Genomic DNA, 115,343 nt, shown 5'->3' with positions numbered 1-115,343 from the left:
GAACCGATACCTTCAAAGAAAATATGTACAAAAAGATGTCAGCTTCTCAAAAGAATATTAATGACTCTCAAGCCATACCAAGCAATTTAAACCCTGAGCAAGCTCTTGGCTTAGTAGGGCTTGGAATGATGCAGAAAATATCTAAAGATGGCTCTCCAAGATTAAGACTAATTGAAGACAATGAAGAGAAGTTTGATTTACACGCTCTTCAACAACGTCTAGAGTTGATAGCCTTAGCAATAGAAACTGGTGCTCCGTTAAGTACTAATGAAGCAAGTCATCTACTAGGTGCGCGACCAGGGTCTTCAAAAACAACACGAGGAGGATTGACAGCCCGAAGAATAAGTAGAAATGTTTGGAAACTTTCTCGCTCTAACGAGCAAGATTCTTCATATTGGCGGAACTAAATGATTAGTTTTATTTTTTTTAATGAAGTTGGGCATAAATCCATCATTTTAAAAGAAAAGCAACAATATATATATTGAATTCCGAATTTTTTCTGATAGTAATTGCATCTTTTGATTAATAGATGCAAGTTAAAGATAGAACTTAAATTTAAATATGGGCGGCTCAACGCTGCTAAAAGAAACTGGTCCTAGGGAAGTATTTTGCGGCCTTACTTCAATTGTTTGGTTGCATAGGCGCATGCCAGATGCATTCTTCCTTGTAGTTGGTTCCAGAACTTGCGCACATCTTATACAGAGCGCCGCAGGAGTAATGATCTTCGCGGAGCCTAGATTTGGAACAGCAATTCTTGAAGAAAGAGATCTGGCTGGTCTAGCCGATGCTCATGAGGAATTAGACAGAGTAGTTAAAAACCTGTTAAAAAGGCGCCCTGAGATTCGCACCCTTTTCCTTGTTGGATCTTGTCCAAGTGAAGTGATCAAGATTGATCTATCACGAGCAGCAGAAAGGCTCAACGCTCAATTCCAAGGGCAAGTAAGAGTTTTAAATTATTCAGGCAGTGGTATTGAAACAACTTTTACTCAAGGAGAAGATGGGGCTTTAAAAGCACTAGTTCCACTTTTACCAGCTAGTAAGTCAGAACAATTGCTACTCGTTGGAACATTAGCCAACCCTGTTGAAGATCGATTAAAAACAATCTTCAATAGATTAGGTTTACAAAATGTCGAGAGCTTTCCTCCAAGAGAATCTACCCAACTTCCTTCTATAGGTCCAGGAACAAAAGTTTTATTGGCTCAACCATATTTAACAGATACAGCTAGAGAGTTAAAGAACAGAGGAGCTGAAATACTTACAGCTCCCTTCCCTCTAGGAATAGAAGGCAGCAAGTTATGGATAGAAGCTGCTGCTAATGCATTCAATATTGATAAAACTCTAGTTAATGCAACATTAGAACCCCTAATAATAAGAGCTCGTAAAGCTTTAAAGCCATATGTAGAAAAACTTTCAGGGAAAAAACTATTTCTTTTACCAGAATCACAACTTGAAATTCCTCTTGCACGTTTTCTAAATAATGAATGTGGAATGGAATTAATAGAAGTTGGGATTCCTTATCTAAATAGGGAAATGATGAAACCAGAGTTAGAGCTTCTCCCTCAAAACACTCGAATTGTTGAAGGACAACATGTAGAGAAGCAATTAGATCGAGTAAGAGCAAATCATCCCGATTTAGTTGTATGTGGGATGGGACTTGCTAACCCTTTAGAAGCAGAAGGCATTTCAACTAAATGGTCTATTGAAATGGTTTTCAGCCCTATTCATGGTATTGACCAAGCCTCTGATCTTGCTGAACTATTCGCCAGGCCATTACATCGTCAAAATCTCCTTAGCAATAAAACCCTAGAAACTGTTTAAACCAATGGAACTAACACTTTGGACCTATGAAGGGCCACCTCATATAGGTGCTATGAGAATCGCATCTTCAATGAAAGGACTTCATTACGTTTTGCATGCTCCTCAAGGGGACACTTATGCAGATCTTCTTTTCACAATGATTGAACGTAGAGGTACTAGGCCTCCTGTTACATATACAACTTTTCAAGCGAGGGATCTGGGTGGAGATACAGCAGAGTTAGTCAAAGGACATATTACTGAAGCTGTGGAAAGATTTAGACCTGAAGCTCTTCTTGTTGGAGAAAGCTGCACTGCTGAATTAATTCAAGATCAACCAGGTTCTTTAGCAAAAGGAATGGGGCTCAAAATACCGATTATAAGTTTAGAACTCCCCGCATACAGTAAAAAAGAAAACTGGGGAGCTGCTGAAACTTTCTATCAATTGATTAGAGGCTTATTAAAAGAAAAAGCAGAAGATTCATCTGAAAACACTAAACTATCTTGGCAAGAAGAAGGAAGAAGACCAAGGGTGAATTTATTGGGTCCATCCTTATTAGGCTTTAGATGTAGAGATGATGTCTTAGAAATACAAAAAATTCTTGGCGAGCTTGGGATTGACATTAATGTAATTGCACCTTTAGGAGCTTCTCCTAATGATTTGATGAGACTGCCAAAGGCTGATGCAAATGTCTGTTTATACCCTGAGATTGCAGAATCAACATGTCTTTGGCTTGAAAGAAGTTTCAAGACACCATTCACAAAAATAGTTCCTATAGGAGTAAAAGCAACACAAGATTTTCTTGAAGAACTTCATAGGATATTGGGAATGGAAATATCCAGCTCAATTAAAAAGGGAGATCAATCGAAACTTCCTTGGTATTCAAAATCAGTAGATTCCAATTACTTAACAGGGAAAAGGGTTTTTATTTTTGGAGATGGCACTCATGTTATTGCTGCAGCAAGAATTGCCAAAGAAGAATTAGGATTTGAAGTTGTAGGGATGGGTACTTATAGTCGTGAAATGGCAAGAAAAGTTAGGGCTGAAGCTAAAGATCTTGGTTTAGAAGCCTTAATTACCAACGACTATTTGGAAGTTGAAGAATCAATAAAAGAATGTGCACCAGAGCTAGTTCTAGGAACACAAATGGAACGCCATAGCGCCAAGAGACTTGGAATACCGTGTGCAGTAATTAGTACACCTATGCATGTTCAAGATGTACCTGCCCGCTATAGCCCTCAAATGGGTTGGGAAGGTGCAAATGTAATTTTTGACGATTGGGTTCACCCTTTAATGATGGGTCTTGAAGAACATCTAATTGGAATGTTCCGTCATGACTTTGAATTTACAGACGGTCACCAAAGTCATTTGGGACATTTAGGAGGTCATAAATCAACCCCGGAAGAATCATTCAAGGAAACTACACAAATTTCAAATAATCAGTCGCCTTCCGAGAACAGCATTAATTGGACTACTGAAGGTGAATCAGAATTAGCAAAAATTCCATTCTTTGTTAGAGGAAAGGTTAGAAGAAATACTGAAAAGTATGCGCGTCAGTCTGGCTGTAGAGAAATTAACGGAGAAACCTTATTAGACGCAAAGGCTCATTTCGGAGCATAAATTATGTACCAAAAGGAATAATTTGTTATGAGTATTTAGGCCTATTTCCTAGCCAACCGTATGAAATGTGTAGGTATCAAAACTCTAATAAAAACTACTTGTATCTAATTAACTAAATATTTACTAAGTAATGATATTCCTGCTTGAATGTATAAATAACTATCTGTATTAGCAAGAGGAATTAATGACTACAACCATAGCTAATCGCCCTGATGGTGAAGGCAGTGTTCAAGTTAAACTAGATCCCAAAGTCAATATAGAAGAGGGTGCACTAGTTATTGCCGTTTATGGCAAAGGGGGTATTGGGAAATCAACGACATCTTCCAATCTATCTGCCGCCTTTTCAAAGCTAGGAAAAAAAGTCCTTCAAATAGGCTGCGATCCAAAGCATGACAGCACCTTTACTCTCACTCATAAAATGGTGCCAACTGTTATAGATATTCTTGAAGAAGTTGATTTTCACAGTGAAGAGCTTCGTCCTCAAGACTTTATGTTTGAAGGGTTTAATGGTGTGCAATGTGTTGAGAGTGGAGGTCCACCAGCGGGAACAGGATGCGGAGGATATGTAACTGGCCAAACTGTGAAGCTCTTAAAAGAGCATCATCTTCTTGAAGATACTGATGTAGTTATATTTGATGTTTTAGGAGATGTTGTCTGTGGAGGCTTTGCTGCGCCTTTGCAACATGCAAACTATTGTTTAATTGTTACCGCAAATGATTTTGATTCAATTTTTGCAATGAATCGAATAGTTGCAGCAATCAATGCTAAAGCTAAAAACTACAAAGTTCGTTTAGGTGGGGTAATTGCAAACCGTTCTGCTGGTTTAGATCAAATAGAAAAGTTTAATGAAAAGACAGGTTTAAAAACCATGGCCCATTTTCGTAACGTAGATGCAATTCGACGCTCAAGGCTTAAAAAATGCACTATTTTCGAAATGGATCCTGAAGAAGAAGGTGTAAAAGAAGTTCAGAATGAATACCTATCACTCGCAAAAAAAATGATTGATAATGTAGAACCATTAGAAGCAGAGCCCTTAAAAGATAGAGAGATTTTTGATCTGCTTGGTTTTGACTAAGGGTTAATCTGTAATTCCTTTTATTTATTTGATGTTTACGTCTGCAAGTTTCATCGAAAGTTCCCAAACATTATTTGCTGTTACGGGATCAGTTATCCTTTCAGATAATTTTTGAGAGAATTGCTCACCATTTTTCTTCTGTCTATTTCCCCAACTCCAATGAACTCCAGATACTCCAAACTCTGGATTAGAAACAACTTGAGCCACACGTTTACCAGCCAAAGACTGACTAACAAAGCCACCAGTTATAAATCTCTGGAATAAAGGGAAAAGCCATTGAAAGATCTTTGGAGTATTTCTAAATAGCTTTGTATTTGCAACACAACCAGGATAAAGAGAACTAAAGACAACAGAAGAGTCATTGAATCTCCTATGCAATTCTTGAATGGTAATCATATTGCAGAGCTTACTATCTTTATATGCCTTACCTGGTTTGAAACGTTTTCCGCTGGCCATAGATATGGGATCAAGAAAACCTTCTTTAAAACCTGTCAAATCTCCCAAATCAGCTGGGGCTGGAATGGGAATTTTCCCTCCAAGCTCCTTGTAATTAGCTGTCACTGTTCCTAGCATCACTAACCTTGAAGATTCAACTCCCCATGTGCGTCCCTTCCAAACAGGACGTTTTGATTTACTAAGGTTTTCCAGTAGGAGATGGATGAGAAGAAAATGTCCGAAATGGTTAGTTGCCATTGAAAGCTCATATCCCTGAGGTGATCTTCGGGGTTTTGATAATCGAGGCATATAAACAGCTGCATTACATACCAAAGCATCCAAAGGGTCTTCAAGTAGATCCAAAACAGTCTTAGCGCCTAAACGCACACTATCCAAATCAGAAAGGTCTATAGATATATGTTGCAACTGATTGGGAGACCTAAAAGGTAGACCTAATTTCAGAGCAGCCTCTTCAGCTCTTGCAGGTGACCTATTTGCTGTTATGACCTTCCAACCAAGATCTATCAAAGCCTTGGTTGCGTATAATCCAACCCCAGAAGTAGTTCCAGTAATTAATACTGTTCCTGGAGCTGATTGAAATGAAGACATATCCAATTCATTAATAACTTCTTTAGTCAACTATGGAAACAAAGAAAATCAAAGAAACTTTAAAATTAATTTTCAACGCCAAATAATTCTTCTGCTATTGGGCTGAATCCACTGGTCTTGTTCTTCCATTAATCTATCTCTACCACCTATTGCAAACAAATTATCAAATCTTAAATACAATCTTTCAAGTTTTTGAGTCTCCGAACTAAGAACATGAGAAATTTCTATATTCCTCTTAATACGGTGATGAGAGGCTAGCCCTAACTTAAAAGAACTGGCAATACAAATTAAAAGTAGTCCGAACTTAATTGAAACTGCTATGGAACTATAAGCATACTCTCTCTGCTCTTCTTCCACTTGAAAAGATGCAGCCAGAGTGGAAGTAGCTGTATTTGAGTGATTAACTTGTTTTTGACTAAGCCTTCTACGATATCTGCGACTCTTAAAGTCACAGTTACTAGGCTTTATCTGGGGTTGCAACAAAAACTAAAGCAATTTACTTGGTTTTTATCGCAAATAGCAGAGAATTGCCAATAAAAAACTATTCAAGCTTTCCCTAAACTAATTCCCAACCGCAAAGCCAAGATACCTGCATGCATAACCACTACCAAACAAAGGCCTGCAAGATCAATAGTGCTTGTGGTTTCCATAAGAAAATCAAACCTGAACTTTATATATTTTCAACTTAATTAGGCAAAAATGGGGATGTTTGCAAAACCCTGTCATGGATTAATGCATTTTCTTCATTTCTGAGAATTGTTATAGGGGGTAAAATTCAAATTAATAAACCAATCTAATCAAAGGAATTTAAACATTGTTTATCGGGCCCAAAATAAATGGAGAAATTATAAATTCAGTGGCTTTAAGTGGACCAGAGCAAATGGCTGCTGATGTAATGATGCTTGAAAAACTTATTCATAGAAATGATGAGATGCAAATGACAGTAAGGTTTTACACATGGCAGGGGATATGGCTTTCCATCGGTCATAATCAAAATAAAATACCTAAGGAATGGATCGATTTAAATAATGAGAAGAAATTAAAAATCGTTCGAAGACCCACTGGTGGGACTGGAGTACTTCATGGAGGAGGACTTACTTACTCATTGGCATGGAAGTCTCCACCAAGAAAAAGACATAAATCATATATAGAGGCTAGTCAATGGTTAATCAATTGTTTTACCAACCTAGGTTTTCCTCTAAAGTTTGGAAATCAAAATCTGTTGAATTCTTCAAAAAACTGCTTCTCAACATCAAGTGCTGCTGATTTAATTGATGAAAAAGGAATTAAACGAATTGGTAGCGCGCAATTATGGAAACAAGGTCATGTTCTACAGCATGGGGAAATTCTTTTAGATCCTCCTAAACAATTATGGAAAGAAATATTTCTCACAGATCCCCCAACAGCAGCTCCAAACAAAATCCCAAGAGTTGGGCTAGAAAAATTATTAATTAATGCATTGGTATTAAATTGGCCAAACGTTAAATGGACAAAAAATAGTTTTACTGCTGAAGAATTAACCAAAATCACTGCGAGTTCTAAATCTTATTTAAAAAAATAATCTAATTTTACTTTTTTACAACAAGGCCTTTAGCAATCATTCCTTCAACAATCTTCAATAAAGAAATTCCTAATGGATATATATTTTTTTTACGGGCTGTTTCTAAAAATGCCTTTGGAAGGTTCAAACCAATTTTTCTAAGTATAAGCTCCGAGATATCAACTTTATCTACTGTCCCACTCGGCAACCCAGCAAGATTGAAAACCAATAACTTCTGTTCTTTAGATCTCTCTATTTCTATAACTGCTTCCCAAAGCGGGCTTTTCTCACTAATAGAAGGTAAATCAGATAAAGGTTTTTTGTAATCAGATAACAAATGATCATTCCAATATTGAACTTCTAAATCCTTCAATGGGTCTCCAGTAATGTACCCAACCCATCTTCCAGAACTACATAAAAGCACCCATTCAGTTACCTCATCTTGTTGAGATGACTTTAATTTCAACTCACTAAGTGCCCTTAAAGATTGATCTTGCTCTAGCACTCGAAAACGTTTACGAGATGCATCTTTAACTCTCAACTCAATTAAAGCTTCCTGCAAAACAATTATTTGGTCTTGAGACTGTGAAGAAGTAAAGCCAAACCAACTAATTATTATTAACCAAAGGCCGAAAAAAACAACTCCTGAAAAAGCAACTAAAATTCCTAAAAGTATTCCTAGAAAAGATAAAACACGAGTAGTCGCATTTGCTGCCTTTTGACCTTTTTGTTGACTTCCAGTGAAATACCAAACTAAAGACTTTAGGATCAATGAACCATCCAAAGGGACTCCAGGCATTAAATTTAAAACAGCCAAACCCAAATTTATACTTCCTATTTGAGTAAATAAGTTAGATAAAATTGGATTTAAATCTGAACTAAAAAAGACAATCCCTAAAAACAAAACACTTAAAAAAAGACTCACTAGAGGACCAGCCACAGCAACCCTTAATTCAGCCATTGGAGTCGAATATTCCTTATCGACTTTTGTAATTCCACCTAACAAAAACAAAGTAATTTCATAGACCTTGACTCCTTCTTTCAAAGCCATAAAAAAATGACCTAATTCATGAAGAAGAACAGATAGAAACAAACAAAGTGAGCCCAAAAAGCCAATACACCAACTTTGCCACATAGGGAATTGTCCTTCAAAAACTCTGGCAAACTGTCCTTGAGAAGCCACAGCAAAAAGACTAAGAATAAAAAACCAACTTGAATGAACCCTTAAAGGGATTCCTTTTATTCTGATCAACTCAACACTGGCCAAATTTTCTCCTCCTAAAGAAGCATCTTAAAATGACTCAAGTCAGCTCTAATCCTATAAAAGCAATACTCAATTGATTAATCATGAATGCTAAAGCGCCGACAGCAGTTAAAATCTGTGGAATCACCCAAGTAAAGCAAGCTCTTGAGATAGCATCCATAGGAGTAAATGCAATTGGCGTAATAGGTGTTAAAAGCTCACCTAGATTTTTACAAGAAGTAGACAGGCGTAAGCTATTTAGTGAATTAACTCAACATGCGCCTGGAGTTGACAGAGTATGGGTAATTGCAGATTTAGGCCTAGATGAAATCATTCAAGGCATAGAAGGTATTGGTTCCCCCTCTGTCATACAACTGCATGGCAATGAATCTAGAGAAAAATGTATTAAACTAAAAAAAAGATTACCTCAAATTGAGTTTTGGAAATCTTTTCGAATACGTCAACAAAGTGATGTTTTAAAAGCCCAAGCTTTTCAAGACTCAGTAGATTCAATTCTTCTTGATAGCTGGAGTAGAGTTAATTTAGGAGGGACAGGGCAAATAATACCTATTGAATTTTTAAGTAGTGCTAATTTCCAAATACCTTGGTGGCTTGCAGGTGGAATCTCTGCTGAATGGATATCAGAAGTATTATTAGAACTAAACCCTTTTGGGATAGATGCTTCTAGCAAGTTAGAAACACATCCAGGGATAAAAGATATTCAGAAAGTTAAAGATCTATTAAAAGCTGTAAATAACCTTATTTAAAAGAGCTATATCTTATTTACTAAAAGTTTATAGAATTGTTCAATAAGTGATGCAAACTCTTCTAGAAGATTATATCTATTGTGATGTCAATTTTGATTCTTAATCAACAATTAATTTTAGAGTTTACCATCCAATTTAGAAAGCACCTGCAGATGGCATTAAAGTTATATCATTAATAATTTGCGAAACAGGCTGCTGAGCCAAGTGTAGAAGGTTAAAGGCAACATCATCAACAGAGAGCATTGCTTTACGATCAAAATCACTATGAACACAATCAGCATCCCAAAGATCACTATTCACAGATCCTAGGGTAAGAGTACAAGCCCTAATTTGATTTTGCCTCTCTTCCAAAGCAAGGCATTTAGTAAAGCTCTCCAATGCTGCTTTACTTACACAATAAGCACCCCATTCTGGAAACTGATTCCTTGCAGCATGGCTACTTACATTAATAACTAATCCACCATTTTCCCTCATCGAGGGAACAACTGCTGCACAAATTTGAAAAACACTTGTCAAATTAATTTGCATTAGCCATTGCCATCTATCTAGAGGCATTGACAACAATTCACCTGTCCATGCAACTCCAGCATTATTAATTAGTACTGATGGAGAAAGTCCATTGCTAAGAAGATCCTTTATTCCTTGCTCGATCTGAGTTGCATCAGACAAATCAACACATTGGTAAAAAACCTTATTCTTTGAATCAGATAGTTCTTTAGTTAAGGAATGCAGGTTGCTTTCAGAGCGCGCTAATAACAAAAGATCCCAACCAGCATGAGCAAAAACACGTGCTGTTGTTCTCCCTATGCCCTTAGAGGCTCCAGTAATCAGAGCTGTTGGCAAATTAAAATTAGAAAATATTATGGATGATTCTAATTAATCACACCGCCTTCTTGAAAACTTGGTTCTATGAAACTCCCAATTCGCCTAAATTTCTGATATCTATCATCTCTCAATTTGCTAATAGAGAGTTCAGAGAGTTCTTCTAAATGTTTTAAAATGGTCTTTTTTAAAGCTTCACCAGCTTGAAGAGGTGCCCAATTATTCCCTCCAGAAGGTTCTTTTATAACCTCATCAACAATACCTAAACTCATTAAGTCTGACCCAGTAATCTTTAATGCTGCAGCTGCATCTGGCGCCTTTGAAGCATCACGCCATAAAATGGAAGCACAAGCCTCAGGACTTGCAACTGTGTAAACACTATGTTCAAACATTAGTAATCTGTCAGCTACTCCAATACCCAAAGCACCACCAGAGCCACCTTCACCAATAACAGTTGCAATAATTGGAACAGTTATTCGAAACATTTCTCTAAGATTAACTGCTATTGCTTCTCCTTGACCTTGTTCCTCTGCTAATAATCCTGCATAAGCACCTGGGGTATCAATAAAAGAGATAATTGGGAGCTTAAACCTATCCGCATGATTCATTAAACGTAATGCCTTCCTATAGCCTCCAGGTTTTGCCATGCCAAAATTCCTAGCAACATTTTCTTTAGTATCTCTACCTTTTTGTTGGCCAATAAGCATTACAGCTCTTTCACCAATGCGAGCTATTCCTCCAATCAAAGCACTATCGTCACTACTATGCCTATCACCATGTAACTCTACCCAGTCATCGCAAAACATTTGAATAAAATCAAGTGTACTAGGTCTTTGAGGGTGTCTAGCAACCTGTATTTTTTCAGAGGGTGTTAATGCTCTAAAGATTTCTTCTCTCCTTCTCGCTGCAAGAGTTTCTAATTGAAGTAATTGCTGACTTACATCAACCTCAGAATCTCTTGCCAATTCTCTGATCTGATCAATTTGTTTTTCCAACTCAACTAATGGCTTCTCAAATTCCAAAAGATAACGACGTGCCATAGTAAAAATTGCTGCTACAAGTCAGGCAAAAGATACCTGAAGATTAGGATTAAGGCCAAGTGTAGTGAAGCCATGTCTTAATGATGCCTCACCTATAAAATCCATTTTTTCCAACGTAATATTATTTCTTCCCCAACTAAAATTAGTATGGCAATTTTCAAATTCCAGAAGCATTGCCTCTGCAAAGCAAGCAAACATTTGTCTCTGTGGTTTCTCCATTTCAGCTATTTCCATCATATTCCAACCAATATCTTCGAAGAACTCAACAATACCGCCCTTGAGGACATGAATACCTGATCCAGAAAATTTTTCATCAAGGTTTTTTGGATAGCCTCCATCAATCATTAAACATGGATTACGAAGCTTGGACTTATCAATTTGCAAGTTTTTTGGCATGCTAGCAACCCATACAACTATATCTGCTTCAGGCAGAGCCTCTTCTAAGCTTAGAATTCTTCCTCCTTGGAGATTATTTTGAAGATCCTTCAATGGTTGCTGCTGTCTTGCAACCAATAAAAGTTCTTTAACATATGTCCTCTCTGTTAGCCATCTACAAACAGCACTACCAATATCACCAGTAGCCCCAACAACAGCAACAGATGCTTTTTTTAGATCAATGCCTAATAACGGCGCATTAATTTCTAATTGGCGAGATATCACCCAAGCAGTATGAGTATTTCCTGTAGTAAAACGTTCCCAATCAAGAGTAGTATTGCGAACTTGTTTGTTTTGTAGGAGATTAAAATTTTCAAATATAATTGATGTAAACCCTCCTAAAGCAGTAATACTTATTCCTTTTTTTTGAGCAAGTTCCATTGCATTAAGCACTTTTCTTCTTGCTGTTTTAAACCTTCCTAACATTTCTGGGACAAAGCAGGAGTCTATATAAGCTCCTTCAATCTTTTTGCCTATTGCACTTACAACCTCAAAATGTTCAACAAGCTGAGGAGGAGCACTACACCATACATCTAAATCTCCCTCTGCAATATGATTAAACCCCAAATCCATAGCCTTTTTCCTGGCATCAGTAAAGCTTGTTGAGTGCCCGATCAATCCAAACATTTTCTAACAAAAAAGCATGATGTCCTGAACAAACACTTGGCAGGAATTTAATAGCTTAAACCATAATGATCAAAAGCAATTATTAATAATAATTTTTTCACTTATAAAAATAGTTAGCACTATTTAAAACTTTTTGCTAAACAAGCGCTGCGAGGGCCATACGAGCTATTTCCCTAGAATCTAGACCAATTTCCAACAAAGAATCCTGATAAGCAATCATAAACTCTTCCATCAATTCTTCTTTATCCATTTGCAAAGAGCTTGCATCATCTGCAACTTGATCAAGCATGGATTTAATAAGAGGAAGATTTTCTCTATTAGCCTTAATCAAATCTTCTTTACAAGTATCTAAATTGGCTTTTAGCCATTCTTGTCCATAATTCAAATGAAGGTACTCATCCTTTACAACATTTTCAGTAATCTTCTTTGCAAATGGATCTGCGACTCGGATGTATACGTGATAGGCAGAAATAGCAAAAGCTTCAATAAGAATTGCTTGTATCAAGAAGCAGGTTGTGAGATTTTCATCTTTAAAGGCTTTCTGGAAATTCCCATGTAAAGGAGCAAAAAACTCTTCGGCAAAAGGCATGTCAGCCTTCACTCCAAGATTTTTACCACAAGCTGTAAAGCCTTTCATATGTCTCATTTCCATTACTGCCAAATTCTTCAACTCCTGTTGCTTATCAGGTATTAATTCTCCTATTGCAAGATAATTCCCATGAGCCTCCTTCTCTCCTTCAATGACAATTGCATTAATCCTGCTATAGGCATCTTTATATTTATCAGAAGAGAAGTCAGGCAAGCTATTCAAATCATTAGCAACTGCAACCTCTTTGGATTCTAGGGTTGGCATGAGTGTTTAAAAATTCACATTAACGCGCACTTTACAGAACAACCAAGAAAAAAGTGAGTTCTTTCAGAGGAATTATTGTTAGTTAATTTTATTTAGTTTCGACAGGAGGCCAATTACTCTCCATTAGAGACAAAAACAATTGGGCCCAATGATCAATTAAAACTTCTCTAAGCTTATCTCCAAGCAAAGGATGTGCTTCTCTACTATCTCCAATAACTCCTGAAATACTTAATTCATTTGTAAGCCATGCACATGGAGCTGCTCCTTCAAGACTCCAGCCAGCTGGGACAGAAATATCTTTCCCTTCTAACAATTGGGAATCTCCATCATATGGCCTTTCAATGCCGACCAGGTCAGGTTCAAAAGAAAGCATAAGGCTAGTTTCAGCCAAGCCAGCATGAAGTCCTTGCTCAACTTCCTTATCAGGAAGTAATTCTTCTACAGCATCGATACCACTCCATAAGAAACAAGGCAAAACTGCCATTGAAGGACACTTAACCCTAAGTTCTCTTGCAATAGCTTGTAAAAGTCCTATTTGACCTCCATGAGCGTTAAAAAAAACAAGCCTTTGAAATCCCATCCCAGCAAGTTGTTGGCCTATCTCACTAACAATTTGAAGAATTAATCCTCCTGAAAGGGAAAGTGTGCCCGAGAAGCCTAGATGTTCAGGTGAAAACCCTATTGATTGGGAAGGTAAAGTCCAAACAGGCAACTCATCCGGCAATCGATCGCAAGTTTCATATAAAATTTTTTCAGCGAACAAAGTATCTGTAATCAAAGGTAAATGTGGGCCATGTTGTTCACATGCTCCAAAAGGCCAAATAACCGTAGCCCCCTTTTTTAATGCAGCCTTAGAAGCTTTTGGCCAACTAAGATAAGCTAAATTGCGTGAATGATAACTAATAGAAATACCCTCCAAGCCTTAAATAATTTAACTTTTCCTGCAAGAATGAATTACCGATAACCATAATAGGCCCACAATGGCCGAATCAGGAAACCACGAACCTAAAAGGCCTAATCCGCCAAATCAAGCGCAGACTCATCTGCGTAAGCCTCTGCAGGTTTTGCATATCAGTCGCAAAGAAGATAAGCAACCTCAAAAAGACCCTAAAGCTTTAAAACAGGCAAGCAAAACAGAAGAATTACCTACACCGGAAATTCAAAAAAATCTTGTTTCTCCGTCAAAACCATCTGAATCAAATCAAAAGAAAAATTCATATGAATTTGATTACAATTCAAATGAAAATTTTTCAATGGGAGACCTTCTTGATCAAGAGACCTCTAATAAATTCAAAAGCAATCAATCAAGTTTCACTGAAAATAATTTCCTAGAAAGAAGCGTAGATGATTTTGATTTTGACGAAGATGCATTCTTAGCAGCTTTAGATGAGAACGAGCCTATTGGAATGACTGGTGAAATTGCGAAAGGAAAAGTTATTGGAATTGAGAGTGATGGGGTGTATGTAGATATTGGTGGGAAAGCACCAGGTTTTATGCCTAAACACGAATGTGGCCTTGGAGTAATAACCAATCTCAAAGAACTTTTCCCCAAGGGGGTTGAAGTGGAAGTATTGGTCACAAGGGAACAAAACGCTGATGGAATGGTAACTATCAGCTGTAGAGCACTGGCCCTTAGAAAAAGCTGGGAAACAGTTCTTCAATTTGCTAAAGACTCTAAAGTCGTACAAGTAAAGATAAATGGCTTTAATCGTGGAGGCTTAACCTGCGATATAGAAGGTCTTCGAGGTTTTATTCCTCGCTCTCAATTGAATGACGGAGACAAACATGAAACCTTAGTAGGCAAAACATTAGATGTAGCCTTCATAGAAGTTTCTCCTGATAATCGAAAGCTTATCCTATCTGAAAAAAAAGCTGTTACTGCAGCAAAATTTGCTCAATTAGAAATTGGTCAACTTGTAAAAGGAAAAGTATTAGCAGTCAAACCTTATGGATTTTTTGTTGATATAGGAGGTATTAGTGGATTACTTCATCAATCAATGATTACAAATGGAAGTCTTAGATCCCTTAGAGAAGTTTTCAATCAAGACGATGAAGTAAAAGCAGTAATAACTGATTTAGATCCGACCAGAGGTAGAATTGGATTAAATACAGCTCTATTAGAAGGTCTACCTGGAGAAATTCTTATTGACAAAGAAAAAGTTCTTGCAGAAGCAGAAGAGCGTGCCAAAAAGGTAAAAACTCTACTCAACCCAAAAGAAGACTTGCCAATTAAATAATGACCTCTTCCTTTGATACTCCAAAAAAAATAAGTCAGAAAGTCGCTGATTGGGAGCTTGACTTTTATTCTCGACCGATTTTAGAAAATGACGGAAAAAAAAGATGGGAATTACTAATTTCTAGTACAGAGAATTTTTCAGGAGAAGAAACTTTCCGATGGGAAAAAAAATGTCCTGCAAATGAAGTTAATTCAATCTGGTTAAACACAGCATTAGTTGAAGCCATGAAAGAGGCTCAAAGCAAAGGCTGGGAAGTCCCTAAAAGATTAAGGTGCTGGAGATCATCTATGAAAACAATGATCAAAAAAGCCTCTGAAAAAATCGGCATAGAAGTTATTGAAAGCAGGAGGACCTATTCCCTTCTTGAATGGATGAATCAAAGAGAAAAAGATATATATCCAAATGAACCAGGCTATATCTCTGGCCCTATAGCACCTGATTCTTCTTATACGCAAATTTCCAATCAACCTGAACCACTTCCAGAACCACTAAGAGGTGATGCTTGGAGTTTTTCTTCTCTACCTATTGGAAGCCTCCGTGAAGCAGATCAATGGCCAATGGAATTCAATTCATTAATTCACATTAAAGAGTCTCTAAACGAAAATATTTCAATCCCAGGCCTACGATTATTCAGTAAAACCAGAGCACTAGCATTGTCAGCTTGGCTGAGTGGGATAGAACCTGTAAAGCTTTTAGTTCAAAACAATCAACTCGTTCTAGAAGCAGGTCAACAGGAAAGATGGCTTGTTACTGACATGGATAAACAATATGCTGAAAAAGTTAACCTATGCTTGCAAAAAGGAAAAGAAGATGGAGATGGTATTCAATTTATTTCAATACAAAAATCTCCTGAAGATGAAAAGTTCTTTGGTTTTTGGATGCTTAAAGATTTAATTTAATTTAATTTAAAATCAATAGATTATTATCAAATAACTTATCTACTAAATGAGTAAAGGGGAAATATTGACAGAAAGAAAAGGGTGGAGATGGGTAAAAAAAAATGAATTAATATATATACAATCCCTTTTGCTATTAGAAAATAATTTTAATCATGCATTCTTTACAAGAATACCAATATATAATGAACCTAAGTATTTAAAGAATGAAGTCAATAAATCATCTACTATTCATTTTTGTATTCAAAATCACGGCAAAGAAATTGTCATGGCATCTCAAACAAATATTCCTTTTCCTATACAAGCAGATTGCATTCTAAGTGACGAAAATAACCAAGGACTTTGGATTTATACAGCAGATTGTATACCTATTTTATTGGGTGACAAAAAATCAGGTAATGTAGCTGCAATACATGCAGGATGGAAAGGTTTAAGCAAAAATATAATAAGAGAAGCTTTAATTAAAATAGAACAACTTGGATGCAAGAGAAAAGATCTAATAATTGCTTTAGGTCCTGCAATTAGTGGTTCTAATTATCAGGTAGAACTAGATGTAATGACTTGTCTTTATAATAATTTTGGGGGAAGAAGTAATTTCTCAAAAGAAAAGTCAAAGGAATCAATGTTTGCAATGGGATGTATTCAAAATGACAAAAGTTCGAACAAAGTACTTCTTGACATAAGAACATTTGCATACAATCAATTGATTTTGGAACATATAAAGGATTTTCAAATTAGTATTAATAATGATTGTACGTTTAACGAAACTAAATTCTTTTCATCATGGAGAAGAGATCAAACAAAAGAAAGGCAATGGAGTTGTATTGCTTCTAGTAAAAGATAAAAGATAATTAAACCCTACATTCAGAACTGCCAAAACCTAATTCTACCATTTCTTTGCCAATATCCTTGTTTGAGCTAATCCTAATCACTCTTGCAATCAATACTCCGTCAGTCGAACCTCTTGGTAGCAGATTAACTTTTTCTTTTCTAGTCAATGAGCTTTTAAGCCAATTTTCAGCCTCTTCTTTTTTTAGGGGGTTTACATTAAAACAAGCAATTTTTATTGTGTAATTACGGTTATGATCTCCTATCTGAAGAAGAGATGAATTGGTTACCTGTAAAACCTCTGCAGATGAACTAATACAAGGAAAAGAGAAGATACTAATATTTATAATTAAAAGAAATTGAATAATGTTTTTCATTGGACTGAATAACAACCTTATTAATTCACAAATAGTTACGTCTTTTGAACCCACAAAAAATAATCAAACTAATTTTTCGGCAAGCCTACCATTTGAGCATTACTCTTACCAGGAGGAACCATTGGATAACAATTCTCATCTCTTCGAACATGGACATCTATCAACATTGGTCCATCATGAGCAAAAGCTTCTTGTAATTGATCCCTTAAGAACTTTCGTTCTTTAATTAAACAACCACCAACTCCAAATGCCTTTGCCAAAGCCACAAAATCAGGCTCACCATGTAACATGTTTGTTGCTGAATAACGCTCTTCATAAAAACTTTGCTGCCACTGTCTAACCATTCCTTGCCAATGGTTATTAATTATAATTATTTTTGTATTTAATTTATATTGAGAAATTGTTCCTAATTCCTGAATATTCATAAGAATACTTGCATCACCAGCAATGCAAATTACTTGTTCATTTGGCAAAGCGACTTGGACTCCCAAAGCTGCAGGCACACCAAAACCCATTGTTCCTAAGCCAGCACTGCTAATCCAATGTCGAGGGCCATTCCTTAAATATTGTGCCGACCACATTTGATGCTGACCAACATCAGTTGTTACATAAGCATTTGGGGCTAAATCTCTAACTTCTAATAGAACTTCTTGTGGAAAGATATCGCCTTGCTTTTCAGGAATTACAAGCGGGTATTTCTCCTTCCATTTATCTATTTGTGATAACCATTCACTAGTTTTTATATGTACTTTTTTCTGATGAGATAGTTCTAATAATTTTTCTAGGTTTTTCCCTAAATCTCCAAGCACAGCAACATCAGCAATTCTATTTTTATTTATTTCTGCGGGATCTACCTCAAAATGAACAACTTTAGCTCTAGGAGCAAATGTATCTAACTTCCCTGTAACACGATCATCAAATCGAGCTCCTATGGCCAGCAATAAATCGCATTCAGTTACCGCAAAATTTGCATATGCAGTTCCATGCATTCCCAACATGCCAACAGATAAATGATCACGCTCATCAAAAGCTCCTTTCCCCATTAAAGTTGTTGTTACAGGAATGTTATATCGCTTAGCAAGTTCAGATATATTTTCATGCGCACTAGCAGAAATAACTCCTCCTCCAACATACAAAAGAGGTTTTTCTGCTTTTTCTATAAAATTCAATGCATTTAAAATTGTTAAAGGGTCTGCCTTAGGAGAAGGTTTGAATCCTGCAGGGATGATTGAGCCAGGTTCAACTGGGTCATAATCAAAGTACTCTTGACCAACATCTTTAGGTATATCAACCAAAACAGGGCCAGGTCGACCAGAAGAAGCTATAAAAAAAGCTTGAGCAATGACAGATGCTATTTCTGAAGGATCTCTGACCACCCACGAATGTTTAACAATTGGAAGAGTAATGCCAAATATATCTGTTTCTTGAAAAGCATCAGTTCCTATTGCTGGACGAGGAACTTGGCCAGTAATAACAACCAAAGGAACCGAATCCATTTGCGCAGTAGCAATTCCAGTAACAAGGTTTGTTGCTCCTGGGCCCGAAGTACCAAAACAAACCCCAACTCTCCCTGTCGCCCTTGAGAATCCATCAGCTGCATGAGCCCCACCTTGCTCATGTCTTACAAGAATATGCTTTAACCACCCAGCCTTCTCTGCTTTATAAACAGCATCATAAATTGGGAGAATAGCTCCTCCTGGGTAACCAAAAACAGTATCTACTCCATGTCTCCGAAGAGAGTCCATAAGGGCATCAGCCCCTAATGTTTGTTTTTGTTCCTGATGATCTGAATCACCTAAAGCAGGTGAAGAGAACAGGGTCACGGCAGGGAAAGATTTAATATTCTAATTAAATATAAATCCTATATGGGAAATGGTAAAACTGCCTAAAGAAATAATATTTAAAATCATAAAACAAGATGTTTCTTAAATTTCTCTTTAAATGATTAAGTTGATTCAAGAGAGATTTAAGTCAAATCAGGCCTAAATAATGCAAGGGTCCATTGCCAATGATTAATTCAAGAAAACACACAATAAAAACAAACATTGCAACTCTTCCATTCCAGACTTCTGCACTATTATTCCAGCCCCATTGCCATTTTTCTTGTGGATAAAGCTTAACTTTATCAGGTAGTTTAGCCGCTTCATCAAGACTCATATTTTTCTCCTTTAAACAAGAAATAACCAAATCTGCCAACCCATTTATAAATAAAGGATAGGTATCCAAAGCTTTTACACGTCTAAAATTAGTTATTCCTTGATCAAGAGCTATCTCTTTGTATTCAATATCAATTTCCTGTAATGTTTCTATATGTTCACTAACAAAACTAATTGGTACTACAACAATTTCTTTTGTATTTCTATTACCTAAATCCTCTAAAACATTTTCTGTATATGGCTGAAGCCATTCTTCTGGTCCGACTCTGCTCTGATAAGAGAGCGTATAAGAATTACTAAACCCTAAAGAAGTTTCAAGTTGATCAATAATTAATAATGAGCAATCTTCAATCTCATTCTTATAAGGATCTCCAGCTTCTTCAACATAGCTTTTTGGGACTCCATGAGCTGTAAAACATATATGAACTTTTTCAGGAGATTCGCAAAGCAATATCTCTCTTTGAATTAATTCAGCCATAGAGGAAATATATCCAGGGTTATCGAACCAACTTCTAATACATTTAATCGATAATTTTTTAAAATCCTTGTCAAGTTCTCTCAGCCTTCGCAACTCTCTAAAACTGGAACCACTTGTACTAATTGAAAAATGTGGATAAAGGGGAAGCACAACAACCTGATCAATTTCATCTGCCTTAATATCTTCGACTGCAGATTCAGTAAAAGGATGCCAATAACGCATAGCAATGTAACTTGTTGCATCAACACCTCTTTTGCGAAGTTCGCTCTGCAATTCTCTAGCTTGTTGCTCAGTAATTCTTCTTAAGGGCGATCCTCCACCAATTGCTTCGTAAGCCCTTTGAGACTTTGAACTTCTAAGAGTACTTATTAACCATGCAAGAGGTTTTTGAAAAAATGGAATAGGAAGTCTAATGATCTCTGGGTCAGAAAAAAGATTATATAAAAAAGGTCCTACATCTTTAATTCTCTCAGGTCCCCCAAGATTCATCAATAAGACACCTATACGAGCCATTAATGAAAAACTCCTAGAAAGGGGTTGAGCTTATCGCCTAACAACGTCAATGTAGCTATAACTATTTAAATCAATGAGCTTTAGCAGTCAACTATTTAATATCAATAACAAACTTGCCACTCAAGGGATCAAACTGCGCATAGAAAAACGTGGTAATCGACTTGGCTTGAGAGGTCCAATGCCCTGTCCAAATGAATCTAATAAAAAAAAAGATCAAAGAATCAGTTTAGGTCTAACTTCTACCATGGAAGGCCTTGAGCAAGCAGAAAAATTACTCCAACTTGTATATTTACAAATAGAACATAATCAATTCAACTGGAAAAATTGGGGCTCAAAAAATTCTAAAGGCTCTTTTAAAAAGAATTATTCTGATATAGAAGATGCAACCGAGAGATTTAAACAGCATTTCTTCTGTGATACTTTCAAAAGCAAGTCAAAATCTAGTCAACAAACTAATTGGGTCTCTGCATATCAACCCTATATATACAGGTTCAAAGCATTAGCAAAAACAAAACAAGGAAATATAAATCAAGAGCACTTTATAAAGACTTTGACTAGTTATTCAGAAAACAGTCGCAGCAGGCAACAATGTGGCACTACTCTTAAGGCATTTGCCAAGTTTTTAGATATAAAACTCCCTGAAAATTGGAAAGATATGGCCTATGGGTATGGAATGAATAAAGCACAATTTAGAAAACTACCACCCGATAGTCTTATTGAAAAAACATATAATTTGATCCCCAATCCTAAATGGAAATTAGTTTATGGATTAATGGCAACATATGGTCTTAGAAATCATGAAGTTTTCTTTTGTGACCTTTCTTGCTTTAGACAAAATAGCGACCAAGTATTAAGAGTTTTCCCTAATACAAAAACTGGCGAGCATCAAGTATGGCCATTCCCACCAGAATGGATTAAATTATTTAAATTAACTCAACTTTCTGAAGATTCTAATCTGCTTCCAGAAATTAATACTGATTTAACTAAAACCACCTTGCAAAATGTAGGTAGAAGAGTTTCTGAACAATTTAGAAGATATAAACTTCCTATTACCCCTTATGACCTAAGGCATGCTTGGGCAATACGTACAATACATATAGGGCTTCCAGATACAGTTTCAGCTCGAATGATGGGGCATTCAGTTGCTATTCATAATCGTACATATCATCATTGGATTACAAGAAGAGATCAACAGCAAGCAGTTGATAAGGCTTTAGGCAGTAAACTCAGTTAATACTTAAGTCTCAAAATAGATTATGAAAAGTGAGCCTAACAAGAAAAAGTCTGTTCTAATTAATTTAGACAAAGAGTCAAATCAATTAGGGGTTGGAGGTTATTCATCTGAAGAAATAGATGAAGAAAATTACCAAAAAAAAATGCAGCGTCGAAAAGAAGTACAGGGTAAAAGGGTACAAGAACGAAATATTGAAAAAGGATTAATAATTGTTTTCACAGGCCAAGGCAAGGGAAAAACTACTGCTGCTTTAGGAATGGCACTTAGAACTTTAGGTCATGGAGAAAATGTATCAATTATTCAGTTTATTAAAGGCGGATGGGAACCAGGGGAAGCCAAGGCTTTAAAGAGATTTGACAATTTAATTAATTGGCATGCAATGGGTGAAGGTTTTACTTGGGAAACTCAAAATAGAGAGCGCGATAAGAAATTAAGCGAGGAAGCTTGGGAACAAGCCCTTATTTATCTTGGGAATAAAAATCAAAAACTAGTAATACTAGATGAAATTAACATTGCAATAAAGTTGGGATATATATCGCTAGAAGAAGTAATTAAAGGGCTAAGGGCAAGGCCTCCATTAACTCATGTTGTATTAACTGGTAGGAATGCAAAGCCAGAGCTAATTGAGATTGCTGATTTAGTAACCGAAATGAAATTAATACATCATCCATTCAAAGAGAAAGGTGTAAAAGCACAGCAGGGAGTAGAGTATTGAATTTATATTTAGATATAATAGTAACAAAAAACTATTAACATTTTATTATTAAAGAGGAGCATATAAAGGCAATAATCAAATTCATACTTAACTTTTACACCTGAAAAATTAATAAAAAAATCTCATCTGAATAAATTTCCATCCCTTTAGTTGTCCTCAAAATATAAAAAAGCAATTAAAAATCAATTTGATCTATGCTGACTAGCAAATCAATACACTCTTTAAGCTAATCATAGATATCTTGCTACTGTCATCTAGGTATTGATTTTCAATGGCTTACTCACGTGTCCTTTTAAAACTTAGCGGCGAAGCTCTAATGGGGAGCAAGCCATATGGAATTGATCCCGCCATTGTTCAATCCATAGCACAAGATGTTTCCAAAGTTGTTGAAAAAGGAACGCAATTAGCCATCGTGGTTGGCGGAGGAAATATATTTCGAGGTCTAAAAGGGTCTGCTGCAGGAATGGATCGTGCAACTGCTGATTATGTAGGAATGCTTGCAACTGTAATGAATGCAATAACATTACAAGATGGATTGGAAAGAGCAGGGGTAGAAACACGCGTTCAGACCGCTATAGAAATGCAACAAATCGCTGAACCTTATATACGTCGAAGAGCAATTAGACATCTTGAAAAAGGAAGAGTAGTTGTATTTGGTGGAGGTTGCGGGAACCCTTTCTTTACAACAGATACAACCTCCGCGTTAAGAGCTGCTGAAATTAATGCTGATGTCATATTTAAAGCAACAAAAGTTGACGGTGTATATAGCAAAGATCCAAAAGAATTTACTGATGCAATTAAATATGAAACTCTATCTTTTCAAGATGTACTCAGTAAAGAAATAGGTGTAATGGATAGTACTGCAATTGCCCTTTGCAAAGATAATGATATCCCTATAGTGGTTTTTAATATTTTTGAACCTGGCAATATTAATAAAGCAGTAGCAGGAGAAAAGATAGGCTCTAGGATAGCTAATTCCCGCTAATATTTATTTAAACTATACTTTTCTCCAAAACTATATAGGAACCAAATGATTACTAAAGAGCTAGAAGCAAACATGATTAAATCCGTTGAGGCTTCACAACGAAACTTCAATACAATAAGAACAGGCAGAGCAAATACATCACTTTTAGATCGTTTAACAGTTGAATATTATGGAGCAGATACTCCCTTAAAATCATTAGCCACTCTTTCTACACCCGATTCACAAACTATTTCTATTCAACCCTTTGATATCAGTTCTCTATCACTAATAGAAAAAGCCATATCTCTTAGTGACCTTGGATTTACACCAAATAATGATGGCAAGATAATTCGAATAAACATCCCTCCACTGACTGAAGAACGAAGAAAAGAATTTTGCAAGCTAGCTTCTAAATACGCTGAAGAAGCAAAGGTCTCTCTTCGCAATATACGAAGAGATGCTATAGAAAAAATAAAAACTGCTGAAAAAGAAGGAGAAATCTCTAAAGATCAAAGCCATGACCAACAAGAAACTGTTCAAAAGTTAACTAACAAGTTTATTAACGAAATAGAAAAAAACCTTTCTAAAAAAGAATCAGAAATTCTAAAAGTTTGAATTTTACTGAAGTTGCAGTTATAGGCGCAGGGGCTTCAGGAGCTTCAACAGCATTTCACTTGGCCAACAAAGGGATTCAAGTAACTATTCTAGAAAAACAACCAAGTCATCTTTTAAGACCTTGTGGCGGGGGGATGGCTGCTTCAGTTCAAAAACTTTTCCCCTTTTCACTAAATGAAGTTGTTGATGAAGTAATTAAAAAAGTTGAATTTAGCTGGTGTTTATCAGATACTGTAGTTGCCAATCTGCCAGGATCTTCTCCTTTTTGGATAGTCAAAAGAGAAAAACTCGATGAGCTTTTAACAAAAGAAGCAATTCATAAAGGGGCAAATATAGAGAACTCTTTTGACGCAATAAAAATACAAAAAGTAAACAACATTTGGCGCATCACCTCTACAAATGGTCGTCAAATTGAAGCTAAAATCATTGTTATTGCAGATGGATCAAGCTCGCCTTGGCCAAAGAAATTTAAAATTGGTCCTAAAAATCTCCATTTTGCCACAACAACTTCTGTGAGGTTAGAAGGCAGAGGGTTACTAGAAGAAGGAACTTCAAGATTTGAATTTGGTCTCGTTAAGCATGGATTTGCGTGGGCCTTCCCTTTGAAAAACTCTATAAATATTGGAGTAGGAACATTTATAGGAGATCAAGTTCTAGAAAGCCAAAGAATTCTTGACAAATTACTACCAAATCTAGGTTTTGAATGTAACTCAGGGGTAAGAAAAGATTCTAGACTTCGAGTTTGGAATGGACATAGTGCGCTTCATGGCAATGGAATTGTTTTAGTCGGTGATGCTGCATCTCTCTGTGATCCGTTTCTTGCTGAAGGGCTTAGGCCTTCACTAATAAGTGGTTGCGAAGCAGCAGAAGCAATAAACAATTTCTTAAAAGGCGACACCACAGATCTCAGCAACTACTCAAAAAACATGAAATCAAAATGGGGTGATTCAATGCAATGGGGAAGAAGAATTTCACAAGTTTTTTATAGACTTCCAAAACTTGGATATCAACTAGGAATAAAAAGACCTACAGCACCTCAAAGAATCGCCCAAATTCTTTCAGGAGAAATGGGATATGGAGATATTGCTCAACGTGTAATAAAGCGATTACTTTTACAAAGATAATTAAATCCTAATAGTTTATTTATCTAGCTGATAAAGCAGGAGATCCTTTATTCTCGAGCAAAGAAATTCTTTCAATTAACTGAGCTTCAAGTTGCTTAATTGCCTTAGAAAAATTCACAATCCCTTCTTCTAGCTTCTCATCAGCCATGCGATCTGATTTCAGCATCTTTCTAAAAGAAAATTCATCAAGATGTAACTTCTCTATTGAATTTATTGGTTTTGATGAATCCAATTTCTTTATTAAAATAGCCTCGGTCTTAGACATCTCATCTAAAAGCTTGGGAGAGATAGTTAATAAATCACATCCAGATAATTCAATAATCTCATCAACATTTCTAAAACTTGCTCCCATAACCTCAGTTTTATAGTTATGAAGCTTATAATAATTGAATATCTTAGTTACTGATATTACACCAGGATCCTCTGGGCCAGGATAAGATTGCAAACCAGTTTCTGCCTTATACCAATCAAGAATTCGACCAACAAATGGTGAAATAAGTGTTACTTCGGCTTCTGCACATGCAACAGCTTGAGAGAAACCAAATAAGAGCGTTAAATTACAATGAATTCCTTCTTTCTCCAAAATCTCAGCGGCCTTAATCCCCTCCCAAGTTGATGCAATCTTGATTAAAATACGATCATTATTTATTCCAAACTGATTATATAAAGCAATGATCTTTCTTGCTTTTTCAATTGTTTTATCTTTATCATAGCTAAGTCGAGCATCTACTTCCGTTGATACTCTTCCAGGAATTATTTTAAGTATCTCTTTACCAAAGATCACACAAATCTCATCTAAAGCCTCATCAACCACTTCTTTAACAGAAGCACGCTGTCCTACCTTTTCTCTTGAAGCCCGAAGAGATTGATCTATTAAATCCTGATAAGCAGGTAATTGGGCTGCTGCAAGAATTAGAGAGGGGTTGGTAGTTGCGTCTCTTGGTTTAAAAGTCCTTATAGCTTCCAAATCACCCGTATCAGCAACCACAACTGTCATTGAAGAAAGTTGCTCAAGAAGACTAGGCATAATCCTTACAATTCATACATATAAAAACTAGCGATATTTCCTTATGATTTCATCCTTATATATTTTTTTAAAAGCCTTAACGTTGAGCAGATAAAACATTCTTTTTAGGATTCCCAGGAGGTATTTTTTCAATAACAATCAAACTTTCAATAATTTTTCTGGCAACAGGTACTGCAACAGTTGATCCATAAGCATGATTTTTTTTCGGTCCATCTATGGCTACAGCAACGACAAACTTAGGCTGCTCTATTGGCAGAATCGCAACAAAGCTACAAATTTTAGAGTCATAAGTCTTTCCATCTTTTGTTTGATCAGCTGTACCCGTTTTCCCACCTATCCGATAATTATCAATTTTGGCACCTTTTCCACTTCCATTTTCTACTACTGATTCCATCCAATTTAAAACTGTTTGTGTGACATTAGGACTCAATATTGGATCATTTTGTCTAAATCGATTATGAAATTGGATTGATTCATTAAGAAATTCTTTTTTGATATGTGGACTAATCATCCTTCCTCCATTGGCAATTAGCGCATGTAATTGAACAAGCTTTAATGGTGTTATAGAAAATCCCTGTCCATACGAAGCAACAGCCTGATGAATAGGTTGCTTAATAAATACTTGCTTATCTTTTATGTAACCAGGTACAGCCCCAGGCAAATCAGTTTGAGGAATATTGTTCAGACCTAATTGATGAAGCCATTCCCAATACCTCTCTGGACTAATTTTTTGCACAATATTTACCATCCCAACGTTGCTAGAAACCTCAAGAACCTTTGCATAGTCTAATAATCCATTAGGCTTTTTATCCCAATTTGTTAGAGGCCAACCTCCCACAGTTACTACTCCAGAATCAAAAACTGTTCCATCAGGACTAATCACACCTTCTTCAAGAGCCAAAGCAAGATTAATAGGCTTAAAAGTTGATCCAGGTTCAAATAATTCTTGAACAGACCATTCCTTATACCTAGATGCTGGATAATCCCAGTACTTATTAGGATCATAACTAGGAGTAGATGCCAAGGATAAAATCTCACCATTCTCAACATTCATAACAATTGCTACTCCCTTATCTGCATTCCATTTAATTAATTGTTCTCTTAAGGCTTTAAGAGCTACTTCCTGCAATCGTGCATCAAGGGTTAACCGTAAAAGCACATTGTCAGCATTAAAAACACCTGGCTCCAAATCACTAGGCAAAGGTGTACCATCCCTTCCAAATCTAAAACTTCTAATTTTTTCTCTTCTAGAAAGTTCTTTATTTAAGCTTAATTCTAGGCCAGCTTGTGGTACACGATCATAATCTAAAAAACCAACTACATTTGAGAATAATTCATCTTGTGGATAGATTCTTTGTGGATATGGTTCAAGGTCCAAACCCTCAATGCGTAGCGCACGTATCTCAGAAGCAACATCAGGCTTTAAACCTTCTGCTATTTTCATCCGATAATTCTGATTAGAAAATTGTCTGGATAAATTCTCTGCTGATATAAATAATTTCCCTGCAAGTTTTTCAGCTACCTCGTCAGGTTTACGAATAGTTCCTCGCAAATCTCCTGGAAATCTGAATCGAAAGGGCTGAGCATATAATCGATATCTTTTTTCATCCAACGCTATTAATCTTCCCCTTCGATCTACAATAGATAGTCTTTTAGATATAGGTTGAACTTTCTTAGTTTGATTATCACGAGCCCGAGCTTCTAATGTAGAACCTTCAATTAATTGCAACCATCCTACCCTCCCTAAAAGAGCAAAGAGAGCTAAGCAAATAATATAAAAAGCCAGTTTTAACCTATAAGTTGGTATTGGAGAAAGTGGTGCAACATCTAAACGCTTTTTTATCTTTTTTTGCACTTTTGAAAATCTTATAGCTGACATTATTTAGAAACCCCGAGTTATTGGATAACTAATAGCAGAAAATTTATCTCTGAAAATATTAAACAAACGCTTAGATATTTTCCTTTGTCTAGATCTATCTATATAAATAAGATCACTTGACTTGGTAGCCACCATAAGAGTTGGAGAAAAAACTGTTTTTAAAAAATGCCTTTCTAAAACTGCTGTTGACTCCTCAAGTCTATGCGTTAAGTCTCTTGTAGTTTGTAATCGAGAGAAGTTACGTGTCCATAGATGTTGAGAATGCAATGCCAAGCCAGTCATTAAAGCTCCAAAAAAGATAACCGCCAATAAAGCTCCATCCATAGCCCTATGTAAACTTCCCAACAGAGGATATTTTCTTAGAATATTACGTGAAACGAAATAACCCTTAAACAAAAAGAAAGCCTTTTTTGAATATTTTTTAGATCCATCCCACTTCGACTGAACACCTCTTTCATAAGTCACTTAACTGTAGCAATTAGTTTAGTCAACCATTATCCACTATAGGTGGCAAGTTAAAGTTAAAGTGAATTTAAAAATCTAATATTAACTACTCAAAAGCAACAAGTTTGCAAAGGTAACTCCATTCCATAAAGAATGCATAATCATACAAGGCAAAAGGCGTCCAGAACTTAACCGCAATAAAGCTAGACCAACACCTAAAACAAACAGTGGTGGTGTTTCACCAACACTTAAATGAGCTAAAGCAAAAACCAAAGCACTAACTATTACCGCAAAAATCTTACCTTTTTGATTAACTAAAACTGGCAAAAAGACTCCTCGGAAAACAAATTCCTCAAAGACAGGAGCCATAAAAACTGTTGTAACGAAAAGGATCGATAATGACCAAAAACTTTTATTGCTTAATACCATTTCAAGCAAAGGATTGCTACCTCCGGGGTCTCCAAAAAAGAATGTCGTGAGCCAACTTGCTAATAAAACAAACGGGAGGACCATAAACCAACTTTTAAATGCTTGAAAAATTGACTTCGGAATTAAATTAAGTCCCCATTGCATAACTCCATCTAAAGGAGCTTCAAGTTTTGATATCGCTTTTATCTGCTGCCAAAGAATAAGTAATGGAGGTAATGTCATCACACTATATCCAACAAAAACTTTAAAGGATTCTTTAGTAGGGCTAACAATTCCTTGAGTAATGAAATCACTAAGAGGAATAGCAATAAAAGGAGACATAAGCTCCCCTAAAACAACAAAACCTCCAGCTATAAGCAAAATCATATCAACCAACGAAAGAGGCAACGAAGATATTGCAGGCCATACATGATTTTTTCTACCTATAAAACGAATAAATTCCCAAAGAACTAAAGCAATTCCTAATAAAGTTGCCAATAAAGGTAAGACTTGACTCACAAACAATCTAATAGCCATTCGCTGGGAGATCATTGAGTCAATGCAAATATCTGACGGAGCTCCTACTGAAAGACAGGACAATTGATATAGCAACGGATCACTTTTAATGAATTTTATTTCATCAACTAATAAAAGAGGGTCTCTTTTCTGATCAAGACTTTCTAAAATCTTATTTTTTACCAAATCCAAATTCTCATCTTGGAAATCCACTTCTAGAAGAGAGCGGTCTTTTGTATTCGGTCCTTCAATCGCAAACAACAAAAGTCTCTCTCTCTCTTTTAGTTGAGTAACATCAAACTCCTGCAAAGTATTTTTTAGTTCCAATGAAGGATCTATACCCACAAACAAGGGTCTAAAAGTCTTAGGTAACGACGGTGAAGCAAGAACGGCAATCTCTTTTTGATTCAAAGCAAGCTTTGGGCTAACAGAAGGTCGATCAAAACTTTCCTGAAGTCCTTGTTGCCAAACTAAAATTGTTAGCAAAAGTGAGAAAATAGCCACTAAGACTTTCCAGCCAGGAGAGGCTTTTTGCATAAGAAGATTCACTCAAAGAAAAGAAATGAGCACAAAACAACTCTCATCTCACAATCAAGATTAGGTTGAGAGGGTATCCATAGTATGAATTCGTAAAAAACCTCTGCCAATGACCTTACGCCTTCTATTAATTCGCCATGGGTTAAGTACCTATAACCTTGAAAAACGGATACAAGGACGAAATGATCTCTCAACGCTTACAGAGAAAGGAATTCTCCAAGCTGCAAAAACTGGGTTGGCATTAAAAGATTTAAATATTGACGCAATTTACAGTTCACCACTTAAACGAGCAGCAGATACAACAAAAGAATTATCAAAGCATCATCCCCAGATCACCACTGTTTTTGATAATGATTTGCTAGAGGTAGACTTAGGTCCATGGAGTGGACTAACAGTTCATGAAGTCAAAGAAAAATTTCCTGATCTATATTTAACCTGGAAAGATTCTCCTAATGAACTTACTCTTCAAAATGAAAATGGAAATAGCTATAAGCCTATTGAAGAATTAATGCACCAATCAGAAAATTTCTTGCAGAATCTATATGAAAAATATAATCAAGATGAAGATAAGAACATAGTTATAGTTGCACATAATGCAATTCTTCGTTCTTTAATATTAAAGATATTAAACAAACCAAATATTGGATATAGAAGAATCAAATTAGATAATTCATCAATCTCGATTTTCAATATAAACTCTTATAAAAATAATGAATATGATGTTCAAATACAAACTCTAAATAATACAGCGCACCTTGAACAAAAACTATCTCCAAAAGGGAATTCCGCTCGAATTATTCTTGTTAGGCATGGAGAAACAGATTGGAATAAAGCAGGTCGATTTCAAGGACAAATAGATGTCCCACTCAATGAGAAAGGTAAGCAACAGGCTATATCGGCAGGTAATTTTTTAGAGGACATAGTTTTTGACCAGGTTTTTTGTAGCTCTATGTCAAGGCCAATTGAAACGGCACAAATCATTTTAAGAAATCATCCCCCAATTACAATTCAAGAACAAAAAGGACTTATTGAAATTGGCCATGGACTGTGGGAAGGCAAGTTAGAGTCTGAAATCTCTTTAAATTGGAATGACTTATTAACCAAGTGGAAACAATCTCCACAAAAAGTTCAAATGCCTCAAGGGGAGAACATAGAAGAAGTGTCCAAGAGAGCCATGAAAAGTTGGAAGCTTATTTGTAAGAAGCTTTCGCCTCATGAAACTGCTCTTGTTGTCGCTCATGATGCAGTCAACAAAACAATTATTTGCAACCTCCTTGGGCTTTCAACTTCAGATATATGGAAAATCAAGCAAGGGAATGGTGGCATTACAATAATCGACTTAAAAGCAACACAAGATGATCTTGACGTAATCACATCTCTAAATATCACCTCCCACTTAGGAGGTGTAATTGACAAGACAGCTCAAGGAGCACTATAAATTCATGTCTAATTCATATCTATTTGACCCTATTCAAATCCTTTACGGTCCTGACAAAAAGTTAGTTAATGATGCCGTCTTAATTACCAATAGGAAAATAAAATCCTTTGGGGAAGATGCGCGTAATTTAGCCAAAAAATTAAATATAAAAAGAACTAATGCACAAAGTTGGATTTTTGCACCTTGTTTAGTAGATCCTCATTCTTTTCTAGAGAATCACTTCAATAGCAACATAGAGACATTATCAAGTTTGCGAAGGAAAGCGGCATATGCTGGTTACGGACAAATTGCGCTTCTTCCCAAAAGCATACTGTGGAGAGACCTTGCTGAACATTTACAAGGACTATTAAATCCTCAGGGAAATGTTTTCATTCATCTTTGGGGTGGCTTTAGCTTGAAAGGCGAAGGAAAAGTATTATCTTCACATCAAGATCTACTTAATAATGGTGCTATTGGTTTAGCTGATAACGACTTCATCATACCTATAGATTTATTAAAAAAAGGACTTTTACTAGCTGAATTAAAAGATAAGCCTCTTCTAATAGCACCAAGAGATCCATCCATTCAGGGGGATGGGATTGTGAGAGAAGGAGTTGAGGCGCTTCGTTCAGGTTTGCAGCAAGACCCTACAGATAGTGAAATCATTCCATTAAATCTTTTATTGGCATTACAAAAACAACATCCTGAAGCATCGATAAGGTTAATGAACTTATCTACTGCTGCTGGAATTTCGGCTTTAAAACATAGTAATCCACGACCAATGGCTAGCGTATGCTGGTGGCATCTTATAGCAGACCAAACAAAAGTCTCTTCAACAGAATTAGGTATAAAAGTATTACCTTCTCTGGGGAATGCTAATGATAGAAAAAAACTTATCGAAGCACTTCAAGAAAGAATCTTAACGGGTGTATCTGTAACTGGAACCCCATTAGATGAACTTGAGACATTAAAGCCTACTGGTGAGAGAAGGCCAGGTTTAAGTGGGCATAACCTAGTACTTCCTTGTTTGTGGCATGAATTAGTAGAAAAGTCTCAATGGACTGTTGAACAATTATGGGAAGCAATTAGTTTCGGCCCATCTAAACTATTGGGACTAGCTCCTGAAACATTAAGCACTGAAAGTTATCGTTGGCTTTGTTTTGATCCACAAGGGAAGTGGGAGCAAACATCTGATAGACAAAGCCATTGGGGAGAACCATATTCTTCTAATCAACCCTTTAAAGGAAAGCAAATTACAGGGAAAATTATTGATTGTGGGCTCATTGAATTTGATTCAGGTTCCCAATCCTATTAATAGGCCAAAACCTCAAAACCGCCCTACCTAAAATCTGTTCTTCAGGTAAAAACTTATTCCCTGGCCAATACCTCCCATCCCAACTATTAGATCTATTGTCTCCTAAAACCAAAACATGCCCAAGAGGAACTTTTGTTCTTAGAAAGCGACAGTTCATAAAATTAGTATTTTCCGAGGAACAGTAATTCGTCACATATGGCTCATTAACAAATTCATTGTTTATAAACACGCGCCCTTGAGAATTAATAACAACATCATCACCACCAACAGCAACAACACGTTTTATATATGCATAACAGGCTTTGTCAACTATCCCTGGTATGAGGTTAAAAAGAGGAAAACTAACTACAGCACACTTAAGAGTTGAAGGAAGAGGACTAGCTCGATCTGCTATCAAACTCTCATTAAAGGAATGAGGAGAATTAAATACAACGATTTCCCCACGTTGAGGAGTTCGGCTTAAATAAGTAAGCTTCTCTATAATAAGCCGATCATTAATTTGAAGAGTAGGCAACATTGATCCTGAAGGGATATATCGTGCTTCAGCAATAAATTGCTTTACTCCTGCATATAAAGACAATGCAAAGAATATGGGCCCAAACAATTCCCAAAAAGAAGCCCATAAGCTAATCTTCTTACTCTGAAGAGATGAATTTGTTCTTAAATTCTTATCTTTAGAAAAGTCAGCCAACGTTATTAATGAATTCAATTACTTACCATAGTCACATATTTTAGATCTATCTAAGTTAAAAGGGACTTTACATAATTATGGCTATACCACGTTGGCAAGAAAGAAATCAGGAGTCTGAGAGTGTGTCCTGGAAAGTCTGGGAAAAGCTTCTAGCTTTCATTGCAATTATCAATCTTGGTTGGATTCTTTTTGACATTAGCTACATTCCTTTAAGGAGTTTTTGGCTAAATAGAAGTATTTATATAACTAATTCCTCATCAATATCTTTAAAATGGATTCCTAACATTACTGATGCTTATGACAAAATCAAGGGGATAAAGACTGATGAAAAGAGCAAGGAAAATCAGATTATTTTCAAAGCCCTTAGTAAAGAAATAAAAAATGGAGACCGCACAGAAAGCAATTTAGTACAGCAATTGTTGAAGCAGTATGAGTCTTCTACAATTGATTTACTAAAATCATTGCCCAGTCGATTGCCTGATAGTGTTAACAAAGTAGAAACAATAAAAACTCATCTATATGAAAGATCAGAAGAATCAAACTACATAATTGGAATCAAGAAATTACTGAGTAAAAATTATATTTCTAATGATCAGCTAAAATCTGAGTTACTCTTTTGGGAAACAGAGATACTACCTTTAATTAGAACAAATTATTCAAGAATAATTAATCAAAATGGAACCTATATGCAGTCATCATGGAAAATAGACTTTCCTTTCCAAATTCTTTTCTTAATAGATATAATCCTATCTATATATAAAACAAAGCGTAAATTTCCAAAAATTAAACTTAGCAATGCAATCTTAAAAAGATGGATTGACTTACCTCTTCTTTTACCATTTATGAGGCTATTAAGATTAATCCCAATAACAGAAAGAATATCAAAAGCTAAATTAATACAATTCGAACCAATTAGGGCGGTTATAAGTCAGTGGGTAGTAGCATTAGTAGCTATTGAAATAATAGAAATTCTAACTTTTAGGACAATTGATTCAATACAAAATATAATTAGATCTCCTATTCTTCCAGAAAAAATTAGAGGTCTATGTAGTTATCAATCTATTCAGAAGAAAGAGACCTCTGAGATATCAGATTTTATAAGGATATGGGTTCCATTACTTCTCAAAAAGATAGGCCCTAATATGCGCCCTCAATTAATATCATTATTTGAACATGCTATTCAAAGAAGTCTTGAAAATAATTCCTTCCCCAAAGTACTAAAAAATAATAAAATCATTGAGATTGCAGAGTCAACAATAAGTATACAAATGGCCTCAAGCTTAGTAGATACAATAATTGAATGGTCAAAAAATACAGGTACTGAGATTTCTAAAAAAGACATAGTGCTTGAAGCTCTAGCTCTTAAAGTAATAGATCGTTTCTGGGAGGAGATTGCTTCATCATTAGAAGACGATACTTTATTAAAAAATAGTCAATTCCTTCTAACTTCAATACTTGAAGAGTTTAAATTACTAAGTCTTAATGAATTCACAAGTCAAGACAGTATGAATAAAGTAATTAGTGAATTAGATGACTTTAATTCAAAAAGAAACTTTCCCACTTAGATTCATTAAATCCAACTATTATTTCACCATTAGTATTTACAACAAAAGGTCTTTTAATCAACTTGCTATCTTTTGAAAGCAATTCAATCACCTCACTATCTTTCATTCGTTTAATTAATTGTGCCCCAATATTTCTATAACTTTTACCACTAGTATTTAATAGATACTTTCTATCACCCAATTGCTTTACTCCTTCCTTAATAAGACTTGAAGGAGGAGGACATTTAATTATATCTATTATCTCATAAGCAATACCATTTTGGCTAAGCCAACTCAATGCTTTTTTACAACTTCCACAAAGGGAATAACTATAAACTTTAATTAACACTTGATTAGCCATAAAGAAGAACTAACGCAAATATATACTAATTTCTAAAAATTATAGAATAATTATTCATTTAGACTTATTTTTTTTTGCCTTGATACATTCTTTTAATAGATCTTCTACCGCATCATGATCACGCCAACCATCAATCAATACAACTCTACCTTCTAAGCTCTTATAAGTTCTAAAGAATTCTGCTACATCTTCAAGTTGATTGGGGGCAATTTGGCGAATACTAGTAATATCTTTCTGACGTGGATCTGCAACAGGCACACATAATAACTTGCCATCATAAGCACCTTCATCATGCATATCTAATAGGCCAATAGGTCTGGCTTTAATTAAACAACCAGCAAATGTTGGCTCTTGCATAATAACCATTGCATCTAAAGGGGCACCATCTTCAGCAAGAGTATTTGGAATAAAGCCATAATCAAATGGATAACGAACCGATGAATGAAGAACTCGATCTAGAGCCATGATTCCTGCTTCTGCGAAGTATTCGTATTTATTCCTACTACCAGCAGGTATTTCTACTACTAAATTGACTAATCCAGCAGAAGGAGCAGGTGATAAAGGGTTTAAATCCATTGTTTGTTATGACTGTAGAACAATTAATTAAGTTAATTTTCCTTAAGAAAACAATAAAAATCAATGGGGATTTAAATTCCATAATATCAAAAGCTATTGTCTTAGGTTAAAAGGATAAGCGATCTTCTTAAAAAATTAAATAAGGCAAAATTAAATTATTAATAGAAAAATATAATTTACAAAAATATTAGGATTAATTTAATGCGACTATGAATAATTCTCTACAATTTATTAATCAATCTAAAAAATAAAGGTTATTTGTAAATCTTTTCAGATTATTTATTCAACCCATCTAGCTTAATTCTTATAGACTTTAATTCATCAAGAATTAATAGCAAAACCTCCTGAGTCGCAGTAGATGGAGAATTAAGCACTTCTACATTAACCTCTTTTATTCTAAGAATGTCTTTGGCAAACCTAGCCACTTCGTTGGAGTGGAACAAAAGCGGGTCTTTTTGATCACTTCTGAATTCAGGGTTTAGCTTTCTCGGATTAAAAGGAGGGTTAAGATTACGTGGGTCAGTATTTGTATATCTATAGACAGAGGCTCTAGATCGATTCAATGATTTTTGGACCTCATCTATGCCAACAAGAGAGTCTTGGGCTGAGTTGAAAGATGATGCTTCTGTATCCACACCTGAATAGTCAGAAGAAGACTTGAATGACGAAGAATCTAATTCCCCCCTAAACATATTTCTACTAAAACCATAAAACCTTGTCAGAAAATAGCAGATCCATCAAAAGAGTTCTACAGACAATCCTATGGTCATGACAGTTTTGTAATTGGAAGCCACGAGGGAGATTATTGTTAGTCTCTAAGTATTCATATCAAAGGAGAATCTCTATGCGCGTCTCCCGCCTGTTGCTGGTGACGCTGCGGGATACACCCGCCGACGCCGAAATAGTTTCACATCAACTGCTTGTCAGAAGCGGATTTATCAAGCGTGTTACTTCAGGGATATATGCTTATATGCCATTAATGTGGAGAGTAATTAAGAAGATTACTTCAATTGTCCAAGAAGAATTAGATGACAGGGGGTGTCTCCAAACACTTTTACCACAATTACATCCTGCAGAGTTATGGCAAAAAACTGGTAGATGGGATAGCTACACAGCTGGTGAAGGCATAATGTTTAATCTTAAAGATAGGCAAAATAGAGAACTTGGCCTTGCACCAACTCATGAAGAAGTAATTACAAAAATAGCAGGGGATATTTTGCAATCTTATAAACAACTTCCTGCAAACCTTTATCAAATTCAAACTAAATTTAGAGATGAAATTAGGCCAAGGTTTGGCCTAATGAGAAGCAGAGAATTTATAATGAAAGACGCTTATTCGTTTCATTCAAATGAGTTAGATCTGAAAAATACATATCAAGAGATGAATAATGCTTATGAAAAGATTTTTAAACGATGTGGTCTTGAAATAGTAGCTGTAGATGCTGATAGTGGTGCCATTGGCGGGGCAGAATCAAGAGAGTTTATGGTTACAGCAGAGGCAGGTGAAGATCTTATATTAGTAAGTCCAGATAAAAAATATGCTGCCAATCAAGAAAAGGCTATATCTCATCCAAATGAAGCTCAAAAGCTTAGACTTAGTAATTCTAAGCTTATAGAAACAAAAGATCAAAAAACAATAGAAGATCTTTGTAAAAATAACTCTTTTGATCAGACTCAAATAGTAAAAGTAATTATTTTCATAGCTACTTTAGAAGGCAATATAAAACAACCAATACTAATAAGTATTAGAGCTGATCAGGAGGTTAATGAAGTAAAGCTCAGCAATGCAATAAGTCAACATCTAAATAAATCTTTACTTAAACTCACAGCCACTTCTAAAGAAGATTTGGATTCTGAAGGGATAAGTGAAATACCTTTTGGTTATATAGGCCCAGACTTGGATGACTCTTGTTTAAAAACAGCAATTAAATGGAATAAAAAGTTTATTAGATTAGCAGATCATACAGCGCTAGATTTAGAGTCTTTTGTTTGTGGATCAAATAAAACTGATTACCATAGAGCATTTGCTACATGGTTATCTCTTGGAGGAAAGCCTCATGGAGTTGACATTAGAAAAGCAATGGCAGGAGACAAATGTATTCATGATTCAACACAGAAACTTACACAAAAAAGAGGTATTGAAATAGGGCATATATTTCAATTAGGTCGTAAATATTCTTCATCAATTGAAGCTACTTTTACAAATGAATCTGGGTTTGAAGAACCTTTCTGGATGGGATGCTATGGAATAGGAATATCAAGGCTCGCTCAAGCTTCTGTAGAACAGAATCATGACGACTCAGGGATTATATGGCCCATAACAATTGCTCCCTTTGAAGCAATTGTATTAATAGCAAATATGAAGGACGATAATCAAAGAAAATTAGGTGAAAGTATATATCTGAAGCTTATGAAACAGGGTATTGACGTGATAATAGATGATAGGGATGAAAGAGCAGGTGTAAAATTCAAAGATGCAGATTTGATAGGTATACCATGGAAAATAATTGCAGGGAGGGACTCAGCTTCAGAGAAGGTGGAATTAATCAATAGAGCTAATAAGGCTTCACAAGTACTCAATTATGAAGAAGCGATTTCACAATTAATCAAAGAAATTCATCAGCAAAAAAATCGATTTTGACTTACTCTCTATGAAACTAGATTTACTTACTAAATACAACATGTATGAAAGCCTTTCTCAGTACTTCCAAAAGTTCATAAGAGTTTCATTCTCTCTTTTAATAGGTCTCTTGATTGTCTTACATCCTTTTGGACAGACTGTCACAGCTGAAAAGCCTTCTATGTCAGGTGACTTTGTCAAAGATACAGTCTCAGTAGCTCAAACTCTAAAAGAGACAATTGCTTTGCCAACTGAAGATGTAGACAAGCAGTTAGAGGCTAAGGATCAAGCACTAGGGTTAATTACCGCTTATATCTCGAGATATAGGAATCGACCTCAGGTCAATAGTTCCTCATCTTTTACGACAATGCAAACTGCCTTGAACTCAATGGCAGGCCATTACAAAACATTTTCTAACAGACCTTTACCAGAGAAGTTAAAAGAGCGTCTAAATAAAGAACTATCAAGAGCTGAGAAAACAGTAGTAAAAGAAATTCAAACGTAACTTTTAAGTCATTTAATTGACTTAACCATAAAAATCGAAAATTGTTGTAAACTCTGGATTTAAACGGTTTCGTACCGTAATTTCATTGGCAAACGTTGTCGTCATAGGTGCTCAGTGGGGTGATGAAGGGAAAGGTAAAATCACCGATCTTCTAAGTCGCTCTGCTGATGTTGTTGTTAGATATCAAGGAGGCGTCAATGCTGGTCATACCATTGTTGTTGAAGACAAGGTCCTTAAGCTTCATTTGATTCCTTCAGGAATCCTTTATCCAGATACCATTTGCTTAATAGGTTCTGGAACAGTTGTCGATCCAAAAGTGATGCTTGAAGAAATCTCAATGTTGAAAGAAAATAATATTGATATCTCAGGTCTAAAACTAGCTTCAACAGCACATGTGACCATGCCATATCATCGTTTAATTGATATGGCAATGGAGGAACGAAGAGGTGCAAAAAAGATAGGAACTACTGGCAGAGGGATTGGGCCTACTTATGCTGACAAAGCACAAAGGAGTGGAATAAGAGTTATAGATTTACTTGATGAAACTAAGCTCAGAGAATCAATAGATATACCTTTAAAAGAAAACAATGCTTTACTTAAAAAGATTTATGGTAGAGAAACTCTCGACAAAGAACTAATTATCAAAGAATATCTCGGATTCGGAAAACTTCTAGAGCCTCACGTTGTTGATTGCACGAGAATAATTCATCAAGCATCAAGGAGAAAAAACAATATTCTGTTTGAAGGAGCCCAAGGAACTCTTTTAGACCTTGATCATGGGACTTACCCATTTGTAACCTCCTCCAATCCTGTTTCCGGAGGTGCATGCATAGGTGCAGGAGTAGGCCCAACACTTATTGATAGAGTAATAGGCGTTGCTAAAGCTTATACAACTAGAGTGGGTGAGGGCCCATTCCCAACCGAACTTAGTGGGAAAATCAATGATCAGTTATGCGATAAAGGCGGTGAGTATGGAACAACAACTGGAAGAAGAAGAAGATGTGGATGGTTTGATGGGGTTATTGGTAAATATGCCGTAGAGGTCAATGGACTAGATTGCCTTGCTATTACGAAATTAGATGTACTTGATGAACTTGAAGAAATTAAAGTTTGCACATCTTATGAACTTAATGGTAAAAAGATTGATTATTTCCCTAGCAGTTCAGAAGACTTTAGCAAATGCAAACCAATATTTGAAACACTACCTGGCTGGAAATCTTCAACAGCTAATTGTAAGAATTTGGATGATCTTCCTGAAGCAGCAATGTCTTACTTAAGGTTTCTTGCAGAGCTAATGGAAGTTCCTATAGCTATCGTTTCCTTAGGAGCAAATCGAGAACAAACTATAGTAGTAGAAGACCCCATACATGGACCTAAGCGTGCATTATTAGGAAGTTAAAGTTATTCAATATATTTCTAATGATCATAAGATTTAACCCTCTATATTAATTAATCACAATGAAAACTAAAAAATATGATGTAGTTGGAATTGGGAATGCAATCGTAGACATTCTTATCAAGACAGAAGATTCATTTCTTTTAGAAAACTCATTGCCAAAAGGCAATATGAAACTAATCAATGAAACCGAAGCAGAATATCTTTATTCTAAAAGTGGAGCAGGGATAGAAACCTCTGGTGGGTCTGCAGCTAATACAATTGCAGGACTATCTAAATTAGGAATTAAAACTGGTTTTATTGGAAGGGTTAGAGAAGATCAACTTGGGAATATATTTATGCATGATATTCGTTCTACTGGAGTATTATTTAATACTCCAATTATTAAAGATGGGCCTTCAACAGCTAGATGCCTTATTTATGTTACCCCTGATGCTGAAAGAACAATGTGCACATATCTTGGTGCATCGGTTTTTCTAGACACTAAAGACTTAGATCTATCTTTAGTAAGGGAAACAAAAATCTTATATTTAGAAGGGTATCTTTGGGATCAAAGTTCAGCCAAAAGTGCTTTAGAAATATCCGCAAAGGAATGTAAAGACTATGGGGGCAAAGTAGCATTATCACTTTCTGATTCTTTTTGCATTGAACGTCATAGAGAAAGTTTTAAACGTTTAATAGAAAATCATGTTGATATTATTTTTGCAAACGAATCTGAAATTATTTCACTATACGAATCAGAAGATTTCAAGGCGGCAATGGAAATAATTAGACCCAAATGTAAAATAGCCGTATTAACAAGAGGAAAGGAGGGCTCTGTTATTATTGAAAAAAACAATACTTATTTTATAGATTCTTATAATCTCGGCAAGGCAATAGATACAACAGGTGCAGGAGATTTGTATGCTAGTGGCTTTCTTTATGGTTATACAAACAATAAAGACTTACAAGCATGTGGACAACTTGGAGCAATTTGTTCAGGTCATATAGTTACACAATTTGGTCCTAGATCAGAAGCATCTCTTAGTGATTTAATAAAAAAATATTGCTAGCTAAATATTATTTGAAAGTCATTTCATATAACCATTCTTTATATTCCTTACTAGCACAAGCATTCAAATAAATAATCTCTGGAACTTCATAGCTATGGAACTTTTTTATTAAGTCATTTACCTTATGAATTAGGTCTAACCTTGTCTTGATAAGTAACTGAACTTCATCTCCATTTACTAATTTATCTTTCCACCAATAAATAGAACTTATATTAGAAAAAGTTATGCAAGCAGCTAATTTTTTTTTTAAAATAACTTCCGCTAATTGCTTAGCATTCTTATCATTACTTTCATTAGTTAAAACCAATAGCAGATCATTCTCATTAAAAATCACAGGGGAAAATTATTAATTACTTTAAAATTAAACACTTATCTTAAATACTCAAACATTTCAGAAATAGTATGAAATACACTAACTTCTTTCGACACTCTTGGACGTGAAATCAACCATAAATCAAGTTTTTGTTCTTTAGCAATATTTTGCCAAACCATCTGTGTCTGCCCTTCAGACTGCCTAGCAACCACACCGGTTATCTCCCAATTTCTGCATAGCCCTGATTCAAATTCACCAATAGTTTTACCTAAAAGTGGTTTAAGCACTGCTATATGACTTTCAGGCAATTCACATGCCAAGGCTTTAGTCAATCCTTCAACAGTTGGCAAAACCCTTGCAAAAACAGTTGCGCCTCCTTGAGAAGCTAAATTAATAGCCTCTGGTAGAGATCTTGATCCAATTGCAAATAAAATTCTTTTCCCAGATAAATCAAAATTAAGTAATTCTTCGTAAGTTTTAATTAAAAAGGCTTTTGAGCTAGTTCGACAAGAGCGTTCAAAACGAATTAAAGGCTGATTCAATTCTTGGCAAACTGTCTTGAGATTAGAACTTATTACCGCTGCGAATGGATGCGTAGCATCAATAATTACATCAAATCCCTGTTTTTTTTCCTTAGTTTTTGCCAGGAGTAAACGGATACCATCAGGTCCATCCAAAGCGCCTATCCATAGCGATTCCAAAGGTAAATGGGCATATGACTGAGAAGCCTGGACAGTCACAACGCTTACACTCACTTTCCAACCTTTAGAAATTAAAGCTTTTGCTATCAAAGGGCCTTCACCTGTTCCAGATAACAACCAAATATGTTGGTGGCAATTTCTCCTCATGTGTATCAAGATAACTCTCACAGATTGAAAGAAAAATGAATCACTGCTTATTAGAAGTAATGGTCAAGACTGCCCCGACCATTCGTTACACGCAGGACAGTCAAACTCCCATTGCAGAAATGGAAGTTAGCTTCGAAGGGCTTAGGGCAGATGATCCAAGAGGTTCTATAAAAGCTATAGGTTGGGGGAACCAAGCTCAGACTCTGCAAAACAACGTTAAAGTTGGTGAAAAGATTATTCTTGAAGGCCGATTAAGAATGAATACTGTCCCTAGACAAGATGGGACAAAAGAAAAAAAAGCAGAATTTACTGTTTCAAAAATTCATTCAGATAACTCATCTAATCCATCAGAGCAAAATCCCAATTTAGAGTCCACAACTTCCAATTCACCTAAAGGCCCTAACTCTTCTGAAAAAACTTCAACAACAACTCAACCTAACGAGGCTGTTACGTGGAATGCATCACCTCTAATACCTGATACTGATGACATTCCTTTTTAAAACAACTTTCTGATAATTAACTCCCAAATTGATTAGTTGATGCGGCAAGAAAGTGACCAAGCTCCCTTTCTAAAGCAGCCAAATCATGCCTAAGTTCAGGCCAGCAACCTTTATCAATCTTTTCTAATAACAAAGCCCTATCATTATCCAAAAGAGCTATAAGCTCATGCAAATCAATAGATTGTTTATCTGGTGATGCCATCAATGTTTCTCTCTAAACAAAATTTAAGCCCTAACAAGCCCAAATTACTAAAATGAACAAACTTCCGTCACCTGCAAGTCTAATTTCCATAACAGGTGGAATCCTTGCAATTATAGGACTTATTTCCTATTTCAATGATGCGGCAAACTTAAGCGTTCCTACTTTTTTCTATGGTGTGCCTATTTTACTAATCGGGTTAGCCTTGAAAAATTCTGAGATACCTCCTGCTAAAAGTTCCATACAAAAATCAGACTTAAACAAATTAAATTTAAAAGGACCCAAAGAGCTTTCTAACCTAATTGGCGACGTTACAAGATTCCGCTATGGACAAAGAGCTCATCTTGAAACATCCCTTCAGGCATTAAAGCTTTGGGATGAAAACAAACCTCCACAGCTGCGGGAAATTGAATTAATAGAAAAAAATCAAAAATTTGGTATTCGAATGACATTTTTGTTTTGTGGTGTTCCTATAGAGAAATGGGAAGAAAAAAAAGATCGTTTAGGCAGATTCTTTGCAAGTAATTTAAAAGCAAGTATCACTGCTCCTAACCCTGAAGAAATAATCCTTGAACTTCTTCCAATTACAAATACAACCGACAATGACTAAAACAAATGATATTAAATAATTATTCTTCAGACACAAAAAAATCAATACAGACTAGTCATTGCGATCAAGACTCTATAAGAGTCTCTGTACTAAGCGAAGCATTGCCTTATATACAAAAGTTTTCAGGCCGTCGAATTGTAATCAAATACGGCGGTGCGGCAATGAAGAATGAAAAGCTAAAAGAAGCTGTTTTTAGAGATATTGCATTATTGTCAACAGTAGGAGCTCATCCAATAATTATTCATGGAGGCGGACCAGAAATAAATCAATGGCTCAGCAAACTAAAAATCAATAGTCAATTCCGTGATGGATTACGAGTTACTGATTCAGCAACAATGGATATTGTCGAAATGGTTCTTGTAGGAAGAGTAAATAAGCAAATAGTTAATGGAATAAATAAATTAGGAGCTTCCTCAGTAGGACTGTGTGGAATTGATGGAAGGTTAATTGAGGCACGTCCATTGGGCGATGGGAGTCATGGATTAGTTGGAGAAGTTGCAAGAGTCAACCCAGAAGTTATTGAACCTCTTATAGATAAAGGCTATATACCCGTGATCTCTAGTGTTGCTTCCTCTGAAGTCGGAACCAACTACAACATCAATGCAGATACTGTTGCTGGGGAAATAGCAGCTGCCATTGGAGCTGAAAAATTGATTTTATTAACAGATACTCCTGGTATTTTAGAAAAAGAGAACGACTCCAATACACTTATTCAGCAGATACGTCTATCAGAAGCACGAAAGCTTATAGAAAACGAAATTGTAAAAGGTGGCATGATGCCAAAGACCAAATGTTGTATTCGAGCCTTAGCTCAAGGGGTTTCTGCTGCACATATTATCGATGGCCGCATTTCACATGCCCTCCTTTTAGAATTATTCACTGACAAAGGCATAGGTACAATGATTATTGGACGGGGTTAAATAATGAGTCGGGAAACGACTCTAAAACTAGCTGAAGAAGCTTTAGCCAGAGGTTCTTACCATGAATGTATTACATCTCTAGAAACACTTCTGGAACAAGATTCTCTTCTTACCTCAAATGGAGCAAAATTAGGAATATTAATGATCACAGCTTTAGTAGGCACTGGAGAATCCTCAAAAGCTCTTTCTTATTGCAAACAACTCACAAAACACAAAGATGATTCTATTCGCCAACAAGCTAAACAATTACTCTCAATATTAGCCTCGCCTGAATTAGAGAGGCCTAAAAGCTGGTCAATCGAGATACCTAATTTAAATATTAATAGTTTAAGCAAAAATAAGAATTATATTAATAAGCAGAAGCCAAAGAAAATTGAACCCAAAGCTCCTACTGGGGAGACAAAAGATCTAAAGATAGGGTTTACATTAACAACACTAACAATTCTTTTACTATTAACATTTCTTCTGAGTGGGTGTATGAGGTTTACCACCGAAATTCAATTAAAAGGGGCAGATAAGTTAGCGATAAATTGGTCTATTAAAAGTAATTCTAATAAAATCCTACCTTGGCAAGAAGAATTTATTTCTTCAATAAGAGAATTAACTCCTAAATTAAATATAGAAACTACTGAAGAAGGAATTCAAAATATTTATTCTCAATCATTAAATTCGAAAGATGCAAATATTTTATTAAAGAATACCCTTTTAAGAGCCTCTAATACAGCTGGAGTTGAAATGCCTCCAACAAATATGAATTTGCAGGAAAAAAATTGGCTAATAGGAATACAACAAAATCTTGATTTAAATATTGATCTTACGAAATTCCCAGAGATACCAGGACTAAAAATAGAAGTTAATATTAATCCTTTATCGCCTAAGTCAATTCCTAAAGGCAGCCCAGTTCAACCAACAATTAACGATAAAAACATCAATTGGCAACTTCAATTAGGAAATATAAATAAATTATCTATTCATAAATGGCATTGGAGTCGACTTGGGCTAGGGACTATAGGGATTATTTGCATAATGCTTCTAAGTTTAATTATTCAAAATATTAAGCTTCAAATGGGATTTGGCTTCCCTGAATTGCCTCCATAACAAAATAATCTTTATAATTGAATAGGGTCTGGATCAATAGACAAGCTTATATCTTTAGGAAGACATTTATACAAATCATCCAAACAAGGCAACGGTAATGCACTCAATTCGGGACCGTGCAATAAAAGTTGCCAACGGCTTTTACCTGCAACTCTTTCGACTAATGAAGGAGAAGGACCTAAAAGAATCCAACCAGTTTTGTGACATAAAGGTTTAATATATTCTGCTAATGCTGTTGCAGATGTAGCTGTCAAAGAAGAAGATTCACCTGACAGCCTAAGTAAACATGCTCTGCTATATGGAACCATTCCAGCATTACGTCTTAACTCAGCTTCTTTTTTTAAAAAATTTTCATAACTCCCATCTATCAGATGTTGAATCACTGGGTGTTCTGGAGAGTAAGTCTGTACAAGGACTTTCCCAGGTTTTTCACCTCGGCCAGCACGACCTGCAAGTTGTAAAAACAGCTGCAATGCTTGTTCTTCAGCAAATAAATCTGGACGATGCAATAAGCCATCAGCAGCCAGTACAACAGCCAGAGTAACCTTTGGCAAATCCATGCCTTTAGCAAGCATTTGAGTCCCAATCAGAACATCTGCTTCTCCATCTGCGAACTGTGAAAGCAGCTTTCTATGTCCATCACGGCCCCGGGTAGTATCTCTATCAAATCTTAAGAACCTTAAGTCTTCAAGCTCATTCTCGAGTTGTTCTATTACACGTTGAGTCCCTGCTCCAAATGGTTTAAAAGCATTTGAGCCACATTCATTACATTTAATTCCTATAGCTGCTTGATAATCACACCAATGACATCTCAAGACCTGATGATTATGTCTATTTTTATGAACAGTTAATGATACATCACAATTTGGACATTGAACGACATCGCCACAACTACGACAACTTAGGAAAGTACTATAACCTCTCCTTGGCACCAAAATCACAGCTTGTTCACCCAATTTTGGCAAGGCCGCAAGGCGGTCAATTAAAGGTCTGCTTAGAATTCGTCTATTTCCATCAGCCAATTCCTGTCTCATATCTACAATAGAGACCGTAGGCAAAGGCTTATCTGCTATTCGAGTGGTTAACCGAGCTAAAGAAATAGATCCATTAGGGTAGAGCCTTTTCCAGGTAGATAGTGAAGGAGTAGCACTTCCTAAAACGACTTTTGAACCAATTCTTTGCGCACGTTCCAAGGCAAGCTCCCTAGCATGATAACAAGGCATTGGGTTTTCTTGTTTATAAGAGCTATCATGTTCTTCATCAAGAACGATTAATCCTAAAGGAGATAGAGGGAGAAAGACTGCTGAACGTGTTCCTACTACTACTACTGGGTAAGTAGCTGTTAAGACAGCACGCCAAGTTTTAACCTTTTGACTATCTGAGCAGCTACTGTGATATTCCAAAACTTTAGACCCGAAGCGTTGTACAAAGCGATCAACAAGTTGAGGTATTAGTCCTATTTCCGGAGTCAAAATTAAACAATTTCTTCCTTTAGATAATTCTCTTGCTGCCATCTGTAAGTAGACTTCTGTCTTACCTGAACCTGTGACACCCCATAGAAGTAGTGCTGAACCTGGTACTTGTTTGTCATAAAGATCTAAAGCATTGATCTGTTCATTAGTAAGGGAGCGTTCTTTATTATCTGGGGAAGGATTAATTGCTTGCAGGCCAACCTCTTTTTGGAAATTCAAACAACGTTTCTGACGCCTTACTATCCCCTTTTGCAAACAACCTTTTAAAAATGCTATGGAAAAGCCTTCTAAAAGAAGGTCTTTCTGCCAAGCACCTTTATGTTCAGATAGGAACCGTTGAAGGGCTCTTTGTCTAGGGGAAAGTTTTTCTGAAGAAATATCTGAAGTTTTTAAAAAAAACCACCACAACATTCGAGGCTCAAAATTATTTTTCCTCCCTTTCCCTAGCCAGCCAGAAGGCAAAGCTGCTTTAATCATTTTGAATGAACTGATGTGACATTGAGCTGCTGTCGATTCAATCCATTCACGCCAAGACGGTTCTACTGCGGCTTTCTGCAAAAGCGCATCAATATTGCTTAAGGAATAATTTTCAGTCTGACAATTAGTTTCTTTTGTTGTACCAGGAAGTCCTTCATTAATTTGAACGACAAGTCCATGCATTTTTCTCCCTTTTAATCGCACAAGAACTATGTCCCCAATATCTGTCCCTAAACAATTCCCATCAGCATAAGTAAAGCAACGGCCTTCCCTTCCTACATCTAGCCAAACTTCTATTTCTTTAAAGCCCATAGAGAAACAGTTGCCTACTTTAGAAATTTTTCATAAACTTAAATTGATACAGCAAATAGCTGTTATCTCAACAATACAGAGTTCTGTTCAGAGGGAAGGTAAGAAGCTCAGCTTTTTGGGGGTGCAACCTCAAAAAAGTCAAGCCTGCCTGAGAAAGCCCCTAGCAGCTCTGCAGGAACCACTAAGCCATTTTAATAACACATTTATAAGAGGTTCATTCTTAATTGAAAATATCATTTGCCATTGAGAAGGGTAATTGATGTTTATTGATTATAAAATTCCAACCTCAAAAGAATTGTTATTGAAATTCAAGGTGCTCAAAAGTAAATATCTTTTCTAAAGCACTAACTTCTATCCTTTTGTGAGTTTTTAAATGAGCACTATTATCACCCAAAAAAAAGCTGTTAAAACTGCCAAAGCAAAATTAAATCAAGAGAAAAAGATTTCCTCTACTTCCAATACAAACGAAGTGAGCAAAAAAAAGAAAAAGAAAAAAAGCAGCCCAAACAATAGTGTTAATACTGCAACTTCATCTGAAATTAATGCTGAAGAATTAGATCCTTCAAATCAAAATTTAGACCTTGTTGCTGATGAGCTTCTTCGTGCTAGTGATAGCCAAACTGATACTGATACTGACTTAGATTTAACATCAAGCTCATCTGAGGAAGATTTAAATTTAAGTGATCAAGAAGCAAGAGAAAAAGCACTTGCGAGTATCAAGCTTGGCCCCAAAGGCGTTTATACAGAAGACTCCATTAGGGTTTATCTTCAAGAGATTGGTCGCATAAGACTACTTAGACCCGATGAAGAAATTGAACTGGCAAGAAAAATAGCAGATCTTCTTCATCTAGAAGAACTTGCTCTCCAATTTGAAAGTGAACATGGTAATTACCCTACAAAAAAAGAATGGGCCGCTTTAGTGAACATGCCAATGGCAAGGTTCCGTCGAAGGTTAATGCTTGCACGAAGGGCAAAAGAAAAAATGGTTCAATCAAACCTCCGTCTAGTTGTTTCAATCGCAAAAAAATATATGAACAGAGGTCTTTCCTTTCAAGATCTCATTCAAGAAGGAAGTCTTGGGTTAATTCGTGCTGCAGAAAAATTTGATCATGAAAAAGGGTATAAGTTTTCAACATATGCAACTTGGTGGATCCGTCAAGCAATCACAAGAGCAATTGCAGACCAAAGTCGAACAATAAGGCTCCCTGTCCATCTATATGAAACCATTTCAAGAATCAAAAAAACCACAAAAGTCCTTAGTCAAGAGTTTGGAAGAAAGCCAAGTGAAGAAGAAATTGCCGAAAGTATGGAGATGACCATTGAAAAACTTCGCTTTATAGCTAAAAGTGCTCAACTACCTATCTCACTAGAAACTCCAATAGGGAAAGAAGAAGATTCTCGTCTAGGAGATTTCATTGAATCAGATTCAGAAAACCCTGAATTAGATGTTGCCAAAACACTTCTCAGGGAAGATCTCGAAGGAGTTCTTGCTACTCTTAGCCCTAGAGAAAGAGACGTTCTTAGATTGCGTTATGGACTTGATGATGGACGAATGAAAACATTAGAAGAAATCGGGCAGATTTTTGATGTCACCCGAGAGCGCATACGCCAAATAGAGGCAAAAGCCTTAAGAAAATTACGGCACCCCAACAGAAATGGTGTGCTTAAAGAATATATAAAATAGAAATTTCTAATTTTCCACAGATTTATTTGTGTCCTGCAAATCTATCAACTCAAGCAATCTAGTCCTTTAGGATACTCATCAATTAAATAAACATCAGACTTATAAAGTATCTCTTTGAGAATTAAAATAATGTCACTCAAATGAGTAATGTAATTAAGTAACAAGAATTGCTAATGGCTCTAGATCAAGTGCGTATCGCCTCAAGACGCAGCCAGCTAGCTATGGTTCAAACTAACTGGGTTAAAGAAGAGTTAGGGAAAGCCTTCCCTAATATTGATATTTCAATAGAAGCGATGGCTACTCAAGGAGACAAAATCCTTGATGTAGCTCTTGCAAAGATTGGAGACAAAGGACTCTTCACTAAAGAACTTGAAGCACAAATGCTTGTAGGGCATGCAGATATTGCAGTTCATTCTCTCAAAGATCTCCCTACTAATCTTCCTGATGGGCTAATTCTTGGTTGCATAACAGAAAGAGAGGACCCTGCAGACGCCTTAGTAGTGAACAAAAAGAATGAAGAATATGAACTAAATACTCTCCCTTCAGGATCAATTGTTGGGACCAGTTCCCTGAGACGCCTTGCTCAACTTCGTCACAGTTATCCTCATCTTCTTTTCAAAGACGTTAGAGGCAACGTAATTACAAGATTAGAAAAGCTCGATGCAGGTAACTATGATTGCCTGATACTTGCTGCTGCAGGTCTTACAAGGCTTGGATTTAGTCATCGAATACATCAACTAATTCCAAATGAAATATCACTTCATGCAGTTGGGCAAGGGGCTCTAGGAATAGAGTGCGTACAAGGTAATTCAGATATTCTAAAAATAATCAAATCTTTAGAACATCAAGAAACTTCTCAAAGATGTCTTGCAGAAAGAGCATTTCTTAAAGAATTAGAAGGAGGTTGCCAAGTCCCTATTGGTGTTAATAGCAAAATTGAAGGCGACAACCTTATCCTCACTGGAATGGTTGCCAGTCTTGATGGGACAAAACTTATCCGTGATCAAACCAAAGGTCTTGCTATCAACCCTGAAACAATTGGTATTGACCTAGCTAATACACTTAAAGATCAAGGAGCAATGGAAATTCTTGAAGTTATATTTAAAGAAGCTCGAATATAAAAACAAAAGAAATCAACTGCAAAACTTTTTTAATAAATTCATCTTTAATTTTTCAATTAATTAATTGTGGATCAATTTCAGAAAGATAGCGACTCTCGCAAGTTTTAATAATTTCCACTGCTTTTTCAATACCAAAGAAACCATTAACTCTGCATGTTCCTGGCTTCTTAAGATCTTTATAATGTTCCCAATAATACTTAGTCTCATTAATCCAATGTTCCCCTAATAATTCATAACTTGTGATGTGATCTAATCTTTTGTCATCTGCAATAACAGCAATTACCTTATCATCAACTTCACCTCCATCATCAAAAGTCATAATTCCAATTATTCTTGCTTCAACAATTGATCCTGGAATTAAAGGTTCTGTTACTCCAACAATCTCTATATCTAAAGGGTCCCCATCTTCATCCCAAGTTCTAGGAATACATCCATAGGCAAATGGATAGGCCAAAGATGAATAACCCACTCGATCCAATTTGAGATGGCCTGTTTCTGTGATTAATTCATATTTATTAATTGTATTTGAATTGAGTTCAACGATTGTATTCACTCTTAAACTTGCTTCATCAGCAAAAGCAGGCAAAATATGCAACAAATTTGGCATAATGCGACTAGGAGCCTGATCAAGATTGGCCATAAATAACAAAACTTATACTCACCATATTAAGAGGTAGTAGTTAATATCTTTAATTTATTCTCTAAATAATTCAAAAATGGATTACTAGAAAGAGCTCTTCCAGTTACTTTTTTCACCAATTGTTCAGCATTAACTTTACGTCCATAGTGATGGACTTCATTCCTTAACCAATCTAAAAGCATAGACTCTTGGCCTTTTTGAATGCAAAGTTCAAGAGGGTTTTCTTCATGGGTTGCATCTCTCCTCAAGGCATCAGACATAGCTTCAGACAATTGAGCACTAATCAAATGCCCTAGTAAATATGAAGGGAAATAACCAAAAGCCCCCTCACTCCAATGAACATCTTGCAAACATCCTTCCGAATCATTTGTAGGTGTAACACCAAGGAGATTCTTATAGCTCATCTTCCATTCATGAGGAAGATCCCTAACATCTAAACCTTCTTGAAGTAAGGCAATCTCAAGATCAGTACGAATGAGTATATGTATGCCATAACTAAATTCATCTGCTTCCACTCTATTTAATCCAGGGGACAATGGATTAAGTGCTTTCCAAACATCTAAATAATCATTAAATGGAACTCCTGCTTTAACAAAATAAGGCCAAAAACGTTTAGAGAAAGCCCTACTCCGAGCAACTCTATTTTCCCAAAACAAAGATTGGCTTTCATGTAAAGCCATCGAGGTTGCTTGCCCTAATGGCCATGCAAACCATTGATGACTTTGCGATGGAAGGCCTTGTTCATATAGGGAATGCCCCCACTCATGTGCAGTAGCAAGAAAACAAGAAAAAGGTTGTCCAGCAACTACTCGGGTTGTTAAACGAAAATCTTTAGGCCCAAGAGTAATAGAAAAAGGATGCGGTGATCTACCAACTGAAGTTATACTTTTATCCCTACCCCATTCTTTAAGCAGCATTTCACAAAGTTTCTTTTGAGATATTTCATCTAAATCCCATTTAATATTTTTTTTAGAAGAAAAACTTTTTGCAGAGTTAACAATTTCAGGCAAGCGTTTTCTAAGTGGATTAAATAATTCATTCAAACGATCGATTGTTAAATCTGGTTCAAATGGCTGAGCAAGGCTTTCCCAACAACTTCTTGATTCATTTAACTGGCTGGCTTGTTCTTGCCTAAGGTTTATTAGTATTTTTAATGCAGGTGCAAATATGCTGAAATCTTTTTTAGATTTAGCCTCCTGCCAAAGAGAGTATCCATTAGTTTGTGCAATAGCAATTTGAACAACCAAATCGGGATCAAGTTTTTTCTGACGAGTAAGTTCTAATTCTAAAAGTTCTATATTTTTTTTCATTTCAACTGAATTTATTTCATCTAATTGCAACTCACATTTAATCTCTTCTTTAGCCTCATTAATTAAATTTTCAAAATCATCACTACTTTGCCTAGCATGTATTTTTTTTGCTAGGAAGCTGAGTTGCTCTCCTCGCCATGAAGCCCCAGACGAAGGCATGGTTGTATTCTGATCCCAATAAAGAGTGCTGTGAATAGATCCCAGCAATTGAGTTTCCCGAAGATATTCACCTAATCTCTGCCAAGTACTATTAGCCAATTGATTTTCAAAAATTATTAATAAATTTTATCCTAATCTGATTTTACAAAAAATACATTAATTATGTGTATTTAACAGCGATCTATATCAATAGCGCAACAGGTAATTAAGTTAAGCTAAAATCTTACCGATAATCCTGTTAGATTCTCTGTATCCTTACTATATAATAAAATATCAATATAACGGCTAGAGCAAGGTTCATGCAAAGGATAAATAAAAATTAATTCTAGATTTAAACTATATAAAATGATTTAAGTATTTATTTTCTTACAAAAGTCTTTATAACTAGCTAAGCTAGTCAAATAGCAGGTATCTGCTAAAGCTATTTTTAAACCCTTATTTAAAGCAAGTGGAACAGTTCCTCAATGAAATCTCAGTTAATACAAAAGGAGAAGGTTTTATAGACATAACTTCTAATATCAATAATTGGATAAAAGAAAAGAACATTATTCAAGGTATATTAGTTATATCAACAAAACATACCAGTTGTAGTCTAATTATTAATGAAAATGCTGATCCTAGAGTTTTAGAGGACCTTTCAAATTACATGAAGTCAATAGTACCTGAAAGAAGTTTCAAGCCTATTAATGGGAAAGGTGATATACAAGAATACCTTCATTCAGAAGAAGGTGTTGATGACATGCCAGCTCATATAAGAACAACTCTTACTTCTACTAACTTAAGTTTAAGCATTAATAATTCAAGGCTAGATCTAGGAACTTGGCAAGCAATTTATCTTTGGGAACATAGATATTCTAGAAATATTAGAAAAATAAATCTCCATTCAATATGTGAAGCAGAAAAAACAATCAACTCTTGTTCAAAAGACAACTTGAGCTCAGTTATGGTAAAAACAAATGCTTCAAAGCTAAATAAAATTGTTATGAGCAATCAGAATCAGACTGAATCTTTTCAAAATGATTCCTTGAACACAAACTTAGACCTATTAGTAGATAGAATTCATGATATAGCTAGTCTGCAGGAAGAATTGGAATAAACTAACTATTATGGAAAGAAAACTTTTATCTCCTGAACAAATTCAATCTTCTATTAAGGAAATTCCTCAATGGACTTTATCTGGCTTGAAGCTTAATAGAAAATTTAAATTTAAAAATTTTATTGAAGCTTTTAGCTTTATGACTCAAGTTGCTTTAATTTGCGAATCATATTGTCACCACCCAGAATGGAGTAATAACTATTCTGTTGTTGAAATAAATCTAACAACACATGATTTAGGTGGTATAAGTAATCTGGATTTTAATCTTGCTAAAAAAATCAATGATATTTAAATTATTAAATTCAAACCCAAAAAGGATTTAAATAGCGTTGACTAAGTTAAAGGTAGGAAACAACCGAAAGTTTCTAGATTTTTTCTCAGTATTTCTTTTTTTTATTATTCTTTGGCCTATTTTAGGTCTCTTAGTAGAAGGCCTTAATGGATTAAGATCTGGTTCTTTAGATTTAGGGAGAGATGGATTCAACCAAATAAAAGGAACTTCATTATTACTTCTTTTAACAGGAATATTTGGTGGAAGTCTTGGAACAATAAATGGGTGGATATTAGCTAATTGCAGATTTAAAGGAAGAAAATTACTTAGGCTTGCACAACTTTTACCTTTAGCATGTCCTGCTTATCTTTTATCAGCAATAGTAATAGATCTTGGAAGCATTTATGGAGTACGTATTCATGGCATGGGATGGGGTGTTTTGATTATGGCTTTAACCACTTATCCATATGTTTTTCTTCTAAGTACAGAAAGTTTTGCAAAATGCGGACAAAGTCAATTAGAAGCTTGTCGAAGCCTTGGGATAGGCCCATGGAAAAGTTTTCAACGAATCGCTCTACCAATGGCAATACCTGCAATAGGTGCAGGTATTGCATTAATGAGCATGGAAGTTATTAACGAACTTGGCGCCGTACAACTCTTAAACATACCAAGTATCTCAGCTGGAATTTTTGAAAATTGGATTGCAAAAAACAATCCTTCTGGAGCTATAGCACTTGCATTCATTGCACTAATAATTGTCCTTATTCTTGTCCTATACGAAAAAAAGTTAAGGCAAAGAAGTCGTAGATGGAGTGAAGGAGTTACAGGAGGGGAAGCACCTCAATGGTATTTAAAAGGTGTAAGAAAACTACTTGCACAAACAATTGTTCTTGCCCCTCCATTATTTACTTTAGGAATACCTTTATATTGGACAATCATTAACTCAGGACAAATAAGACAAGGACTGAATATAGAACTACTTCAATTAACAATGCGTAGTTTAGTTCTTGGGTTAATAGCAGCATTTATCACAACATTTATTGCTCTCTTTTTAGCAATTTCTAAAAGGTGGAATAAAAGTAAATTGGTCAATTCAATATCATTTCTTTCTGGAATTGGATACGCTATACCAGGCGCAGTAATAGCATTAGCACTTTTATCCTTTGGAAATTCTACATGGAATTTCCCACCTATAATGCTATTAATATGGGGATATTCGACTAGATTCTTAGCAGTTTCCAAACAAGGTATTGATGCTGCTTTGGAAAGAATTAATCCTAATATTGATGAAGCCGCTCTAAGCCTAGGAGAAAAATGGCTTGGAGTTTTAAGAAGAATCCATTTACCACTACTAAAAGGACCTTTAATTGTTGGGTCACTCTTGGTTTTTGTAGATACAATTAAAGAATTACCTCTCACATTTATTCTGAGACCTTTTGATTTTGATACACTTTCTGTAAGAATTTTTCAATATGCAGGAGATGAAAGAATGGCCGAATCTATTATTCCTAGTCTATTAGTTCTCCTATTAGGCTTAATAGCATCTATTGCCTTAATTCCAAGTCTAGACTACAAAAAAAAATAATGTCTAATAACTTTATCTTGCCAGGACTTAAATTAAGTTATGCAAGTATTATGAGAATTTTAAATTATTAGATCGAATAAATATTGATGCTATGATATCAGCAAGGCTAACTATTAATCTATAAGATATTAACGTTAACAGAGTCAATTCATTAGGTAAAGAATTTCCAGAAAACAATAAGATAGAGGACTCGAATATACCTACACCTCCAGGTGCAGAGGGAACTACTAAACCAATTACCCAAGATAATGAGAATAAAGACAGGCATTCTATAAAATGAATTTGATTTGAAAGGGAGAAGGCATGAAGACAAAGCCAAAAACCAATGAAGCGTAATAAAACAAATCCAACTTCTATCAAAAAAGCCTTAATTGGATAGATGGCTTGAGGCCTGATTAAGGAGAGTGATTCTTCTCCCAAGGAAAGTTTGTTATCTAATTTCTTAAATTGATGAAATTTAAAAGAAACTAATTGAACAATTAAAGCTGTATGTAATTCTCTAAAAAGTAAAGCTGAAGGGAAAAAGAATATAAAATAAAAAAGATTATTTAAATGAGAAAAAGGCACTAAAAATAAAGCCGAAGAAAGCATTAAGAATGGTTCTAAAACAACTGCAATCAAAGCTTTAACAGAACCAATATAGATCTTAAGAGAACGATATCTCTCTATAAAATGCCAAATACCACCTGGTAAATATTTTAAAAGATTTGTATCTAAATATAATGGTACTATTTTTAGATTGTCAATATCAAATCCCAACCAAATCATCAAGTAATTCCATGCCAAAGCATTTAAAAACAAGCTTAAAGAGCTAACAATTAGAGAAAGAGTTAAGTAAATGATAATAGATTCATTTAATTCAGTTTTAATTAATTTATCAAAATTAATTAAAACTGAATAACTTAAAAAGGATAAACTTAATAGCGTAAAGAGAGATTTAAGGTTAATATTCTTATCAATTAATTTTGACAAAGTATTAAAAGAATTAAATAGTAATTTTAATCTTTTGTTTAACATGTCCAATCTTCATCTGGCGTAAAAGTATCAAAAGCAAAAGAAACCTCTTTACGAACATTTTCAAGGGTCACTCCTTTCTGAAGTGCTATTCGATTTAACTCATCATGTTCTACTTTAATAGTTAATTGTCCATTAGGTCTACGTACTTGTTTAACTAGTACTTTGCCATAACTAGTCAAACAAGTGCCTATTCGTCTGGGTAAAATCCATCTACCTTCAACCTTTTCCCTAACTCCAACTGTTGTACCAAAAGAGAACCACACATTTCTAATATTCTTGGCATCATTTGCTTTAACCAATGCCTTTACACAAAAACCTAATCGTCCTTTCTTCATTTGTATGGCTTGAGAAGAAACCTCAATTGCTCCAGATTCTCTAAGCTGATTGATTAAAAAAGATATGTCTTCTGGTGAAGAGTCATCAATCCATGTTTCCTGTAAGATCACTTCTTCCCATATAAATCCTTCTATAGTTTTAGTAGAAATATGATTTATATTTAACAAACAAATTCTTAACAAATTTGGCCTGTCTAAAGTTCTATGACCAAGTCCGATACCAATAGAGTCAATCATTAAATTATTAGGTTTTTCAAAATAATCAGCTAAAACTATCATCAAAGCCAAACCAGTAGGGGTCGTAAGCTCTCCGTCAGAAGTATTTTTAGAAGAAGTAAGCTCTATTTGATGATTTTTTGCTAGCTCTAAAACAGCAGGTGCAGGTACTGGTAAAATGCCATGAGAAGTAGAAACTACTCCAGATCCAGCCTGAAGTGAACTGCAATAAAGATTCCTTGGATTCAAATATTCTATAGCTGCACAAACTCCTGCAATATCAACAATTGAATCTATTGCACCAATTTCATGGAAATGAACTTTATCAATCTCAATCCCATGTACAGAAGATTCCGCTTCCGCCAAAATTTTAAATACTTTCAAGATCTTATCCTTCAAAGAACTTTTCAAAGAAGATCTCATAATTAAATTTCTGATATCAACCCAAATTCGATTCTTAGAACTATGCTCTTCATCTTTTACTAGAACTTTACAACCTCTTAAATCAAAGCTTTTAGAATTCTCAATAGATAATGAATAAGCATTATCTAACCCTAATACTGTCATAGGTTTTTTTATAACTTCAATAGGAACTCCCAAATCAATAAGTCCTGCTAAAAGCATGTCTCCTGAAATTCCAGTGGAGCAATCTATAAAGAGGTCTTGCATTATTTAAATCAGGAATAAGAAAAATAATTACTAATATATCTATTATATTTCTAATAGTTCTAATTCAGAAGCAAACCTATTTAATATTTGAAAATATAATACTAATTTTGATTTAAAAAGTTATATTATTTTCTTTTACTTCTTAAATCGATAGGGCCAAGAATTTCATTATCTTCAACAAAAAGATTTTGACCTGATCTACGTACATCTAAGCTTACAAAGTTTCTTAAATAGATCATTGGCATCTCACCTTTTAGGCTTAGTTTAAAAGGAAAAGTTTTTTTTCTATTTTTTTTTGGTTTCTGACGAATTTTAAGCACTAATTCATTTTTCTCTGGCTTTGTATAAATTAACTCTCCGCGAATAGAAAAATAATTATCTCCTTCATCAACTTTATCTATGTTGCTTTTTAAAATGCTTTTCTGAGTTTTTTCAGATTCATTTCGAACATCTTCTGCACCCAAAGTACTTGGTTCCCAAATTCCACTAATTTGCAAATGCAAATGATCAAAATCCCTGCTTCTAGGATAAACAACCCATAAATGAGGCTGCTCAACAGTTAAATGCCTTTTTATCAAGCCGAGCACTCTCCCTAGAACTACAGCTTCAATTTCTTCTCCTTTATCATCTATTATCTTTCCTCTGGAAAAGCTGTCACTGCTTTCAGGGACATATACTCCTCTAACCAGTCCTATTGCTCTGTATTGAAAAGGTTCACTAACTGGTGGGATTGGATGAACTCGCATAAAATAATATTCTCTGAACCAAGGTCAAAATCTAGCCATTTTTAAGTAATTCTCAAGGTTTTTTTGCACCATTAGACAATCCCTCTTCTCCCTTCTCATCAAAAGCTTTTAAAGCATCATCAATTGCATCTGATGGACTAGTGGCATTATTCATTGATTCGATACTCCTTATAACATTCATTAATTCTAAAGGGTTTGTAGGAAAAAAGGAATCATTTGAATCATCAAAAGATGAATGAATGTTCTTTTCTGTATTTGGACCTTTCAAACCAGCAATAACAAAATTATTTTTCTTTAGTCCGCAATAAACTGTTAAATAATATGGAATTACTAGGAAAAAAAATAACCAAATTATTATCCTGAAAAAATAAAGGCTTTGATTATTCATTGCTTAAGAATTAAACCCGTAGAATCCAACCCAAGCTACAACATAACCGCTAACTCTGTGTTAATTGCATCCTGGAATGTCAACTCAATACGAACAAGACTTAATCAAGTTGAGCAATTCCTTGACGAGATAAAGCCAGATTTATTGTGTTTGCAAGAAACAAAAGTCCAAGATGATTTATTTCCAAAAGAAACCATAGAAAGCAAAGGCTACCAAACTTTTATATACGGTCAAAAGTCATATAATGGGGTTGCACTAATTAGTAAACTTCCCTTAGAAGATATAAGAATAGGAATGAATGGAGAAGAGTGCCACAATCAGGAATCAATCTTCTTTGATGAACAAAAGAGAATAATAAGTGCAATGATAGATGGCATTAGAGTGGTCAATGTCTATGTACCCAATGGCTCATCACTGGAATCTGATAAATTTGATTATAAAATTAAATGGTTAAATTGTTTAAATGAATATTTAAACATACAAGCTTTAAGAAACGAGCCTCTATGTCTTCTGGGAGACTTTAATATAATTTTAGATAAAAAAGATGTTCATAATCAAAAAAGATTTAACAATGGAATCATGGCAAGCCCTTCAGAAAGAGATGCTCTTAAAAAGATTCTAGGGAATAGGCTAGAGGATGTTTTTAGGCTCTTCGAGCAACATAGTGGTCATTGGAGTTGGTGGGATTATCGCAGTGGTGCTTGGCAAAAAGATCAAGGATGGAGAATCGACCATATTTACTTAACTGATGAATTAATTAAAAATGCAAGGAGCTGTGTAATTCATAAAAAATTTCGAGGCAACCAACAGCCAAGTGATCATGCTCCTGTTCTTGTCGACATTAACTGGCCTCCTTTGGAAATTGATGATGATTTTTTTTATTAGGTTACTTGTTGTAGATGATGAAGACTTTTCCACTTTCAACTCTAAAAATCAAAAAAACCATTTTCTTCGATAAATTTTGAAAATCTTTTGTCAAATCCTCCTAGAAAAATTGCTGGTTTTCTAACAATCTACGAATAGTCAACAAGAAAGGATGAAAACGAGAAATTCAGTAATAGCAAATACTTTTAAGATCAAGGGCCTCCTAAATGGGCTATCAAGGGGTTGCAAAATAATCTTTTCAAGTAAAGAAAAAAATAGATCTTTTAGACTTATTTGACTGTTTTGGGCCATTATGTCCAACTGTGTCACCTAATTATTAGCTAGGTATTGTGACAAACGCCTTCAAAACTAATAGCTCTCAAGCCGTCTTTGACGCAGCTAAGGAGCTAATGCCAGGCGGCGTAAGCTCTCCAGTTCGAGCTTTTAAATCGGTAGATGGTGATCCTATTGTCTTTGATCGAGTTAAAGGAGCATACGCCTGGGATATAGATGGAAACCGTTTCATCGATTATGTAGGGAGCTGGGGACCTGCAATATGCGGCCATTCACATCCTGAAGTAACTTCCGCCCTTCAAGAAGCTTTAGAGAAAGGAACTAGCTTTGGAGCTCCTTGCGAACTTGAGAATAAACTTGCTCAGATGGTCATTGATGCAGTACCCAGTGTTGAGATGGTTCGTTTTGTTAATAGCGGCACAGAAGCCTGCATGGCAGTTTTAAGGTTAATGAGAGCATTTACTGGTCGAGATAAGCTAATAAAGTTTGAAGGTTGTTATCACGGCCACGCAGATATGTTTCTAGTGAAAGCAGGCTCAGGTGTAGCAACATTAGGACTACCTGACTCTCCTGGAGTTCCAAGAAGCACTACCGCAAATACTCTTACTGCCCCCTACAATGACTTAGAAGCAGTAAAAGCTCTTTTTGCAGAAAATCCTGATGCTATAGCAGGTGTAATTCTTGAACCAATTGTAGGGAATGCAGGTTTCATAGTCCCTGAACCAGGTTTCCTTGAAGGCCTTAGAGAATTAACTAAGGAAAATGGAGCATTGCTTGTTTTTGATGAAGTAATGACTGGCTTTAGAATTAGTTACGGGGGCGCTCAAGAGCGTTTTGGCGTTACTCCAGATCTAACCACTATGGGCAAGGTGATTGGTGGAGGCTTGCCAGTTGGTGCTTATGGCGGAAGAAAAGACATTATGTCAATGGTTGCTCCTGCAGGGCCTATGTATCAAGCAGGAACATTGAGTGGCAATCCACTTGCTATGACAGCTGGTATAAAAACATTAGAAATACTTAAACAAGAAGGCTCTTATGAACGTTTAGAAAGCATTACTAAAAGGCTAATTAATGGCATTTGTGAATCAGCGAAAAAAGCAGGCATACCCATTACTGGCACTAGTATTAGTGGCATGTTTGGCTTCTATCTCTGTGAAGGACCTGTAAGAAACTTTCAAGAAGCTAAAAATACTAACTCCGCTTTTTTTGGAAAGTTACATAGATCAATGCTTCAAAAAGGTGTTTATCTAGCACCAAGCGCTTTTGAAGCTGGTTTTACATCTTTAGCCCACTCAGAAGATGATATTGATTACACATTGAAAGCTTTTACTGATAGCTTTGCCGAACTTAGCTAAATAAATCTCTTTTATTTAGCTAAGTCAACAATACTAAATTAATTCCTTCTACCTCCAACTATTACTGGGGTATTATTACCACCATCTCCTGGCAAAGAAGGAACAACTTGAGTTTGTCCGTCCCACTTATCTAAGAAGAGTTTATACAAAACTTGATTATCCAGACTTCTATTTAAAGTGTCATATCTTTTAGCTTCCTGCTCAGCAATTTTAACCTCAGTTTGTGCTTTTAATAATTGCTGTTCAGCTATTTGTTTTTGTTCAATAGCGGCTCTATATTCTTCTGCTATTTCTAATCCAGTCAAATCAAGTCCTTGAATATCTACATAATCAAATTGACTAATTTCTTCAGCTACAGTTCTTTCAACTATTGTCGAAATATCACTCCAAGAGCTGGCAATCGTAACTAATTCATATTTAGAAAAAACTGATTTCAAAGCTTTTAACAAAGAAGGCTTAATAATACGATTATAAATTTCTCTGTCGTTGTAAGAAATGGTTCTAAAAACACGACCTGCTTCACTTGGTTTAAGAGCGTATTTGACAGTCGCAGTTGCAGAAATCACCTGTAAATCCTTGGTTAATGACTCAAATTCTTCAGGACGAACTTGAGTTTGAACATTAAATGGATAAGTAGACTGTGCAAAAGGGATTTTGAAATTCAGGCCTGGGCGACGAGCTCCACCACTTACTTTGCCTAACGTAGTAACTACGGCCACTTGACCAGCTGGAACTATAAATAAAGACTGCGTAAGCAACAATATTCCTGTAAATGAAACTATTAATGCCAGAGTTGCTGCACCACCAGAAGAGCCTCCTGGGGTAACATTGCGCATAGGATTAGTCATGAAATTCTTTCAACCCTTAAAGCATATCTTTATATCCCTAATTTCGTGATTAAGTAAATTTATTTAATTGGGTAATCAAAATAAAATAATCAGCCTAATTCCTGCTTTAGAGACTCTAGAACTGATAGATAAAGAGTTTCATCTATAGGCCTGATGTCATATTCAGAAGGCATGACGCCATGATGATGTTCATGAACAACCATCCAGCAAACCTTTTGAATATCATCACCAGAGTTGGACTTAACCTCTATTGCTTTAGCTAGTAATCTAATTTTTAAATCATTGTCCAAATCTGCCATTGCAATTATTTATTTAAAACTCAAGTATAGTCAAAATAAATTCTTAAGATAAAAACCAAAATAAATTATCTATAATTCTCAAATTGCAATGGGACACTAAATTCTTCCTCTTGCTTCTTTAATATTTCAATAGCAAGCTGCAAATCATCCTTACTCTTTCCGGTGACTCGCAAACTATCACCTTGTATTGAAACATTAACTTTTTTCAGTTGATCTCTTACAGATTTACTAAGTTTTTTTGCTGTTTCCTGAGTCAATCCTTTCTTCAAGATAATGCTTTGCTTAAGTCTATTTCCAGAAGCAGTAATAGGGTCTTGGAAATCAAATATCTTTAAAGACAGCTTTCTCTTAGTTGCTTTTTGCAAAAGAATATCAGTTACAGCCTTTAAAGTCATATCACTAGCCGTGTTTATAATAATCTCTTCATCTTGTAAATCAATTTCTGTATTTGAATCCTTAAGATCATATCGTTGAGAAACTTCTCTTTGCATTTGATCAATTGAATTAACCAACTCTTGACGATCAAAATCCGAAACAACATCAAAGGAAAAAGAAGAAGGCATACAATCTCTCTTGCAAGTTCTTAATTTATTATAGAAAAACTTTAGAAATTTAAATTAAAATATCTGATAATATTTAATTTAATAAGTAAGCAAAAAAGCAAAAATTGCCTTGTTTTAAGCTCATATATCAATCAAAAAATAATAAACTCACTACTTTCCCCATATCCTCTGCACTATGACAACTGCTTAAGAGAGTCTCACTATCATGAAATGCAAAGCAAATAAGTTGATCACATCTACTAATTATTTCTTGATTGCATAAGCTACTAGCCATAGGCAATGAAAGCTCATCATGATCTGGTTTCTCAATAAGATGCAAAACTTGATCAAGCAAATCGCGAATCTCAGGGGACTGGCGATTGAGACTTTGTGGTAACAATACTGTTAGCAATGATGGATCAACCTCCAATACCGCTCTAATAACTGCTGCATTAACACCTTGTGAACCAGAAGTCATCAAGGAATGACCTTCCTGTGTTAAAGAACGCGCTATTAACTCAACAAGATGTATTGCTACAACTGGTACATGCCTACTGCCTAAAAAAGCTATTCGTCTTTTCCCCTTATCTTGTAATAAGGCTAATTCCTGAGCCAATGTATCAATACGGCCTATAGAAGGAAGATCTAAAGAGCGACTGCGATTCAAAGACATTTCTATATTATTAACCTGAAACTAGCAATGATCATTATCTTTGGTAGTCATCTTAGTGAAACAAATAGGCGCTTTAAATCACAATGCTCCTCAACCAATCGAAATGCATAAGATGCTTTCACAGACTCATGCAATCGAACATGACCAAAAGCTTGTTCTATAACTTCTACAGTTGAAAGAGTATCACTGTCAACTTTTAATAAAGGCACTTCTAATTCTTCTGCTCTATTAATTAACTGGGGTAAAGGATCTCCAGCCCCAGTGAGTATCAAACATTGAGTAGAAGCTTCTAATGCCGCAAGCTGAATATCAGTCCTATCAGCTCCTGTTACCACCGCCATATTTCTTCGTTTTCTAAAAAACTCCATAGCTGAATTAACGCTCATTGCACCGATACTTAAAGTCTCAACCATTAATTCAAGTCTGTCAGAGCAACAAATTATTCGTGCATTAAGTCTGCTTACCAATTCTTCTACAGTTACACTCCTTAAAAGTGGGGAACGAGGCATTACACCAAAAACATTTATCCCTAAATCAATTAATAATGGCACAACATTATCCTGTATATCCTTTAGGTCATCTGGAGTAACAGCATTCAAAATAACTCCAATAAAGGCATCTCCAAGTTGATCTTTGGCTGCCAATAAAGGATCAACACTACAGCTATCCCTCCATAAATGTACAAGCAAAACTTTTGCCTTAAAAGTTTTAGCCAATTGAACAAGACTCAAACCATAAAGTAATCCTTCATTAATACTTCCAGCTGTTTCTAATAAATTTATTCCCTCAAAAGAATCATTTAATTTCTCTTTAAGAGCATCAAATCCTTTCCCTGGCTTTAAAAAAGCATTAAAAAGACGATTTTCAGCCGTATGCGGCGACCAAAAATCAACAGAATGAATCAATTTATCTTTCTCTAAGCCAATAATTGACGCAATAAAACGAACATCATCATCAATTAAAGGAGATGGAAGATTACTAGAAGGATCGTCTTGCTGAAGACTTGTAGCTAGAGGCTTACCAAAACGGAATGGTATTTCAAGCGCACCTAAGTATCTTGCAATCCCTAAAACCAAAGCCGATTTTCCACTATATGGTTCGCAAGATCCGATCATCAAGGTCTTCCCCATGACCAGACTCCATTAATAAATCTTTTTAATTTTACTCATTTTGAGCAATTTATAAATAGTAATTGGCAAAATAATTTGTGATTAAACAATTATTTCTGTTAAAACCAGAAATAATTAAGGGATCACACCTAAAGCTGCAAAAAGGCAACATTAGATTTTTATCTAAAAATATGTTTTTATTTAATTTAAAACAAAATCCACAAAATGGCGGCAAGTGTCCCTGGAAGAATAAACGGATTGGAATCACTGGTGCTTCTGGGAGCCTAGGTATAGCACTAACAAAAATTTTCCGGTCTAAAGGAGCATATGTAATTGGTTTTACCCATAGCCTTATATCTAAACAGTTTCACGAAAAAGATGCTCCAAATGAATGGATTAAATGGAAATCTGGAGAAGAGGAGAAGCTAAATAATGTTCTAGAAACTATAGATATTTTAATTCTCAATCATGGCATTAATCCAGGACGAAGCATTGAAACAAGTGATCTTAATAAGGCGCTTGAAGTAAATGCGTTAACGCAATGGCGCTTAATTGAGAAATTTGAACATCTTACGGGAAAAAACAAAAACTCTTTAACTACAAGAGAAATCTGGGTTAACACTTCAGAAGCAGAAGTGCAGCCGGCATTTAGCCCAGCCTATGAAATGAGCAAAAGACTAATAGGAGAACTAATTAGTTTTAAATGGTTTTTACTATTAGAAGATAAAAGTAAAAAGTTAAAAATAAAAAAATTAATACTTGGTCCATTCAGATCAAACCTAAATCCTATTGGGATAATGGATGCTGACTTCGTAGCTAATCAGATAATTAATCAAGCAAAAAGACCATGTAGTCTTATAATTGTCACCCCAAATCCTTTGACTTATTTTCTATTGCCATTAAATGAATTAATCAGATTTCTTTATATTAAATTAATCCATAGATGATATAAAATAATTAATCTCCTCTATCAGTCAATATCTCACATCCATCTTGTGTTACTAAAATTGTGTGCTCCCATTGTGCAGATAAACTTCCATCCTTAGTAACAACAGTCCATTGATCTTGCAGAGTTCTACAATACTTACTGCCTGCATTCAAGATTGGCTCTACTGCCAAAGTCATCCCTGAGCGCAAAGTGACATTTGGCAAGTCTTGTGTTCTAAAATTAAAGACAGAAGGTTCTTCATGAAGGTTTCTGCCTACACCATGGCCAGTGTAATCTTCTACAACACTAAAATTATTTTTTTTGACGTGATCTTCAATCGCTCCTGCTATATCTAAAAGAGTATTGTTAGCTTTTATTTGAGATAATCCTGCAATTAAAGATTCTTTAGCAATTCTACTTAATTTAAGTGCTTCATCTGAAATCTCCCCAACTCCAATAGTTATACAGCTATCTCCATGGTAACCATCATAAAAAGCACCTGTATCAACCTTTAATAGATCACCAGCCTTAATGATTTTTTTTGAGCTGGGAATCCCATGAACCACCTCATTATTGATACTTGCACAGATGCAACCAGGGAAACCATGATATCCCTTGAAACTTGGCAATGCTCCCATATCCTTTATTCGCTTCTCAGCATATTTATCAAGATCACCAGTACTCATGCCTGGCTCCACCATTTGATTTATCTCTTTAAGAACTGTCGCAACTATATGACTCGATTTACGCATTATCTTTACTTCTCTGGCGGATTTAATTTCCACTCCTCTTCTTTGCTGAATCCTAGGGCCTTCATTCTTATTTGAATTTGGAAGAGAAGACGCAAGTAAATCGGCAAAAAGTTTGTTCATGTAGAAATCTATAAAAGTTTTAGTGCCCTAATAAGCTATTTAGAGTTTTTTCATCACTCTAAATTCAAGCTCGGAATACTTTCATAGTACTCATTTTGTTTAATAGGCTTAATCAAAACCTAAAAACAAATTCATCATGGTTAATGAATTTGTTTTTAGCGATGTCAAAAAAAGCACATCATCTACTACTCAATGCTAGTCCATCATTACAAATACTTACACTAGAGACACTTGAAAGGCATAGTCTCCATCACCAAGAGAGTTTGAATTGGATGTAATTTGGGAAAGACTTTTCTTCATAATCAATTGAACCTGATCAGCTCAGGATGCTTAATTTAGAAAGAGGACCTTGTTTTAAAAAAACTGTTTATCTAAAAACAAAACCAAAATATTTTCTAAAAGTGTTTTATAAACGGTTACAATGATTTTTCGGAAAATAAAATTGAATTTGGGATGACGGAAGATTTGAAAGAGACTCCTCCAAAAGAGGAAGAAGCTAAAGAAGCAACCTCTGCTTCTAAAGAAAAACTCAATGACTCAAATAGCAAAAAGGGTTCTGTTACTACTTCGAAACAAGTCCCAAGTGCTCAAGATCTTATAGATCTTTTCGAAACCTCTCAACAAAAAACAAAAGTTCCCGAAATTTATGTAGGGGATACGGTTCGAGTAGGTGTTCGTATTAGTGAGGGCAATAAAGAGCGGGTACAGCCTTATGAAGGAGTAATAATTGCAAAACGTCATGGAGGATTAAATCAAACTATTACTGTCCGTCGTATCTTCCAAGGAATTGGTGTTGAAAGAATTTTCATGGTACATAGTCCGCAAGTTGCTTCTATAAAAGTTGAACGTCGCGGTAAAGTAAGAAGAGCGAAGCTATTTTATCTGCGTGATCGAGTTGGCAAAGCCACACGAGTCAAGCAGCGCTTCGACCGCTAAGGTTTCGACCTTGTTCAATCCAAATACCATTGTCACATCATTGGTACCAGGGCATCTTCAATGCGCCGTTAGTTCAGTTGGTAGAACGCAGGTCTCCAAAACCTGATGTCGGGGGTTCAAGTCCTCCACGGCGCGTTTGATAACCCTTACAGCAGTTTCATTGTTTTAAGAATGGAGTTAGATCTTCAACCTGGCGATGTCGTAAAAGTCCTTGAGTCTGCAGCTCTAGGCTGGGTTAGGGCACGTGTTATACGAGTCAAATCTGGCGGGAGAGTTGTCGTACAAAGCGATCAAGGTCGCGAATTTACCGCTAGAGGTAATCAAGTGCGTCTAATTGAGCCTGCTGGATTTCGCCCATGAACCAGCAAAAGGAAACGATTTAATAAATGTTTTTTTCAAAAATAAAACATTTAAATCTAAATCGTTTTCAATGTTGCATTAGGCAAGGTGATAGGTTGATAATCCTTTTGCCCTACTTCTGGCTTAAGACCAACCTCATAGGACTTTCCCGAAAAGTCCATTGAAAAGCTTGGGACCGTAGTTCAACTGGTTAGAGCACCGCCCTGTCACGGCGGAAGTTGCGGGTTCGAATCCCGTCGGTCCCGTAATCAATCAAACACAAGAATTGAAAGTTAGAGTAAGACTGGCTCCAAGTCCCACAGGAAACCTACACATAGGTACTGCCAGGACTGCTTTATTTAACTGGCTATATGCACGTAAAAACAACGGGTCATTTTTACTTCGTGTAGAAGATACCGATAAAGAACGTTCAAAAGATGAATTTACTTCTAATATCCTTGAAGGACTTCAATGGCTCGGTCTTCAATGGGATGAGGAACCGATAATACAAAGCAGTCGCTATGAAAAACATAAAGAGGCAATCTCTTTCCTGCTGAAAAAAGGCTTGGCTTACAGGTGCTACGCAACTGAAGAAGAACTGCAATTAATGAGAGAAAAGCAAATCAATGAAAGTAGTCCTCCTCGCTACGATAATCGCCATAGAAATCTCACTAAAGCACAAGAGGAACTATTTATTAATGAGGGAAGAAATGCTGTTATTCGTTTTCGTATCAACGACGAAGAACCTATTGAATGGAACGATATGGTGAAAGGTCAAATCCATTGGAAAGGAAGAGATTTAGGTGGAGATATGGTAATTGCAAGAAGAGCACCAGCAGACGAGATTGGGGAGCCTCTCTATAACTTAGCCGTTGTAATAGATGATAGTTATATGAAAATTACTAATGTCATTCGTGGTGAAGACCATATAGCAAATACCGCGAAGCAAATACTCCTATACAAAGCTTTTGAGATAAAGCTACCAAGGTTTGCTCACACACCATTAATACTTAACTCAGAAGGAAGAAAGCTTTCTAAACGTGACGGAGTGACTTCAATCAATGATTTCAAACAAATGGGGTACACACCCGAAGCTATTACTAACTACATGACACTTCTGGGCTGGTCCCCACCAGAAGGGATGGAAGAAAAATTTACTCTAGAAGAATCTTCTGCTGTTTTTGATTTTGATCGCGTCAACAAAGCAGGTGCAAAATTTGACTGGGATAAAATCAAATGGCTAAATTCTCAAGTTATCCATAGTTTGCCTCCTGAAAAGCTTTTACAGTTGTTAAACAAGCTTTGGATAAAAGAAGGATGGGAAATACCCAATAATGAATGGGGGGTAAAACTTTCGGGGCTAATAGGACCATCACTTAATCTAATAAATGAAGGAATAGAACACAGTCGAGTATTTTTTGAATCTCCAGAAATTGATCTAAATGGAATTGAACAATTAAATATTAAAGGGGCAAAACAAAGCCTAAGATCACTTTTTCAAAATCTTGAAGATTCTCCCTGGGATGGCCTTAATTATGAAATCGCTAAGCAATTAATAAATGATTCAGCGAAATCCGAGGGTATAAAGAAAGGGATTTTAATGAAAAGCCTTCGAGTTGCTCTTCTTGGAACCACTCAAGGTCCAGACTTAATAACCTCATGGAGCTTATTGGCGATAATTGGCAAAGACAAAGAACGAATAAGAAAGTGCATTTAATCAATAAACTAACCAACCTTATTTTCAGCAAGCAACCCCAATTTATCTGCTAATAACTTTGCAGTAAGTCCCTGCAAACCTACAGTCATAAGAATAGTTAAAAAAACTAGTCCTTGCAGTCTCCCTGCTCCCAAAACACCAGCCTGTTCTAATCGAATAGAAAAAAGCGATGCAACTGCTGCTGTAACTATTCCTCTAGGAGCCAACCAACCAAGAAAAAGACGTTGTTTAATATCTAAAGGTAGTCCAATAGTTGCAAGACTCACCGCTAATGGACGAACTACCAACATTAAAACCAGTACACAAGATATTCCTCCCCATCCCAAAGGGCTTAACTCACTCCAAGAAACATCAGCTGCTAAAAGTGGGAAGAGCATAGTAATAGCTAGCTGAGCCAACTCTCGTATTAGCTCATCTAACTGATCAACTTCAATTGATGGGCTTCTTCCTACAACAAATCCTGCTGCAACTGAAGCAGGTAAACCAGACTCAGGGAGTATCCATTCACAAATTCCATAGAGCAAAAACAAAACGCCTAATGTTATTTGCAGCCTTATCCCTATTGCAGAATCAGTTTTTATTCTTTTAAGGGCTTCAGACAGAATCCATCCAGCAAAAATCCCAATTAAAACACCTCCACCTAATCTTGCTAATAAACCAAGGAGCAATTCTTTCCATCCATGAAGATCACCAAGCAATAATTCAAGCAAAAGTAATGCTAAAACAGCACCAACTGGCTCTAGAACCAAGCCTTCTGCCTCTAGAACATCTCCAAGTGGAGGGGCAAGTCTAATTTGCTGGATGAGTGGGGTTACTACTGTGGGACCTGTTGCTAAAACTATTGCACTGTAAACAGCAGCCAAATTCCAAGCCAAGCCAGCAAGTAAATGCGCCGCAACTAAAATGGCTGCTAAAGAAATAAAAAGTCTGATTAAAGATATTCGCAAAACAGTTGCTTTTATTGTGTCCCCAGGCAACCGAAGATTTAATCCTCCATCAAAAAGCACAAGGCTTACTAACAAGCCAACAATTGTTTCAAGACCTTGTCCCAAATCCAGAGGTTCCACTAAACCTAAACCAGATCTGCCTATCAACAGACCTGACAGAAGCAACAAAACGACTCCTGGGAAGCCTGTTAAAGCCGACAAAAGCCTTGCACCAGCACCAGCAAAAACTGTGACTCCCCAAAGCAGTCCTAGCCGCTCAGGAGTCATAGAAATGAATCAGTTGAGCCAAAAGCTTCAATACAAATAAATGATCTTGAAAAAGAAAAATCATATTCAAAACAAGTCTCTCACAAATTTGAATTGGTAATTCTTAGATACCTTTAATATCAATTATTAGCTTAAACAAGTCAACTAATCCATAGCAAATAATTCAAGTAATGTCTTCGCATTTCAATCCTAAATCAAAGCTAGCTAATTGACATTAAGCCAAACAGATAATTCCACTATTTGCCAACAATGAAACTATTTATCAATATCAAAACAAACAAACCCAACAAAAGACCTACTGTAGCCATTCTCCCATTCCATATTTCCGCTTGAGGAGTAAAACCCCTCTTCCATGAATTAAGCTCCTGCTTACTTACTGGAGCAATGGAATTCTTTTTTTCTTTCTTAGTCGGTCCAGAATTCATGAAGTTAAAATAATTAAATTTAGAAAATCTTCAAATGAAATATTAGAAAGGAGGTTCATCAATTTTATAAAGAAGTTCAGATTGATCTAATTGAAACCTTGCTGAGACGCCAAGATCAATTGAACTAAAAGTTGTTCCTGATATTAATCTTGTCAAAGCAGCTGAACCAATCATTGCAGCATTATCTGTGCAAAAAGCTTTTGGTGCAATATAAACATCAATATTCTGAGATGAAGCTTGTTTTTCCATCAAGTTCCTTAAACGAGCATTAGCAGCAACACCTCCGACCATAACTAAAGAATTAAGTCCATAATCTCGAACATATTTCAAGCTTCTTTCTACTAAGACTTCAGCCACAACTTGCTCAAAACTTGCTGCGATATTAGCTATTGGAACCTCTCCACCTTTTGTATTAATACTTTCAACAGTACGTAAAACAGCTGTCTTAAGACCACTAAAAGAAAAGTCATAAGGGTAGAAACCTCCACCAGGCTTTGAAACCTTTCCTTTTGGGAAAGCAAAGCTTTTAGAGTCTCCATTTGAAGCTATTTTCTCAATAGCAGGTCCACCTGGATAAGCCAATCCCAATAGCCTCGCAACCTTATCAAAAGCTTCTCCAGCTGCATCATCATGACTACGGCCAACTCTTTCATATTTAAAATTCTTCTTAGCCATAATTAATTCTGTATGCCCTCCACTAACTAACAAAACCAAATAAGGTGGAGTAGGAATTTTATCCGAAAGCAATACTGATGAAAGATGACCCTCTAAATGGTGGATCCCTAAGAAAGGAAGATTATATAAACAAGATAAAGTTCTAGCAGTTACAGATCCAACTAACAAAGCACCTTGCAATCCAGGGGTTACTGTTGAGGCAATTGCGTTGATATTAGAGAAAGCAATTCCAGAAGCACTAAATGCTTCTTTTAAAAGCAAAGGCATATTTTCAAGATGTCTTCTTGAAGCTATCTCTGGGACAACGCCCCCCCATTGAGAATGTTCAGCAGCTTGAGAAGCAACACAATTGGCTAAAACATTAAATTTTCCACCTTTAAATTGGACCACAGCTACGGCAGTCTCGTCACAACTTGTTTCGAGGGCGAGTACTGTTTGCATCATTTATGCGTATCTCATTTAACTTAGGTATAGTGAATCCTGTTCTAATTAAGACAGGCTAAATAAGGATTCAAACAAATGCGTCGTCTCTTCTCAATCCTCCTATCAGCTTTTCTGCTTTTAGGCTTAGCACCTCTGGCAAATGCAGCTGGTGAAGCTCTCAATGCAGACAGGGCCAGTACTGAATTTTCAGCTTCCGGATTAACTTCTTGTTCAGAAAATGCTCGTTTTCAAGAACGTGCTAGTGCAGCAACTACTCCCAAAGACATAGCCAGATTTGAGCGGTATAGCAAAGCATCCTGTGGAGACGATGGCCTACCTCATCTTATTATTGGTGCAACTATTGAACCATTCGGAGCCTTGGCAAATAGGCACCATGAAGGGGATATCCTAATCCCTGGTCACATTTTCATATATATTGCTGGAATTATTGGCTGGTCTGGCAGGGAATATCTAAGGGCTTCAAAGAAAACTAAAAAGCCAGCTGACAACGAAATATTTATTGACTTTGCTTTAGCAAGACAATGCCTAATCAAAGGAGCTGCATGGCCTTTTGAAGCAAACAAACAAGGCAGAAGTGGCGATCTTCGAGAAAAAGATGAAAATATTACACTTAATGGTCCTCGCTAAAATTATTTAATTTCAAGACCTTGAATTCATCAATTAAACTCTATTTCTTACCTAATTACTAATGTTTAAAATCTTCTCAACAAAATGGTTTAGATCAGCTCCTGTAGTAGCAACTCTTTGGATTGTTATTACCGCAGGAATTTTAGTTGAATGGAATAGATTTGTTCCAGACTTACTATTCCACCCAGGATTATAAGTTCATTCTTAAAATTCCTATTTATTAATTAAGCTTTTTATTTCTACTAAAGCTCTATTAATATCATCATTAATAATAACTGCATCAAATTCTTTTTGTGCATCTAATTCTTCTTTAGCTCTAAGTAATCTACGCTCAATTGCGTCTTCTGAATCAGTTCCTCTTTCTCTAATTCTTCTTTCAAGTTCTTGAAAGCTAGGAGGTGCTATAAAGATCTGAAATCCTGTAGGGAAGTTTTTCCTAACTTGTCTTGCACCTTCTAATTCAATCTCAAGTAATACCTTTTTACCTAACGACAGTTTTGATTGAACTTCATCTTTAGGAGTTCCATAAAAATTACCCGCAAATTGCGCCCACTCCAAAAAACCATTGCTATCAATTAAATTCTTAAATTGATTTTTATTTAAAAAGAAATAGTCCTTACCATCTTTCTCTCCTTCCCTAGGTAAGCGCGTAGTTGCAGAAACTGAAAGCCAAATATTCTTGTTTTCAGCAAGTAGTTTTTTGACTAAAGTACCTTTACCTACCCCACTAGGTCCAGTTATTAGTATCAAGCCTTTTTGATTGGTCATAGCATTGATTTAAATTCTTTTGAGAATTAAATAAAGGGGCTAAGAAGAACGTTAAATGTGATCATATGAACCATTCAACTCTTCAAATGATGGATGTAACCAGTCTGAAAGCTGTTCTTTCTGACTTAAGAAAAAAAATAATCCCAAGTCGTTTTGAAAAAATACAGCAATCAGATTCTCATACAGTACAAATTGCATTTCGCAATTTAAATAGCTTAATTTGGTTAGAACTAAGTTGGCATGCAGATTCTCCAAGATTAATAGAAATAAAGGCTCCTCCCAAAATCCATGGTGAAAGCACCCTAAGTAAACAAATCAAATATGCCACAAAAGGAATGGCATTAATCGAATTAAAACAACAAGGATTTGATCGAGTAATTGAATTTGGTTTGGCATTTCGCCCCAACGAAAGCTTTCAAAAATTTCTAATTCTTGAACTAATGGGCAGACACAGTAACTTTTTATTATTAGATGAAAAAAGAAACGTAACAACTCTGGGGAAACAAATACGTGAAAGTCAATCTCGTTTAAGGCCTATTAGTACTGGCGACAAATATATACCGCCACCTTCATTAAGAGGTTTAAGTCCTACGAAAACTGGATCATTTGAAGAGTGGAAAAAGATATTATCCCTAGTACCAGTATCTCTTAAAAAAGCGTTAAATGATAATTTCCAGGGTATTAGTCCATCCCTATCCCTTCAACTAGCTAATGAAAATAAAGATATTGCTAATACATTAATAAATACATCTGTACAAAACCTATCCTCAAAAGATTGGCAATGTATATATTCAAGGTGGGAAAAATGGTTAAGGGTTATTGACAAAGAAGAATTCTGCCTTTGTTTTAATGGACCGAGTCCATACAGAGTATGGAAACCTGAAAGATTAGCTAAGGATTCAGATTGCAATCTAAGTTTAAATCTTGGCGGTTACTATACTAAATTTCTAGCGCAAAAGAAGCTTGAAGAAGCATATAAAAAACTATCATCAGAGCTTATTAAAAGAAAAATAAATGAAGAGAGATTATTACATAAGCAGCAAGATATATATCAAAAAACACTAAACGTTAATTCCTTAACAAGAAGTGCAGATATGATTTTATGCTTAAATGACTTAAACAAAGAAAAAATAAAAGAAGCTCAAAAATTATATAACACAGCAAAAAAACTAAAGAGAGCTAAATCAATATTACTAGAGAGAGTAAAACATCATGAAGAAAGAATTTTATTTATAAATGAAACGAATCTATTTCTTGAATATATTATCAATAATAAGAATCAACTTGAACATGAGAAACTAACTAGTATAAAAAACCTAATAGAAGATATAGAAACTTACCTTTTTAACAAGCAACAAACCAATACTAAAAAAGGGGCACAAAGAAAACAGCCTCATCAAATTTTACAAATAAAAAGCCCAAGTGGCTTAGACATACAGATTGGTCGGAATCATCGCCAAAATGAATTAATAAGTATAAAGAAATCTAAGAAAGGAGATATTTGGTTTCATGCTCAAGAGTGTCCTGGAAGTCATATAGTTTTAAAAGCTTCCAATGGAACGATAGAAGAAGAGGATATTAAAGTTAGCGCTGATTTGGCCTCATTTTTGAGTAAAGCTAAAGGGAATAATAAAGTCTCAGTTCTTATGGTTCAAACAAATCAACTTCAAAAGCTTAAAGGTGCGGCAACAGGAACTGTAAGCCCTAGAGAAGGAAAGGTTGTATGGGGTCAACCATCCAATGGCAAAAGATATCTAGAGCAATCCACAAAAAAAGCCTAGAATGACTTATTATTTTAGGCCAGTGAAGGTTTTAAAATGTTTGATTTTATTCTTGGATCACATGAATTCCTAGGGAATCATACTTTTGCTGAATTCTTAGTCGGTTACATTTTTGGAGCCGCATTAATAATAGGTGCTCCGACAGTCTTCCTGCTATTGGCTTTCATTAGTGCTCTCATGAAAACTAATGGGAAAATGGGAGGATATAGAGAGTATGAAAACTATGGGAAATCATCATTAAATGACTGCCCACCATTTATTTTGCCTGATCCAACAAACCCTAAATCATCAATGAACCGTCAAAATAATTCTAAAAAGGGTCGATTTGCATAATAATTAAATAAAGGCTCTAGCCTTTTCTTTTTAGATATAACCATTTATAAAACTATAAAAATTCAGTAAAGAAATCATTTCAAAAATGTTTTATAGAATAAATAAGTAAGAAGATGTTTACCAAGATTATTAAACTAATAAAAAAAGACTTCTCATAATCTGTCTAGTACCAAAAATCATGGTCAATGAACATGGTCAAGACAAACAAATGCCATTAGTAGAGCACCTAGAGGAACTCCGCCAAAGGGTTTTAAAAAGCCTTTTATCTATTTTAATTGGAGCCTTAATATGTATTATTTTTGTAAAACCATTAGTTAAAGCATTAGAATTACCTGCCGAAGGTATACATTTTCTTCAGCTCTCACCCGGTGAGTTTTTATTCGTATCAATAAAAGTTGCTGGTTATGGAGGGTTAACTATTGCCCTACCATATATAGTTTTTCAAATTCTTTCTTTTGTTTTACCTGGTCTTACAAAAAAAGAAAAGAACCTGATTACTCCTGCTGTAGCAGGTTCTAGCTTACTATTTCTTGTTGGAATATTTTTTGCCTGGTGGGCATTAGTACCTGCCGCTTTGAAGTTTTTAGTTAATTATGGTGCAGATGTAGTAGAACCACTTTGGTCAATTGAAAGGTATTTAGATTTTGTTTTATTGCTTATGGTTGGGACAGGGCTCTCTTTTCAAATACCAATATTACAATTGCTTTTAGGTGTTTTTAATCTCATTAACTGGAAACAAATGCTCTCTGCATGGAGATGGGTAATAATGTCTTCAGCAATTGCTGGAGCAATTATCACACCATCAACAGATCCCATAACAATGACTTTATTAGCAAGTTCTATATCAATTTTATTTTTCTTAGGTGTTTTACTTGTTGCTATTACTGATCAATTTAAAGAACAAATTCCTCCAACTGCTCATCCCCCCTCAAAAGCAAACTAATAGCCCTTCCTACACTTGGCTTTTGTTTTGTATTTAAAAGCCAATGCCTAACTAAATTGCTCTTCCCAAGTCTATTAATAATCTCAAGTACTTTCTCAAGCTTTTCACAATATTCCATTTCTTTTAAAGGGAAAGATTGTTTTTCTAGATAACCCCACATCATTTGCAAATAAAACCGTTCACCTTTTAATACAAGCCTAAGGTCGTAAGTGACTCCCCAACGATTGCGAAGACACTGCATGACTTCTTGGACTCCTAAAGGGTTGGTTTTTTGAGTACTTTCAGAAATACTAGTAGCCACAAAATCAAAGAATGATATTTAAATCCCTTCTTTTTCAAGCAGGGTAGACCCTTTACAAGTCATAATGGTTTTAATTATGAACTGTGTGAACATCAGGCATGACACAAATGAGTCCTAGCGATGTGCCCTCAATGGGGAGACGTCAGTTCATGAACCTTCTTACTTTTGGTACTGCTACAGGAGTTGCCTTAGGGGCTCTATACCCTGTTGCAAATTTTTTCATGCCATTAAGAGCTGGAGGTGGGACTGGAGGTTCAACGGCAAAAGATGAACTGGGCAATTCAGTAACCGCCAGTGGATGGTTATCCAATCACCCCGCTGGCGATAGAAGTCTTGTTCAAGGTCTAAAGGGAGACCCCACTTATTTAATAGTCGACGGGGATGATGCAATTGGAAATTTTGGCATTAATGCAATATGTACTCATCTAGGCTGTGTCGTTCCTTGGAATAGTGGAGAAAATAAATACATATGCCCATGTCATGGGAGTCAATATGATGCCAATGGAAAAGTTGTAAGAGGTCCTGCACCACTATCTCTTGCCTTAACACATATAGATGTAGAAGATGACAATGTACTTGTAAGTCAATGGACAGAAACTGACTTCCGAACTGGAGATCAGCCTTGGTGGGCCTAATTTGTTTCTCTCATTTAATTCTTTTTTCCTGTAATCATTAAAATCACCACATCATGAGACGCATACTTACTTTTTTCCTAGGATCCATAATTGTTGGATTTTCTTTGATTTTCTTCCCATCTTCAAGTTGGGCCTACCCTTTCTGGGCACAACAAAATTATGAGAATCCTAGAGAAGCTACTGGCAAGTTGGTTTGTGCAAACTGTCACCTAGCAAAGATGACAACCCAAGTAGAAGTTCCTCAATCAGTTGGAGCAGATAGCGTATTTAAAGCAGCAGTTAAAATTCCTTATAAAGCAGGTACTGAAGAGATAGGCGCAGATGGAAGCAAAGTACCTCTTCAGGTAGGCGCAATTGTAATGTTGCCTGATGGCTTTAAACTTGCCCCACAAGATCGTTGGACAGAAGATATTAAAGAAGAAACCAAAGGTGTTTACTTTACCAATTACAGCGAGGATAAAGACAATATAATATTGGTTGGTCCATTACCTGGTGATCAAAATAAAGAAATAGTCTTTCCTATTCTTTCTCCCAATCCTGCAACAGATAAGAATATTCACTTTGGGAAATACTCAATAAATGTAGGAGGCAATAGAGGGAGAGGGCAGGTTTATCCGACAGGTGAAAAAAGTAACAATTCTATTTTCACATCATCCAAACAAGGCACAGTTTCATCAATTACAAATGACGAAGACGGTATTACCAATATCACAATTCAATCAGATGAAGGGGATTCATTTGTCGAAACAATTCCAGTTGGGCCAAATGTAATAGTAAAAGAAGGAGATAAAATAGAAGCAGGAATGGCTTTAACCAATGACCCTAATGCAGGTGGCTTTGGTCAGTTAGATACAGAGGTTGTCCTTCAGAGTCCTGCCAGAGTGTTTGGATTAATTGCATTCTTTGCAGGAGTTGCATTAACACAAATTTTACTAGTCCTAAAGAAGAAACAAGTCGAGAAAGTGCAAGCTGCTAAAGAATTCTAAGAATACAAATAACACTAAATGGAAGCAATTATTGCTGCCTTAATATCTCCTGGCCCAATATTAGAAATTGGAGTATTACATTTACGTTGGTATGGCATCCTTATTGCATTAGCAGTATTAATTGGTCTTAGAATTTCTAGTCAACTTGCTAAAAGTAGAGATCTTCCCAATAATTTAATCAATGACTTATTACCTATATTAGTTTTAAGCTCTATTATTGGAGCAAGAATTTATTATGTTGTATTTGAGTGGCGAAAATATAATGGTATTTACTTTTGGAGCCAAATAAATTTATTTGGCATAACATTTTCAATACCTAGTTTTCTAGAGGTTTGGAGTGGAGGTATTGCAATTCATGGTGCATTAATAATGGGAACAATTTCAGTAATATTTTTCTGTAAATATAAAAAGCAGAATTTTTGGGATGTTCTAGATGTTCTTTTACCATCAGTAGCACTTGGACAGGCTATAGGAAGGTGGGGTAATTTTTTTAACAATGAAGCTTTTGGAATCCCAACTGATCTTCCATGGAAATTATTTATCCCATATTATGCTAGACCTGATGAATTTTTAAATTACAAATTTTTTCACCCCACATTTCTCTATGAGTCACTATGGAATATATGTATTTTCTTCTTGCTAATAAATCTCTTTAGATTAAATATTAATGGTTCTATAAAGCTACCTTCTGGAGCATTAAGCTGCATATATTTAATCTCTTACGGTTTTGGCCGTATTTGGATAGAAGGGCTTAGGATTGATCCGCTATGCATTGGGTCAACTCCTCCTTTTTGTGAAGGTGGTTTTAAAATCGCACAAATCGTTAGCTTAATGATGATTTGTTTAGGTGCACTTGGTCTCTTATGGATATATCAAATCAAAAGAAAAATGCCTAAGCTTGGCATAATTAACAAGAAAAGATAATGAATCCGATTTCAATAGTTGGAGCTGGACCTGGTGCCAAAGATTTATTAACGCTAAGAGCATTAAATAGAGTTAAAGAAGCTGACGTAATCGTATGGACAGACTCATTAATCTCTCCAGAAATCATAGCTCTAGCACCAACTCAATGTGAAAAAATTAGAACCAGTTCTCTAACTCTTGAAGAAATTTTATGCTTGCTTATCAAGCGAGCAAAAGACGGGAAAAAAATAGTTAGGCTTCACGATGGAGATCCATGCCTTTATGGCGCAATATCAGAGCAAATTTGCGGCTTAGCTGAAGAAGGAATAGAAGTTGAGGTTATACCTGGTATAAGTGCATATCAAGCTACTGCTGCAGAATTAAAAAAGGAATTAACCATTCCAGGTTTAGTACAAACCATTATTCTCAGCAGAACAAGTGGCAGAACCGGAACTCCCAAAACAGAAGAACTAGAGAATTTTGCAAAAACCGGGGCATCATTATGCATTTATCTAAGCGCCAGACACATAGATGATGTGCAAAAAAAACTGTTAAATCATTATCCTGAAGATACTCCTGTGGCTATTGGGCATAGGGTGACGTGGAAAGATCAATGGTTAAAAATAGTTCCTTTAAGAGAAATGGCTGCGATATCAAAAAAAGAAGGATTTATTAGAACAACGCTTTATATCATCAGTCCTGCATTGAAATCACATGATCAACGTTCAAAGCTCTATTATGATGGTCACAAACATTTATTTAGGAAAGAATAAATGGGAAAGTCTGAGAAAATACAATCAAAAGCAAATAATTTAACTGATGCTAAAATAACATTGAAAACCATTGGTCCTTTAATAAAAGATGCAAGAGAAAAACAAAATATATCACTAGAAAAATTATCTGAAAGCCTCAAAATTAGCCAAGACTATCTTTATGCAATTGAGGATGCTGATGAGAGTTCCTTACCTGAAATGATTTATGTAAAAGCAATGATAAGAAGACTCTCAGAAAAGCTAAATATTGACATAGTAAGTTTTTTAGAGAAAGAGGCTAACAAAAAGAGGCCAAATAAAGTCATAAACAAGAAGAAATCACGAATTAAATTTAAAAAGTCCTATATACTTTTTCCAATATTATCTATCATTGCAATATTGTCAGGTATTTTATCAACTAAGTTTTTGGTCCAAAGTTTTCTCAAAGAAAACTATACAGACACAACTAATAAAAGAGACATACTGCAAGAACAAACTTTAAGATAAAGTTGAATTAAAGTTATTGATCAACTAAAACTTTCAAATCAACTCCTGTCATATCTTTCACGATCGGGAAACAATTACTTAAGCTCCAACATTCCAGTGCTAAATTCTGATTTTTATTTTCTGGAATTAAATAAATCATAACTTCGGAATTTTTGCAAACTAGCTTCAAAGAATTAACTACAGGCTCAGGTCGAAGGTCTAAAGCAGCTGAAATGCGCAAAATTAAAGACATTTCTTGCACAAGTTTACGATGTTCCTTTTGTTCTAAAACCTGCCAAGACTCATGCCTTTTCTTTGGAAGGTTTTTCCTATGATATCTAGCTATAGCTGCGATCATGAGATGTTCTGCATCTGAATAACCCAACAATTCACCATGACGTATTAAATACCAAGAATGCTTATGGTAAGAACTTAAATTTATGTGTTTGCCGCAAGAATACAAAATAGCTGCAGCCCAAAGCAATTGTCTGCCAGCGCCATCATCATGATGCAAAACCCCATGAGTATTGTCATAGATAGAAAGCGCGTGTTTTGCCACACTTTCAGATCGTTTTCTATTGACTGAAAACCTTTCTGCTTGATGAATAACAGTACGTTCACGAATACTGCCTTGAAAACTAAATCGATCCTTTAACAAGCCTTTGCGAGACATCCAATCAACAATCAACCCTTCTCTTAAAGCCCTCTCACTAAGGACAACCTCCTTTTTATTTAACATTTGCATTGCTGTCTGCATAATCAACGCGCCTGGCACAATAATCTCAGCTCGTCGTTCACTTATAAACGACAACTTTTTCCGTTGAGGAAATGACATCTTCAGCAACTTCTCAAGTAACTTATCTAATTTTGCTTTTGAAAATTTATATCCATGCATTTTCAGCAAAAAATCCTCTTCTTCTGATGCTGTTAACGCACCTATGGCAAGTGCAGTACCACTAGTCGCTACTAATACCATGCTACCTAAATCATTTACACGAGAACAAATCTTATTAACAGCTGGCTCTAAAGATCCCTGTATAAATGTTCTTAAAAATTCAACTCTATTTGGCGAAGCAAACTCATCTTTCAAGAAATCTCTCTGAAGGCTTACAGCTCCTATCCTTGTACTAGTCAAAGCCCTTGCATCTTGGCTATCAGCAAGTATTAATTCTGTAGATCCTCCACCAATATCAATAATCAGATGAGGGTTCCCCTCAAAAGACATTCCTGAAAGCACTCCTAAATATATAAGTCGGGCTTCTTCGGATCCACTTATTAATTCAACTTCTAATTCAAGTTCTTCATTAATCTGAGCTAAGAGCTCTCTACCATTAGGAGCTTCTCTAATAGCACTTGTAGCCGCTAAAAGAATCTCATCAACTTTATAACTAAGAGCAAGTTCTTTAAAGCGTCTTAAAGTATCAATTACTCTCTTTTTTGCAGATTCTGTAAGTTCACCTGTATCCGAATCTCTGTTCCCAAGCCTAGTAGATGATTTTTCGGCTAATTCAATACTAAATGTTTGCAACTTTAAGTCTACAGTTGTAATCACTAAGTGAGTAGAATTTGTCCCTATATCAACTGCTGCTACTCTGCGAATCTTTTCATTATTTCTAAAGCGAGAATCCTTGCTTTGAAAATTCCCCTCATCATTAGATGAAAAAGGATCTAAGCCTGTAACTTCAACAGGATTCTTTGACACAATTAGTCTCAAAGCCGCTCAAGAAATCTAGCAGCAATTCCTTAATCATTGAAGGAAAACTTACAAGTGAAAAATTTTCTCATTGCCAACAAAACCCTTGAAAATTTAATAAGTCTGCTCCGATGGAACAAACCTAGTGGCAGATTGATTTTACTAATTCCTGCAGGATGGGCACTTTGGCTTGTTCCATCGGCTCCGCCTAATGGGAATTTAATTTTACTAATAATATTAGGAGGTCTCTTGGTTAGCGGATCCGGTTGTATCGCAAATGATCTCTGGGATAAAAAAATAGACTCTAAAGTTCAACGCACTAAAAATAGACCTTTAGCCAATGGGAGCATCAGCATAAACACTGCTCTAGCAATATTAGTGTTATTTCTTTTATTAAGTTTAAAAGTCATTTTTTTACTTCCTACGTCTAGCCAAGATCTTTGCTTAAAACTTGCTGGGATTGCTTTATTACCGATACTAATTTATCCATCTTCTAAAAGATGGTTTAAATATCCACAAATTCTTCTTGCAATCTGCTGGGGATTTGCAGTATTAATTCCCTGGGCAGCAAGTGAATCCTCTCTAAATGGTGGATTACCTCTCCTAACATGTTGGCTAGCAACAATGGTTTGGACTTTTGGCTTTGATACTGTTTATGCCATGGCAGATAAAAATGACGATAAAGAACTCGGTCTTAATAGCAGTGCTATAGCACTTGGGACAAACGCTTTTAAAATAGTTTCTATTTGCTATGCCTTAACATCCTTGTTCATCGCAATTAGCGCATTAAGCCAGGGGATAGGGATAATCTTTTGGCCTTTTTGGATATTGGCCAGCATGGGGATGCAACGAGAATTAATATCCTTAACCACATTAAAATCAAACATGAAATTTTTTGGGCGACATTTTCGCAACCAAGTCTTTTTAGGAAGCCTGATTTTACTTGGACTAATGGTTGGAAATATTTAGCAAATGACTCTTATTAACCAAGGTACAATTACAAAGCCACTACAAACTGGAGACAAGGTCCTTTCAATAGCTGTAAGTTCACCTGTAAACAACAAGGAGACGCTACTTCAAGGGTTAAAGATACTAAAAGAATGGGGCTTGATAATTGATAACAAAGTTGAAATTGGAAGACATTGGGGATATTTTTCCGGAGAAGATGCTCTTAGACATGATGAATTGTATCCTGCCAAAACCCCTTCCTTAACTGCATTTGCCAAAGGGGGCTGGGGATCTGCTCGATTATTAGAATACCCTCAACCATGGAAAGTAGGTTGGGTACTTGGTTACTCAGACATATCATCTCTACTGCTTGCAAGATTAAAAGCTGGTTTTGATGGTGGGGTTCATGGACCAATGATAAGCACTCTTGCAACTGAACCTAAGTGGAGCAAAGAACGACTAAGGTCTCTTTTGTTCGACAAATCTGTGCCTAGCCTTTATGGAGAGCCCTGGGTTGATGGGATAGGTCATGGTCCTTTAATTGCAACCAACTTAACTGTAGGATCTCATCTACTAGGAAGTAGCCATATGCCAAATCTTAAAGGTGCTATTTTAGTTATTGAAGATATTGGAGAAGCTCCTTATAGGATTGATAGGATGTTGACTCAATGGAGACTAAATGGCTTACTTCAAAACCTTGCAGGACTAGCGTTTGGCACTTTCAGGGATTGCGAATCCCAACAAGAAGACCAGGATAATCAATCTTTCAATCTACAAGAAATTCTTAAGGAACGCTCTATGGATTTAAATATTCCTGTAGTTGCAAATCTCCCTGTAGGTCATTGTTGCGGTAATGCCGCCCTCCCTCTCGGGTGGGAAGCTACTCTTAATGGTCAACAAGGGACCCTTAGTCTTTTCCCCTGCTCTTAATTAATGCATCAGCAATAACAAGATCAAATGGCGTGGTCACTTTAATGTTCGATGGCGAGGATTCTAAAACCTTCACAGGCCAACCAAGTTTTTCAAACAAAGATGCATCATCTGTGACGCTCCAACCATTTAAAAGAGCTGTTTGATGCCCTTTTTTTAACTCTTGAACAGAAAAAGCTTGAGGCGTTTGTGCAGCCCACAAATCAGATCTCTCGGGAGTATTGGCTATAAAACCATCTTTAGATACTTTTTTTATTGTGTCGCTCACTGGAGTCGCAGCAATAACTGAAACTCCTTGTTGGACTAATTTAGAACAGCTATCAAACAAATCAGACTCGACTAAGCATCTTGCTCCATCATGAATAAGAACATATTCAGCTTCTAAAGGCAAAGCAGCCAAGCCTAATTGAACAGACTCTTGACGTGTCCTGCCTCCATCAATCCAATGAACATTCATGGAATGTTCTTCAATGAGAGGAATTATGGCTTCTTTATCACAAGGCTGAGCAACGATTCCAATCCACTCTATTGATTTAGCTGCTTTAACAGCCTCAAAAGTCCAAGCCAATACAGGTTTTCCCGCTACTTTCAACAGTAATTTATTGCAATTAGCACCCATCCGAGTACCACTACCTGCTGCTGCAATTAATAAATGCAAAATTTACTCCTTTTAAGAAAGAGATTAATAACGTTGAACTTACTCAACATTGTTCTAACTTATTAAGTTGAGCACATACTGCTTTGATCCCCACAATCAAAGAAACAAAACATCGCATGACTTCTTCCTCAATTCTTCATGGTCAAACTGCAATTGTTACTGGTGCTAGTAGAGGGATAGGGAAAGCAATTGCTTTATCTCTTGCCAATGCAGGAGCAGAAGTTGTTGTGAATTATGCAAACTCACTAGAAAAAGCCGAGGAGGTTGTAAATAAAATCAAAGCCTCTGGCGGAAATGCTTATGCCTTAAAAGCTGATATAGCAGATGAAATTTCTGTTAATCAATTAATCAATACAGTTTTAGAGAAAAGTGGAAAAATAGACATTTTAATAAACAATGCTGGTATCACAAAAGATGGTTTATTAATGAGAATGAAGAAAGAAGATTGGCAATCAGTAATTAATCTGAATTTAACAGGCGTTTTCTTTTGTACCAAAGCAGTTTCCAGATCAATGATCAAACAAAAAAAAGGCAGGATAATTAACATCACATCTGTTGTAGGCATTATGGGGAATGGTGGTCAATCTAATTACGCTTCAGCTAAAGCAGGTGTTATTGGATTAACAAAAAGTACAGCAAAAGAATTTGCTAGCAGAGGTATTACAGTAAATGCTGTTGCTCCTGGATTTATACAAACCGATATGACAAAAGAATTAGATGCAACCCCAATCCTTAAATCAATTCCATTGGGTTGTTTCGGGACTCCTGAACATGTTGCTGGAACTGTATGTTTCCTAGCAGGTGATCCTGCTGCTTCCTATATCACTGGACAAGTTTTGCAAGTCGATGGGGGAATGGTGATGAGCTAAATCTAAAAAACTACTCAATTCTCGAAACACTTATATCAAAAGGAAACCGATCAGATTAAACCAATTTGTTTAGCTAGATAATACAAGTGGAATAGGAATAACTAATCAGAACAATGAAGATTAACTCCTCTAAAACCTCAAAATTGTTAATACTATAACTAAAATCATGCTTATGTACTATCAATAATTAATCCTCTAGTTATCAAATTGGGATCCTTGATAGTATTCCTCAAATAAGCCATAGGGCGCTTTGATTGAAAGAAAGCATTAACATTAATAGCTTTTTCTTGGATTAAAACGCTTATTGATAAATGAAAGAGAGCTCTAACTGGCACGCTAACACTTAAATTATTATTGCTCTATTGATTGGCCAAGTTCATCCCTCAATCTACGAATACGCTGTAGCAACTTTAATCTCCTCTTCCTAGCTGTTGCTGTCAAGAAAAGGCGCAAAGGGAAATAAATCACAGTCATTATTCCAGCCAGGCCGGTCATCAAAATAAAAAATAACGATCCCGAATCATTCATATATTCAACATTAAGTCTCGAACAGATAATATCCACAATTTAAATCAAAAATTCAAAGGATTCGGCTTTCCCCACTTCTTTACATCTGACTTTCCGTAAGAGTGTTAATGGAAATTGCGAATGGTACCCAAAAACATGTCAAAAATCATTAGATCATCTGATGAGTCCAGAGTCGCTCTAGAAAATGGTGTAAATTCATTGGCTGACGCTGTAAAAGTAACTATTGGGCCAAAAGGCAGAAACGTAGTCTTAGAAAAGAAATTTGGGGCCCCAGATATCGTTAATGATGGAGTTAGCATTGCAAAAGATATTGAATTGGAAAATCCCTTTGAGAATCTTGGTGCAAAGCTTATAGAGCAAGTTGCTTCTAAAACAAAAGATAAAGCTGGTGATGGAACAACAACAGCGACAGTTTTAGCTCAAGTTATGGTTCATGAGGGGTTAAAAAATACAGCTGCTGGCGCAAGTCCTATTGAGCTTCGTCGTGGAATGGAAAAGGCTTTAGCATGTATTATTGAAAACTTGCAAAAGCAAAGTAAAAAGATTAGTGGAGACAAAGTAGTTCAAGTCGCAACCGTAAGTTCAGGGGGAGATGAAGAAATAGGAAAGATGGTTTCAGAAGCCATGGAGAAAGTAAGTGTTGATGGGGTAATTACAGTTGAAGAGTCAAAGTCATTAAACACAGAGTTGGAAATAACTGAGGGCATGGCATTTGATAGAGGTTATAGTTCTCCATACTTTGTTACTGACTCTGAACGTCAAATTTGTGAGTTTGAGAATCCTTTACTTTTAATTACAGATAAAAAAATTAGTTCAATAAATGATCTTGTGCCCGTATTAGAAACAGTCCAAAAAAGCTCTTCCCCACTTGTTATTTTGGCCGAAGAAGTAGATGGTGAGGCCTTGGCAACACTAGTAGTTAACAAAAACCGTGGAGTACTTCAAGTCGCAGCAGTAAGAGCTCCATCATTTGGAGAAAGAAGGAAAGCTGCTCTTGCTGATATCGCAGTATTAACAAATGGCACTTTGATAAGCGAAGACAAAGCAATGTCTTTAGACAAAGTTCAGTTATCTGATTTAGGCAAAGCAAGAAAAATAACTATCACAAAAGAATCAACGACAATAGTTGCTAATGATGACACTAAGAATGAGGTTTCTTCAAGAGTTGCCTCTATTAAGCGTGAATTAGATCAAACAGAGTCTGATTACGACAAAGAAAAGCTTAATGAACGAATTGCAAAACTTGCTGGTGGTGTTGCAGTAATTAAGGTAGGAGCTCCAACAGAAACAGAATTAAAAAACCGTAAATTACGTATAGAAGATGCTTTAAATGCAACACGTGCTGCTGTTGAGGAGGGTATTGTTGCAGGAGGGGGAACTACTCTCATTCAATTAGGTGAAGCATTAAATCCTCTAAAAAAAGAACTGGAAGGTGACCAAGCGACAGGTGTAGAAATAATCAAACAAGCATTATCTGCACCTGCAAAACAAATTGCTCACAATGCTGGTGAAAATGGAGATGTAGTGGTTTCAGAAATCCAACGACTTGGCAAAGGGTTTAATGCTGCCACTGGTAAATATGAGGATTTAATGTCTGCAGGCATAATTGATGCAGTGAAAGTAATTAGATTGGCTTTACAAGATGCTGTATCTATTGCATCACTACTTATTACAACAGAAGTTGTCATCGCAGATAAGCCAGAACCGCCAGCTTCTGCTGGAGAGGGAGGGGCTGATCCAATGGGCGGAATGGGCGGAATGGGCGGAATGGGTGGAATGGGCGGAATGGGCGGAATGGGCGGAATGGGTATGCCTGGAATGATGTGATCTCATAGGCAAGTCAAAACAACAATAATTTTCTTATATCTAATATCTATAGGTTCCTACACTAATTCAAGAAGCTTTAGGTATTGACTCTTCAAAACGAGTAGGCAACCATCTTCTAAAACTGCTTATTGCTGGGGATGGTGGAGGTGAAATATATTTTAATTCCTCAATTTGCCCATGTTCTTTTAAGCTCTTATCCATTTGTTCCAATGTATCTATCTCCTGATAGTCAACAGTTTCATCTATGTAATTTACCAAATTTTGATTTTTTGTTATGGATGAAATCTCATTTGAATAATTAACTAAAGCATCTTGATCTAAACCATTTTTTACACCAGGATTATTCTCTAACGTTGAATGCTCTGTATATACAGAAATGTTTTCAACAAAACTTGTCTCTTGAGCAGTAGATTCATCAAGAGTGTCATAACCAAATCTATGCACCCATTGTGCTTTTAAACAAGAAACCTGATCCTGAGAATCAATCTTGATAGCATTACAAATCTTCTTGCGAAGATGGTCTTTGCGAAAGAGAATACATTCTATTGGCATTGTTAAAAAATCAAAGTTAAGTGAGTTTGCGATTTAATAATGGGCGAATAAGCAAAAACAAACCTACAGTTAAAACCATTAATAGAAGCAAGCATCCATATCCTGTGATGTCTCCATAAGGAGCTTGTATAAGGATGCTTCCCATATCAAGCGAGTTGCTATATGCAGCTCGAATAGGTTCTATAGCAAATGTAAGAGGATTAACTGTTGCTAGCCAGCCCAACCATACAGGCATGAAAGAAATTGGAACTAAAGCTGTGCTTGCAAAAAGTAGTGGTAAATTGAAAACAAATATCACAGCAATTAATTCAATATGTCCTGGTAAAAGAAATGCCAATCCCAGGCTTAATGCAGTTACTCCAAAAACTAAAATAATAAGAGTTAAAAGTACTAAGGCAAATCCCTCTGCGCTAGGCCATCCATAACCAAGAAGAAAAGCTGCCCCCATAATCGAAATGCTTTGCAAAATACTAATACTTGTTATATAAATGACTGAAGAAAAAACAATTGAACTTCTCGTCTGTAAAGGAGCAACAAGTAAGCGATTTAAAAATCCAAATTCACGATCAAACATTACTGGCAACCCAGCATTAAGGGCTCCACTAAAAGCAGTAAAAACAATGATCCCGGCACCAAGAAATTTTCCATAATCCATTCCTCCTGGCAAAAACTCTTTAGGCGCATTTGCAAATAAAGCGCCGAACAAAAACAACCAAATCAATGGTTGAAGGATGCCTGCAACTAAAGTTGAAGGACGACGGATTAGCTGCAAAAAAAGTCTCCAAGTTAAAGCGAAAACTTCTTGAAAAAATCGCGCCATTTGGGAGCTGGTTTTTTCAGTATTTTGCAGAGGTGAAGCTGTAGTTTTCATGAGGCAACTAATAAGAAAAAAATTCTTAATCGCATTAATTAAAGAGGGGTTTTATCTCATAGATTGCTTTGCTTCTTTTTTAAAATCTCTCTTACTAGAGACTTCCAACTCTGTATCCATGAGAGTCTTTCCAGTTGCCTGCAGATAAACATCATCTAAACTAGGGCGACTTTCAGAAACTGCAAATACATCAAACCCTTCACCATTTAATTTACAGCGTAATCTGGATAAAGAGTCAGCAGCATCAATAAAAAAGTTCAAAGAAAATCCCTGAGCCTTATTAACTACTACATTATTGACACCTTCAATCTCTTCAATCAAACCTTTAACTTTTTCACCCTCAATTTGCGTACTAAATTCTCTAACCCTCAAAGTAACTCTATTATCTCCTAATTCTTTTTTTAGTTCCTCTGGAGACCCTTGAGCAATAACCCTCCCAGAATCAATTATTGCCATCTGATCAGAAAGTTCATCAACCTCCTCAAGATAATGGCTACTTAAAAGAATAGTTTTACCTTCATCACGAAGCTCTCTTAACAATGACCATATGGTTGCTCGGCTTTCTATATCCAAACCAACTGTAGGTTCATCTAAAACTAATAATTGAGGTTCATGCAATAGTCCAGCAGCAAGATCTAGTCGTCTTCTCATGCCACCTGAATAAGAACCAGAACGTCTATCGATCCAAGAAGTCATAGCAAGTCTTTTAATTAGTTCTCCAATTCTTCTATCTCTATAAGTCTTACGCAGGTGATAAAGATCACCTTGCAACTGAAGTAACTCTCTCCCTGTAAGAATCTTGTCTATTGCAACCTCTTGCGCTACATAACCAATTTTATTTCTAACAAAATCAGGATTTTCTAAAGCGTTTATGCCAGCAAGAGTAACTTGGCCAGAATCAGGTTCTAACAAAGTACAAAGGATTCTCAAAGTAGTACTTTTGCCAGATCCATTAGGTCCAAGAAGACCAAACAAACACCCTTCTGGAACCTTAAGAGTTAATTTTCTTAAAGCCTTGACAGAGCCATAAGACTTCTCTAAATCCTGAAGTTCAATAAGGTGCATTGAAAAGGGATCAGATAATCAATATTAGAAATCTAGAGAAAAAATTGGTAAAAAGTGAATTATCAATGATGTTAATTATCTTTTTTTAAGCAATAGAAAACACATCTCTCATATTTAGGAAAAGGTAAATAGCTTGGTTATGAAATTGGCACGCTAACGAAAGCCGACTAATAACGAGCAAAAGACAAATCCCAAACATATAAAGAATCGACCAACGAAAAAGTCCTTTTGCTCGTTTCATATCTTCAGGATCTTCAGCCAATCTTTGAACCATTTGCAAGAGTCTTACATTAAAAGGCACTACTAAAATTCCATAAAATAGTCCTCCTTCAGGCAAGGCAAGTACACCTAAAAAGCTTAATAAGATTGTTGCCCAACCATACTGAGAGATTGCCTTTGCAGTAACAGCAGAGCCCTTAACTACTGGCAACATAGGTATCCCTACGGATTTATAGTCATCTTTCAAGAAAATTGCTAATGCCCAGAAGTGTGCAGGTGTCCATACCATTACCAATGCAAACAGCCACCATCCGCTAAGACCAATATGCCCAGTTGCTGCTGCTGCGCCAACCAAAGGAGGGATTGCTCCAGCAACTCCTCCTATCACTATATTTTGAGAGGTTCGAGGCTTTAAAAAAGCTGTATACAGCAAAACGTAGCTACATAACCCCAGCAAAGAAAGCCCTGCTGCCAAGCAATTAACACCACTGATCAAAAGAGCAGCTGCAGCCAATGTACAAGAGATGGCACCTGCAAAAACTGCTGTAGGGGATAAGCGGCCAGAAGGCAATGCCCTAGAACTAGTACGTTGCATACGTCCATCTAAATCTTGCTCCCAAAGGCAATTCAATGCTCCAGCAGCAGCAGCGGCAAGAGCACCTCCTCCCAGAGTGCAAACAATTTTTGGAGAGGATAAAGGCCACCCATCACTTAATGCCATTCCGCCAATTGTTGTTGCCAAAAGCAATGGGATCAAACGAGGCTTTGCTACTTCCAACCAAGGGGGTAGCTTAATCTTTTTCCTAGACGGAACTATTTGATCACGCCTAGTAGATTCTGGAAAAATTTGAGTAGTTGAACTAACCATGGCAAATCTTAAGAGAAGTTTCATCAACTAAATGAGGTGCAATAGAAGACGAATGGGTTACCTTTCGAACACTAAGAGCAGATAAGAATGCAACTAATAAGGATGCAATTAGTTGATGGCAAACGATTACTAATGGTTCACTTAAAGCTAAGAAAACAGCAAGTGAACCTAACCCAATTTGCAAAACCACAAGTCCTAAAAGAATTAAAAAGAACGGCCATTGTGAGCGAAACCATCCCCCCATAGAAATAGATACAAAGGACAACAAACAAATGCTTAGGACAACTGGCAATGCTGAAAAACTATGCAGATTCAACCATCCACAATCAACACCATTAGATATGCATTTTTGAGCTGACCATGTTGTTGCTAATCTGCTCCCAAGCAAACACTGCATAAAAACCATCAAAAGCGAACCTCTTGCTAAAAACTTCCACCAAAATGGAGGGTCTGTTCCATTTGGAGAAAGTAAACTCTGGGACAATCCACTCACAAGCGCTACTAATGTTAAAGCCAAAAACAAGTGACCCATTACCACAAAAGAAGGCAAAAGATTTATAACAGTTAAAGCGCCAAAACTACCTTGAAGAATAACTAAAGATAAGATCATAAAATTCAGCCATAGCAACCTATTTGATACATAAGATCTATATATTAAAGATAATAAGAATTGCACGGCAATAGCAATACCAACAAAGCAAGCATCTAAACGATGAAACCATTCAAGAAAAACTTGGACATTCATTTTGCCTTTTGGGAAAATCGACCCATAACAAAGAGGCCAATCAGGACAAGCTAAGCCAGCTTCCATAACACGTGTAGCGCCTCCAATGGCAACCAATGCTATCAAGGCCACTAGAACATGAGAGGCCAATTGGCCTAGGCGGGCTCTAATTATGTTTGGAGTCAAACTGGTCAAAATTGAGCTCCAAATAAAAAATATTTCTTATATCGCAAGGTAGCCATTTCAGATGCTACGGCATGTTTTTATCAGGAGTACAACTAAATAAAGTTTGAAAAATCTCCCATTCCTGACAAATTCACTTCATTTGATTTTATGGATTATTCAAATCCCTCTAAAAGAAAGAAAATCTCAGGAATTAATCATATAGAAAGTTTTCTGCATGCATGAAAGTGCAATTCTCTATAAATTAGAAATTAAGTTCATTTAGTTTTATATTGCTCCCAAAAACAGCTATATATACAATTTTAATTAGCCTGACCCTTATCCTTGGCGGTATATGGGCAAGTGATCATTTAAGTTTTTTACCTGCTGTAGCAAGTACTAATGCACCTATATATGATGAATTATTTAAAGTTCTTTTTGTTATTGGGACAATATTATTTGTTGGGATGACAGCCCTTGTTGTTTATAGCCTTATTCATTTCCGAAAAAAACCAGGGGAAACAGGAGATGGTTTGCCAATAGAGGACAATCTGCCACTTGAAATTTTATGGACAGCTATTCCAGCAATAGTAATTTTATTTGTTGGTCTTTACAGCTATGACATATATGAACGCATGGGGGGAATGCAAACTCTGAATCATAGTCATAACAATGAGTCAGAAATGGTTCATCAAAGGCTTTGGGGAGGTATTGGGTCAGCAAAACAAGAGACTGAATCTTTGCAATCAATTCCTGTACTAAATATTGAATTAACCGCAATGCAATTTGCTTTTCTATTTAATTATCCGGAAGGAGAAATTATCTCTGGAGAACTTCATGTTCCATTAGGGCAACCAGTAAGCATGAGAATGGAATCTAAAGATGTAATTCATGCATTTTGGGTACCTGAGTTTCGACTCAAACAAGATGTAATACCAGGTCAACCAACAATCTTGAATTTCACACCTACCAAAGCTGGGAGATATCCAATCATATGTGCAGAGCTATGTGGGCCATATCATGGGGGCATGCGTTCCACTGTTGTAGTGGAACAACCTGAAGAATATCAATCCTGGTTCCAAAAGAATGCCAAACAGCCTGAAATAGAATTATGAGCTTTTCAATCCAACAAGAAAACACTCAAAAGGAACCAAACCTTCAACCTACCGGTTGGTTCCGTTACTTTAGCTTTAGCTTAGATCACAAAGTTATTGGTCTTCAATATTTAGTTTGCGGCTTTATTTTTTACCTGATAGGAGGATCTTTAGCTAGTGCTATTCGTATAGAACTTGTAAGCCCTATTTCAGACTTTATGCCAAGAGAAATCTACAACCAAATTTTGACTCTTCATGGAACAATAATGATTTTCTTGTGGATTGTTCCAGTTGTAAATGGTGCATTTGGTAATTATTTAATTCCATTTTACGTCGGAGCTCGAGATATGGCATTCCCTAGACTTAATGCAGTTGCTTTTTGGCTTATCCCTCCTGCAGGATTAATGTTAATAAGTAGTTATTTTATTAATGGTGCTGCTCAGTCTGGTTGGACTGCTTACCCACCTCTCAGTATTACTACTCCTGCAGCAGGCCAAATCGTATGGATTATCAGTGTGCTACTGCTTGGTGGTAGTTCTATCTTTGGAGGTATCAATTTCATAGCTACTATTCTCAAATTAAGAAGGCCTGGCTTAAAGCTCATGCAATTGCCTATGTATTGCTGGGCAATGTTGGGAACAAGTATTTTAGTGGTTTTATCTACACCTGTATTGGCTGGAACCCTAATCCTCTTAAGTTTCGACATTGTGGCGCATACAGGTTTTTTCAATCCTGCTTTAGGAGGCAATGTAATTGTTTATCAACATCTTTTCTGGTTCTATTCTCATCCTGCGGTTTACATAATGGTTTTACCAGCTTTTGGATTAGTAAGCGAGATCCTTCCAATTCATTCGCGAAAACCTCTTTTCGGATATACAACTATGGTTTATTCAATAATGGGGATTGTAGTTCTAGGCCTTATAGTTTGGGCACACCACATGTTTACCAGTGGCACACCACCATGGATGAGGCTCTTTTTTACTATTGCTACTGCATTTATCGCAGTACCAACTGGTATTAAATTCTTTAATTGGGTAGCAACTCTTTGGGGAGGGCGTATATCAATTAATAGTGCAATTCTTTTTTCCTGTGGATTTATTGTGAATTTTGTTCTAGGAGGAATTACAGGAGTTGCTTTAGCTCAAGTCCCTTTTGATGTACATGTTCATGACACCTACTTTGTAGTCGCCCACTTTCATTACATAGTCTATGGAGGTTCTGTTTTTGTAATCTTTTCATCAATTTATCATTGGTACCCAAAATTCACAGGCAAAATGCTTAATGAAAAACTCGGTAAATTACATTTTATTATTACCTTTATTGGCTTCAATCTATGTTTTGCCCCTCAACATTGGTTAGGTCTTAATGGCATGCCAAGACGCGTCGCAGAATATGACCCTCAATTTGCTTTGGTTAATCAAATAAGCAGTATAGGTGCATTACTTATGGCCTTAAGTACTCTTCCATTCTTATTTAATGTTATTTATAGCGCTATAAAAGGAGAAGAAGCTGGTGATAATCCATGGCAAGCTTTAACACCTGAATGGTTAACAAGCTCTCCACCACCTGTTGAAAATTGGGTTGGAGAAGCGCCTCTGGTAACTAAGCCATATGGATATGGAGAAGAAGAGCACAAAAACGACGAGCCAACTAACAACGAATTACAAAGCTTATGACCATAGTTTCACCGCTAAACGAGAAATCTGAACAATCAATTTCCCAACAAAACAACCATGAAGATCATCGATTGTTTGGTTTAATTGCTTTTCTTGTGGCAGATGGAATGACCTTTGCGGGATTTTTTGCTGCTTATTTAACTTACAAAGCAGTCAACCCTTTACTTCCTGATGCTATTTACGAGTTAGAACTTCCACTCCCAACATTAAATACAATATTACTACTTGTAAGCAGTGCGACATTTCATAGAGCCGGAACAGCCTTAGGCAAAAAAAAGAATAGTCAATGTCAAATTTGGCTACTTGTTACCGCAGGGCTTGGGATTGCTTTTTTAGCAAGCCAAATGGTGGAATATTTCACCCTGCCATTTGGGCTCACAGACAACCTTTATGCAAGCACTTTTTATGCACTTACTGGTTTCCATGGGCTACATGTCACTCTAGGAACATTAATGATCTTAATTGTATGGTGGCAAGCACGTTCCCCTGGAGGGCGCATATCAAGTGAAAACAAGTTTCCTCTAGAGGCAGCAGAAGTGTATTGGCATTTTGTTGATGGCATATGGGTTGTTTTATTCATCATCCTCTATCTTCTTTAATCTTGAATTCTTGATACTAAAAAAGAAAATTTCACAGCGTTTTGTTGCCACAATTGCAGTTATTCGTCAGAATTAATAGAAATTAATAGAACTATTAAATGCTGGTAGGCAAGGAATTACTCGAAAAAGCCAAATCCTTAAGCAATTGTTCTGAGGATGAGATTGCAAGAGGTTGCGGTTATGTGGGCCCAAGTGGAAGGGTTTTACGAAAAAACTTCTATCGAGCCTTAGTGCAAGCAAAGGGATACAAACTACGTTCAAATGGTCCTGGAAGGCCAGGGAATCGATCTTCTCGTGGCCGACAAGCAGAATTTCGCACTAAAGTTCACGGAAATGGAAACCTTTTAATCGGACACGCCTATACCAAAAAACTAGGTTTAGAGCCTGGTCAAGAATTTAGGATAGACATAAGAAAAGATTCTGGTGCTATCTCTCTTCAACCCTTAAGTGGTAAAAAAGCATAAAAAAATTTACTCTTTCTGCATAAACAAAAAGAGTTTAACCAAATCCATTATTTATTAACCAATCTTCTGAAAGGTTTGAATTTTCAACCTGAGAATTCTTTTTCTTATCAATTAAACGTTCACCCAATAAGCTCTCTGCATATTTTGCCATCAGATCAGCTTCTAAATTAATTAACTCTCCTTCTTTTAAATATTTTAAAGAAGTGTTTTCCCAAGTATGCGGGATAACGGCTATTGAGAAAGTTCCTTGATCAAATTTGCTTTCTGCTACGGTAAGGCTTATTCCATTTAATGAAATACTTGCTTTATCACATGTATATTTTGAAAATGTAAAGTCTTCCCATTTAATTTTTAAATGCCACGAATTACTTAAAGCCTGGATAGAAATAACCTTGCCTAACCCATCTACATGCCCACTCACTAAATGCCCACCTAAACGATCACATAAACGTAAAGCAAGTTCTAAGTTAACAATTCCTCTTTCATCTGCTTTATAACCAAGTACAGTTTTCTTTAAAGTCTCTTCGCTGATATTAGCTAAAAATGCTGTGTTTCTAAGTGCGCAAACTGTTAAACAAACTCCATCAACAGCAATACTATCGCCTAAATTCAAGTCAGGAAAAGAGTTTGGCACTTCAATCAAGACACCCTGAGCATGACGTTGAATTTTTCCTACTGCTTGAACAAGCCCTGTAAACATTTAAAAGCACCTAAATAAAAATCTTTAGTCATAATTTATTCAATAAACTAACAAAAAGCATTTCAGAGAAAAACAATTGCACTCTCTTGCTCCAACTCATCATATTCAACTGTTATGAAGAAAAAATGAAGATCATACGTAATCAATTTGGTATAGGCCCAAAAGTGAGTTTGTTTACCTTAGGGACCATGAGAGCTATAGAGTCTAAAGCACAAATGTATTCAGTGCTAAAAAGAGCTTGTTTGATAGGAATTAATCATATTGAAACTGCTCCTATATATGGTCCTGCAGAAACTTTTCTAGGAGAATCTCTTGAGAAACTTAACTTTGAAGGAATTCATCCTCAAGGAGGCTGGATAATAACCACTAAAATCATCCCGAATTGTCCACTAGCTAAAGGGAAGAAGCAAATCAAAGGAATGCTTAAAAGATTAGGTGTCGAAAAGATTCATAATTTAGCAATACATGGCTTAAATCTTTCTACACACCTCAATTGGGCACTGAATGGTGATGGTTATGAATTGTTTGAGTGGGCAAGGGATGAGAATTTAATTGAGCAAGTCGGTTTTAGTTCACATGGCTCTTATTCTCTAATTCAATCGGCTATTGAGAGTAATCATTTTAACTTTTGTAGTCTTCACCTTCACTTATTAGATCCAGAAAGAATCCCTCTTGCACAAAAAGCTTTAGAGAAAGGAATGGGAGTAATGGCTATTTCACCTGCGGACAAAGGAGGTCATTTACATACGCCAAGTCAAACTTTAATAGATGATTGTTATCCTATAGCTCCTATAGAAATAGCCTATAGATTTTTACTTTCCCAGGGGGTTAGCACTTTAACAATAGGTGCACAATCATGCAAAGACCTTGACCTTACAAGCAAGTTGATCAATGCGAATGATCCTTTAAGGCCATTGGAGAAGGTGGTTATAAGTCGAATTCATAGCAATGCTAAAAGACGTTTAGGAAATACATTTTGCGGGCAATGTCGAGAATGTCTCCCATGTCCTATGAACGTTCCCATACCTGAGATCCTACGCCTCCGAAACCTAGCCATAGGACATGAGCTGCAATCTTTTTCTAAAGAGAGGTATAATTTAATAGGCAAAGCAGGGCATTGGTGGGAAACGCATAATGCAAGCTCATGTCAAAAGTGCGGGGATTGCTTGCCTAGATGTCCTAACAATCTTTTAATTCCTGATCTGCTTGAAGAAACTCATTCTGAGTTATTAGATTCTCCTAAACGCAGACTATGGGAATGAATTAAACCAACGTTCTTCTAGAAGGTTTTCTTCCATAAGAGTTAATGGAGAGAAAGACCAAGAATTCTCAAAAGATCGTCTAGATTTATAAATGACTTGATATTTTAATGGAAGTAAATCAATTGCCTGCTCAAGTTCAGAGTATGGCAGAGGAGGGATCCAACCATTTGAAAGCAATTGGACCAATAATGGGAGAGTCCATGATTGCTTAATCCATTCCAACGGCGTTGGTTTTAGAGACAGTCTTGGTTTAAGTAGTAATGTCCAATTCAAAGGAGCTCCTTCAATAGGGAATGCAATCCTTAAGCGAGAGTCCCTTACTAGGATTTTCAAGCAAACTTGCAAAGGAAGAATAGCAACTTTGGCCTTCCCAGAAAGAAGCCAATTCATGCCATTAACATCATCAAAAGCCGCTGCTTGCTTTCTTAAACGTTGCAATGAGTCACTAGGGCTCATTCGATCTGCTAAAGACATAATCAACCGGGGACTATTAGGGAAAACAATATGTCCTTTAAGGTCAGAATCCAAGAGTACATCCCATGAGCCTTTTGCTTCACTGGCCCAATTCTCACCTCTTCTAAAAATCATTACCCAAGGGCTAACAGCTACTGGCAGGAGTCGTAATGCTATCTCTGAGGAGAAATTATTTAAAAAGATTTTTGCTTGACTATTATATCTAGCCAAGAAATCATCTGAAGCAATAGACTGAAAATCATCATAAGGGCAATTTCTTAACCAGCCATCACCAATAGCTATTAAATCAGTGTCTTCTTGAAATCGAGCTTTAAAAAAATCGGTACCTGGAGTAATATCTAAAAGCTGATATCGCCAATTAGAAGGCAAAGTCTTCAAGAATTCTTTAGGGATAATCCCTTTTGGAAGTCTAATGGTAGCTCTACTATCTCCAAATGAACAGCCATATAGGCTCAGGGTCCCTGCTAAAACTCCTAATCGAATAAAATCTCTTCTGCTTAGGGTCGTCATACCTCTCATAATTCAGGCCCTATGAATGTCATCAACATAACTAGTTAATTCTATATAGACTATCAACCGCCTCTTCACATTCTTCCAATAGTTTTTGACAAGTAAAACCATTTAATTGAGCTAACAAAGTGAATGCACCTGCACCAACTCCTTCTTTAACAAATCCATGTTCGTAATCTCTTAAAACCTTCTTAGAACTTCTACAAAAACGCAACCCACAAGACAACCCAAGTAGAGACACTTCGAAAAATCCTTCTATTCGCTCTATCAAAGTGGAAAATGCGCTGGGTGTTTGAAACGAAGAAAATGATTCATTAGCCAACCATGCAGTTGTAGCAATTGAAATACCCTCCACAAACTTATCTCTTAAAGAATCATCCATAGACGCCAACGCAGTTGCGAGTACAGCTACCATTTGTCCTCCTCCTCCTAACAAAACCGGCTGTTCTGCTTCCCTTGCTCCTAATAAAAGGCCAACTGCAAATGGCTGAAAGGGATCTCCTACAGCCGCTAACAAATCTTTAGGGGCAGGGTGAATTCCTAGTCCTGCAGAATTCAACCCCTTTGCGACCAATTTTTTCTTTAGTCCTGTCGGTGGGGTACGACTACTACTACTAATTAAATCATCTACAGAAACTCCTAAGCCAGTCAAAACAGCAAGTGCCGTGGTAGTGCCTCCAGGAACACACTCTGAAATCAACAGTGGTTTACACATTCTCAATCCCATTTCAAGCCCTTTTCTCCAAAGAGTATCCACTCGATTTATATTCATTGCTTTACCTGTAGTAAGGCATTCAGATGGTCCAACAGAAGCTCCATCAACTGCTAAATAAGGGCAGGAAGGTACCTGGGATAAACCAACACTAAGAACTAATGTCTTAACCTCTAGTAAATTGGCAGCAACATGACTAATTAAAGCAGGTGAAACGCCAGCAGGAAGAGGAGGGAGTGGCCATTTTCGTTGAGCAGAAGGTCCTAACAAGAGAAGTTCGGCATCAGCAGCAGCTGTATATCGCCTAGACTCTTTAGTAGACCCAGCAGCAGATATACCTTTTATCTCAGCTGTTTTAGAATTTGCTAAAACCAACAAACTATTTATATCATTACCAGCCAAAGTCCAAAGTCGTTTCATCATCTTCAATTTGGAAGAAGATGATGATGATGCTCCAAATGCTTTGCAACCCTCAGGTAGTTCATTTAAAAAACTATTATCAACATGCTTCATTTTTTAAATTGGATCCCACAAAATTAAATTATTTAAAATACGTGGTGGCATTGGAATGGAAGCCTGAAGTTTTGGGAAGACCCAGAAAGCCACTGCATGCAATGTGAGTACAAAAATAAATTCCTGAAAAACAACTAAAAATAGTGCTGCTAATTGCACAAAAATAAGATCAGGAATCCAAGGAATATTAAATAGATCGATTATTCTCTCAATCAAAAGGTATCCTGCACGAGTAATAACAATCCACAGATTTTCTCCAACCAAAAATGAAAGCAAACAAACTCTAACTAAGAATCCTAGTGTTCCTATGAACACACCAACACTCCAACTAATCCACCAATTAAGACCTCTAAACCAACTCCAACCAAGCCAAAGAGAAAGAAAACCATAAGGGAATAAAACTAATGGCCCACGAACAGGTCCCATTAATGCAATTAAAAGCATCACCAAAAGGCTAACTCCTTCCAATCCAGCTTTAGAACCTCTTCTCACTTGTAGAAGGGCTAATGGGAGAGGTAAAGCAAGTCGAAAGAAAGCTCCTCCAATAGGCAAATAGTAAAGGGCTATCCAAATCAAAGCTGTAGCCGCAGATAAATAAGAGGTCTCTACTAACCGAACCATCTCCGTTCGTGTTAAGGGTTTACTTGGAATACGTTTAAATCTAGATATTTTTTTTAAGTTCTTCAAAGCAACTACCTCCTCAATGACTTATTTACAGAAGGTATTTGTTCATAGCGTTCTATTTTCTCTATCTCAAAAATCACACCTGCATTTCTTAAGGCTGTTGTCAAAGCTTCAGCTGGAGCAGATGGATTAGCCCCTTTTAATTTGAGAACAATTCTATAAGGCTTGGGTTTAAAAGCTTTCTTTGGTAAATATTTTTTTTTCTGCACTCTATCTTGTTTATAAGGCTTTCTTATTTGAATTGAAGAGCTTGGTTTTTTCTTTATAGAAACAGAGGATTTTTTCTCTGTTTGCTCTGAACTTACAATTGCTTTAGTGAAGGATGAATCATTCAATCTATTTTTTTTCGAAGTATTACTAGAAACATCTCTTGTCAAAGGATCTTCAAAACTATTAGCAAGCTTTTTACCAATTTGAGAATCTGAACAGGCTTGAACTACAAGGAAACATATAAAGACAACAAAATTTTTCAAATGTTTTTTCTTATAAAATAGCTTAAAAAAACACATGTCTACTTTTTCGCTTTAATAACTCTGACTGCACTTGCTCTTAAGCGTCCTGTTTTAGTTGTTTTAGTTGTTTTAGTTGTTTTAGTTGTTGCAGGTTTTTTCTTGGCTGCACTAACAGATCTTTTAGTGCTTTTTTTTGATTTTGAACTTGGCTTGCCAGATGTCTTCTTTGCTCCTAACAATAAAATTGCTTCTTCTAGTGTTACCTCCTCTGCCTCCTTTCCCTTAGGTAAAGAAGCATTGATTTTTCCTTGTTTCACATAAAGTCCATAAGGACCATTATAAACTTGAATATTTTCTTTCTCGCCTTTAGGTATTCCTAAATCTTTAAGAGCTATTCGCCCTCCTCTACCAAGTTTTGGTATTGATAATAACTCAAGCGCTCTTGTTAATTCAATTTCATAAACATCATCTTCTTTCTTCAATGAACGATTATCAGGTTTCTCACCAGTACCCTTATCCCAAACAACATAAGGACCAAACTGACCAGTTCGAGCTTCAACTATCCCACCCTGAGGATGATCACCTAGCAATCGCGGCAAGCTCAAAAGTTTGACCGCAGCATCTAATGAAATTTCCTGTGTCTTCATCCCCTTGGGTAGTGAGGCTCTCCTAGGTTTATCTTTTTTATCCATTGCCTCGCCTAATTGAACAAAAGGTCCCCATGGGCCAAAACGAAGATAAACTTTCTCTCCTGTATCTGGATGAAGACCTAGGTCTGACGGACCATTAAGAATTTGTTTTACCTTTTCTATATCAAGATCACCTGGTGTTATATCCATCGGCAAATTACCTTTTGCATCAACTTCTTCTCCGTTTTCATTCATCCTTTTTCCTTCTAACCAAGGACCATTCGATCCAATTCGAACTGTGCAGGGGATACCTTCAAGTTCAACTTTCCTATATGCCTTTCCATCTATATCTCCTTCTCTCTTATCAACTTGAGCAGCCAAACCCTTACTGCCCTTATAAAAAGATTCCAAATAAGGCAGCCATTGAACAGAACCTGCTGAAATCTCATCTAATGAAGATTCCATTCTTGCAGTGAACGTTGTATCAACTAAATCTGGGAAATGTTCTTCTAATAGAGAAGTTACTGCAAATGCAGTAAAAGTTGGGGCAAGTGAGTTTGCATTTAAAGAAGCATATCCTCTATCAACAATAGTTCCAATGATACTTGCATAAGTCGAAGGCCTTCCAATCCCTTCCTTTTCAAGAGTTTTTACTAAAGAAGCTTCACTATATCTAGCTGGCGGCTTTGTTGCGTGTCCAATAGCCTCGACAGACTTTGGGCTTAATTCATCATCGACTGCTAAAGAAGGCAAAAGAATCTCTTGCCCTTCTAGAGCAGCTTCAGGGTCATCACTTCCTTCAACATATGCTCTGAAAAAGCCTGGGAAATCAATATTTTTACCACTAGCCCGAAAAATAGCTTTGCCAACTGTTATATCAACAGAAAGCATTGTCAAACGAGCTTCAGCCATTTGACTTGCAACTGTCCTTTTCCATATCAACTCGTATAAGTTCAAATCACGCCCTGTCAAGCCTGAGTCCTTTGGAGTCTTAAATTCCTCTCCAGCAGGTCTAATTGCCTCATGAGCCTCTTGAGCATTTCTTGTGTTAGAACTAAATTGTCTAGGGGATTCACTCAAGTACTCCTTGCCATAACGCAATTCAACACAACCACGAGAGGCTTTTATCGCTTGTTGAGAAAGATTCACTGAATCTGTTCTCATATAAGTAATAAAACCACGTTCATATAAGCCTTGAGCACATCGCATTGTTTCTCTTGCGGAAAGCCTTAATTTACGATTAGCTTCTTGCTGAAGAGTACTTGTTGTAAATGGTGGTACAGGTTTTCTGATTGTTGGCTTTTTATCTACAGCAGTAACTAGCCATTTTTCTTTTTCGAGAACATCTGCAAGTTCTTTTGCCTCTTTTTCCTGGAGTAAATTAGCTTTTACATTACTTTTTAGATTTCCTGTCTTTTCATCAAAATCACTTCCTTTAGCAATTTTTTGCCCTAAATAATGAGTTAAACGAGCTTCGATAGGAAGAGTATTTTTCTCTAGCGTAGATTTCAAATCCCAATAACTTGCACTTTGGAAAGCTCTTCTTTCTCTCTCTCTCTTTACTAAGAGCCTTACCGAAACAGACTGAACTCTTCCTGCAGAAAGACCCCAAGCAACTTTTTTCCATAAAAGAGGAGAAAGAGTATATCCAACTAAACGATCAAGAATTCTTCTTGTTTCTTGTGCGTGCACAAGCTCCATATCTAAGTCTCTAGTCTTCTGGAGAGCTTTTGAAATAGCAGGTTTAGTTATTTCATGGAAAACCATTCTTTTAGTTGGCACTTTAGGCTTTAACAATTGAAGTAAATGCCAGCTAATACTTTCACCTTCTCTATCTTCATCAGTAGCCAATAAGAGTTCTTTTGCATCTTTTAAAGCAGATTTCAACTCTCTAACTACTTTCTTTTTATCTTTAGGAATAACGTACAAAGGTTCGAAGTCTTGTGAAGTATTAACCCCAATTCTTGACCATTTTTCTTTTTTCATAGCTGCTGGTATCTCACTGGCCCCTTTTGGGAGATCCCGAACATGCCCCATAGAAGCAATTACTTGAAAGCCTTTTGGCAAGAAGCTTTTAATAGTCCTTGCCTTAGTTGGACTTTCTACGATGACCAAAGTGTGCGCCACAGGCGAACAGATAAATATATCTTCATCTTTATCGCATCAACCACCAAAATGCATAGACCATAGTCATAACTAAGGCATAATTCATAACATCGCTAGAGTTAAAAGGACTTAAATTTTTCCTTCTGAAAATCATTCCCGACATGGGTGAACTTCTTATTACGACTCAAGCAATGGCAGCTCCAGGAGATTTATTAAACCTTTCTCTTAATGCACAAGCAGTTCTTCCTGAAGGGTGTGTGCTTTTAGCATTAATTGGAACTTTATTGGTCGATTTAGCAGGAGAAGAGATCTCAACCAAGTGGTCACCACCAATATGTTATTTAGGCTTAGGTTCAGCATTAATAATCCTTGGTTTTCAATGGGATGGGGTCCCTGAATCTGCATTTCTTGGTTCTTTTATTTCAGATAATTTCTCAATTGCATTTAGGGCAATTATTGCTCTTTCAACATTAGTCTCCCTTCTTATCAGCTGGAAATATGCAAAACAAACAGGAAGTCCTATAGGAGAATATGCGGCAATTCTTCTGGCAGCGACCCTTGGAGCAATGCTTTTATGTGGCTCTATAGACCTAATTAGTATATTTATTTCTCTTGAGACACTTTCAGTGGCAAGCTATCTTCTTTCTGGCTACCTCAAGCAAGATGCAAGAAGCTCTGAAGCGGCTCTCAAATACCTTCTGGTTGGTTCTGCTGCTGCTGCCGTATTTTTATATGGTGCGTCATTACTTTATGGATTAAGTGGATCCACTAGCCTTAAACAGATTGGGTTATCACTTCAAAATAGCCCTTCTCCATTAGCAGCTTTAGCTCTTGTTTTTATTCTTGCAACTGTCGCTTTCAAAATAGCTGCCGTTCCTTTTCATCAATGGACACCAGATGTTTATGAAGGATCTCCTACTCCTGTAGTTGCATTCCTTTCAGTTGGTTCAAAAGCAGCAGGATTTGCTTTAGCTGTAAGACTTCTAGTTGGATGTTTTGGCGCTTTTGATACTCAATGGAAACTTCTTTTTACTGTCTTAGCAGTTCTAAGCATGACCTTAGGGAATGTAGTAGCCCTTGCTCAAACATCTATGAAAAGAATGCTTGCATATAGCTCAATAGGTCAAGCAGGTTTTGTAATGATTGGGCTCGTCTGCGGAACTGAAGAAGGTTACTCAGCAATGATCTTGTATATGGCTGCTTACCTCTTTATGAATCTTGGAGCATTTGCATGCATTATTCTATTTACATTAAGAACAGGAAGTGACAAGATTTCAGATTACGCAGGTTTATATCAAAAAGATCCCTTAATTACTCTTGGGTTGAGTCTATGCCTACTCTCTTTAGGCGGAATTCCACCTATGCTTGGTTTCTTTGGAAAAATTTATCTTTTCTTTGCAGGATGGTCAGATGGACAATATTTATTAGTAATTGTTGGTCTTATTACCTCAGTAATTTCAATTTATTACTATATATCTGTAATAAAAATGATGGTAGTAAAAGAGCCTCAAGAGGCATCTGAGCTTGTAAAAGCCTATCCATTAATTCAATGGAACACCATAGGAATGCCAACATTAAGATTGGCTTTATTGACTTGTGTTTTCGCAACTGCAATTGGCGGTATCTTATCTAATCCATTATTTAAATGGGCAAATACTGCTGTAGCAGGAACCCCTATCCTCCAAGAAGCTATAACTGTTGCTGATAAAACAATTTTAAGTTGAATAACATGCCAATTCCGGTTGCAAAGCTTTCTAATGTCAGCAAGCTTTACGGGAAAGGAGAATTAGTCGTTAAAGCACTAGATGGATTAAATCTAGAAATTAACAGTGGAGATTATCTTGCGGTAATGGGTGCCAGCGGGTCTGGTAAAAGTACTGCAATGAATATTTTGGGTTGTCTTGATAGACCAAGCAAAGGCAGCTATAAACTCAATGGACTTGCAGTAGAAGACCTTAGCGACGATGAGCTAGCAGATCTTCGCAATCAAGAACTTGGTTTTGTTTTTCAACAGTTTCATTTACTTCAAGACGCAACAGCATTAGAGAATGTAATGCTACCTATGCTTTATGCTTGCGTTCCCTCAATACAACGAACAAAGTTGGCCACAGAAGCTCTTGCAAGAGTAGGTCTTGCAGATAGGGTTCATAACCGACCAAACCAACTTTCGGGAGGGCAACAACAACGAGTTGCAATAGCCAGAGCAATAATCAACAAACCTTCCTTACTTCTTGCAGATGAACCTACAGGGGCTTTGGATTCCAAGACAACCGAAGATGTTCTCAATTTATTTGATGAATTACATAGCCAAGGAATAACTTTAGTTTTGGTAACCCATGAAGATGAAGTTGCTTTGAGAGCAAAGAGAAAAGCATATTTTAAAGATGGGATGATTATAAAAACCTCCTGAAATAGTTGAAATAATTTATTCCCAACGATTCCAAACTTCTTTATGAAATCCTCTTCTTACTTTCAATTGCCCCTTCTGATCTAACCCATCAATAGTCCAAAGTTTATTAGAACCTGATTGATATATTTTTGTTGACCACAAAAGGGATTCTGCTTTTGAACAAAGAAAACTAGGGTTATTTAAAAACACAATGGCTTTCTCGATAGCTATAAGAACTTCTACCGACCATTTTGCTAAACAAATATTATTATTATCAGAAATTTCTATTAAGGAAATTCCTTCGTTTGGAACACGATTAAATACATTTAAACCAACCCCTAAACACATAAAGGTAGGTGTCTGACCTCTGTAAATAATTCGAGGTAAAAAACCAGCTATTTTCCTTTGTTCAACTAGCAAATCATTGGGCCACTTAATTTGAACTGGAATAGAACATTTTTGCAGCCGGTTAGCTAATGCAACTGATACTGCTAATCCAAACAAACCTACAGATTCCTGCTCAAAAGCTAAAGGGATTGCGGCACTTAGCCAAACCCCTCCAAAAGGAGAACTCCAAAATTTTCCTCTTTGCCCTTGTCCGTGTGATTGTTTTGCTGCAAAAAAAGCAAGTGGAGTCTTTACCCCTACTGGGACATCTCTAATCCACCTTGAAAGTTCAATTTCAGTGCTTCCACAAACTGGCTTCCATCTCAATTTCCAAGTTTTCTTCAAGCTTCCACTAGTTTTTATTTCATAAGCAATTGGCGCAGCTCCTTTCCACGTAGATTTTCGCATTTCACTAAGACTCACTTAATTGCAACTCAAATAAACTTTTTTCAAACACCAAAACCTCTTGAATAATAATTCTTTGTTAAAAGATACTTAATAGTCTTACCCATTAATCTTTTAAATCTTCTGAACTTAACTAATATTTTAAAAAAAAATCAATTCATTTTAAGAGAAAGAGCAATTAAGATACTGTTATGTATGGTTTATAAGAAACATCAAAGGCAATACAAAGACAAAGCATCTCACTAAAGCACTTATCAATGAGTCCCAAGAAACCATCATCTATCTCTTCATGTTTGGATCATTTGCAAATTGAATGGCGAAAAAATAAAAGCATTGCATCTTTATGGCAAGACTGGCCAAAAATTGCAGGCGAACAACTTTCTGAACATTGTTTCCCCCTCACATTTTTCAGAGGTATCCTGACCATAGGAGTTAATCATCCTCAATGGATTCAAGCTTTAATGTTTAGTAGAAATAAGTTATTAGCAACACTTAGAGCAGCAGGACATGATGTGAAAGATTTAAGAATCAGACAACATTATCCCAATCAAAAACAACTAAAAGATTCTGAACCCACAATTTGGGCAAAGCATCCAAGCAGATCAGATATTCATGGCAAAACAGATTGCCCTATCTGTCATAATCCAACTCCATCAGGAGAGATATCATTATGGAAGAAATGTAGCTTTTGTTGGAGAAAGGATTTGTCAAAATAATTCAACTTAACTTTTATAAACTTCCATGATTATGACTTAAGTAATAAAGCCCCCATCTGCCTAGCAGCTAAGAGCCTATAACTTGCTTCTTTAAACCCAACCTTTAAAGCTATTTGTTCTTGTAATTCACCTCTAGGAAAATCCTTAAGACTTTGTTCTAGATATTCATATTCTTTACAAAAGCCCATTACAGAAGCAATTGGAACAACACAATTTCTTAAATAAAACTTTTGAAAGGATGATGTTTTAGAGCCTTCAGGTGCATTATTAAAATCTAAAATCCCTGCTTTGCCTCCAGGTTTTAAAAGGCGATGGATTTCTTTAATACCTTTTTCTGGATCAGCTAAGTTGCGTAGACCATATGCCATAACAACACCATCATATGAATTTGAAGGCAGACCTGTATTCAAAGCATCTCCTTTAATCCAAGTGAGATTGAGAGAAGGCTTTTTTAAAGCTTTTTTTGTTGCTATCAAAATTTGTGCCTCAGAGAAATCAATCCCTAAAACACTTCCTTCTGGAAGTACTAAACGTGCCAATACCAAACTAAGATCACCAGTTCCACAACAGAGATCTATCCAATTTTCACCTGAAGAAGGTTTTAGAAATGATAATAATTGCCTTTTCCAAAACCTATGAAGTCCAAAACTCAATAAATCATTTAAAAAGTCATACCTAGGAGCAATAGACTGAAACAAAGCTTCTACTGCTTGTGGATCTCTAGGTCTCAAAATAAAATTACCCTTTCTCTATAAATATAATTTCTTACATGAAAGTTTATTAATAATTAGTTGGACGTATTAAAAGATTCTTACTTAAAAGATATTTTTTAATCTGATCAATAGTTAAATCCTGATCATGTAATAAAGAAGCCAAAAGCGCTGCAGAAGCCTTTCCCCTCTGAAAAGCCTTAAGGATATCTTCAAGAGATCCTGCACCTCCTGAGGCAATGACAGGAATAGAAACTGCTTCGGCTATAGTTCTTGTTAATTCTAAGTCATATCCCTGTTGCGTTCCATCTCCATCCATCGAAGTTAAAAGTATTTCTCCTGCTCCAAGTTTTGCAATCTTCTTCGCCCAAGTTAAAACATCCAACCCTGTATTTTTTCTTCCACCATTAATAAAAACATCCCAACCAGGATTACCTTCTTTCCTCTTTTTTGCATCTATTGCAACAACAATGCATTGTGAACCGAATTGATTAGCCCCTTTACAAATCAAATCAGGGTTTTTCACAGCAGAAGAATTTAAACTTACCTTGTCAGCGCCCGCTCTTAAGAGTTCAGTGATTCCATTAATTGAACTAATTCCACCTCCAACTGTAAAAGGAATAGTTACAGACTCAGCAGTTCTACAAACAATATCAATCAAAGTAGCTCTTGCTTCATGACTAGCAGCAATATCAAGAAAGACCAATTCATCAGCACCCTCTTGGCTATAGCGATTTGCAAGCTCTACAGGGTCTCCAGCATCTCTGAGCCCAACAAAATTAACGCCTTTTACAACTCTGCCTTTTGCAACATCAAGACACGGAATTAAACGAAGAGCAACCATAAAAGTGAATTTAAAGTGCAGCGACTGTTAGGGTTGCGTCACCACCAAAGATTTAATGGTTATGCCCCAATCAATAAACCTTACAAAAATAGGCTCCAGAATCAAAATTGACCTTGACAAAGTTCAAGATCGTATATCTGGTGATCTCATGAAAAAAATCTCAACTGATCCTAGGGGGACAGTTTTAGACTACAAAATGACTGATGGCGGAGGAGTAGGATTAGTAGTTAAACTTGCTGACGGAACAAATAATTGGTTTTTTGAAAATGAAATTGGACGAGGCTGAGGATTAAAACAGTGAGTGATGCCCGTCAGCTCCTTGGGATCAAAGGAGGCTCAGAAACTAAAAACATCTGGAAGTTGCGCCTGCAGCTTATGAAACCTATCACTTGGATCCCTTTGTTGTGGGGAGTTATTTGTGGTGGTGCGGCCAGTGGGAATTACCATTGGAACTTAAGTAATTTTTTAGCTGCCATAGCATGCATGGTAATGAGTGGGCCTCTATTAGCAGGATATACTCAAACTATTAATGACTACTACGATAGAGAAATTGATGCGATAAACGAGCCAAACAGGCCTATCCCATCAGGAGCGATTTCTCTTACTCAAGTTAGAGTACAGATTTGGTTACTACTTTTATTAGGACTAGCTTTTGGATATGGCCTTGATCTATGGGCAAATCATTCAATCCCATCTGTATTTTTTTTGGCCCTAGGAGGTTCTTTTGTAAGTTATATATATTCTGCACCACCATTAAAACTGAAACAAAATGGATGGCTTGGCAATTATGCACTTGGAGCAAGTTATATAGCACTTCCATGGTGGGCAGGGCAGGCACTATTTGGCCATCTAACTTGGACAACCGCACTATTAACACTTGCTTATAGTTTGGCAGGTTTAGGTATTGCAATAATTAATGATTTTAAAAGCGTAGAAGGAGACAAGGCATTAGGCCTTCAATCATTACCAGTAGTTTTTGGAATTAAAAATGCTAGTTATATTAGTGCAGCCATGATTGATATTTTTCAACTCGCAATGGCTGTAGTATTAATAACTATTGGGCAACATTTTGCTTCAGTAATTTTAATTCTTTTAATTATTCCACAAATAACTTTTCAAGATATTTGGCTAATTCGTGATCCTTTAGAGTTTGATGTTAAATATCAAGCAAGTGCACAACCTTTTTTAATACTTGGCATGTTAGTTACTGCATTAGCAATAGGTCATAGTTCACTTGTTTAAATTTTAGTGAAAAGAACAATTAGTAATTGTCTATTCATACTCACAAGCTCTATAGCAATAGGATCAATAACAGCCATATCTGAGAATTTTATCAGTTTAACAGTAGATTCTTTCCTCCCTGAGATTAGTAAAATCAATGAATTCAGTCGACCTGGTACTATTACACTCCTAGACAATGATGGGGAAATTATTCAAAAGATTGGAGCTGTATCAAGAGAAAAAGTTGCCCCAGGTGAGATGCCAACCTTAATAAAAAAGGCCTTTATAGCATCTGAAGATCGAAGGTTTTATAATCATAAAGGGGTAGATTTATTAGGCATAAGTAGAGCAATAATCACTAACATTCGTAAGAGATCAGTAGTTGAAGGTGCTAGTACAATTACACAACAATTAGCAAGAATAATTTTCCTAAATCAAGAAAGAACATTAAAACGCAAACTAAAAGAAATTACCCTTGCCTACAAACTTGAAAGAGAGTTAACCAAAGGAGAAATAATCGAACAATATCTTAACAATGTTTATTTAGGATCTGGAGCATATGGAATTTCTGATGCAGCATGGATCTACTTTAAGAAGAAACCTGAGAATCTATCCCTGTCAGAAATTGCTCTTATAGCTGGCATTACTCCTGCTCCATCATTATTTTCTCCTCTAGTTAATAGTGACTTAGCACTAAAACGTAGATCAATGGTTCTGCAAAAGATGTACCTAGAAAAATTCATATCAAAAGAAGAATTATCAAGCGCCTTAACAAGTCCCTTAATTCTTCAACCAGCAATCCCAAAATATTCAATTAGCAAAGCTCCTTTTTTTACTAGCTGGGCTCAACAAAGTCTCCCTTATTTGCTCACAAAAGAACAACTTGAGATTGGAGGTCTGCAAATTCATACAAGTCTTATTCTAGATTGGCAGCTAAAGGCAAAAGATATTCTCCTCAATTACAGTCCTAAAGATACTAATGGAGCCATTGTTGCAATTGAACCTAATACAGGTCTCATTAGGGTGCTCGTGGGAGGGAAAAACTTTTATCAAAACCAATTCAACCGAGCCACTCAAGCACTTAGATCACCAGGTTCTACTTTTAAAATATTTACTTACGCAGCAGCTATTAACGAAGGTTATAAGCCAGAAGATGTTCTTTTTGATACGCCTAGATGCTGGTATGGGTATTGTCCAAAGAATTTTGGCGGTAAGTATTATGGTGAAATTTCATTAATCAAAGCCTTAGCTAATTCATTAAATACTGTTGCAGTTGATCTTTTGTCAAAAGTAGGTTTTAAGAAAGTAATATCGATAGCAAATAGTTTTGGAATTGGCCAAGACCGAGTTCTAGGGAGGTATTACTCTTTGGCAATAGGAGCAAATGAAGAAACGGTTCTTAATATGACAGCTGCTTATGCCGGTTTTACCAATAGAGGAAGATATATAAAACCATCTCCAATAAAAGAAATCAAATCATCTAATAACAAAATCTTGTGGAGTCAAGAAATAAATATAAAAAAAAGTACTATAGCTATTCCAATCAAAGTGGCCGATACAATAAATTGGATGTTAAGAAAAGTTGTCACCGAAGGGTCTGGCGTAGCTGCATCACTAAAGGATCGGGAAGTTGCAGGAAAAACTGGGACATCTGAAGGAAATCGTGACCTCTGGTTTATTGGTTCAATACCTCAACTTTCAACTGGAGTTTGGTTTGGGAAAGACAACAACGAAATCATCGATGGTACTAGCGGGGACGCTGCTTATGCATGGAGAAAATTTATGGAGGGAATTAATAATGATCTAAAAATTTTAAAATTTCCCGACCCACCTTTAAAAGTCAATTAATAAACGCTCTGTTGAATTCAAATGTCAATAATCGCAGCATAAAATCCGTCGCCATATTCTTCACCAGGCCATATTTGCTTTTGACTGATTAGCCGTAAATAATGATGAAGTGACATTAAATTTTCAATCTGAAAAAAATTCTCTTTTGGATGAAACGTACAAGTGGAATAGACAATGCGTCCTCCTACCTTTAATAACGGCAAAAGGTTTTCTAATAATTTTGATTGAACCCGAACTAATTCTGTAATTTTAGAAGGTGTAATCTTCCATCTTGCATCAGGATTTCTTGCCAAAGTGCCTAATCCTGAGCATGGAGCATCTAATAAGATTCTGTCAAAATAACCTCTCCAGGAAGGGAATCTTTCCAATAATGAGGAAGAATCAGCCTTGAGAAAATTAACACAATTGAAGCCAAGTCGATCGACATTAGAAGAAGTCGTTTTCAAACGATTAGAAGAACGATCTACTGCCCAAACCTCACTAGAGTCATCGACCAGCTCTGCTATATGCGTTGTTTTCCCTCCAGGGGCTGCGCACGCATCAAGAATACGCTCACCAGGCTTAGCTTCAAGTAAAGGTGCTACCCACTGTGCAGATCTATCTTGAACAGACCATTCCCCTTCTCTATATCCAGGCCATTCTCGTAAGTCTCCAAAACTAGAAACGACTTCTATACCATAAGGGGATCCCTCTATAGAATGACTTTTAAAACCCAAACTTTTAAATTTTTCTTGCACATTTTTAACATCAGACTTCATTCTATTAACTCTTAGATCAATAGAAGGGGGTTTATTCAACGCTTGAGCCGTTATCAATGCTTTAGCTTCTCCTCTCCAATCAATTAACCCCTGAGCTAGCCATATAGGAATTGAAAAAGATTTCGCAAATTGTTCTACTTTGTTCCCCCTAATGGGTAGCGTCTCCCCATTCTCATGGGCTCTCATCGCACGACGTAATATTGCATTAACTACTTTAGAAAGATGTCCTAAGTTCCTTTCTTTTGATAGTTCGACACTTGTATTAACTATTGCAGAAATAGGAACTCTTTGCATAAAAAAAATTTGATACATGCCTATATGAAGCAACCAACGTAAGAGAGGTGGCTGTTTAAGAGCAGGTACCTTTCCTAAATAATCAATCCAACTATCCAAAAACAAACGTTGACGAATTGCACCACAAGACAATTCCATGACAAAAGCTCTATCTACTTCAGTTAAAGAATATTTCCGAAAAGTACGTTCGATTGCAACATCAGAATATGCGCCACTTGCTACAGCTTGGAGAATCTCCCATACTGCCATCCTTGATAAAAGTCCGATTTTCAAATTCTTTCTAAAATAATTTAATTTACTCAGTTATATACCAATAATAATTATAATAGAGTTATTTAACAAATTTCATTAGGATCCACTTGCTATCAAAATCTAGTCTCTTAATATTCCAGAATATAATGCTAAAATTAAATTTCTAAAGGGCTCATTTGTTTGCATAACATCAGAGTCAGCAATTCTTTAAAAATCTCTTAAATAGAAGCTAATTACCCTCATGCCTCTTTTACCACGAAGATTTGAGAGGATCAAATCAGTCTTGAATCGTCGAATGTCAAACCTTACATTATTAATTGAAGAAGTAGAAAAGCCGCATAATCTATCAGCCATACTAAGAACTTGTGATGCCATTGGAATACTCGAAACTCATATTATAAGCAAACAA

At 36.2% G+C, this 115,343-nt stretch carries 120 protein-coding genes and 2 tRNA genes (1 of these 122 cut by a window edge); 64 read left to right on the top strand and 58 right to left on the bottom strand.

Annotation, left to right across the window (positions count from 1 at the left end; all coding sequences use genetic code 11):
- Window positions 1-35: 35 nt before the first annotated feature.
- From O5636_RS09610 to bchL, 4 genes are all read left to right on the top strand, one after another.
- Entirely contained in the window at window positions 36-407 is a 372-nt protein-coding gene (locus O5636_RS09610) for a hypothetical protein (protein ID WP_269622568.1), read from the top strand.
- A gap of 154 nt (window positions 408-561) precedes the next feature.
- Window positions 562-1,818 (top strand): ferredoxin:protochlorophyllide reductase (ATP-dependent) subunit N, encoded by a 1,257-nt coding sequence (locus tag O5636_RS09605; protein ID WP_269622567.1) that lies wholly within the window; start codon window positions 562-564, stop codon window positions 1,816-1,818.
- A 4-nt stretch (window positions 1,819-1,822) separates the two neighbouring features.
- Window positions 1,823-3,415, top strand: a complete 1,593-nt coding sequence (locus O5636_RS09600; protein WP_269622566.1) for a ferredoxin:protochlorophyllide reductase (ATP-dependent) subunit B — start codon at window positions 1,823-1,825, stop codon at window positions 3,413-3,415.
- Window positions 3,416-3,599: 184 nt separating this feature from the next.
- Window positions 3,600-4,490 (top strand): ferredoxin:protochlorophyllide reductase (ATP-dependent) iron-sulfur ATP-binding protein, encoded by an 891-nt coding sequence (gene bchL, locus O5636_RS09595; RefSeq protein ID WP_269622565.1) that lies wholly within the window; start codon window positions 3,600-3,602, stop codon window positions 4,488-4,490.
- Window positions 4,491-4,514: 24 nt separating this feature from the next.
- On the opposite strand, the gene O5636_RS09590 is transcribed toward bchL, so the two are convergent.
- The 3 genes from O5636_RS09590 to psaM form a co-directional block, all read right to left on the bottom strand.
- Entirely contained in the window at window positions 4,515-5,534 is a 1,020-nt protein-coding gene (locus tag O5636_RS09590; RefSeq protein ID WP_269622564.1) for a protochlorophyllide reductase, read from the bottom strand.
- A gap of 72 nt (window positions 5,535-5,606) precedes the next feature.
- The gene (locus O5636_RS09585) at window positions 5,607-6,017 is read right to left on the bottom strand and encodes a hypothetical protein (protein ID WP_269622563.1); all 411 of its coding nucleotides are present in this window, start codon (window positions 6,015-6,017) and stop codon (window positions 5,607-5,609) included.
- Window positions 6,018-6,079: 62 nt separating this feature from the next.
- A complete protein-coding gene (gene psaM / locus O5636_RS09580; RefSeq protein ID WP_269622562.1) occupies window positions 6,080-6,184 on the bottom strand; it encodes a photosystem I reaction center subunit XII in 105 nt (34 codons plus the stop codon).
- 164 nt (window positions 6,185-6,348) lie between these two features.
- Here psaM and O5636_RS09575 point away from each other — a divergent pair, with 164 nt between their 5' ends.
- Window positions 6,349-7,095 (top strand): lipoyl protein ligase domain-containing protein, encoded by a 747-nt coding sequence (locus tag O5636_RS09575; protein WP_269622561.1) that lies wholly within the window; start codon window positions 6,349-6,351, stop codon window positions 7,093-7,095.
- Between the two features lie 7 nt (window positions 7,096-7,102).
- Here O5636_RS09575 and O5636_RS09570 read toward each other — a convergent pair whose 3' ends face one another.
- Window positions 7,103-8,341, bottom strand: coding sequence for a site-2 protease family protein (locus O5636_RS09570; protein WP_269622560.1), 1,239 nt, complete (start codon window positions 8,339-8,341; stop codon window positions 7,103-7,105).
- 80 nt (window positions 8,342-8,421) lie between these two features.
- Between O5636_RS09570 and O5636_RS09565 the strand changes: the two genes are divergently transcribed.
- Complete coding sequence (locus O5636_RS09565) at window positions 8,422-9,084, top strand: phosphoribosylanthranilate isomerase (protein WP_269622559.1); 663 nt, start codon at window positions 8,422-8,424, stop codon at window positions 9,082-9,084.
- 135 nt (window positions 9,085-9,219) lie between these two features.
- On the opposite strand, the gene O5636_RS09560 is transcribed toward O5636_RS09565, so the two are convergent.
- From O5636_RS09560 to O5636_RS09540, 5 genes are all read right to left on the bottom strand, one after another.
- Complete coding sequence (locus tag O5636_RS09560; RefSeq protein WP_269622558.1) at window positions 9,220-9,927, bottom strand: SDR family oxidoreductase; 708 nt, start codon at window positions 9,925-9,927, stop codon at window positions 9,220-9,222.
- A 29-nt stretch (window positions 9,928-9,956) separates the two neighbouring features.
- Window positions 9,957-10,946 carry an acetyl-CoA carboxylase carboxyltransferase subunit alpha gene (locus O5636_RS09555; protein WP_269622557.1) on the bottom strand — a complete coding sequence of 330 codons (990 nt, stop codon included), beginning with the start codon at window positions 10,944-10,946 and terminating at the stop codon, window positions 9,957-9,959.
- 21 nt (window positions 10,947-10,967) lie between these two features.
- A complete protein-coding gene (locus O5636_RS09550) occupies window positions 10,968-12,008 on the bottom strand; it encodes a long-chain acyl-[acyl-carrier-protein] reductase (protein ID WP_269622556.1) in 1,041 nt (346 codons plus the stop codon).
- 136 nt (window positions 12,009-12,144) lie between these two features.
- Complete coding sequence (locus O5636_RS09545) at window positions 12,145-12,861, bottom strand: aldehyde oxygenase (deformylating) (protein ID WP_269622555.1); 717 nt, start codon at window positions 12,859-12,861, stop codon at window positions 12,145-12,147.
- A gap of 88 nt (window positions 12,862-12,949) precedes the next feature.
- Window positions 12,950-13,780 carry a creatininase family protein gene (locus O5636_RS09540; protein WP_269622554.1) on the bottom strand — a complete coding sequence of 277 codons (831 nt, stop codon included), beginning with the start codon at window positions 13,778-13,780 and terminating at the stop codon, window positions 12,950-12,952.
- Between the two features lie 61 nt (window positions 13,781-13,841).
- Here O5636_RS09540 and O5636_RS09535 point away from each other — a divergent pair, with 61 nt between their 5' ends.
- From O5636_RS09535 to pgeF, 3 genes are read left to right on the top strand one after another with little or no spacing between them, the layout of a single operon-like run.
- Complete coding sequence (locus tag O5636_RS09535; protein ID WP_269622553.1) at window positions 13,842-15,098, top strand: S1 RNA-binding domain-containing protein; 1,257 nt, start codon at window positions 13,842-13,844, stop codon at window positions 15,096-15,098.
- On the top strand, window positions 15,098-15,997 hold the full coding sequence (locus O5636_RS09530; protein WP_269622552.1) for a Tab2/Atab2 family RNA-binding protein: 900 nt from the start codon (window positions 15,098-15,100) through the stop codon (window positions 15,995-15,997). Before O5636_RS09535 ends, O5636_RS09530 begins: the two co-directional genes overlap by 1 nt.
- Before the next feature lie 46 nt (window positions 15,998-16,043).
- The gene (pgeF, locus tag O5636_RS09525) at window positions 16,044-16,838 is read left to right on the top strand and encodes a peptidoglycan editing factor PgeF (RefSeq protein ID WP_269622551.1); all 795 of its coding nucleotides are present in this window, start codon (window positions 16,044-16,046) and stop codon (window positions 16,836-16,838) included.
- A 7-nt stretch (window positions 16,839-16,845) separates the two neighbouring features.
- On the opposite strand, the gene O5636_RS09520 is transcribed toward pgeF, so the two are convergent.
- The 3 genes from O5636_RS09520 to hemH all read right to left on the bottom strand — a co-directional run bounded on the left by O5636_RS09520 (window position 16,846) and on the right by hemH (window position 20,346).
- A complete protein-coding gene (locus O5636_RS09520; protein WP_269622550.1) occupies window positions 16,846-17,253 on the bottom strand; it encodes a hypothetical protein in 408 nt (135 codons plus the stop codon).
- A gap of 14 nt (window positions 17,254-17,267) precedes the next feature.
- On the bottom strand, window positions 17,268-19,022 hold the full coding sequence (ilvB, locus tag O5636_RS09515; RefSeq protein ID WP_269622549.1) for a biosynthetic-type acetolactate synthase large subunit: 1,755 nt from the start codon (window positions 19,020-19,022) through the stop codon (window positions 17,268-17,270).
- 148 nt (window positions 19,023-19,170) lie between these two features.
- Complete coding sequence (gene hemH, locus O5636_RS09510) at window positions 19,171-20,346, bottom strand: ferrochelatase (protein ID WP_269622548.1); 1,176 nt, start codon at window positions 20,344-20,346, stop codon at window positions 19,171-19,173.
- Between the two features lie 73 nt (window positions 20,347-20,419).
- On the opposite strand from hemH, the gene O5636_RS09505 reads away from it, so the two are divergent.
- The 5 genes from O5636_RS09505 to O5636_RS09485 all read left to right on the top strand — a co-directional run bounded on the left by O5636_RS09505 (window position 20,420) and on the right by O5636_RS09485 (window position 24,998).
- Window positions 20,420-21,580 (top strand): site-specific integrase, encoded by a 1,161-nt coding sequence (locus tag O5636_RS09505; RefSeq protein ID WP_269622547.1) that lies wholly within the window; start codon window positions 20,420-20,422, stop codon window positions 21,578-21,580.
- Between the two features lie 22 nt (window positions 21,581-21,602).
- Window positions 21,603-22,295, top strand: coding sequence for a cob(I)yrinic acid a,c-diamide adenosyltransferase (gene cobO, locus O5636_RS09500; RefSeq protein WP_269622546.1), 693 nt, complete (start codon window positions 21,603-21,605; stop codon window positions 22,293-22,295).
- Between the two features lie 271 nt (window positions 22,296-22,566).
- The gene (gene pyrH / locus O5636_RS09495) at window positions 22,567-23,280 is read left to right on the top strand and encodes a UMP kinase (RefSeq protein WP_269622545.1); all 714 of its coding nucleotides are present in this window, start codon (window positions 22,567-22,569) and stop codon (window positions 23,278-23,280) included.
- Between the two features lie 45 nt (window positions 23,281-23,325).
- Complete coding sequence (frr, locus tag O5636_RS09490) at window positions 23,326-23,874, top strand: ribosome recycling factor (protein ID WP_269622544.1); 549 nt, start codon at window positions 23,326-23,328, stop codon at window positions 23,872-23,874.
- Window positions 23,871-24,998, top strand: a complete 1,128-nt coding sequence (locus O5636_RS09485) for an NAD(P)/FAD-dependent oxidoreductase (protein WP_269622543.1) — start codon at window positions 23,871-23,873, stop codon at window positions 24,996-24,998. The genes frr and O5636_RS09485 overlap by 4 nt, the downstream gene beginning before the upstream one ends.
- Before the next feature lie 19 nt (window positions 24,999-25,017).
- Here the strand turns inward: O5636_RS09485 and O5636_RS09480 are convergent, their stop codons facing one another.
- From O5636_RS09480 to O5636_RS09465, 4 genes are all read right to left on the bottom strand, one after another.
- Window positions 25,018-26,025: a transaldolase gene (locus tag O5636_RS09480; RefSeq protein ID WP_269622542.1), complete on the bottom strand. Its 1,008-nt coding sequence runs from the start codon at window positions 26,023-26,025 to the stop codon at window positions 25,018-25,020.
- Between the two features lie 76 nt (window positions 26,026-26,101).
- Entirely contained in the window at window positions 26,102-27,904 is a 1,803-nt protein-coding gene (locus tag O5636_RS09475; protein ID WP_269622541.1) for a peptidoglycan D,D-transpeptidase FtsI family protein, read from the bottom strand.
- A gap of 3 nt (window positions 27,905-27,907) precedes the next feature.
- Window positions 27,908-28,369 carry a hypothetical protein gene (locus O5636_RS09470; RefSeq protein WP_269622540.1) on the bottom strand — a complete coding sequence of 154 codons (462 nt, stop codon included), beginning with the start codon at window positions 28,367-28,369 and terminating at the stop codon, window positions 27,908-27,910.
- A gap of 81 nt (window positions 28,370-28,450) precedes the next feature.
- Entirely contained in the window at window positions 28,451-29,809 is a 1,359-nt protein-coding gene (locus O5636_RS09465) for a CPBP family intramembrane glutamic endopeptidase (protein WP_269622539.1), read from the bottom strand.
- 109 nt (window positions 29,810-29,918) lie between these two features.
- Here O5636_RS09465 and O5636_RS09460 point away from each other — a divergent pair, with 109 nt between their 5' ends.
- Window positions 29,919-31,247: a 2-carboxy-D-arabinitol-1-phosphatase gene (locus tag O5636_RS09460; RefSeq protein ID WP_269622538.1), complete on the top strand. Its 1,329-nt coding sequence runs from the start codon at window positions 29,919-29,921 to the stop codon at window positions 31,245-31,247.
- Window positions 31,248-31,251: 4 nt separating this feature from the next.
- Complete coding sequence (locus O5636_RS09455; RefSeq protein WP_269622537.1) at window positions 31,252-32,541, top strand: dihydroorotase; 1,290 nt, start codon at window positions 31,252-31,254, stop codon at window positions 32,539-32,541.
- Here O5636_RS09455 and lepB read toward each other — a convergent pair.
- Window positions 32,507-33,250, bottom strand: a complete 744-nt coding sequence (gene lepB / locus O5636_RS09450; RefSeq protein ID WP_332299707.1) for a signal peptidase I — start codon at window positions 33,248-33,250, stop codon at window positions 32,507-32,509. The genes O5636_RS09455 and lepB overlap by 35 nt on opposite strands.
- Before the next feature lie 59 nt (window positions 33,251-33,309).
- Here lepB and O5636_RS09445 point away from each other — a divergent pair, with 59 nt between their 5' ends.
- Entirely contained in the window at window positions 33,310-34,797 is a 1,488-nt protein-coding gene (locus tag O5636_RS09445; protein WP_269622536.1) for a hypothetical protein, read from the top strand.
- Here O5636_RS09445 and O5636_RS09440 read toward each other — a convergent pair.
- The 3 genes from O5636_RS09440 to O5636_RS09430 form a co-directional block, all read right to left on the bottom strand.
- Window positions 34,769-35,137, bottom strand: a complete 369-nt coding sequence (locus tag O5636_RS09440; protein WP_269622535.1) for a Spx/MgsR family RNA polymerase-binding regulatory protein — start codon at window positions 35,135-35,137, stop codon at window positions 34,769-34,771. The genes O5636_RS09445 and O5636_RS09440 overlap by 29 nt on opposite strands.
- Before the next feature lie 54 nt (window positions 35,138-35,191).
- A complete protein-coding gene (locus O5636_RS09435) occupies window positions 35,192-35,713 on the bottom strand; it encodes an inorganic diphosphatase (protein WP_269622534.1) in 522 nt (173 codons plus the stop codon).
- Between the two features lie 275 nt (window positions 35,714-35,988).
- The gene (locus tag O5636_RS09430) at window positions 35,989-36,405 is read right to left on the bottom strand and encodes a resolvase (RefSeq protein ID WP_269622533.1); all 417 of its coding nucleotides are present in this window, start codon (window positions 36,403-36,405) and stop codon (window positions 35,989-35,991) included.
- 152 nt (window positions 36,406-36,557) lie between these two features.
- Here O5636_RS09430 and O5636_RS09425 point away from each other — a divergent pair, with 152 nt between their 5' ends.
- From O5636_RS09425 to O5636_RS09410, 4 genes are all read left to right on the top strand, one after another.
- Window positions 36,558-38,354, top strand: a complete 1,797-nt coding sequence (locus O5636_RS09425) for a proline--tRNA ligase (RefSeq protein ID WP_269622532.1) — start codon at window positions 36,558-36,560, stop codon at window positions 38,352-38,354.
- A 10-nt stretch (window positions 38,355-38,364) separates the two neighbouring features.
- A complete protein-coding gene (gene psb27, locus O5636_RS09420) occupies window positions 38,365-38,838 on the top strand; it encodes a photosystem II protein Psb27 (protein WP_269622531.1) in 474 nt (157 codons plus the stop codon).
- A gap of 85 nt (window positions 38,839-38,923) precedes the next feature.
- Entirely contained in the window at window positions 38,924-40,237 is a 1,314-nt protein-coding gene (locus tag O5636_RS09415; RefSeq protein WP_269622530.1) for an adenylosuccinate synthase, read from the top strand.
- Between the two features lie 59 nt (window positions 40,238-40,296).
- The gene (locus tag O5636_RS09410) at window positions 40,297-41,286 is read left to right on the top strand and encodes an adenosine kinase (RefSeq protein ID WP_269622529.1); all 990 of its coding nucleotides are present in this window, start codon (window positions 40,297-40,299) and stop codon (window positions 41,284-41,286) included.
- A gap of 7 nt (window positions 41,287-41,293) precedes the next feature.
- Here the strand turns inward: O5636_RS09410 and cutA are convergent, their stop codons facing one another.
- Window positions 41,294-41,620, bottom strand: coding sequence for a divalent-cation tolerance protein CutA (gene cutA / locus O5636_RS09405; protein WP_269622528.1), 327 nt, complete (start codon window positions 41,618-41,620; stop codon window positions 41,294-41,296).
- A 35-nt stretch (window positions 41,621-41,655) separates the two neighbouring features.
- Complete coding sequence (cobK, locus tag O5636_RS09400; protein WP_269622527.1) at window positions 41,656-42,447, bottom strand: precorrin-6A reductase; 792 nt, start codon at window positions 42,445-42,447, stop codon at window positions 41,656-41,658.
- Between the two features lie 35 nt (window positions 42,448-42,482).
- Between cobK and O5636_RS09395 the strand changes: the two genes are divergently transcribed.
- Window positions 42,483-42,947, top strand: coding sequence for a single-stranded DNA-binding protein (locus tag O5636_RS09395; protein WP_269622526.1), 465 nt, complete (start codon window positions 42,483-42,485; stop codon window positions 42,945-42,947).
- A 16-nt stretch (window positions 42,948-42,963) separates the two neighbouring features.
- Here the strand turns inward: O5636_RS09395 and O5636_RS09390 are convergent, their stop codons facing one another.
- Window positions 42,964-43,149, bottom strand: coding sequence for a hypothetical protein (locus O5636_RS09390; protein ID WP_269622525.1), 186 nt, complete (start codon window positions 43,147-43,149; stop codon window positions 42,964-42,966).
- 52 nt (window positions 43,150-43,201) lie between these two features.
- Here O5636_RS09390 and O5636_RS09385 point away from each other — a divergent pair, with 52 nt between their 5' ends.
- From O5636_RS09385 to O5636_RS09375, 3 genes are read left to right on the top strand one after another with little or no spacing between them, the layout of a single operon-like run.
- Entirely contained in the window at window positions 43,202-43,756 is a 555-nt protein-coding gene (locus O5636_RS09385; protein ID WP_269622524.1) for a DUF2854 domain-containing protein, read from the top strand.
- 5 nt (window positions 43,757-43,761) lie between these two features.
- Complete coding sequence (gene argB, locus O5636_RS09380; protein ID WP_269622523.1) at window positions 43,762-44,676, top strand: acetylglutamate kinase; 915 nt, start codon at window positions 43,762-43,764, stop codon at window positions 44,674-44,676.
- 3 nt (window positions 44,677-44,679) lie between these two features.
- Window positions 44,680-45,774 carry a DUF3153 domain-containing protein gene (locus O5636_RS09375; RefSeq protein ID WP_269622522.1) on the top strand — a complete coding sequence of 365 codons (1,095 nt, stop codon included), beginning with the start codon at window positions 44,680-44,682 and terminating at the stop codon, window positions 45,772-45,774.
- An 11-nt stretch (window positions 45,775-45,785) separates the two neighbouring features.
- Here the strand turns inward: O5636_RS09375 and priA are convergent, their stop codons facing one another.
- Window positions 45,786-48,035 carry a replication restart helicase PriA gene (gene priA / locus O5636_RS09370; RefSeq protein WP_269622521.1) on the bottom strand — a complete coding sequence of 750 codons (2,250 nt, stop codon included), beginning with the start codon at window positions 48,033-48,035 and terminating at the stop codon, window positions 45,786-45,788.
- Window positions 48,036-48,408: 373 nt separating this feature from the next.
- On the opposite strand from priA, the gene rpoD reads away from it, so the two are divergent.
- Window positions 48,409-49,719, top strand: coding sequence for an RNA polymerase sigma factor RpoD (rpoD, locus tag O5636_RS09365; RefSeq protein ID WP_269622520.1), 1,311 nt, complete (start codon window positions 48,409-48,411; stop codon window positions 49,717-49,719).
- Between the two features lie 173 nt (window positions 49,720-49,892).
- Window positions 49,893-50,840: a hydroxymethylbilane synthase gene (gene hemC / locus O5636_RS09360; RefSeq protein ID WP_269622519.1), complete on the top strand. Its 948-nt coding sequence runs from the start codon at window positions 49,893-49,895 to the stop codon at window positions 50,838-50,840.
- Between the two features lie 52 nt (window positions 50,841-50,892).
- On the opposite strand, the gene O5636_RS09355 is transcribed toward hemC, so the two are convergent.
- Together O5636_RS09355 and O5636_RS09350 are read right to left on the bottom strand one after the other, a co-directional pair.
- Entirely contained in the window at window positions 50,893-51,480 is a 588-nt protein-coding gene (locus O5636_RS09355; protein WP_269622518.1) for an inorganic diphosphatase, read from the bottom strand.
- A 26-nt stretch (window positions 51,481-51,506) separates the two neighbouring features.
- Entirely contained in the window at window positions 51,507-53,048 is a 1,542-nt protein-coding gene (locus tag O5636_RS09350) for a carboxypeptidase M32 (protein WP_269622517.1), read from the bottom strand.
- A 349-nt stretch (window positions 53,049-53,397) separates the two neighbouring features.
- Here O5636_RS09350 and O5636_RS09345 point away from each other — a divergent pair, with 349 nt between their 5' ends.
- The 3 genes from O5636_RS09345 to O5636_RS09335 are packed head-to-tail and all read left to right on the top strand — an operon-like array spanning window position 53,398 to window position 55,901.
- A complete protein-coding gene (locus tag O5636_RS09345; RefSeq protein WP_269622516.1) occupies window positions 53,398-54,045 on the top strand; it encodes a secondary thiamine-phosphate synthase enzyme YjbQ in 648 nt (215 codons plus the stop codon).
- Between the two features lie 10 nt (window positions 54,046-54,055).
- Complete coding sequence (locus O5636_RS09340) at window positions 54,056-54,337, top strand: 4a-hydroxytetrahydrobiopterin dehydratase (protein WP_269622515.1); 282 nt, start codon at window positions 54,056-54,058, stop codon at window positions 54,335-54,337.
- Window positions 54,338-54,374: 37 nt separating this feature from the next.
- Window positions 54,375-55,901: an ABC transporter permease gene (locus O5636_RS09335; protein ID WP_269622514.1), complete on the top strand. Its 1,527-nt coding sequence runs from the start codon at window positions 54,375-54,377 to the stop codon at window positions 55,899-55,901.
- A 48-nt stretch (window positions 55,902-55,949) separates the two neighbouring features.
- On the opposite strand, the gene O5636_RS09330 is transcribed toward O5636_RS09335, so the two are convergent.
- The 4 genes from O5636_RS09330 to O5636_RS09315 all read right to left on the bottom strand — a co-directional run bounded on the left by O5636_RS09330 (window position 55,950) and on the right by O5636_RS09315 (window position 59,272).
- Window positions 55,950-56,873 (bottom strand): UPF0104 family protein, encoded by a 924-nt coding sequence (locus O5636_RS09330; protein WP_269622513.1) that lies wholly within the window; start codon window positions 56,871-56,873, stop codon window positions 55,950-55,952.
- A 38-nt stretch (window positions 56,874-56,911) separates the two neighbouring features.
- Complete coding sequence (gene larC, locus O5636_RS09325; protein ID WP_269622512.1) at window positions 56,912-58,138, bottom strand: nickel pincer cofactor biosynthesis protein LarC; 1,227 nt, start codon at window positions 58,136-58,138, stop codon at window positions 56,912-56,914.
- Between the two features lie 125 nt (window positions 58,139-58,263).
- On the bottom strand, window positions 58,264-58,884 hold the full coding sequence (locus O5636_RS09320) for a hypothetical protein (protein WP_269622511.1): 621 nt from the start codon (window positions 58,882-58,884) through the stop codon (window positions 58,264-58,266).
- A gap of 52 nt (window positions 58,885-58,936) precedes the next feature.
- Window positions 58,937-59,272 carry a hypothetical protein gene (locus tag O5636_RS09315; RefSeq protein ID WP_269622510.1) on the bottom strand — a complete coding sequence of 112 codons (336 nt, stop codon included), beginning with the start codon at window positions 59,270-59,272 and terminating at the stop codon, window positions 58,937-58,939.
- A 57-nt stretch (window positions 59,273-59,329) separates the two neighbouring features.
- On the opposite strand from O5636_RS09315, the gene xth reads away from it, so the two are divergent.
- Both xth and hemL read left to right on the top strand, forming a co-directional pair.
- Window positions 59,330-60,157 carry an exodeoxyribonuclease III gene (gene xth, locus O5636_RS09310; RefSeq protein WP_269622509.1) on the top strand — a complete coding sequence of 276 codons (828 nt, stop codon included), beginning with the start codon at window positions 59,330-59,332 and terminating at the stop codon, window positions 60,155-60,157.
- Between the two features lie 329 nt (window positions 60,158-60,486).
- Window positions 60,487-61,785 carry a glutamate-1-semialdehyde 2,1-aminomutase gene (gene hemL / locus O5636_RS09305; protein ID WP_269622508.1) on the top strand — a complete coding sequence of 433 codons (1,299 nt, stop codon included), beginning with the start codon at window positions 60,487-60,489 and terminating at the stop codon, window positions 61,783-61,785.
- 38 nt (window positions 61,786-61,823) lie between these two features.
- Here hemL and O5636_RS09300 read toward each other — a convergent pair whose 3' ends face one another.
- The 5 genes from O5636_RS09300 to O5636_RS09280 all read right to left on the bottom strand — a co-directional run bounded on the left by O5636_RS09300 (window position 61,824) and on the right by O5636_RS09280 (window position 65,277).
- Complete coding sequence (locus tag O5636_RS09300; protein WP_269622507.1) at window positions 61,824-62,633, bottom strand: prohibitin family protein; 810 nt, start codon at window positions 62,631-62,633, stop codon at window positions 61,824-61,826.
- Window positions 62,634-62,722: 89 nt separating this feature from the next.
- Window positions 62,723-62,932 (bottom strand): hypothetical protein, encoded by a 210-nt coding sequence (locus tag O5636_RS09295; RefSeq protein WP_269622506.1) that lies wholly within the window; start codon window positions 62,930-62,932, stop codon window positions 62,723-62,725.
- 65 nt (window positions 62,933-62,997) lie between these two features.
- Window positions 62,998-63,495, bottom strand: a complete 498-nt coding sequence (locus O5636_RS09290; RefSeq protein ID WP_269622505.1) for a YajQ family cyclic di-GMP-binding protein — start codon at window positions 63,493-63,495, stop codon at window positions 62,998-63,000.
- Between the two features lie 127 nt (window positions 63,496-63,622).
- A complete protein-coding gene (locus O5636_RS09285; RefSeq protein ID WP_269622504.1) occupies window positions 63,623-64,147 on the bottom strand; it encodes a DNA recombination-mediator protein A in 525 nt (174 codons plus the stop codon).
- 47 nt (window positions 64,148-64,194) lie between these two features.
- Window positions 64,195-65,277: a phosphotransacetylase family protein gene (locus O5636_RS09280; RefSeq protein ID WP_269622503.1), complete on the bottom strand. Its 1,083-nt coding sequence runs from the start codon at window positions 65,275-65,277 to the stop codon at window positions 64,195-64,197.
- A gap of 170 nt (window positions 65,278-65,447) precedes the next feature.
- Between O5636_RS09280 and O5636_RS09275 the strand changes: the two genes are divergently transcribed.
- Window positions 65,448-66,203 carry an SDR family oxidoreductase gene (locus O5636_RS09275; RefSeq protein ID WP_269622502.1) on the top strand — a complete coding sequence of 252 codons (756 nt, stop codon included), beginning with the start codon at window positions 65,448-65,450 and terminating at the stop codon, window positions 66,201-66,203.
- A 10-nt stretch (window positions 66,204-66,213) separates the two neighbouring features.
- Here the strand turns inward: O5636_RS09275 and map are convergent, their stop codons facing one another.
- Entirely contained in the window at window positions 66,214-67,056 is an 843-nt protein-coding gene (gene map / locus O5636_RS09270) for a type I methionyl aminopeptidase (protein WP_269622501.1), read from the bottom strand.
- A gap of 453 nt (window positions 67,057-67,509) precedes the next feature.
- Here map and rplS point away from each other — a divergent pair, with 453 nt between their 5' ends.
- The 5 genes from rplS to gltX all read left to right on the top strand — a co-directional run bounded on the left by rplS (window position 67,510) and on the right by gltX (window position 70,048).
- Complete coding sequence (gene rplS, locus O5636_RS09265) at window positions 67,510-67,992, top strand: 50S ribosomal protein L19 (protein WP_269622500.1); 483 nt, start codon at window positions 67,510-67,512, stop codon at window positions 67,990-67,992.
- A 62-nt stretch (window positions 67,993-68,054) separates the two neighbouring features.
- Window positions 68,055-68,127: transfer RNA gene (locus O5636_RS09260), tRNA-Trp, on the top strand.
- Window positions 68,128-68,163: 36 nt separating this feature from the next.
- Window positions 68,164-68,352 (top strand): hyperconserved protein Hcp, encoded by a 189-nt coding sequence (locus tag O5636_RS09255; RefSeq protein ID WP_006043540.1) that lies wholly within the window; start codon window positions 68,164-68,166, stop codon window positions 68,350-68,352.
- Between the two features lie 171 nt (window positions 68,353-68,523).
- Window positions 68,524-68,597 (top strand) — tRNA-Asp (locus O5636_RS09250).
- A gap of 20 nt (window positions 68,598-68,617) precedes the next feature.
- Entirely contained in the window at window positions 68,618-70,048 is a 1,431-nt protein-coding gene (gltX, locus tag O5636_RS09245; protein WP_269622499.1) for a glutamate--tRNA ligase, read from the top strand.
- An 8-nt stretch (window positions 70,049-70,056) separates the two neighbouring features.
- Here gltX and O5636_RS09240 read toward each other — a convergent pair whose 3' ends face one another.
- The 3 genes from O5636_RS09240 to tsaD all read right to left on the bottom strand — a co-directional run bounded on the left by O5636_RS09240 (window position 70,057) and on the right by tsaD (window position 72,803).
- Window positions 70,057-71,262: a cation:proton antiporter gene (locus tag O5636_RS09240; RefSeq protein ID WP_269622498.1), complete on the bottom strand. Its 1,206-nt coding sequence runs from the start codon at window positions 71,260-71,262 to the stop codon at window positions 70,057-70,059.
- Window positions 71,263-71,498: 236 nt separating this feature from the next.
- Window positions 71,499-71,687: a high light inducible protein gene (locus O5636_RS09235; protein ID WP_269622497.1), complete on the bottom strand. Its 189-nt coding sequence runs from the start codon at window positions 71,685-71,687 to the stop codon at window positions 71,499-71,501.
- Window positions 71,688-71,729: 42 nt separating this feature from the next.
- Window positions 71,730-72,803 carry a tRNA (adenosine(37)-N6)-threonylcarbamoyltransferase complex transferase subunit TsaD gene (tsaD, locus tag O5636_RS09230; RefSeq protein WP_269623589.1) on the bottom strand — a complete coding sequence of 358 codons (1,074 nt, stop codon included), beginning with the start codon at window positions 72,801-72,803 and terminating at the stop codon, window positions 71,730-71,732.
- Between the two features lie 78 nt (window positions 72,804-72,881).
- On the opposite strand from tsaD, the gene O5636_RS09225 reads away from it, so the two are divergent.
- On the top strand, window positions 72,882-73,433 hold the full coding sequence (locus O5636_RS09225; protein WP_269622496.1) for a Photosystem I reaction center subunit III: 552 nt from the start codon (window positions 72,882-72,884) through the stop codon (window positions 73,431-73,433).
- 61 nt (window positions 73,434-73,494) lie between these two features.
- Window positions 73,495-73,629: a photosystem I reaction center subunit IX gene (gene psaJ, locus O5636_RS09220; protein WP_269622495.1), complete on the top strand. Its 135-nt coding sequence runs from the start codon at window positions 73,495-73,497 to the stop codon at window positions 73,627-73,629.
- Window positions 73,630-73,646: 17 nt separating this feature from the next.
- Here psaJ and gmk read toward each other — a convergent pair whose 3' ends face one another.
- Window positions 73,647-74,201, bottom strand: a complete 555-nt coding sequence (gene gmk, locus O5636_RS09215) for a guanylate kinase (RefSeq protein WP_269622494.1) — start codon at window positions 74,199-74,201, stop codon at window positions 73,647-73,649.
- 65 nt (window positions 74,202-74,266) lie between these two features.
- Between gmk and O5636_RS09210 the strand changes: the two genes are divergently transcribed.
- The 3 genes from O5636_RS09210 (at window position 74,267) to tatC (ending at window position 77,258) form a co-directional block, all read left to right on the top strand.
- Entirely contained in the window at window positions 74,267-75,982 is a 1,716-nt protein-coding gene (locus tag O5636_RS09210; RefSeq protein ID WP_269622493.1) for an Rqc2 family fibronectin-binding protein, read from the top strand.
- A 36-nt stretch (window positions 75,983-76,018) separates the two neighbouring features.
- Window positions 76,019-76,315: a hypothetical protein gene (locus tag O5636_RS09205; protein ID WP_269622492.1), complete on the top strand. Its 297-nt coding sequence runs from the start codon at window positions 76,019-76,021 to the stop codon at window positions 76,313-76,315.
- 178 nt (window positions 76,316-76,493) lie between these two features.
- Window positions 76,494-77,258 carry a twin-arginine translocase subunit TatC gene (gene tatC, locus O5636_RS09200; protein ID WP_269622491.1) on the top strand — a complete coding sequence of 255 codons (765 nt, stop codon included), beginning with the start codon at window positions 76,494-76,496 and terminating at the stop codon, window positions 77,256-77,258.
- Here tatC and O5636_RS09195 read toward each other — a convergent pair.
- Window positions 77,209-77,559 (bottom strand): DUF3067 family protein, encoded by a 351-nt coding sequence (locus O5636_RS09195; RefSeq protein ID WP_332299706.1) that lies wholly within the window; start codon window positions 77,557-77,559, stop codon window positions 77,209-77,211. The two genes, tatC and O5636_RS09195, sit on opposite strands and share 50 nt — an antisense overlap.
- Window positions 77,560-77,657: 98 nt before the next feature.
- On the opposite strand from O5636_RS09195, the gene petC reads away from it, so the two are divergent.
- Genes petC through O5636_RS09170 form a run of 5 tightly spaced genes read left to right on the top strand, consistent with a single transcriptional unit; the run spans window position 77,658 to window position 81,342 of the window.
- Window positions 77,658-78,194, top strand: a complete 537-nt coding sequence (gene petC / locus O5636_RS09190; RefSeq protein ID WP_269622490.1) for a cytochrome b6-f complex iron-sulfur subunit — start codon at window positions 77,658-77,660, stop codon at window positions 78,192-78,194.
- Between the two features lie 53 nt (window positions 78,195-78,247).
- On the top strand, window positions 78,248-79,180 hold the full coding sequence (petA, locus tag O5636_RS09185) for a cytochrome f (RefSeq protein WP_269622489.1): 933 nt from the start codon (window positions 78,248-78,250) through the stop codon (window positions 79,178-79,180).
- A gap of 18 nt (window positions 79,181-79,198) precedes the next feature.
- Window positions 79,199-80,104 carry a prolipoprotein diacylglyceryl transferase gene (gene lgt / locus O5636_RS09180; protein WP_269622488.1) on the top strand — a complete coding sequence of 302 codons (906 nt, stop codon included), beginning with the start codon at window positions 79,199-79,201 and terminating at the stop codon, window positions 80,102-80,104.
- Window positions 80,104-80,856 (top strand): precorrin-4 C(11)-methyltransferase, encoded by a 753-nt coding sequence (gene cobM / locus O5636_RS09175; protein WP_269622487.1) that lies wholly within the window; start codon window positions 80,104-80,106, stop codon window positions 80,854-80,856. Before lgt ends, cobM begins: the two co-directional genes overlap by 1 nt.
- On the top strand, window positions 80,857-81,342 hold the full coding sequence (locus tag O5636_RS09170) for a helix-turn-helix domain-containing protein (RefSeq protein ID WP_269622486.1): 486 nt from the start codon (window positions 80,857-80,859) through the stop codon (window positions 81,340-81,342).
- Between the two features lie 13 nt (window positions 81,343-81,355).
- On the opposite strand, the gene O5636_RS09165 is transcribed toward O5636_RS09170, so the two are convergent.
- A complete protein-coding gene (locus O5636_RS09165; RefSeq protein WP_420063771.1) occupies window positions 81,356-83,023 on the bottom strand; it encodes a Ppx/GppA phosphatase family protein in 1,668 nt (555 codons plus the stop codon).
- Between the two features lie 66 nt (window positions 83,024-83,089).
- Here O5636_RS09165 and O5636_RS09160 point away from each other — a divergent pair, with 66 nt between their 5' ends.
- The gene (locus tag O5636_RS09160; RefSeq protein WP_269622485.1) at window positions 83,090-83,983 is read left to right on the top strand and encodes a 4-hydroxybenzoate polyprenyltransferase; all 894 of its coding nucleotides are present in this window, start codon (window positions 83,090-83,092) and stop codon (window positions 83,981-83,983) included.
- Window positions 83,984-83,986: 3 nt separating this feature from the next.
- Window positions 83,987-84,892 (top strand): S66 peptidase family protein, encoded by a 906-nt coding sequence (locus tag O5636_RS09155; protein ID WP_269622484.1) that lies wholly within the window; start codon window positions 83,987-83,989, stop codon window positions 84,890-84,892.
- Here O5636_RS09155 and ispD read toward each other — a convergent pair.
- Window positions 84,870-85,550: a 2-C-methyl-D-erythritol 4-phosphate cytidylyltransferase gene (gene ispD / locus O5636_RS09150; protein ID WP_269622483.1), complete on the bottom strand. Its 681-nt coding sequence runs from the start codon at window positions 85,548-85,550 to the stop codon at window positions 84,870-84,872. The two genes, O5636_RS09155 and ispD, sit on opposite strands and share 23 nt — an antisense overlap.
- A gap of 116 nt (window positions 85,551-85,666) precedes the next feature.
- On the opposite strand from ispD, the gene fabG reads away from it, so the two are divergent.
- Both fabG and groL read left to right on the top strand, forming a co-directional pair.
- Window positions 85,667-86,419, top strand: coding sequence for a 3-oxoacyl-[acyl-carrier-protein] reductase (gene fabG, locus O5636_RS09145; protein WP_269622482.1), 753 nt, complete (start codon window positions 85,667-85,669; stop codon window positions 86,417-86,419).
- A 663-nt stretch (window positions 86,420-87,082) separates the two neighbouring features.
- Complete coding sequence (gene groL / locus O5636_RS09140) at window positions 87,083-88,774, top strand: chaperonin GroEL (RefSeq protein ID WP_269622481.1); 1,692 nt, start codon at window positions 87,083-87,085, stop codon at window positions 88,772-88,774.
- A 66-nt stretch (window positions 88,775-88,840) separates the two neighbouring features.
- On the opposite strand, the gene O5636_RS09135 is transcribed toward groL, so the two are convergent.
- The 5 genes from O5636_RS09135 to O5636_RS09115 all read right to left on the bottom strand — a co-directional run bounded on the left by O5636_RS09135 (window position 88,841) and on the right by O5636_RS09115 (window position 93,268).
- A complete protein-coding gene (locus O5636_RS09135) occupies window positions 88,841-89,326 on the bottom strand; it encodes a hypothetical protein (protein ID WP_269622480.1) in 486 nt (161 codons plus the stop codon).
- Window positions 89,327-89,342: 16 nt separating this feature from the next.
- The gene (locus tag O5636_RS09130; RefSeq protein ID WP_269622479.1) at window positions 89,343-90,146 is read right to left on the bottom strand and encodes an ABC transporter permease; all 804 of its coding nucleotides are present in this window, start codon (window positions 90,144-90,146) and stop codon (window positions 89,343-89,345) included.
- 102 nt (window positions 90,147-90,248) lie between these two features.
- Window positions 90,249-91,262: an ABC transporter ATP-binding protein gene (locus O5636_RS09125; RefSeq protein ID WP_269622478.1), complete on the bottom strand. Its 1,014-nt coding sequence runs from the start codon at window positions 91,260-91,262 to the stop codon at window positions 90,249-90,251.
- An 85-nt stretch (window positions 91,263-91,347) separates the two neighbouring features.
- Complete coding sequence (locus O5636_RS09120; RefSeq protein WP_269623586.1) at window positions 91,348-92,349, bottom strand: heme o synthase; 1,002 nt, start codon at window positions 92,347-92,349, stop codon at window positions 91,348-91,350.
- Window positions 92,342-93,268 carry a COX15/CtaA family protein gene (locus O5636_RS09115; RefSeq protein WP_269622477.1) on the bottom strand — a complete coding sequence of 309 codons (927 nt, stop codon included), beginning with the start codon at window positions 93,266-93,268 and terminating at the stop codon, window positions 92,342-92,344. Before O5636_RS09115 ends, O5636_RS09120 begins: the two co-directional genes overlap by 8 nt.
- A gap of 260 nt (window positions 93,269-93,528) precedes the next feature.
- On the opposite strand from O5636_RS09115, the gene O5636_RS09110 reads away from it, so the two are divergent.
- From O5636_RS09110 to O5636_RS09095, 4 genes are all read left to right on the top strand, one after another.
- Complete coding sequence (locus O5636_RS09110) at window positions 93,529-94,350, top strand: cytochrome c oxidase subunit II (RefSeq protein ID WP_420063770.1); 822 nt, start codon at window positions 93,529-93,531, stop codon at window positions 94,348-94,350.
- Window positions 94,347-96,005 (top strand): cytochrome c oxidase subunit I, encoded by a 1,659-nt coding sequence (gene ctaD, locus O5636_RS09105; protein ID WP_269622476.1) that lies wholly within the window; start codon window positions 94,347-94,349, stop codon window positions 96,003-96,005. The genes O5636_RS09110 and ctaD overlap by 4 nt, the downstream gene beginning before the upstream one ends.
- Window positions 96,002-96,604 carry a cytochrome c oxidase subunit 3 gene (locus O5636_RS09100; protein ID WP_269622475.1) on the top strand — a complete coding sequence of 201 codons (603 nt, stop codon included), beginning with the start codon at window positions 96,002-96,004 and terminating at the stop codon, window positions 96,602-96,604. Before ctaD ends, O5636_RS09100 begins: the two co-directional genes overlap by 4 nt.
- A 98-nt stretch (window positions 96,605-96,702) precedes the next feature.
- The gene (locus O5636_RS09095) at window positions 96,703-97,068 is read left to right on the top strand and encodes an AbrB family transcriptional regulator (protein ID WP_269622474.1); all 366 of its coding nucleotides are present in this window, start codon (window positions 96,703-96,705) and stop codon (window positions 97,066-97,068) included.
- Window positions 97,069-97,102: 34 nt separating this feature from the next.
- Here the strand turns inward: O5636_RS09095 and O5636_RS09090 are convergent, their stop codons facing one another.
- The gene (locus tag O5636_RS09090; RefSeq protein WP_269622473.1) at window positions 97,103-97,768 is read right to left on the bottom strand and encodes a riboflavin synthase; all 666 of its coding nucleotides are present in this window, start codon (window positions 97,766-97,768) and stop codon (window positions 97,103-97,105) included.
- Between the two features lie 125 nt (window positions 97,769-97,893).
- Here O5636_RS09090 and O5636_RS09085 point away from each other — a divergent pair, with 125 nt between their 5' ends.
- Window positions 97,894-99,030: an aldo/keto reductase gene (locus O5636_RS09085; protein WP_269622472.1), complete on the top strand. Its 1,137-nt coding sequence runs from the start codon at window positions 97,894-97,896 to the stop codon at window positions 99,028-99,030.
- On the opposite strand, the gene O5636_RS09080 is transcribed toward O5636_RS09085, so the two are convergent.
- The 5 genes from O5636_RS09080 to topA all read right to left on the bottom strand — a co-directional run bounded on the left by O5636_RS09080 (window position 99,019) and on the right by topA (window position 105,131).
- Complete coding sequence (locus O5636_RS09080) at window positions 99,019-100,014, bottom strand: ABC transporter substrate-binding protein (protein WP_269622471.1); 996 nt, start codon at window positions 100,012-100,014, stop codon at window positions 99,019-99,021. The genes O5636_RS09085 and O5636_RS09080 overlap by 12 nt on opposite strands.
- Window positions 100,015-100,054: 40 nt before the next feature.
- Window positions 100,055-101,239, bottom strand: a complete 1,185-nt coding sequence (locus O5636_RS09075; protein WP_269622470.1) for a nicotinate-nucleotide--dimethylbenzimidazole phosphoribosyltransferase — start codon at window positions 101,237-101,239, stop codon at window positions 100,055-100,057.
- 3 nt (window positions 101,240-101,242) lie between these two features.
- The gene (locus O5636_RS09070) at window positions 101,243-101,860 is read right to left on the bottom strand and encodes a DUF2232 domain-containing protein (RefSeq protein WP_269623584.1); all 618 of its coding nucleotides are present in this window, start codon (window positions 101,858-101,860) and stop codon (window positions 101,243-101,245) included.
- A gap of 71 nt (window positions 101,861-101,931) precedes the next feature.
- Window positions 101,932-102,396 carry a hypothetical protein gene (locus O5636_RS09065; RefSeq protein ID WP_269622469.1) on the bottom strand — a complete coding sequence of 155 codons (465 nt, stop codon included), beginning with the start codon at window positions 102,394-102,396 and terminating at the stop codon, window positions 101,932-101,934.
- 38 nt (window positions 102,397-102,434) lie between these two features.
- Window positions 102,435-105,131, bottom strand: a complete 2,697-nt coding sequence (gene topA, locus O5636_RS09060; RefSeq protein ID WP_269622468.1) for a type I DNA topoisomerase — start codon at window positions 105,129-105,131, stop codon at window positions 102,435-102,437.
- A gap of 131 nt (window positions 105,132-105,262) precedes the next feature.
- Between topA and O5636_RS09055 the strand changes: the two genes are divergently transcribed.
- Both O5636_RS09055 and O5636_RS09050 read left to right on the top strand, forming a co-directional pair.
- Window positions 105,263-106,834 (top strand): NAD(P)H-quinone oxidoreductase subunit N, encoded by a 1,572-nt coding sequence (locus O5636_RS09055; RefSeq protein WP_269623583.1) that lies wholly within the window; start codon window positions 105,263-105,265, stop codon window positions 106,832-106,834.
- 5 nt (window positions 106,835-106,839) lie between these two features.
- A complete protein-coding gene (locus O5636_RS09050) occupies window positions 106,840-107,520 on the top strand; it encodes an ABC transporter ATP-binding protein (protein WP_269622467.1) in 681 nt (226 codons plus the stop codon).
- A gap of 15 nt (window positions 107,521-107,535) precedes the next feature.
- Here O5636_RS09050 and O5636_RS09045 read toward each other — a convergent pair whose 3' ends face one another.
- A complete protein-coding gene (locus O5636_RS09045) occupies window positions 107,536-108,309 on the bottom strand; it encodes a biotin--[acetyl-CoA-carboxylase] ligase (RefSeq protein ID WP_269622466.1) in 774 nt (257 codons plus the stop codon).
- A gap of 239 nt (window positions 108,310-108,548) precedes the next feature.
- On the opposite strand from O5636_RS09045, the gene O5636_RS09040 reads away from it, so the two are divergent.
- On the top strand, window positions 108,549-109,007 hold the full coding sequence (locus tag O5636_RS09040; RefSeq protein WP_269622465.1) for a DUF721 domain-containing protein: 459 nt from the start codon (window positions 108,549-108,551) through the stop codon (window positions 109,005-109,007).
- A 29-nt stretch (window positions 109,008-109,036) separates the two neighbouring features.
- Here O5636_RS09040 and ubiE read toward each other — a convergent pair whose 3' ends face one another.
- Both ubiE and hisF read right to left on the bottom strand, forming a co-directional pair.
- The gene (gene ubiE / locus O5636_RS09035; protein ID WP_269622464.1) at window positions 109,037-109,738 is read right to left on the bottom strand and encodes a bifunctional demethylmenaquinone methyltransferase/2-methoxy-6-polyprenyl-1,4-benzoquinol methylase UbiE; all 702 of its coding nucleotides are present in this window, start codon (window positions 109,736-109,738) and stop codon (window positions 109,037-109,039) included.
- Window positions 109,739-109,787: 49 nt separating this feature from the next.
- Window positions 109,788-110,561, bottom strand: a complete 774-nt coding sequence (gene hisF, locus O5636_RS09030) for an imidazole glycerol phosphate synthase subunit HisF (protein ID WP_269622463.1) — start codon at window positions 110,559-110,561, stop codon at window positions 109,788-109,790.
- 61 nt (window positions 110,562-110,622) lie between these two features.
- Between hisF and O5636_RS09025 the strand changes: the two genes are divergently transcribed.
- From O5636_RS09025 to O5636_RS09015, 3 genes are read left to right on the top strand one after another with little or no spacing between them, the layout of a single operon-like run.
- Window positions 110,623-110,847 (top strand): DUF2862 domain-containing protein, encoded by a 225-nt coding sequence (locus O5636_RS09025; protein ID WP_269622462.1) that lies wholly within the window; start codon window positions 110,623-110,625, stop codon window positions 110,845-110,847.
- A gap of 11 nt (window positions 110,848-110,858) precedes the next feature.
- Window positions 110,859-111,803 (top strand): chlorophyll synthase ChlG, encoded by a 945-nt coding sequence (gene chlG, locus O5636_RS09020; RefSeq protein ID WP_269622461.1) that lies wholly within the window; start codon window positions 110,859-110,861, stop codon window positions 111,801-111,803.
- Between the two features lie 6 nt (window positions 111,804-111,809).
- Complete coding sequence (locus tag O5636_RS09015) at window positions 111,810-113,630, top strand: transglycosylase domain-containing protein (RefSeq protein WP_269622460.1); 1,821 nt, start codon at window positions 111,810-111,812, stop codon at window positions 113,628-113,630.
- A 17-nt stretch (window positions 113,631-113,647) separates the two neighbouring features.
- On the opposite strand, the gene O5636_RS09010 is transcribed toward O5636_RS09015, so the two are convergent.
- Window positions 113,648-114,931, bottom strand: coding sequence for a 16S rRNA (cytosine(967)-C(5))-methyltransferase (locus O5636_RS09010; RefSeq protein WP_269622459.1), 1,284 nt, complete (start codon window positions 114,929-114,931; stop codon window positions 113,648-113,650).
- 244 nt (window positions 114,932-115,175) lie between these two features.
- On the opposite strand from O5636_RS09010, the gene trmH reads away from it, so the two are divergent.
- Window positions 115,176-115,343: the start of a tRNA (guanosine(18)-2'-O)-methyltransferase TrmH gene (gene trmH / locus O5636_RS09005; protein ID WP_269622458.1), read on the top strand. The gene runs 522 nt beyond the window's last position; 168 of the gene's 690 nt are visible here — the first part of the coding sequence; it begins with the start codon at window positions 115,176-115,178; the stop codon falls past the right edge of the window.

Source organism: Prochlorococcus marinus str. MIT 0918 (assembly GCF_027359415.1).
In the GTDB taxonomy this organism is placed as follows: domain Bacteria; phylum Cyanobacteriota; class Cyanobacteriia; order PCC-6307; family Cyanobiaceae; genus Prochlorococcus_E; species Prochlorococcus_E marinus_C.
This window is presented reverse-complemented; position numbering and strand designations above follow the sequence as displayed.

Bases quoted from the DNA above. Each gene is read 5' to 3' on its own strand.
- O5636_RS09610 (WP_269622568.1), top strand. From the start codon at position 36: ATGTCAGCTTCTCAAAAGAATATTAATGACTCTCAAGCCATACCAAGC.
- O5636_RS09605 (WP_269622567.1), top strand. From the start codon at position 562: ATGGGCGGCTCAACGCTGCTAAAAGAAACTGGTCCTAGGGAAGTATTT.
- O5636_RS09600 (WP_269622566.1), top strand. From the start codon at position 1,823: ATGGAACTAACACTTTGGACCTATGAAGGGCCACCTCATATAGGTGCT.
- bchL (WP_269622565.1), top strand. From the start codon at position 3,600: ATGACTACAACCATAGCTAATCGCCCTGATGGTGAAGGCAGTGTTCAA.
- O5636_RS09590 (WP_269622564.1), bottom strand. From the start codon at position 5,534: ATGTCTTCATTTCAATCAGCTCCAGGAACAGTATTAATTACTGGAACT.
- psaM (WP_269622562.1), bottom strand. From the start codon at position 6,184: ATGGAAACCACAAGCACTATTGATCTTGCAGGCCTTTGTTTGGTAGTG.
- O5636_RS09565 (WP_269622559.1), top strand. From the start codon at position 8,422: ATGAATGCTAAAGCGCCGACAGCAGTTAAAATCTGTGGAATCACCCAA.
- O5636_RS09555 (WP_269622557.1), bottom strand. From the start codon at position 10,946: ATGGCACGTCGTTATCTTTTGGAATTTGAGAAGCCATTAGTTGAGTTG.
- O5636_RS09550 (WP_269622556.1), bottom strand. From the start codon at position 12,008: ATGTTTGGATTGATCGGGCACTCAACAAGCTTTACTGATGCCAGGAAA.
- O5636_RS09545 (WP_269622555.1), bottom strand. From the start codon at position 12,861: ATGCCAACCCTAGAATCCAAAGAGGTTGCAGTTGCTAATGATTTGAAT.
- O5636_RS09535 (WP_269622553.1), top strand. From the start codon at position 13,842: ATGGCCGAATCAGGAAACCACGAACCTAAAAGGCCTAATCCGCCAAAT.
- O5636_RS09530 (WP_269622552.1), top strand. From the start codon at position 15,098: ATGACCTCTTCCTTTGATACTCCAAAAAAAATAAGTCAGAAAGTCGCT.
- pgeF (WP_269622551.1), top strand. From the start codon at position 16,044: ATGAGTAAAGGGGAAATATTGACAGAAAGAAAAGGGTGGAGATGGGTA.
- hemH (WP_269622548.1), bottom strand. From the start codon at position 20,346: ATGGCTCGTATAGGTGTCTTATTGATGAATCTTGGGGGACCTGAGAGA.
- O5636_RS09505 (WP_269622547.1), top strand. From the start codon at position 20,420: ATGAGCTTTAGCAGTCAACTATTTAATATCAATAACAAACTTGCCACT.
- cobO (WP_269622546.1), top strand. From the start codon at position 21,603: ATGAAAAGTGAGCCTAACAAGAAAAAGTCTGTTCTAATTAATTTAGAC.
- pyrH (WP_269622545.1), top strand. From the start codon at position 22,567: ATGGCTTACTCACGTGTCCTTTTAAAACTTAGCGGCGAAGCTCTAATG.
- frr (WP_269622544.1), top strand. From the start codon at position 23,326: ATGATTACTAAAGAGCTAGAAGCAAACATGATTAAATCCGTTGAGGCT.
- O5636_RS09480 (WP_269622542.1), bottom strand. From the start codon at position 26,025: ATGCCTAGTCTTCTTGAGCAACTTTCTTCAATGACAGTTGTGGTTGCT.
- O5636_RS09475 (WP_269622541.1), bottom strand. From the start codon at position 27,904: ATGTCAGCTATAAGATTTTCAAAAGTGCAAAAAAAGATAAAAAAGCGT.
- O5636_RS09465 (WP_269622539.1), bottom strand. From the start codon at position 29,809: ATGCAAAAAGCCTCTCCTGGCTGGAAAGTCTTAGTGGCTATTTTCTCA.
- O5636_RS09460 (WP_269622538.1), top strand. From the start codon at position 29,919: ATGACCTTACGCCTTCTATTAATTCGCCATGGGTTAAGTACCTATAAC.
- O5636_RS09455 (WP_269622537.1), top strand. From the start codon at position 31,252: ATGTCTAATTCATATCTATTTGACCCTATTCAAATCCTTTACGGTCCT.
- O5636_RS09445 (WP_269622536.1), top strand. From the start codon at position 33,310: ATGGCTATACCACGTTGGCAAGAAAGAAATCAGGAGTCTGAGAGTGTG.
- O5636_RS09440 (WP_269622535.1), bottom strand. From the start codon at position 35,137: ATGGCTAATCAAGTGTTAATTAAAGTTTATAGTTATTCCCTTTGTGGA.
- O5636_RS09435 (WP_269622534.1), bottom strand. From the start codon at position 35,713: ATGGATTTAAACCCTTTATCACCTGCTCCTTCTGCTGGATTAGTCAAT.
- O5636_RS09430 (WP_269622533.1), bottom strand. From the start codon at position 36,405: ATGTTTAGGGGGGAATTAGATTCTTCGTCATTCAAGTCTTCTTCTGAC.
- O5636_RS09425 (WP_269622532.1), top strand. From the start codon at position 36,558: ATGCGCGTCTCCCGCCTGTTGCTGGTGACGCTGCGGGATACACCCGCC.
- psb27 (WP_269622531.1), top strand. From the start codon at position 38,365: ATGAAACTAGATTTACTTACTAAATACAACATGTATGAAAGCCTTTCT.
- O5636_RS09410 (WP_269622529.1), top strand. From the start codon at position 40,297: ATGAAAACTAAAAAATATGATGTAGTTGGAATTGGGAATGCAATCGTA.
- cobK (WP_269622527.1), bottom strand. From the start codon at position 42,447: ATGAGGAGAAATTGCCACCAACATATTTGGTTGTTATCTGGAACAGGT.
- O5636_RS09395 (WP_269622526.1), top strand. From the start codon at position 42,483: ATGAATCACTGCTTATTAGAAGTAATGGTCAAGACTGCCCCGACCATT.
- O5636_RS09390 (WP_269622525.1), bottom strand. From the start codon at position 43,149: ATGGCATCACCAGATAAACAATCTATTGATTTGCATGAGCTTATAGCT.
- O5636_RS09385 (WP_269622524.1), top strand. From the start codon at position 43,202: ATGAACAAACTTCCGTCACCTGCAAGTCTAATTTCCATAACAGGTGGA.
- argB (WP_269622523.1), top strand. From the start codon at position 43,762: ATGATATTAAATAATTATTCTTCAGACACAAAAAAATCAATACAGACT.
- O5636_RS09375 (WP_269622522.1), top strand. From the start codon at position 44,680: ATGAGTCGGGAAACGACTCTAAAACTAGCTGAAGAAGCTTTAGCCAGA.
- priA (WP_269622521.1), bottom strand. From the start codon at position 48,035: ATGGGCTTTAAAGAAATAGAAGTTTGGCTAGATGTAGGAAGGGAAGGC.
- rpoD (WP_269622520.1), top strand. From the start codon at position 48,409: ATGAGCACTATTATCACCCAAAAAAAAGCTGTTAAAACTGCCAAAGCA.
- hemC (WP_269622519.1), top strand. From the start codon at position 49,893: ATGGCTCTAGATCAAGTGCGTATCGCCTCAAGACGCAGCCAGCTAGCT.
- O5636_RS09355 (WP_269622518.1), bottom strand. From the start codon at position 51,480: ATGGCCAATCTTGATCAGGCTCCTAGTCGCATTATGCCAAATTTGTTG.
- O5636_RS09340 (WP_269622515.1), top strand. From the start codon at position 54,056: ATGGAAAGAAAACTTTTATCTCCTGAACAAATTCAATCTTCTATTAAG.
- larC (WP_269622512.1), bottom strand. From the start codon at position 58,138: ATGCAAGACCTCTTTATAGATTGCTCCACTGGAATTTCAGGAGACATG.
- O5636_RS09320 (WP_269622511.1), bottom strand. From the start codon at position 58,884: ATGCGAGTTCATCCAATCCCACCAGTTAGTGAACCTTTTCAATACAGA.
- O5636_RS09315 (WP_269622510.1), bottom strand. From the start codon at position 59,272: ATGAATAATCAAAGCCTTTATTTTTTCAGGATAATAATTTGGTTATTT.
- O5636_RS09300 (WP_269622507.1), bottom strand. From the start codon at position 62,633: ATGACTAATCCTATGCGCAATGTTACCCCAGGAGGCTCTTCTGGTGGT.
- O5636_RS09295 (WP_269622506.1), bottom strand. From the start codon at position 62,932: ATGGCAGATTTGGACAATGATTTAAAAATTAGATTACTAGCTAAAGCA.
- O5636_RS09290 (WP_269622505.1), bottom strand. From the start codon at position 63,495: ATGCCTTCTTCTTTTTCCTTTGATGTTGTTTCGGATTTTGATCGTCAA.
- O5636_RS09285 (WP_269622504.1), bottom strand. From the start codon at position 64,147: ATGTCTTTGAATCGCAGTCGCTCTTTAGATCTTCCTTCTATAGGCCGT.
- O5636_RS09280 (WP_269622503.1), bottom strand. From the start codon at position 65,277: ATGGGGAAGACCTTGATGATCGGATCTTGCGAACCATATAGTGGAAAA.
- O5636_RS09275 (WP_269622502.1), top strand. From the start codon at position 65,448: ATGTTTTTATTTAATTTAAAACAAAATCCACAAAATGGCGGCAAGTGT.
- map (WP_269622501.1), bottom strand. From the start codon at position 67,056: ATGAACAAACTTTTTGCCGATTTACTTGCGTCTTCTCTTCCAAATTCA.
- rplS (WP_269622500.1), top strand. From the start codon at position 67,510: ATGACGGAAGATTTGAAAGAGACTCCTCCAAAAGAGGAAGAAGCTAAA.
- O5636_RS09255 (WP_006043540.1), top strand. From the start codon at position 68,164: ATGGAGTTAGATCTTCAACCTGGCGATGTCGTAAAAGTCCTTGAGTCT.
- O5636_RS09240 (WP_269622498.1), bottom strand. From the start codon at position 71,262: ATGACTCCTGAGCGGCTAGGACTGCTTTGGGGAGTCACAGTTTTTGCT.
- O5636_RS09235 (WP_269622497.1), bottom strand. From the start codon at position 71,687: ATGAATTCTGGACCGACTAAGAAAGAAAAAAAGAATTCCATTGCTCCA.
- tsaD (WP_269623589.1), bottom strand. From the start codon at position 72,803: ATGCAAACAGTACTCGCCCTCGAAACAAGTTGTGACGAGACTGCCGTA.
- O5636_RS09225 (WP_269622496.1), top strand. From the start codon at position 72,882: ATGCGTCGTCTCTTCTCAATCCTCCTATCAGCTTTTCTGCTTTTAGGC.
- psaJ (WP_269622495.1), top strand. From the start codon at position 73,495: ATGTTTAAAATCTTCTCAACAAAATGGTTTAGATCAGCTCCTGTAGTA.
- gmk (WP_269622494.1), bottom strand. From the start codon at position 74,201: ATGACCAATCAAAAAGGCTTGATACTAATAACTGGACCTAGTGGGGTA.
- O5636_RS09210 (WP_269622493.1), top strand. From the start codon at position 74,267: ATGAACCATTCAACTCTTCAAATGATGGATGTAACCAGTCTGAAAGCT.
- O5636_RS09205 (WP_269622492.1), top strand. From the start codon at position 76,019: ATGTTTGATTTTATTCTTGGATCACATGAATTCCTAGGGAATCATACT.
- tatC (WP_269622491.1), top strand. From the start codon at position 76,494: ATGGTCAATGAACATGGTCAAGACAAACAAATGCCATTAGTAGAGCAC.
- petC (WP_269622490.1), top strand. From the start codon at position 77,658: ATGACACAAATGAGTCCTAGCGATGTGCCCTCAATGGGGAGACGTCAG.
- petA (WP_269622489.1), top strand. From the start codon at position 78,248: ATGAGACGCATACTTACTTTTTTCCTAGGATCCATAATTGTTGGATTT.
- lgt (WP_269622488.1), top strand. From the start codon at position 79,199: ATGGAAGCAATTATTGCTGCCTTAATATCTCCTGGCCCAATATTAGAA.
- cobM (WP_269622487.1), top strand. From the start codon at position 80,104: ATGAATCCGATTTCAATAGTTGGAGCTGGACCTGGTGCCAAAGATTTA.
- O5636_RS09170 (WP_269622486.1), top strand. From the start codon at position 80,857: ATGGGAAAGTCTGAGAAAATACAATCAAAAGCAAATAATTTAACTGAT.
- O5636_RS09155 (WP_269622484.1), top strand. From the start codon at position 83,987: ATGACTCTTATTAACCAAGGTACAATTACAAAGCCACTACAAACTGGA.
- fabG (WP_269622482.1), top strand. From the start codon at position 85,667: ATGACTTCTTCCTCAATTCTTCATGGTCAAACTGCAATTGTTACTGGT.
- groL (WP_269622481.1), top strand. From the start codon at position 87,083: ATGTCAAAAATCATTAGATCATCTGATGAGTCCAGAGTCGCTCTAGAA.
- O5636_RS09135 (WP_269622480.1), bottom strand. From the start codon at position 89,326: ATGCCAATAGAATGTATTCTCTTTCGCAAAGACCATCTTCGCAAGAAG.
- O5636_RS09130 (WP_269622479.1), bottom strand. From the start codon at position 90,146: ATGGCGCGATTTTTTCAAGAAGTTTTCGCTTTAACTTGGAGACTTTTT.
- O5636_RS09125 (WP_269622478.1), bottom strand. From the start codon at position 91,262: ATGCACCTTATTGAACTTCAGGATTTAGAGAAGTCTTATGGCTCTGTC.
- O5636_RS09120 (WP_269623586.1), bottom strand. From the start codon at position 92,349: ATGGTTAGTTCAACTACTCAAATTTTTCCAGAATCTACTAGGCGTGAT.
- ctaD (WP_269622476.1), top strand. From the start codon at position 94,347: ATGAGCTTTTCAATCCAACAAGAAAACACTCAAAAGGAACCAAACCTT.
- O5636_RS09100 (WP_269622475.1), top strand. From the start codon at position 96,002: ATGACCATAGTTTCACCGCTAAACGAGAAATCTGAACAATCAATTTCC.
- O5636_RS09095 (WP_269622474.1), top strand. From the start codon at position 96,703: ATGCTGGTAGGCAAGGAATTACTCGAAAAAGCCAAATCCTTAAGCAAT.
- O5636_RS09090 (WP_269622473.1), bottom strand. From the start codon at position 97,768: ATGTTTACAGGGCTTGTTCAAGCAGTAGGAAAAATTCAACGTCATGCT.
- O5636_RS09085 (WP_269622472.1), top strand. From the start codon at position 97,894: ATGAAGATCATACGTAATCAATTTGGTATAGGCCCAAAAGTGAGTTTG.
- O5636_RS09080 (WP_269622471.1), bottom strand. From the start codon at position 100,014: ATGACGACCCTAAGCAGAAGAGATTTTATTCGATTAGGAGTTTTAGCA.
- O5636_RS09075 (WP_269622470.1), bottom strand. From the start codon at position 101,239: ATGAAGCATGTTGATAATAGTTTTTTAAATGAACTACCTGAGGGTTGC.
- O5636_RS09070 (WP_269623584.1), bottom strand. From the start codon at position 101,860: ATGGTTCGGTTAGTAGAGACCTCTTATTTATCTGCGGCTACAGCTTTG.
- O5636_RS09050 (WP_269622467.1), top strand. From the start codon at position 106,840: ATGCCAATTCCGGTTGCAAAGCTTTCTAATGTCAGCAAGCTTTACGGG.
- O5636_RS09040 (WP_269622465.1), top strand. From the start codon at position 108,549: ATGAGTCCCAAGAAACCATCATCTATCTCTTCATGTTTGGATCATTTG.
- hisF (WP_269622463.1), bottom strand. From the start codon at position 110,561: ATGGTTGCTCTTCGTTTAATTCCGTGTCTTGATGTTGCAAAAGGCAGA.
- O5636_RS09025 (WP_269622462.1), top strand. From the start codon at position 110,623: ATGCCCCAATCAATAAACCTTACAAAAATAGGCTCCAGAATCAAAATT.
- O5636_RS09010 (WP_269622459.1), bottom strand. From the start codon at position 114,931: ATGGCAGTATGGGAGATTCTCCAAGCTGTAGCAAGTGGCGCATATTCT.